This is a genomic window from Kitasatospora sp. GP30 (assembly GCF_029892145.1).
Lineage (GTDB): Bacteria > Actinomycetota > Actinomycetes > Streptomycetales > Streptomycetaceae > Kitasatospora > Kitasatospora acidiphila.
Window position 1 is genome coordinate 225656 of record NZ_JARZAH010000001.1, and the last position, 115343, is coordinate 340998.

99 protein-coding genes, 3 tRNA genes, 1 other RNA gene and 5 pseudogenes (1 of these 108 cut by a window edge) are annotated in these 115343 nt (G+C 71.4%); 74 read left to right on the forward strand and 34 right to left on the reverse strand.

Annotated features, from left to right (window positions below; all coding sequences use genetic code 11):
- Positions 1-59: 59 nt before the first annotated feature.
- Together P3T35_RS01075 and P3T35_RS01080 are read right to left on the reverse strand one after the other, a co-directional pair.
- Positions 60-629, reverse strand: a complete 570-nt coding sequence (locus P3T35_RS01075) for a peptide deformylase (RefSeq protein WP_218976693.1) — start codon at positions 627-629, stop codon at positions 60-62.
- On the reverse strand, positions 626-1597 hold the full coding sequence (locus P3T35_RS01080; protein WP_101380942.1) for a helix-turn-helix transcriptional regulator: 972 nt from the start codon (positions 1595-1597) through the stop codon (positions 626-628). The genes P3T35_RS01075 and P3T35_RS01080 overlap by 4 nt, the downstream gene beginning before the upstream one ends.
- Before the next feature lie 143 nt (positions 1598-1740).
- Here P3T35_RS01080 and P3T35_RS01085 point away from each other — a divergent pair, with 143 nt between their 5' ends.
- The 4 genes from P3T35_RS01085 to P3T35_RS01100 are packed head-to-tail and all read left to right on the forward strand — an operon-like array spanning position 1741 to position 5715.
- A complete protein-coding gene (locus P3T35_RS01085) occupies positions 1741-2895 on the forward strand; it encodes a glycosyltransferase (protein ID WP_180356488.1) in 1155 nt (384 codons plus the stop codon).
- Entirely contained in the window at positions 2892-3596 is a 705-nt protein-coding gene (locus P3T35_RS01090) for a hypothetical protein (RefSeq protein WP_101380944.1), read from the forward strand. Before P3T35_RS01085 ends, P3T35_RS01090 begins: the two co-directional genes overlap by 4 nt.
- Positions 3593-4828, forward strand: a complete 1236-nt coding sequence (locus tag P3T35_RS01095; protein ID WP_101380945.1) for a glycosyltransferase — start codon at positions 3593-3595, stop codon at positions 4826-4828. The genes P3T35_RS01090 and P3T35_RS01095 overlap by 4 nt, the downstream gene beginning before the upstream one ends.
- Positions 4825-5715 (forward strand): glycosyltransferase family 2 protein, encoded by an 891-nt coding sequence (locus P3T35_RS01100; protein WP_101380946.1) that lies wholly within the window; start codon positions 4825-4827, stop codon positions 5713-5715. The genes P3T35_RS01095 and P3T35_RS01100 overlap by 4 nt, the downstream gene beginning before the upstream one ends.
- Here the strand turns inward: P3T35_RS01100 and P3T35_RS01105 are convergent.
- The gene (locus tag P3T35_RS01105; protein WP_180356489.1) at positions 5673-6173 is read right to left on the reverse strand and encodes an ATP-binding protein; all 501 of its coding nucleotides are present in this window, start codon (positions 6171-6173) and stop codon (positions 5673-5675) included. The two genes, P3T35_RS01100 and P3T35_RS01105, sit on opposite strands and share 43 nt — an antisense overlap.
- Positions 6174-6410: 237 nt before the next feature.
- On the opposite strand from P3T35_RS01105, the gene P3T35_RS01110 reads away from it, so the two are divergent.
- Together P3T35_RS01110 and P3T35_RS01115 are read left to right on the forward strand one after the other, a co-directional pair.
- Entirely contained in the window at positions 6411-7193 is a 783-nt protein-coding gene (locus tag P3T35_RS01110; RefSeq protein WP_280703959.1) for an FkbM family methyltransferase, read from the forward strand.
- An 89-nt stretch (positions 7194-7282) separates the two neighbouring features.
- Positions 7283-7759, forward strand: coding sequence for an NUDIX domain-containing protein (locus tag P3T35_RS01115; protein ID WP_101380947.1), 477 nt, complete (start codon positions 7283-7285; stop codon positions 7757-7759).
- Between the two features lie 838 nt (positions 7760-8597).
- Here P3T35_RS01115 and P3T35_RS01120 read toward each other — a convergent pair.
- Positions 8598-10067: pseudogene (locus tag P3T35_RS01120) on the reverse strand (DnaB-like helicase N-terminal domain-containing protein); the annotation flags it as partial.
- Positions 10068-10416: 349 nt separating this feature from the next.
- Here P3T35_RS01120 and P3T35_RS01125 point away from each other — a divergent pair.
- The 5 genes from P3T35_RS01125 (at position 10417) to P3T35_RS01145 (ending at position 14002) form a co-directional block, all read left to right on the forward strand.
- Positions 10417-10938: a helix-turn-helix transcriptional regulator gene (locus P3T35_RS01125; protein ID WP_101380949.1), complete on the forward strand. Its 522-nt coding sequence runs from the start codon at positions 10417-10419 to the stop codon at positions 10936-10938.
- A 395-nt stretch (positions 10939-11333) separates the two neighbouring features.
- Complete coding sequence (locus P3T35_RS01130; protein ID WP_348533389.1) at positions 11334-11573, forward strand: helix-turn-helix domain-containing protein; 240 nt, start codon at positions 11334-11336, stop codon at positions 11571-11573.
- An 11-nt stretch (positions 11574-11584) separates the two neighbouring features.
- On the forward strand, positions 11585-12811 hold the full coding sequence (locus P3T35_RS01135) for a site-specific integrase (RefSeq protein ID WP_101380951.1): 1227 nt from the start codon (positions 11585-11587) through the stop codon (positions 12809-12811).
- 176 nt (positions 12812-12987) lie between these two features.
- Positions 12988-13728, forward strand: a complete 741-nt coding sequence (locus P3T35_RS01140; protein WP_143676835.1) for an HNH endonuclease signature motif containing protein — start codon at positions 12988-12990, stop codon at positions 13726-13728.
- A gap of 88 nt (positions 13729-13816) precedes the next feature.
- Positions 13817-14002 (forward strand): hypothetical protein, encoded by a 186-nt coding sequence (locus tag P3T35_RS01145; RefSeq protein WP_101380953.1) that lies wholly within the window; start codon positions 13817-13819, stop codon positions 14000-14002.
- A gap of 179 nt (positions 14003-14181) precedes the next feature.
- Here P3T35_RS01145 and P3T35_RS01150 read toward each other — a convergent pair.
- A tRNA-Ser gene (locus tag P3T35_RS01150) sits at positions 14182-14269 on the reverse strand.
- A gap of 130 nt (positions 14270-14399) precedes the next feature.
- Here P3T35_RS01150 and ffs point away from each other — a divergent pair.
- The 9 genes from ffs to P3T35_RS01195 all read left to right on the forward strand — a co-directional run bounded on the left by ffs (position 14400) and on the right by P3T35_RS01195 (position 23630).
- An RNA gene (gene ffs, locus P3T35_RS01155) (signal recognition particle sRNA small type) lies at positions 14400-14496 on the forward strand.
- Between the two features lie 48 nt (positions 14497-14544).
- Complete coding sequence (locus P3T35_RS01160; protein WP_101380954.1) at positions 14545-16866, forward strand: DNA polymerase III subunit gamma and tau; 2322 nt, start codon at positions 14545-14547, stop codon at positions 16864-16866.
- A gap of 159 nt (positions 16867-17025) precedes the next feature.
- The gene (locus P3T35_RS01165) at positions 17026-17367 is read left to right on the forward strand and encodes a YbaB/EbfC family nucleoid-associated protein (RefSeq protein WP_101380955.1); all 342 of its coding nucleotides are present in this window, start codon (positions 17026-17028) and stop codon (positions 17365-17367) included.
- A gap of 420 nt (positions 17368-17787) precedes the next feature.
- A complete protein-coding gene (gene recR, locus P3T35_RS01170) occupies positions 17788-18387 on the forward strand; it encodes a recombination mediator RecR (protein WP_101380956.1) in 600 nt (199 codons plus the stop codon).
- Positions 18388-18475: 88 nt separating this feature from the next.
- Positions 18476-19120 carry a DUF5063 domain-containing protein gene (locus P3T35_RS01175; protein ID WP_101385082.1) on the forward strand — a complete coding sequence of 215 codons (645 nt, stop codon included), beginning with the start codon at positions 18476-18478 and terminating at the stop codon, positions 19118-19120.
- A gap of 358 nt (positions 19121-19478) precedes the next feature.
- Positions 19479-20759: an aspartate kinase gene (locus tag P3T35_RS01180; protein WP_101380957.1), complete on the forward strand. Its 1281-nt coding sequence runs from the start codon at positions 19479-19481 to the stop codon at positions 20757-20759.
- A 340-nt stretch (positions 20760-21099) separates the two neighbouring features.
- On the forward strand, positions 21100-21645 hold the full coding sequence (locus P3T35_RS01185) for a SigE family RNA polymerase sigma factor (RefSeq protein WP_228718305.1): 546 nt from the start codon (positions 21100-21102) through the stop codon (positions 21643-21645).
- Positions 21638-22804, forward strand: a complete 1167-nt coding sequence (locus tag P3T35_RS01190; RefSeq protein ID WP_101380958.1) for a hypothetical protein — start codon at positions 21638-21640, stop codon at positions 22802-22804. Before P3T35_RS01185 ends, P3T35_RS01190 begins: the two co-directional genes overlap by 8 nt.
- Positions 22805-22850: 46 nt before the next feature.
- Positions 22851-23630, forward strand: coding sequence for an SURF1 family protein (locus P3T35_RS01195; protein WP_101380959.1), 780 nt, complete (start codon positions 22851-22853; stop codon positions 23628-23630).
- Between the two features lie 6 nt (positions 23631-23636).
- Here the strand turns inward: P3T35_RS01195 and P3T35_RS01200 are convergent, their stop codons facing one another.
- The 3 genes from P3T35_RS01200 to P3T35_RS01210 form a co-directional block, all read right to left on the reverse strand.
- Positions 23637-25448, reverse strand: coding sequence for a prolyl oligopeptidase family serine peptidase (locus tag P3T35_RS01200; protein WP_101380960.1), 1812 nt, complete (start codon positions 25446-25448; stop codon positions 23637-23639).
- Positions 25449-25495: 47 nt separating this feature from the next.
- A complete protein-coding gene (locus tag P3T35_RS01205; RefSeq protein WP_280703960.1) occupies positions 25496-26920 on the reverse strand; it encodes an MFS transporter in 1425 nt (474 codons plus the stop codon).
- Between the two features lie 78 nt (positions 26921-26998).
- On the reverse strand, positions 26999-27367 hold the full coding sequence (locus P3T35_RS01210; protein WP_101380961.1) for a nuclear transport factor 2 family protein: 369 nt from the start codon (positions 27365-27367) through the stop codon (positions 26999-27001).
- Between the two features lie 101 nt (positions 27368-27468).
- Between P3T35_RS01210 and P3T35_RS01215 the strand changes: the two genes are divergently transcribed.
- Positions 27469-30237: a helix-turn-helix transcriptional regulator gene (locus P3T35_RS01215; RefSeq protein ID WP_101380962.1), complete on the forward strand. Its 2769-nt coding sequence runs from the start codon at positions 27469-27471 to the stop codon at positions 30235-30237.
- 8 nt (positions 30238-30245) lie between these two features.
- Here P3T35_RS01215 and P3T35_RS01220 read toward each other — a convergent pair whose 3' ends face one another.
- From P3T35_RS01220 to P3T35_RS01230, 3 genes are all read right to left on the reverse strand, one after another.
- On the reverse strand, positions 30246-31907 hold the full coding sequence (locus tag P3T35_RS01220) for an alkaline phosphatase family protein (RefSeq protein WP_101380963.1): 1662 nt from the start codon (positions 31905-31907) through the stop codon (positions 30246-30248).
- A gap of 243 nt (positions 31908-32150) precedes the next feature.
- Positions 32151-32819 carry a response regulator transcription factor gene (locus P3T35_RS01225; protein ID WP_101380964.1) on the reverse strand — a complete coding sequence of 223 codons (669 nt, stop codon included), beginning with the start codon at positions 32817-32819 and terminating at the stop codon, positions 32151-32153.
- Complete coding sequence (locus P3T35_RS01230; protein WP_218976695.1) at positions 32816-33955, reverse strand: histidine kinase; 1140 nt, start codon at positions 33953-33955, stop codon at positions 32816-32818. The genes P3T35_RS01225 and P3T35_RS01230 overlap by 4 nt, the downstream gene beginning before the upstream one ends.
- 119 nt (positions 33956-34074) lie before the next feature.
- Between P3T35_RS01230 and P3T35_RS01235 the strand changes: the two genes are divergently transcribed.
- The 4 genes from P3T35_RS01235 (at position 34075) to P3T35_RS01250 (ending at position 36439) form a co-directional block, all read left to right on the forward strand.
- Entirely contained in the window at positions 34075-34317 is a 243-nt protein-coding gene (locus P3T35_RS01235; protein WP_101380965.1) for a hypothetical protein, read from the forward strand.
- 17 nt (positions 34318-34334) lie between these two features.
- Positions 34335-35195, forward strand: coding sequence for an ABC transporter ATP-binding protein (locus P3T35_RS01240; RefSeq protein ID WP_101380966.1), 861 nt, complete (start codon positions 34335-34337; stop codon positions 35193-35195).
- Positions 35192-36184, forward strand: coding sequence for an ABC transporter permease subunit (locus P3T35_RS01245; protein WP_101380967.1), 993 nt, complete (start codon positions 35192-35194; stop codon positions 36182-36184). The genes P3T35_RS01240 and P3T35_RS01245 overlap by 4 nt, the downstream gene beginning before the upstream one ends.
- Positions 36185-36307: 123 nt before the next feature.
- The gene (locus P3T35_RS01250) at positions 36308-36439 is read left to right on the forward strand and encodes a hypothetical protein (RefSeq protein ID WP_280703961.1); all 132 of its coding nucleotides are present in this window, start codon (positions 36308-36310) and stop codon (positions 36437-36439) included.
- A 129-nt stretch (positions 36440-36568) separates the two neighbouring features.
- On the opposite strand, the gene P3T35_RS01255 is transcribed toward P3T35_RS01250, so the two are convergent.
- Together P3T35_RS01255 and P3T35_RS01260 are read right to left on the reverse strand one after the other, a co-directional pair.
- Entirely contained in the window at positions 36569-36766 is a 198-nt protein-coding gene (locus P3T35_RS01255) for a hypothetical protein (protein WP_218976696.1), read from the reverse strand.
- A complete protein-coding gene (locus P3T35_RS01260; protein ID WP_101380968.1) occupies positions 36741-37808 on the reverse strand; it encodes a serine hydrolase domain-containing protein in 1068 nt (355 codons plus the stop codon). Before P3T35_RS01260 ends, P3T35_RS01255 begins: the two co-directional genes overlap by 26 nt.
- Before the next feature lie 204 nt (positions 37809-38012).
- On the opposite strand from P3T35_RS01260, the gene P3T35_RS01265 reads away from it, so the two are divergent.
- Positions 38013-38768, forward strand: coding sequence for a helix-turn-helix domain-containing protein (locus P3T35_RS01265; protein WP_101380969.1), 756 nt, complete (start codon positions 38013-38015; stop codon positions 38766-38768).
- 202 nt (positions 38769-38970) lie between these two features.
- Here the strand turns inward: P3T35_RS01265 and P3T35_RS01270 are convergent.
- Both P3T35_RS01270 and P3T35_RS01275 read right to left on the reverse strand, forming a co-directional pair.
- Positions 38971-39044: transfer RNA gene (locus tag P3T35_RS01270), tRNA-Pro, on the reverse strand.
- A 76-nt stretch (positions 39045-39120) separates the two neighbouring features.
- The gene (locus P3T35_RS01275) at positions 39121-40065 is read right to left on the reverse strand and encodes a metallophosphoesterase (protein WP_101380970.1); all 945 of its coding nucleotides are present in this window, start codon (positions 40063-40065) and stop codon (positions 39121-39123) included.
- A 600-nt stretch (positions 40066-40665) separates the two neighbouring features.
- Between P3T35_RS01275 and P3T35_RS01280 the strand changes: the two genes are divergently transcribed.
- Both P3T35_RS01280 and P3T35_RS01285 read left to right on the forward strand, forming a co-directional pair.
- Positions 40666-41898, forward strand: a complete 1233-nt coding sequence (locus tag P3T35_RS01280; protein WP_180356490.1) for a M14 family zinc carboxypeptidase — start codon at positions 40666-40668, stop codon at positions 41896-41898.
- Positions 41899-42016: 118 nt separating this feature from the next.
- On the forward strand, positions 42017-42475 hold the full coding sequence (locus P3T35_RS01285; RefSeq protein ID WP_101380972.1) for a GatB/YqeY domain-containing protein: 459 nt from the start codon (positions 42017-42019) through the stop codon (positions 42473-42475).
- A 107-nt stretch (positions 42476-42582) separates the two neighbouring features.
- Here the strand turns inward: P3T35_RS01285 and P3T35_RS01290 are convergent, their stop codons facing one another.
- Positions 42583-44886 carry a transglycosylase domain-containing protein gene (locus P3T35_RS01290; RefSeq protein ID WP_101380973.1) on the reverse strand — a complete coding sequence of 768 codons (2304 nt, stop codon included), beginning with the start codon at positions 44884-44886 and terminating at the stop codon, positions 42583-42585.
- A gap of 426 nt (positions 44887-45312) precedes the next feature.
- Between P3T35_RS01290 and P3T35_RS01295 the strand changes: the two genes are divergently transcribed.
- Positions 45313-45636, forward strand: a complete 324-nt coding sequence (locus tag P3T35_RS01295) for a WhiB family transcriptional regulator (protein WP_101380974.1) — start codon at positions 45313-45315, stop codon at positions 45634-45636.
- Between the two features lie 91 nt (positions 45637-45727).
- On the opposite strand, the gene P3T35_RS01300 is transcribed toward P3T35_RS01295, so the two are convergent.
- Both P3T35_RS01300 and P3T35_RS01305 read right to left on the reverse strand, forming a co-directional pair.
- Positions 45728-46900, reverse strand: a complete 1173-nt coding sequence (locus tag P3T35_RS01300) for an ArsA family ATPase (RefSeq protein ID WP_101380975.1) — start codon at positions 46898-46900, stop codon at positions 45728-45730.
- Positions 46897-47931: an ArsA-related P-loop ATPase gene (locus tag P3T35_RS01305; RefSeq protein WP_180356491.1), complete on the reverse strand. Its 1035-nt coding sequence runs from the start codon at positions 47929-47931 to the stop codon at positions 46897-46899. The genes P3T35_RS01300 and P3T35_RS01305 overlap by 4 nt, the downstream gene beginning before the upstream one ends.
- A 172-nt stretch (positions 47932-48103) precedes the next feature.
- On the opposite strand from P3T35_RS01305, the gene P3T35_RS01310 reads away from it, so the two are divergent.
- Genes P3T35_RS01310 through P3T35_RS01330 form a run of 5 tightly spaced genes read left to right on the forward strand, consistent with a single transcriptional unit; the run spans position 48104 to position 50670 of the window.
- A complete protein-coding gene (locus P3T35_RS01310) occupies positions 48104-48262 on the forward strand; it encodes a DUF4177 domain-containing protein (RefSeq protein WP_095874066.1) in 159 nt (52 codons plus the stop codon).
- Positions 48262-48726 (forward strand): RidA family protein, encoded by a 465-nt coding sequence (locus P3T35_RS01315; protein ID WP_101380976.1) that lies wholly within the window; start codon positions 48262-48264, stop codon positions 48724-48726. The genes P3T35_RS01310 and P3T35_RS01315 overlap by 1 nt, the downstream gene beginning before the upstream one ends.
- A gap of 47 nt (positions 48727-48773) precedes the next feature.
- A complete protein-coding gene (locus P3T35_RS01320; RefSeq protein WP_280703962.1) occupies positions 48774-49676 on the forward strand; it encodes an NUDIX hydrolase in 903 nt (300 codons plus the stop codon).
- Positions 49673-49852: a hypothetical protein gene (locus P3T35_RS01325; RefSeq protein WP_180356492.1), complete on the forward strand. Its 180-nt coding sequence runs from the start codon at positions 49673-49675 to the stop codon at positions 49850-49852. Before P3T35_RS01320 ends, P3T35_RS01325 begins: the two co-directional genes overlap by 4 nt.
- Positions 49849-50670, forward strand: coding sequence for an MBL fold metallo-hydrolase (locus tag P3T35_RS01330; RefSeq protein WP_101380978.1), 822 nt, complete (start codon positions 49849-49851; stop codon positions 50668-50670). The genes P3T35_RS01325 and P3T35_RS01330 overlap by 4 nt, the downstream gene beginning before the upstream one ends.
- 25 nt (positions 50671-50695) lie before the next feature.
- On the opposite strand, the gene P3T35_RS01335 is transcribed toward P3T35_RS01330, so the two are convergent.
- Positions 50696-51370 (reverse strand): Crp/Fnr family transcriptional regulator, encoded by a 675-nt coding sequence (locus tag P3T35_RS01335; protein WP_030288117.1) that lies wholly within the window; start codon positions 51368-51370, stop codon positions 50696-50698.
- A 220-nt stretch (positions 51371-51590) separates the two neighbouring features.
- On the opposite strand from P3T35_RS01335, the gene P3T35_RS01340 reads away from it, so the two are divergent.
- The 5 genes from P3T35_RS01340 to P3T35_RS01360 all read left to right on the forward strand — a co-directional run bounded on the left by P3T35_RS01340 (position 51591) and on the right by P3T35_RS01360 (position 55859).
- Entirely contained in the window at positions 51591-52073 is a 483-nt protein-coding gene (locus P3T35_RS01340) for a hypothetical protein (RefSeq protein ID WP_101380979.1), read from the forward strand.
- A 71-nt stretch (positions 52074-52144) separates the two neighbouring features.
- Complete coding sequence (nth, locus tag P3T35_RS01345) at positions 52145-53002, forward strand: endonuclease III (RefSeq protein ID WP_101380980.1); 858 nt, start codon at positions 52145-52147, stop codon at positions 53000-53002.
- Complete coding sequence (locus P3T35_RS01350; RefSeq protein ID WP_101380981.1) at positions 52999-53679, forward strand: CoA pyrophosphatase; 681 nt, start codon at positions 52999-53001, stop codon at positions 53677-53679. The genes nth and P3T35_RS01350 overlap by 4 nt, the downstream gene beginning before the upstream one ends.
- An 83-nt stretch (positions 53680-53762) precedes the next feature.
- Complete coding sequence (locus tag P3T35_RS01355; RefSeq protein ID WP_101380982.1) at positions 53763-54947, forward strand: MarP family serine protease; 1185 nt, start codon at positions 53763-53765, stop codon at positions 54945-54947.
- 210 nt (positions 54948-55157) lie between these two features.
- Positions 55158-55859: a metal-dependent hydrolase gene (locus P3T35_RS01360; protein ID WP_180356493.1), complete on the forward strand. Its 702-nt coding sequence runs from the start codon at positions 55158-55160 to the stop codon at positions 55857-55859.
- Positions 55860-56148: 289 nt separating this feature from the next.
- On the opposite strand, the gene P3T35_RS01365 is transcribed toward P3T35_RS01360, so the two are convergent.
- The 7 genes and pseudogenes from P3T35_RS01365 to acs all read right to left on the reverse strand — a co-directional run bounded on the left by P3T35_RS01365 (position 56149) and on the right by acs (position 62551).
- Positions 56149-56358 carry a hypothetical protein gene (locus tag P3T35_RS01365; RefSeq protein WP_280703963.1) on the reverse strand — a complete coding sequence of 70 codons (210 nt, stop codon included), beginning with the start codon at positions 56356-56358 and terminating at the stop codon, positions 56149-56151.
- Positions 56359-56486: 128 nt separating this feature from the next.
- Positions 56487-57488, reverse strand: a complete 1002-nt coding sequence (locus tag P3T35_RS01370; RefSeq protein ID WP_101380983.1) for an alpha/beta hydrolase — start codon at positions 57486-57488, stop codon at positions 56487-56489.
- A gap of 160 nt (positions 57489-57648) precedes the next feature.
- Positions 57649-58149 carry a phage holin family protein gene (locus tag P3T35_RS01375; RefSeq protein ID WP_101380984.1) on the reverse strand — a complete coding sequence of 167 codons (501 nt, stop codon included), beginning with the start codon at positions 58147-58149 and terminating at the stop codon, positions 57649-57651.
- 157 nt (positions 58150-58306) lie between these two features.
- A complete protein-coding gene (gene nhaA, locus P3T35_RS01380; protein ID WP_101380985.1) occupies positions 58307-59590 on the reverse strand; it encodes a Na+/H+ antiporter NhaA in 1284 nt (427 codons plus the stop codon).
- Between the two features lie 219 nt (positions 59591-59809).
- Positions 59810-59917 (reverse strand): annotated as a pseudogene (locus P3T35_RS01385) (DNA-binding response regulator); the annotation flags it as partial.
- 174 nt (positions 59918-60091) lie between these two features.
- On the reverse strand, positions 60092-60298 hold the full coding sequence (locus P3T35_RS01390; RefSeq protein ID WP_143676837.1) for a hypothetical protein: 207 nt from the start codon (positions 60296-60298) through the stop codon (positions 60092-60094).
- A 270-nt stretch (positions 60299-60568) separates the two neighbouring features.
- Positions 60569-62551, reverse strand: coding sequence for an acetate--CoA ligase (gene acs, locus P3T35_RS01395; RefSeq protein ID WP_101385089.1), 1983 nt, complete (start codon positions 62549-62551; stop codon positions 60569-60571).
- A 1011-nt stretch (positions 62552-63562) separates the two neighbouring features.
- Between acs and P3T35_RS01400 the strand changes: the two genes are divergently transcribed.
- Positions 63563-64033, forward strand: coding sequence for a hypothetical protein (locus tag P3T35_RS01400; protein WP_280703964.1), 471 nt, complete (start codon positions 63563-63565; stop codon positions 64031-64033).
- Positions 64034-64197: 164 nt separating this feature from the next.
- Here P3T35_RS01400 and P3T35_RS01405 read toward each other — a convergent pair.
- Both P3T35_RS01405 and P3T35_RS01410 read right to left on the reverse strand, forming a co-directional pair.
- A pseudogene (locus P3T35_RS01405) lies at positions 64198-64926 on the reverse strand (carbonic anhydrase); the annotation flags it as partial.
- Between the two features lie 446 nt (positions 64927-65372).
- Positions 65373-66392 (reverse strand): ATP-binding protein, encoded by a 1020-nt coding sequence (locus P3T35_RS01410; RefSeq protein WP_101380988.1) that lies wholly within the window; start codon positions 66390-66392, stop codon positions 65373-65375.
- A gap of 194 nt (positions 66393-66586) precedes the next feature.
- On the opposite strand from P3T35_RS01410, the gene P3T35_RS01415 reads away from it, so the two are divergent.
- Positions 66587-67489, forward strand: coding sequence for a Fic family protein (locus P3T35_RS01415; RefSeq protein WP_101380989.1), 903 nt, complete (start codon positions 66587-66589; stop codon positions 67487-67489).
- Positions 67490-67880: 391 nt separating this feature from the next.
- On the opposite strand, the gene P3T35_RS01420 is transcribed toward P3T35_RS01415, so the two are convergent.
- Positions 67881-68837: an HAD-IB family hydrolase gene (locus P3T35_RS01420; RefSeq protein ID WP_280703965.1), complete on the reverse strand. Its 957-nt coding sequence runs from the start codon at positions 68835-68837 to the stop codon at positions 67881-67883.
- A gap of 563 nt (positions 68838-69400) precedes the next feature.
- Between P3T35_RS01420 and ssd the strand changes: the two genes are divergently transcribed.
- From ssd to P3T35_RS01455, 7 genes and pseudogenes are all read left to right on the forward strand, one after another.
- Positions 69401-70513 carry a septum site-determining protein Ssd gene (gene ssd, locus P3T35_RS01425; protein WP_101380990.1) on the forward strand — a complete coding sequence of 371 codons (1113 nt, stop codon included), beginning with the start codon at positions 69401-69403 and terminating at the stop codon, positions 70511-70513.
- Positions 70510-71841, forward strand: coding sequence for a TadA family conjugal transfer-associated ATPase (locus tag P3T35_RS01430; RefSeq protein ID WP_101380991.1), 1332 nt, complete (start codon positions 70510-70512; stop codon positions 71839-71841). Before ssd ends, P3T35_RS01430 begins: the two co-directional genes overlap by 4 nt.
- A complete protein-coding gene (locus P3T35_RS01435) occupies positions 71838-72998 on the forward strand; it encodes a type II secretion system F family protein (RefSeq protein WP_101380992.1) in 1161 nt (386 codons plus the stop codon). Before P3T35_RS01430 ends, P3T35_RS01435 begins: the two co-directional genes overlap by 4 nt.
- Complete coding sequence (locus P3T35_RS01440) at positions 72998-73846, forward strand: type II secretion system F family protein (protein ID WP_101380993.1); 849 nt, start codon at positions 72998-73000, stop codon at positions 73844-73846. The genes P3T35_RS01435 and P3T35_RS01440 overlap by 1 nt, the downstream gene beginning before the upstream one ends.
- A 54-nt stretch (positions 73847-73900) precedes the next feature.
- On the forward strand, positions 73901-74290 hold the full coding sequence (locus tag P3T35_RS40350; RefSeq protein ID WP_348533390.1) for a DUF4244 domain-containing protein: 390 nt from the start codon (positions 73901-73903) through the stop codon (positions 74288-74290).
- Entirely contained in the window at positions 74280-74732 is a 453-nt protein-coding gene (locus tag P3T35_RS01450) for a TadE family type IV pilus minor pilin (protein WP_101380994.1), read from the forward strand. The genes P3T35_RS40350 and P3T35_RS01450 overlap by 11 nt, the downstream gene beginning before the upstream one ends.
- Positions 74719-75093, forward strand: a pseudogene (locus P3T35_RS01455) (Rv3654c family TadE-like protein); the annotation flags it as partial. The gene P3T35_RS01450 and the pseudogene P3T35_RS01455, both read left to right, overlap by 14 nt.
- Positions 75094-75447: 354 nt before the next feature.
- Here the strand turns inward: P3T35_RS01455 and P3T35_RS01460 are convergent.
- Entirely contained in the window at positions 75448-77784 is a 2337-nt protein-coding gene (locus P3T35_RS01460; RefSeq protein WP_280703966.1) for a DEAD/DEAH box helicase, read from the reverse strand.
- Positions 77785-78053: 269 nt separating this feature from the next.
- On the opposite strand from P3T35_RS01460, the gene P3T35_RS01465 reads away from it, so the two are divergent.
- The 11 genes from P3T35_RS01465 (at position 78054) to P3T35_RS01515 (ending at position 96268) form a co-directional block, all read left to right on the forward strand.
- A complete protein-coding gene (locus tag P3T35_RS01465) occupies positions 78054-78395 on the forward strand; it encodes an STAS domain-containing protein (RefSeq protein ID WP_101380996.1) in 342 nt (113 codons plus the stop codon).
- A 176-nt stretch (positions 78396-78571) separates the two neighbouring features.
- Positions 78572-78991 carry an ATP-binding protein gene (locus tag P3T35_RS01470; protein ID WP_101380997.1) on the forward strand — a complete coding sequence of 140 codons (420 nt, stop codon included), beginning with the start codon at positions 78572-78574 and terminating at the stop codon, positions 78989-78991.
- A gap of 610 nt (positions 78992-79601) precedes the next feature.
- Positions 79602-81953 (forward strand): sodium-translocating pyrophosphatase, encoded by a 2352-nt coding sequence (locus P3T35_RS01475; protein ID WP_180356494.1) that lies wholly within the window; start codon positions 79602-79604, stop codon positions 81951-81953.
- A 230-nt stretch (positions 81954-82183) separates the two neighbouring features.
- Positions 82184-83038: a hypothetical protein gene (locus tag P3T35_RS01480; RefSeq protein ID WP_101380999.1), complete on the forward strand. Its 855-nt coding sequence runs from the start codon at positions 82184-82186 to the stop codon at positions 83036-83038.
- Positions 83039-83158: 120 nt separating this feature from the next.
- Positions 83159-84691, forward strand: a complete 1533-nt coding sequence (locus tag P3T35_RS01485) for a class I SAM-dependent methyltransferase (RefSeq protein WP_101381000.1) — start codon at positions 83159-83161, stop codon at positions 84689-84691.
- Between the two features lie 196 nt (positions 84692-84887).
- Complete coding sequence (locus P3T35_RS01490; RefSeq protein WP_101381001.1) at positions 84888-85349, forward strand: hypothetical protein; 462 nt, start codon at positions 84888-84890, stop codon at positions 85347-85349.
- Positions 85350-85767: 418 nt separating this feature from the next.
- A complete protein-coding gene (gene topA / locus P3T35_RS01495; RefSeq protein ID WP_101381002.1) occupies positions 85768-88650 on the forward strand; it encodes a type I DNA topoisomerase in 2883 nt (960 codons plus the stop codon).
- A 115-nt stretch (positions 88651-88765) separates the two neighbouring features.
- Entirely contained in the window at positions 88766-91939 is a 3174-nt protein-coding gene (tmk, locus tag P3T35_RS01500; protein WP_101381003.1) for a dTMP kinase, read from the forward strand.
- Between the two features lie 130 nt (positions 91940-92069).
- Positions 92070-93287 carry a DNA polymerase III subunit delta' gene (locus P3T35_RS01505; RefSeq protein ID WP_101381004.1) on the forward strand — a complete coding sequence of 406 codons (1218 nt, stop codon included), beginning with the start codon at positions 92070-92072 and terminating at the stop codon, positions 93285-93287.
- 287 nt (positions 93288-93574) lie between these two features.
- The gene (locus P3T35_RS01510; RefSeq protein WP_143676838.1) at positions 93575-94624 is read left to right on the forward strand and encodes a hypothetical protein; all 1050 of its coding nucleotides are present in this window, start codon (positions 93575-93577) and stop codon (positions 94622-94624) included.
- A gap of 75 nt (positions 94625-94699) precedes the next feature.
- Positions 94700-96268 (forward strand): alpha/beta hydrolase, encoded by a 1569-nt coding sequence (locus P3T35_RS01515; protein ID WP_101381006.1) that lies wholly within the window; start codon positions 94700-94702, stop codon positions 96266-96268.
- On the opposite strand, the gene P3T35_RS01520 is transcribed toward P3T35_RS01515, so the two are convergent.
- Positions 96213-96866: a TetR/AcrR family transcriptional regulator gene (locus P3T35_RS01520; RefSeq protein ID WP_101381007.1), complete on the reverse strand. Its 654-nt coding sequence runs from the start codon at positions 96864-96866 to the stop codon at positions 96213-96215. The genes P3T35_RS01515 and P3T35_RS01520 overlap by 56 nt on opposite strands.
- A gap of 67 nt (positions 96867-96933) precedes the next feature.
- On the opposite strand from P3T35_RS01520, the gene P3T35_RS01525 reads away from it, so the two are divergent.
- The 3 genes from P3T35_RS01525 (at position 96934) to P3T35_RS01535 (ending at position 98378) form a co-directional block, all read left to right on the forward strand.
- Positions 96934-97524 (forward strand): GNAT family protein, encoded by a 591-nt coding sequence (locus P3T35_RS01525; RefSeq protein WP_280703967.1) that lies wholly within the window; start codon positions 96934-96936, stop codon positions 97522-97524.
- Positions 97525-97696: 172 nt separating this feature from the next.
- Complete coding sequence (locus tag P3T35_RS01530) at positions 97697-98182, forward strand: AfsA-related hotdog domain-containing protein (protein WP_101381009.1); 486 nt, start codon at positions 97697-97699, stop codon at positions 98180-98182.
- Between the two features lie 122 nt (positions 98183-98304).
- A tRNA-Thr gene (locus P3T35_RS01535) sits at positions 98305-98378 on the forward strand.
- A gap of 144 nt (positions 98379-98522) precedes the next feature.
- On the opposite strand, the gene P3T35_RS01540 is transcribed toward P3T35_RS01535, so the two are convergent.
- The 3 genes and pseudogenes from P3T35_RS01540 to P3T35_RS01550 all read right to left on the reverse strand — a co-directional run.
- Entirely contained in the window at positions 98523-98933 is a 411-nt protein-coding gene (locus tag P3T35_RS01540; protein ID WP_101381010.1) for an NUDIX hydrolase, read from the reverse strand.
- 3 nt (positions 98934-98936) lie between these two features.
- A complete protein-coding gene (locus P3T35_RS01545; RefSeq protein ID WP_101381011.1) occupies positions 98937-99488 on the reverse strand; it encodes a flavoprotein in 552 nt (183 codons plus the stop codon).
- Positions 99485-99742, reverse strand: a pseudogene (locus tag P3T35_RS01550) (transcriptional regulator); the annotation flags it as partial. The pseudogene P3T35_RS01550 and the gene P3T35_RS01545, both read right to left, overlap by 4 nt.
- A 99-nt stretch (positions 99743-99841) precedes the next feature.
- Here P3T35_RS01550 and P3T35_RS01555 point away from each other — a divergent pair.
- The 12 genes from P3T35_RS01555 to P3T35_RS01610 all read left to right on the forward strand — a co-directional run.
- Positions 99842-101161 carry a helix-turn-helix domain-containing protein gene (locus tag P3T35_RS01555; protein ID WP_101381012.1) on the forward strand — a complete coding sequence of 440 codons (1320 nt, stop codon included), beginning with the start codon at positions 99842-99844 and terminating at the stop codon, positions 101159-101161.
- 381 nt (positions 101162-101542) lie between these two features.
- The gene (locus tag P3T35_RS01560) at positions 101543-102283 is read left to right on the forward strand and encodes a hypothetical protein (RefSeq protein ID WP_101381013.1); all 741 of its coding nucleotides are present in this window, start codon (positions 101543-101545) and stop codon (positions 102281-102283) included.
- A 2-nt stretch (positions 102284-102285) separates the two neighbouring features.
- Positions 102286-103596: a UDP-N-acetylglucosamine 1-carboxyvinyltransferase gene (locus P3T35_RS01565; protein WP_101381014.1), complete on the forward strand. Its 1311-nt coding sequence runs from the start codon at positions 102286-102288 to the stop codon at positions 103594-103596.
- Positions 103593-104636: a serine hydrolase domain-containing protein gene (locus tag P3T35_RS01570; protein WP_280703968.1), complete on the forward strand. Its 1044-nt coding sequence runs from the start codon at positions 103593-103595 to the stop codon at positions 104634-104636. Before P3T35_RS01565 ends, P3T35_RS01570 begins: the two co-directional genes overlap by 4 nt.
- Positions 104637-104647: 11 nt before the next feature.
- Positions 104648-105682, forward strand: coding sequence for a UDP-N-acetylmuramate dehydrogenase (locus P3T35_RS01575; RefSeq protein ID WP_180356495.1), 1035 nt, complete (start codon positions 104648-104650; stop codon positions 105680-105682).
- Positions 105683-105833: 151 nt separating this feature from the next.
- The gene (locus P3T35_RS01580; protein ID WP_101381016.1) at positions 105834-106580 is read left to right on the forward strand and encodes a hypothetical protein; all 747 of its coding nucleotides are present in this window, start codon (positions 105834-105836) and stop codon (positions 106578-106580) included.
- Entirely contained in the window at positions 106570-107748 is a 1179-nt protein-coding gene (locus P3T35_RS01585) for an XRE family transcriptional regulator (protein WP_101381017.1), read from the forward strand. The genes P3T35_RS01580 and P3T35_RS01585 overlap by 11 nt, the downstream gene beginning before the upstream one ends.
- A gap of 107 nt (positions 107749-107855) precedes the next feature.
- The gene (locus tag P3T35_RS01590) at positions 107856-109877 is read left to right on the forward strand and encodes an AAA family ATPase (RefSeq protein WP_143676839.1); all 2022 of its coding nucleotides are present in this window, start codon (positions 107856-107858) and stop codon (positions 109875-109877) included.
- On the forward strand, positions 109870-111342 hold the full coding sequence (locus P3T35_RS01595) for a UvrD-helicase domain-containing protein (RefSeq protein WP_180356496.1): 1473 nt from the start codon (positions 109870-109872) through the stop codon (positions 111340-111342). The genes P3T35_RS01590 and P3T35_RS01595 overlap by 8 nt, the downstream gene beginning before the upstream one ends.
- A 248-nt stretch (positions 111343-111590) precedes the next feature.
- Positions 111591-113168 carry a type I restriction-modification system subunit M gene (locus P3T35_RS01600; protein ID WP_101381020.1) on the forward strand — a complete coding sequence of 526 codons (1578 nt, stop codon included), beginning with the start codon at positions 111591-111593 and terminating at the stop codon, positions 113166-113168.
- A complete protein-coding gene (locus tag P3T35_RS01605) occupies positions 113165-113812 on the forward strand; it encodes a restriction endonuclease subunit S (protein ID WP_101381021.1) in 648 nt (215 codons plus the stop codon). Before P3T35_RS01600 ends, P3T35_RS01605 begins: the two co-directional genes overlap by 4 nt.
- Positions 113809-115343, forward strand: partial view of a type I restriction endonuclease subunit R gene (locus tag P3T35_RS01610; protein ID WP_101381022.1) — the 5' portion only. 1516 nt of this gene lie beyond the right edge of the window; the window shows 1535 of its 3051 coding nt (coding positions 1-1535); its start codon is at positions 113809-113811; the stop codon falls past the right edge of the window. Before P3T35_RS01605 ends, P3T35_RS01610 begins: the two co-directional genes overlap by 4 nt.

The window sequence follows — 115343 nt, forward strand, 5'->3', positions numbered from 1 at the left end:
CACGATCATGCTGTCGTTGCAGAGGTCCCCTCAGCCATCAGGGTTGGCTGGGCGGGCGCTCACTGCTCGTAAGCCCATGCCTGGCCGGTCTGCCGGTACTGCTCGACGGGGATGGGCTCGACGTCGGTCCGCATCCGCGTGGTGTAGAGCAGGCCGTCGATGTGGTCGATCTCATGGTGGATCAAGCGGGCGAGCCCGCGTTCGTACGTGGTGATGGCCAGCTGGCCGTCCAGGGCGGTGGTCTCCACGGTGATCTGCAGTGGCCTGGGGACCTTGCCGCGGACGTCGAAGAAGGAGAGGCAGCCTTCGAATTGCTCGTCTGTTTCGTCGGAGCGATCGGTGATGCGGGGGTTGAGCAGGACGATCGGCGGTGCTCCGGGCTCGGCTGGCTGGACGATGGCTGCGGCGCGGCCGATGGCGATCTGGGGTGCGGCGATGCCCATGCCCTTGGCGAAGGGGTGGACCTGGCCGATGCGCTCCATGGCGGTGAAGAGCTTCTCGATGACCTGCTCGGCGGCCTCGCGCTCGGTGGGCAGCTCAAAAGGGCGGGCTGGCTCGGAAAGGACGGGGGCGCCCTCCTGGACGACTCCGAGGTCACGCATCTGCTCGCTGGGCCGCACCTGGATCACCTGAACTCCCCTTGGGTCGTGTCGCGTTCGGGTCGGGCCCGGAACCGCCATTCGAGACGGTACCGGGCGTGGAGGGCTGGTGTGGAGGTGCTCCAGGAGAAGACGCGCATACCGCCCTCCTCGCGCCGGATCGGGGCGGTCCGAAGCGGTGCCGCTTCGGCGGTCATGGACGTCTCCATTCCCCACACGGCGGGGTCGAGGTCTGCGGGGAAGGCGAGTTCGACTTCGAGATGTTCGGTGGGCAGACGGACCGCGCGCTGGAACCAGCGGCCCCACTTCTCCTCGCCGACCGAGTAGGCGTACTCGATCCAGACCTCCTCGCCCGGGTAGAGCGGGAAGCGGCCCTGCTCGTTCTCGAACAGCAGCCACACTTCCTTGAACGCGTCGCGGTCGTGCTTGGTCTGCCAGTTCATCGCCTCCCCGCGGCATGTCGCGGTCAGTGCGAGTTCGTCCCAGGTCAGCGGGTGTTCGCGGTAGTGGGCGTTGGAGCGCTCGGGCTCGCCGGGGTAGCGGTCGACGCTGATGCGGATCAGGTAGCGGGTGATCGGCTCGCTGCCGGTGTTCCGCAACAGCCGGCGCATCGTCAGCCGGTAGTGGGAGCCATCGAAGTCCAGGCGGGCGCCGTCGTGGGCCACGATGATCGCTGAGCCCGTCGCGTACGGCTGTTCGGGGCGGCGCGGGGCTGGTGGAGCCGCAGCCGGGGCCGCTCGGTTCTTGGCAGCCTCGTAGTCCAGCCAGCGCTTCCAGACGGCCTTGCCCGCGTTGAGGGTCTCCTCCGAGCGACGCGCGAAGTCCTCGGTTGGCTTGTGCCGGCCGGATTCCACGTGGCTCACGTACGACGGGTCGAAGCCCATCTTGAGGGCGAGCCCCCGCTTGGACAGGCCGCGCACCTCGCGCCAGTACGAGACCTCCGCTGCGAACGCCTCGGCGGCTTGCTCAACGGTCGGGCTGTCGTCGCGCTCGTCCATCAAGGCCCCCGCCCTGGCTGCTGGATGAGATGAATGAACCGTGAGTGATCTCGATTCATCATTCTGTCACGCTCCTGGTCGCCGGTTTCCTTCTTTTGCCAGCTCGGGTCGACACCCGGGCCGAGAGAGGGAGGGCTCAAGCGATGCGCCTGCTGTACCTGCTCAACGTCTCCAACTCCAGCCAGCTGACTGCCGACTCCGGCTACACCTTCGCCGACATGCTCACCCCGGCCCTGGCCGACGCCGGAGTCGAGGTCACCGTGGCCGCTCCCGTCCCGGCCGGCGACGACCGCGTGCAGTTCGTGCGGACCGTCTCGCCGTCGACCAAGTACCGGGCCCGCTTCAACCCGGGCGTGGGCGCCCTGGTGCGGCTGTTCCGCCGCCAGCAGCCCGAAGTGGTCGTGGCCAACCAGATCGAGGCCGCCCCCGCGATCCGCGCCGCGCTCCTGGAAGCCGGAGTGGACGCGCGGATCGTCGGCTACTGCCACTACCTGCCGTTCTCCTTCACTGACACCGGCCAGCTGGAGCTGGACCCCGCGATGGACGACGGCGGGCTGGGCCGCAGCGTCGTGCTGGCCTTCGTCGCCGGCCTCGCGGCCTGCGACCGCGTCCTCGTCCACTCCGGCACCGCCGCTTCGTGGACGGCCGCTGCCGCCGCCCGCACCGGCGTCGAGCTCACCGAGAAGTTGCACGTGGTCCCCGCCCCCAGGGACGTGCGCCTGGTCCGCGACCCTGCCGAGCTCACCCCGCCGGAGGGCCGGGCGGTCGGCGTCTACAACCACCGCCTGTACGCCCACTACGGCACCGCCCGCTTCACCCAGCTCGCCCGCCACCTCGTCGCCGAGGCCCCGGTGCGGCTGACCGTGATGGACCTGTTCGGCACCCGCAGCGCCGAGCGGATCCGCCTGGATCCCAGCCCCGAGCGGAACTTGGAGGAGCTGGCGGCCGTGGACGGCGTCGCCATCGCCTCCGACCGCGGCGACCGCGTCCGCTACCGCAACCTGCTGGCCGGTGCCCACTTCGGCATCGCGCCGTTCCGGCCCGGCTGCCCCTGGTCCATGTCGGTCATCGACTGCCAGGCGATGGGCCTGCCGGTGATCGGCCCGCGCATCGGCTGGCTGGCCGAGCACCTCGACCCGGAGCTGGTGTTCGACACCGACGATCAGGCCGTCCGGATCGCCGAACGCCTCGCCACCGACCCCGAGTTCTACCTGGTGCACGCCAAGCGCGCGTACGCCTCCACCACGGACCTGACGCCCGCTGCGGTGGCCGCACGCTACCTGGAGGCGGTTCTGTGACCGGCTTCGACGCGGTCCTGCTCTCCTACGACGAGCCGCTGGCCGACTCCCTGCACACCCGCCTGGCCCGCGTGCTGGGCGGTAACGTCAAGCGCCTGCACGGGGTGCGCGGGATGCGCCGCGCCTACCGGCTCACGGCCGAACTCGTCGACACCGACCAGTTCTTCCTTGCCGATGGCGACTTCGCCATCGACCCCGCCTTCCCGGCCAGCGCGGTGGAGCCGCTGGCAGCGGGCGTGTCGATGCGGGTCTGGCGGGCCGTCAACCCGGTTAACGGGCTCACCTACGGCTACGGCGGCCTCAAGCTGATCCGCACCAGCGCGCTGCGGGAGATGGGCCAGGCCGTCGACGTGCTGGCCGCGCTGCCCGGCCGGGTCGAGTTCAGCGAGCACACTGCCGGGACCACCCTGTTCAACCAGACCCCGTTCCATGCCTGGAAGGCGGGCTTCCGGGAGTGCGCGATGCTCGCGCGCGGCAGCGAGTACGGCATGACCGATGCCTCCGCCCAGGAACGCATTGACGCCTGGACGGCCAGCAAGGACGGCGACTTCGCTGAGTACGCGGCAGCCGGGGCCCGCGACGGCCTCGAGTTCGCCCGCACTGCGGCCCGCGACCCCAAGCGTTTCGAGGCGCTCAACGACCCGCCCTGGCTGCACCGGCACTTCATCACGCTGCACGGTGAGCAGGCGGTCGCCGGATGAGCACCCGCTGTGGGCCGCTGGTCCTGATCGAGCCGCAGGCGCACCTCGGCGGCGGGCACCACCAGCGCACGCTGACGGCGCTCGCCGCTGCCCGCCCGGGTGCCGTGGTCATCACCCCGCAGGGGATCGCAGACGGGCCCGGCCCGCTGCTGCGGGCCGGCTCCTGCATCGCCGCCGGACCGGTGGGTCCGGCGGCGAAGGCCCTGCTGGCCGCGGCACGCGCGGCGGAACGCGTTTCAACCGCTGGCAAGCGGGCCTTCCGCTCACGGCGCTGGCCGCTACCGCTCCGCCGGCTGCCGCACCAGGTCACCCTGGTCGCCCGCTGTCTGATCGAAGCCGGATGCCTGCGTACCGCCCGCCGCCTCGCCCCTCAGCCGGCGGCCGTGGTGATCCTCAGCGCGAGCGAAGCCCTGCACGGCATGGCCGCCCTGCTCGGCGGTACCCCGCACCTGCGGTTCATCCACGAGCTGGTCACCACCGAAGACTCGCCGGTCCGGCTGCTGGGTCGGCTCGCCCGGCGGAGCGAGAAGCACGTGGTCGCCCTCTATCCGACCACCGCCGTCCGCGACCGGTTCTCCCCGGCCTTCCCCCACCTCCCAGGGCGGGTGCGGGCGTTCGCTGTTGACGACGGTCGGCCCCTCACCGCCGCCGAGCGCGACGGTGCCCGCGCCGCCTTCACCATCCCCGCCTCGGCGACGGCGGTCTGCCTGGTCGGCGGCTGGTGGCCCTACAAGGACATCGCCACCGTCGACGCGGCCCTGGTCCGCCTCACCAAGCCGCTACACGTCCTGGTCTGCGGCACTCCGCTGGACGACGCGGTACTCGAACGTTGGCACCGCCTGCCCCTCGTCCGGGTCCACACCGTGCCCGGCCCGGTCGGCGAAGACGTCCTCCGGCTCGTCTACGCTGCCGCCGATGCCGCCCTGGTGGCACGGCGTCCCGGGACCGGCAAGGAGTCCGGGCTGGTCATGGACGCCGCCCGGCTCGATGTCCCGCTGATCGTCTCCGACCACGACCCGGACCTGACCGAGCGGCTGGTTGGGCAGCGCTGGGCCCAGGTGTTCCCGGCCGGCGACCCGGGTGCCCTGGCCGCCGCGCTCGACGCTCTGGCGGAAGGGCCGCCGGAGCGGCCGGGGCCGAAGGCACCCACCGCGCTGGACATGCTGTCGGCAGCTGAGCAGGCCGCCTACCTCATCGACACCTACACCGACCTGATCAAGGAGTACCGATGACGCCCGCCGCACCCGCCCTGATCGCCGTGATCGGCCCGGTCGAACCGGCCCTGCTGACCGCCTGGACCAGCCACTACCGTCGGCTCGGCATCGAGCGCTTCCACCTCGCCTTCCACTTCGCTGAGCACGTCCCCGACGCCTGGCGCCGCCAGCTACTGGACACCGCCCAGAGCCTCGGCCTCCCCACCGGCCAGGTCAGCACCGGAGCGTGGCACGAGCACACCAACACCGAACTGCGCGACGCGCTGCGGGAGCAGGCCGGCCCCGGCTGGCACCTGCTCGCCGACTCCGACGAATTCCAGACCTATCCGGCCCCACTCAGCGAGGTCACCGAGGCAGCCGAAGAGAACGGCTGGGCGGTGGTGGGCGGCTTGATGCTCGACCGCGTGGCCGCTGACGGCCGACTCGCCCTCTGGCGCCCCGAGGCCGGACTCGACCGCGCCTTCCCGCTCGGCGGCCACCTCACCCACCGCCTCCTCCAGGGTGACCCCCGCAAGATCGTCCTCGCGCTCTCGGACGTCGTCGTGGCCTCCGGCAACCACCGCGCCCCCGGCCGCAGGCCCGATCCGCACACGCTCGCGTGCGTCCACCACTTCAAGTGGCGCGCCGGCGTCCTGGACGACCTACGGCGTAGGGTTGACCGCTTCAGCTCCGGCGCCTGGACCGAGCACACCCCCGCCGTCCGGACCGAGGCCACCCGCCTGCTGCAGCACATCGACCGCCACCACGGCCGCATCGACGTCTCCGACCCCCGCCTGGCCTTCCGCCACGTCACCCTCGACCGCCTGCCCGACGACTGGGCCGCCGAAGCCGCCCAGATCCACGCCGCCTGGGGCCCGCCCCGTCAGAGCCAGCCCGGCTCCACGATCTCCTCGCCCTCGTCCTGAGGCGCCTCGAACCGCGCGAAGAAGTCGTCCAGAGCCTCAGGGGTCACGATCAGCGCGTTCGCGTCCTCTCGCTGGTTGCGCTCGGCCAGCCTGCGCAGCAGCTCGTCCCGATCGACGGGGAAGTACAGCAGCCGCCACCGGCCGCCGGCCGACTCCACCAGCCCCTTCATCGCTTCGCGGTCCTTGCGCGGCCACAACCCGTGGTCCCACACCACGTCCCGGCCCTCGGAGACCAGTTCGACCAGCCGGGAGTGCAGTTCGGCGACGACCGGGGCCTCTTTCTCGAAGTAGGTGTTCTCCGGATAGTCGACGCCGTACCGGCCATGCCGCTCGTGGACGACCTCGTCCACCGACAGCCGCACCGCACCCTGAGGCTCCAGCTCCCGCTGGGCGTAGGTCGTCTTCCCCGAACCGGTGAGCCCCACCAGCAGGAACACCACCGGACCACTCTCGGCCACCGACAACTCCCCTCACCACCACCAGCGTTCACCGGCAAGTCTGCCACCACGGCCGGCTCCGGGAACCGCGTTCCGACCCTCCGCCGCCTGAAGGAGTACACGCGTGCCCGCCTCCGCCCTCGCCCGCCTGCTGCGGGCTTACGTCCGCCACGCGCCCGGACTGTCGGCAAGGCCCACCTCGTCGACCGATTCCTCGACGACCACCTGCGAACCCGTCCCCTCCACACCACTGCCCGGTTGCGCTCGGGTGACCTGGTCACCGTCACCACCAGCGACGTCATCCAGCGCTACCAGTACCTCTTCGGCGTGTGGGAGCCGAACCTGAGCGCCTTCCTGCGGGACCGCCTGCGGCCCGGGGACACCTTCGTCGACGTCGGCGCCCACCGTGGCGCGTTCAGTCTCCTGGCCTCCCACGCAGTCGGACCGACCGGCCGAGTCGTCGCCATCGAGCCCACCCCGCAGTTCCATGACGACCTCACCAGCGCGGCCACCGCCAACCACCGCGCCAACATCCGCACCGTCCGCGCCGCCGCCTCCGACCTCACCGGCACCCCGACTCTGTACGTGGAGGACCCGGCCAACCTCGGTCACACCACCGCCATCCGGCCCCGCCACGTCCACGCCACCTTCCACGTGCCGGCCGCACCGCTCACCGAACTCCTGGGCCCGGCCGAACTCGACACCGCCCGAGGCATCAAGATCGACATGGAGGGCGCCGAGGCGGCGGCGGTCAGGGGACTGCTGCCCGCGCTGTCGCACCTGCGCGAGAATGTGGAGCTGGTCGTGGAAGTCACTCCCAAGCTCCTGGCCAAGCAGGGCGAGAGCGCCGCCGGCATCATCGACGCCCTGCGCGAGCACGGCTTCCACCCGTACACACTCACCAACGACTACGACCCGGCCACCTACCCCCAGGCCATGCGCCGACCGCAGCCGCCCGTCCGCTGCACGAAGACCCCGGAGCAGATGACCGACCTGGTCTTCTCCCGCACCGACGCCGACCGCCTCACGCTCGGGCGCTGAGCATCCAGGCCGCCCGAGCTGTGGAGCCAGTCCCAGCCACCCGGCCGGACCACCGAGATCCTCCGGCACTTCAACAAGGAGTGGGCACCGTGACCACCACCAGCGTGATGAACAGCCGAAATGCGGTCAGCGTGATCGTTCACGACAAGGACACCGACGCGGTCGCCGCCGTGCTCTACACCGCCCGCAACTGGTCGCCGCAGCCGGCCTGGACCATCCCCGGTGGCAAGGTCGAGCCCGGTGAAGCCCTGGACGAGGCCGCCGCCCGCGAGCTCAAGGAGGAGACCGGCCTGCTCGTCGACCCGGCCGATCTCGTACTCGTCCACGTCATCCACGTCGAGCAGGGCTTCGATCAGGCTGGGCAGTTCGTCCTCTTCGTCTTCGCCACCGACACGTGGACCGGCGAGGTGACCAACAACGAGCCGGACAAGCATCTGGCCGCCCAGTGGGTCGCTGCGGACCGCCTTCCGGAGCCCGCGTTCCCGACCGCTACGCAGGCCCTGGCCGCCTACCGGGAGGGAGGTCCCTCCTTCTCCCGCTATGGATGGTCGGTCACCACCGTGTGAGGGGTGGCGTTGGTTGGACCTCTACCCGGAACCGCCAACTGGTGGGGTGCTCAGCCGGATCGCCACTGGGTGCTCGTTGCCAGTCGGAGCGCCGCTGACTCTGGGGCGCCTGCTTCGTTGCCCTCGCACCCCTGGGCGAGGGCAAGTGCGTGCGGCGGGCCATAGGACCGTCGTACGCGACAACTTGCTCCGCCAAGAGCGGCGCCGGGTAAGGAGTCCTTACCCCACAACTTGCTCCGTCCTGGACGGCGCCGGGATAAGCAGTGCTTACCCCACAACTTGCTCCGGCTTCCGGCGGTCTGATCAGGATTCGGATCACGGTGATCCCTTGTAGCTGGGTCTACCTGGTTACAGCGGGCGGTTGCTTGGACTCGAAGGCAGGGCGTTCACGGTGGGGCGTACACGCGAGCCCCCTTCTAAAGGGGGGCTCGCGCGTGAACGCTGGGTCGCGTGGACGGCGTGTACGTCTCCGTGATCGCTCTACCTGCGGTTTCTTTGCTCCGCGTGGACGGTGTGAACGGCTTTCGCCGGGCCCTTCGCGGGAGGGGTGCGTGTACGGTCCCGTGAACGATCCGCGCCTGATTGTCGGTGCCCGGTTGGGCTGTTGATCCGCTCACCGGCCGCCCGGTGGTCCTGATGGGTGCCGTCCGCTGGTTGTCCGACAGGTCGGTCAGCAGGTCGGCGGGCTGTTGGCCTGCGCGGCACTCCGGTCAGTTCGGTCGGTCGGAGTGACCGGCTTACCGGAGCCTCGGTCACTGGGGTTGGTCAGTACGACGGACTGACCGGGGGCGCGGTCACTCCGTTGCCCCCCCGGTCAGTCCGGTCACTGTGGCGGCGGTTACGAGACGGCTGTGATGTGCCGGGCGGAGGGGCGGTAGCGGGCCTGCTGGCCGCCTCCGGTGCCTCCGGCGCTGCCGTCGGTCTTGACCGCGAGTCCGGTCTTGACGAGGCGGTCGAGGTGGCGTCGGGCCTTTTCGATGTCGGCGCGGTCGGGGTTGGCCTCGCCGGTCAGGGCGGTCGCCAGGTCACGGGTGGTCAGGCCGTCCGGTGCGGCGCGCAGGAGGGTGACCGGGTCGAGGGTGGGCTCGACGTAGGTGGTGCCGCGCTGGTGGTCGTGGACGACCGGCAGCGGGCCGATCTCGCCGGTCACGGTCTTGAGGTGGTGGATGGTGACCGCCGGGTCGCCGGCCTCTCCGGCGATGAACAGGACGCTGCCCGCTCCGGCGGTCAGCCACGTCGAGCCGTACACCCGGTCCAGGGTGGGTCGCATCCCGCGTGGGGCGTCGGCGGCGGCCTTGCGCTGGTGGTGGAGCTCCATGATCTGGACGCCTGCGCGCAGGGCGCGCATGCGGGCGTTGTTGAAGGCGACGGCCAGGGAGTCGTCCACGAGGGTGCTGACTGCGTCCTTGAGGCTGTCGATGACGATGGTGTCGGCGCGGTGGGCGGCGGCGAGTTCGGCGAGGAGGTCGGGTTCCTTGTCGAGGGTGGCGGGGAGCGGTCCCTGCCACACGGCGAGCCGGTCGCGCAGGTGGGCCTCATCGGCGGGGGTGATGCGGCGGGCCATGGCGCGGGCGATCTGCTGGGGGCGGTCCATGGCGAGGTAGAGGACGCGCTCTCCCTCGGCGACGGGCAGGTCGAGGACGGAGGCTTGCAGGCCGAGGCGGGCGAGGACGACCTGGTGGGCGAGGGTGGTCTTGCCGACACCCGGTGCGCCGACGATCATCAGGCTCTCGCCGGAGGCCCAGGCGGTCTGTTCGCGGGTGCCCCACAGGGGTTCCTTGTCCGCGCCGGTCTTGGTGACGAAGTCCCAGCCGTTGACGATGTAGCGGGACAGGCGGCTGCTGCCGGAGGCCAGAGCGCGCTCGCGCTCGGCACGGATCTCCGTCTCGACGGCCGTGCGGATCTCGTCCGGGTCGGCACCCGGAGTCAGAGCGTGGTGGACGGTGCGGATGCCGGTGGCATACAGAGTCCGCAGTTGGGCGTCGCGGCGCACGATCTGCGCGTAGTAGTCGGCGTTGTCCGTCGAGGGCGGAGCGACGGCGACCAGCGTGTGGAGGTAGGACGAGCCACCGACGCGGGAGAGATCTCCCTTGCCCTGGAGGTGGTCGGCGAGGGCGATGGGGTCGGTAGGGGCGTCCTCGGCGCGCAGGGCGAGGATTGCGCGCCAGATGGTCTCGTGGGCGGGCCGGTAGAAGTCGCCCGCGTCCAGCGTGCCCCGGACCTGATCCACCGCTTGGTGCTTCAGCATGCACGCGCCGAGGACTGCCTGTTCTGCGTCGATGTTGTGCGGCGGTTCCCCGGAGGTGGTGTCGACGAGCGCGGGGTGGGGCTCCGACGCGCGGTGTTCCCGTCGCCGGTCGTGGGATGACGGGCCCGGCGGCGGGGCCGTAGGCTTGTCCACAGCGGTGTCCTCACTCGGAGGATTCGGGCGGCTACCCGGTTCCTCCGTTGTCGACTGTTCCAGGGATGGGCGGTTTCGAGGTTCTGCGCTTGGCCCTCGGCGTTCGTAGCGTCGGGGGCCTTTTGCGTCGTGGTGCCGGGTGGCTGGCCCGGTTGGCCGATGCGGTTCGGCTCAGTTGCGTTTCATCTTGCATCACGTTAACGTCGTGCTCGACGCATTGCAAATGGGCTTACTGACGATGCATGGAGGGTTGGCCATGGCTGACGAGGACCGGCGACAACGACTGGAGGGGGAGGAGAACGTTGCCCGGCGCATCAAGATGGAGCGCGAGGCGCGCGGGTGGAGTACCGCCACGCTCGCCGAGCGCCTGACCGAGGCCGGCTACCCGCTCAACCAGTCGGCGGTGTGGCGCATCGAGAGTGGCGAGCCGCGCCGCAGGGTCAACCTGGACGAGGCCATCGGCTTCGCCAAGGTCTTCGACATCTCCCTGGACAACCTGGTCGGACCACCCGAGATCGCCGCGAGCACCCACGTGAAGCGGCTGCTGGCGGAGTTCGCCGAGAGCTGGCAGAAGTCGGTCGCCGCCCGCAAGGAGATGGACCGGGCCCGCGAGGCGCTCGACTCCTATGGCCGTGCCCACCCGAACCTCGAAGAGCTCATCAGAGCGATGATCACTCGGGTCGTGGCGGACGCGGCCGGTGACGACTACCGCTCGCCGAACTTCCCGTCCGGTTCGCCCGAGGCGGAGGGTCTTGCCGACCCGGGAACCGAGGCATAGCCAGAGCATCCGAGGGCAGGCCCTGGCTGCCAGAGGGCACCTGTTGCACTCCGTTGGTTCCGCACGTCAGTCCCGCCGCCGATCCGATGATGACCGGCATCATGCCGGGCCCCGGGCGGTTTGGTGCGGCCGGAATATCCGGCTAACGTCCCGTCCCGCCGGTCCGACCACAGGCTTCGCCAGCCCGTGAACCCTCGACCAGCCATGCCCTCCGCAGCCCCTCGGCGCTACGAACGCCGCGGGGCGCCACGCGGACCCGCACAACCCAATAGCCCATCCCTGGAACATCGACAACGGCGGCGCATAGCCGAAAGCGCCGTCGGGATAGGACACCCATGTCCGAAATGCCGTTGGAGCTCTCCCGAGTGGCTCATGCCCTCGGTACCACCGAGCACGTGCTCCTCCGCCTGATCGCTGATCAGGACGGCCTCGAAGCTGACCCGACGCTGGTCGCACTCACCGTCGAAGAGGCTGCCCGCAGGCTCGGTATCGGTCGCACGAAGATGTACGAGTTCGTCGTCTCCGGCGAGATCCCCTCCGTGAAGATTGGCAGCCTCCGCCGGATACCCGCTGATGCGGTGGGCGCGTTCCTCGCCAAGCGCCTCAGCGCTGCCGACCTCGCCACTGCGGCCTGAGGGACGCGAAGATGGCAACCTCACGTCAGCCCAACGGTGCATCGTCCATCTACCAGGCCAAGGACGGTCGTTGGCACGGCTACGTCACTGTCGGCGTCAAAGACGACGGTCGTCCTGACCGCCGCCACGTCACCCGCAAGACCCGGGCCGACGTCACCAAGGCGGTTCGCGAGCTGGAACGGCAGCGCGACTCCGGCGCGGTGCGGAAGGCTGGCCAGACATGGACGGTCAAGACCTGGCTCACCCACTGGGTCGAGAACATCGCCGCTCCGTACGTCTCCGAGAACACGATCGACGGCTACCGCGTCGCCGTGTACCACCACCTCATCCCCGGCCTCGGCGCTCACCGCTTGGAGAAGTTGGAGCCGGAGCACCTGGAGCGCTTCTACAAGAAGATGCGGGACAACGGCAGCGCCGCCGGCACCGCGCACCAGGTCCACCGCACGGTGCGAGCGGCGCTCAACGAGGCGAAGCGCCGTCGGCATATCACCGAGAACCCGGCGACGGTCGCCAAGGCCCCGCGGCTGGAGGAAGAGGAAGTCGAGCCGTACTCGGTCGAAGAGGTGCAGCGGCTCCTCCTCGAAGCGGAGCGGCAGCGGAACGCGGCCCGCTGGGTGATCGCCCTGGCCCTCGGCCTGCGGCAGGGCGAGGTGCTGGGCCTGCAATGGACCGACGTCGACTTCGAAGCCAGCGTCATTCGCGTGCGGCGTGGACGGTTGCGACCCCGCTACCAGCACGGCTGCGGTGATCGCTGCGGGCGCAAGCCGGGCTACTGCCCGCAGAAGATCAGCATCCGTCGCGAGACCAAGGACACCAAGTCCCGTGCGGGCAGGCGCCCGATCGGTGTCCCCGACGAGCTGATGAAGCTGCTTGCGCGTCACAAGGTGGAGCAGGACCGCGAACGGCGCCTTGCCCGCGACCTGTGGGAGGAGAAGGGGTACGTCTTCACCTCTCCGACCGGCCAGCCGCTGAACCCCAACACTGACTACCACCGGTGGAAGGACTTGCTGAAGGCGGCGAATGTTCGCGATGGTCGGCTCCACGATGCCCGCCACACCGCTGCCACTGTCCTGCTGATCCTCGGCGTTCCCGATGCGGTCGTCGACGCGATCATGGGGTGGGAGCCTGGCAAGTCCGCTCGGATGCGCCGGCGGTACCAGCACCTGACGAGCCCTGTCCTCAAGGACACCGCCGACAAGATCGGCGGCTTGCTCTGGGCGGCTGACCGGTCTGCGTAACTGTTCAACGCCAAGGGCCTCGATCACTCAGTGGTCGAGGCCCTTGGCGTTCCGGTATGACCGCCGATCTCTGCCGAAGTCTGCCGATCCTTGCCGAAGTCTGCCGACTCTGGTTTGATATCCCTCGGCAAGCGCGGCATGCGCCGGATCGTTGAGAAAGGGGGCGGAATCCTGTGGTGAAGAGCGACGAGGGTGAGCGCCCTGACTGGCGCGACGAGCGTATGGGCACCAAGGTGCGCGTGGCCCTCTGGCTTCTCGCTGAGGTCGGTGAGGGTTGCGTCTTCACCCGGGATCAGCTGAGAGCGGCGTTTCCGAACGCGGCTCAGGTCGATCGTCGAATGCGTGACCTTCGCGATGATGGCTGGGTCATCGAAACGCAGCTCACGCAGGTCTCGCTGAAGGCACACGAAATGCTCTTCGTGCGGGCCGGGGCGGCGGTGTGGGACCCGTCGATTCGTGCCGCCCGCCAGCGACGTTCGCGCTCGGCGCGCCTCGAAGCCCTTGCAAGGGATGGGTACAGCTGCGTGCGTTGTGGTCAGGCGCCGGGCGAGCGGTTCCTGGACGTCGCCTACACCGTGCCGCTTTCGGAAGGCGGTCAGGCTGACCTCGGCAACCTGATCACCCTTTGTGCGAACTGCAATGCCCTCGCTACCCGTGGCCTGGACGAGACGCCCGGAGGAGACGACGTCTGGATGCAGCTGGAGCGTCTGTCCCTGCGTGAGCAGTCTCGCCTGCTGGCGTGGATGGCCATGGGGCGACGTCCGCTTTCGCCTGCTGAACGGGCCTGGCAGGCCTACCGTCGTCTGCCGGCGGACCGCGCCCAGTCGCTCAGGGAGAGACTCGGCGAGGTTGTGAACGGCCAACTTGGCGACGATGAGGCGGCTCAATCGCCGAAGGCTGGCGAATCCGCGCTGTAGCCACAAAATACTTCCGCCGGACTCCGTGTCACCTTCCACAGATCCACGGGCCCGGCGGTCGGCTCCACCCCGTCTAATGAGGAGAACCATGTTCAGTATGCAGGTTGCGCGGTTCGAGGGCGAGCGTCCGCCCAGGCTCGAGCTCCTGGCGGCTGCTGTTGCGGTCGGCTACACCGCTGGTTACGGCGTCGCGGCTGGGAATGCGATCGCGCAGGCGATCGGCGCGGCTGTCGCGTCTGGGATTGCCTGGCTGTGGGCGCGGTGGCGCCAGTGACGACGGCTCGCTGAGTCGGAAGTAGCCACGTAGCTCTCCGTGACGCCCTGGTCCTGCTCGTCTGTCAGGACCAGGGCGCGTCCGTCTGCAGATCCCAACCGCAACCAAAACTGCAACCACAGCACGACGAAGGCCCCGACCGCTGGGCGGTCGGGGCCTTCGTTATGGCTGGTCAGCCATGGCGGAGGATACGAGATTCGAACTCGTGAGGGGTTGCCCCCAACACGCTTTCCAAGCGTGCGCCCTAGGCCTCTAGGCGAATCCTCCGTGGGAGAGCTTAGCCCATGTTGAGGGGTGCTCGCGAACAGCTATCTCGCAGGTGAGGGGGCGGGGGTTGCCTGCGGATCGGAGATGGGGGTGGTGGTCGGGGGAGCGGCGGGGATCCGCTACTCTTGTGGGCAGCCCCTCGTGTGGCGTTATCTCTCTGAACCCCCCCAGGGCCGGAAGGCAGCAAGGGTAGGAGGGCTCTGGCGGGTGCACGAGGGGTCCTGTCTTTTCGAGGGCCGACGCGTTTGTCGGTCTGTCCCGATATCGTCGGTGGCGTGTCCCTAGCTCTGTACCGCCGCTATCGCCCCGAGACCTTCGCCGAGGTCATCGGGCAGGAGCATGTGACCGCTCCGCTTCAGCAGGCCCTGCGCAACAACCGGGTCAACCACGCGTACCTGTTCAGCGGCCCGCGCGGCTGTGGGAAGACGACCAGTGCGCGGATCCTGGCGCGCTGCCTGAACTGCGAGCAGGGGCCGACGCCCACGCCGTGTGGTGAGTGCCAGTCGTGCCGGGACCTGGCGACCGGCGGGCCAGGCTCGATCGACGTGATCGAGATCGACGCCGCCTCGCACGGTGGCGTGGACGACGCACGTGAGCTGCGCGAGCGGGCGTTCTTCGCGCCGGTGCACAGCCGGTACAAGATCTTCATCCTGGACGAGGCGCACATGGTGACCTCGGCCGGCTTCAACGCGCTGCTGAAGGTGGTGGAGGAGCCGCCGGAGCACCTCAAGTTCATCTTCGCCACCACCGAGCCGGAGAAGGTGATCGGGACGATCCGGTCCCGCACGCACCACTATCCGTTCCGGCTGGTCCCGCCGGGCACGCTGCGGGACTACCTGGCGGACGTCTGCCGGCGGGAGGACATCCAGGTCGAGGACACGGTCTTCCCGTTGGTGGTGCGGGCCGGTGCCGGGTCGGTGCGTGACTCGATGTCGGTGATGGACCAGCTGCTGGCCGGCGCCGGGGAGCAGGGGGTCACGTACCAGATGGCCACCGCGTTGCTCGGGTACACCGACTCGGCGCTGCTGGACGAGGTGGTCGACGCCTTCGCCGGGCAGGACGGGGCGACGGTGTTCCAGGTGATCGACCGGGTGGTCGAGGGCGGGCACGATCCGCGCCGGTTCGTGACGGACCTGCTGGAGCGGCTGCGCGACCTGGTGATCCTGGCCACAGTGCCGGACGCGGGGGAGAAGGGGCTGATCGACGCCCCGGCCGACCGGGTCGCGGTGATGCAGGCGCAGGCCGAGCGGTTCGGGGCGGCCGACCTGAGCCGGGCCGCCGACATCGTCAACACCGGGCTGACCGAGATGCGCGGCAACGCTGCGCCCCGGCTGCAACTGGAGCTGATCTGCGCCCGGGTGATGCTGCCGGGGGCGTACCAGGACGAGCTGTCGCTGATGGCCCGGGTGGACAAGCTGGAGCGCCGCGCCACGCTGGGGGGCGGGCAGGGGCTTGCGGGGGTGGCGGCGGCCGTCCCGGCGGCTGCGCCTGCTGCGCCCGCCATGCCTGTCGCGCCCGCCGTGCCTGCTGCGCCGGCCGAGCCGCTGCAGGTGCAGGCTCAGGTTCCGCAGGTTCAGCCTCCGCAGGTTCAGGCGCCGCCGGTGCAGAGTCAGCCGATGCCGGCTCAGGCGGCCGCACCTCAGCAGTCCGCCCCCGGCGCCTGGCCGATCCCGCGCAGCTTCCCCGCCGCCGGGGCGCCCGCCGCCCCCGCCGCCCCCGCCCCGGCGGCCGCACCCGCACCCGCGCCTGCCCCGGCACCCCAGCAGCCGCCGCAGCAACCGCAGCAGCAGCCCCAGCAGTCGCCGCAGCAGGCGGCGCCGAGCCCGCAGGGCCAGCAGGGTGCCGCTCAGGTGCGCCAGTTGTGGCCGCAGGTGCTGGAGGCGGTGAAGAACCGCCGCCGCTTCACCTGGATCCTGCTCAGCCAGAACGGCCAGGTGGCCGGTTTTGACGGCAGCACGCTCCAGGTCTCGTTCATCAATGCGGGGGCCCGCGACAGCTTCGTCTCCAGCAACAGCGACGAGGTGCTGCGCCAGGCGCTGGCGGACGCCCTCGGGGTGGACTGGCGGGTCGAGTGCATCGTCGACCCCTCGGGCGGGGCGGGCAACGCTCCCGCGCCGCAGGCTCCGCCGAGCGGCGGGGGCGCCGGGGGTGGCTGGGGCACGTCGCGGCCGCAGCCGGCCGCGACGGCCACGGCGGTCGGCGGCCACCAGGCGGGCCAGGGCGGTTTCGGCGCACCGCCGGCGGCTCCGGGAGCGCCTTCAGCGGGCCAGCCGCAGGCCGCCCCGGTACAGCCGGCGCCGCAGATCCAGGCACCTGTCCAGGCGCCGGTCCAGGCCCTGGCGCCCGCCCAGGCGTACCCCCCTGCCCGGACCTCACCGCCCCCCGCCGGGGCGCAGCCCGCAGCCGGGGGAGCCGCGGCGCCCCAGCCGCCGGCCCCCGACGACGAGTACCCGGACGACTTCCCGCCCGAGGACTACCCGATGGAGGCGCACCCGGACGTGCCGTCCGGCCCGCCCACCCAGGGGCCGTCGGGCGAGGAGCTGATCATGCGGGAGCTGGGCGCCACCGTGCTGGAGGAGATCCAGCATGGCAGCTGAGAAGTTGAGCACCCGAGCAGCTGACCAGTCCGGGCAGCTGGGCCATTGGGCAACCGGGCAACCGGGTAGCCGAGCAGTCGCCGGACGACGGCCCGGGGCGGTCAGGACATAGGCTCGGCATGAAGGTGTCCGAAGCAGATCAGTCAGGAGAGTGACCCCGTGTTCCCTGGTGGCGGGCAGCCCAACATGCAGGCGCTGCTGAAGCAGGCCCAGAAGATGCAGCAGGACCTCGCCAAGGCTCAGCAGGAGCTGGCCGAGGCGCGGCTGACCGGTTCGGCGGGCGGCGGTCTGGTGGAGGCGACGGTGACCGGTAGCGGTGAGCTGACCGCGCTGAAGATCTCCCCGCAGGCCGTGGACCCGGAGGACACCGAGACCCTGGCGGACCTGGTGCTCGCCGCCGTCCGCGACGCCAGCGCGGCCGCGCAGAAGCTGCAGGCCGAGCGGATGGGCCCGCTGACCCAGGGCCTGGGCGGCGGCGGCATCCCGGGTCTCCCGTTCTGACCGTTCTGACCGTTCTGACCGTTCTGACGCTCAGCCGGTAGCCGAGCGGGCGCCGAGTGCCCGCCCCCGGACCCCGGCAGGGCGCACCCGATGGCCCGCCCCCGAGCGCCGACGGGCCCACCCCAGCGCCCGCAAGGCGCACCCGGGCGGGCCCCGCGGCCACGGAGGCGACGGCCCCAGGAGCGGCCGCAACAGCGCTCCCCGCGTGCTCAAAGAGCGTTCAAAGAGCGCTCGGGGAGCACTCGGGGAGCGCTCGACGAAAGCGCTCAAAGAAGCAGCACAAGATCTGAACAACTAAAGATCAGGTCTGAACGTTTGACGACTTCAGGGCGCCGGGCGCTGTGCCCGGCGCCCCGATCGTTGGATGATGAGGACGAACACGACGACCGGCGCGACCAGCGCGGCAAGGAAGGCGGAGCGGTGTACGAGGGCGTGGTGCAGGATCTGATCGACGAGCTGGGCCGGCTGCCCGGTGTCGGTCCCAAGAGCGCCCAGCGGATCGCCTTCCACATCCTGCAGGCCGACCCCGTCGACGTCCGCCGGTTGGCGCACGCACTGCTGGAGGTCAAGGAGCGCGTGCGCTTCTGCGTGACCTGCGGGAACGTGGCCGAAGCCGAGCAGTGCCGGGTCTGCCAGGACCCGCGGCGCGATCTGACGGTGATCTGCGTGGTCGAGGAGCCGAAGGACGTGGTGGCGATCGAGCGGACCCGGGAGTTCCGCGGCCGCTACCACGTGCTGGGGGGCGCGATCAGTCCGATCGAGGGTGTCGGCCCTGACGACCTGCGGATTCGCGAGCTGCTGGTCCGGCTCTCCGATGGGACGGTCGGCGAGCTGATCCTGGCCACAGACCCCAACCTGGAGGGGGAGGCGACCGCCACCTATCTGGCCCGGCTGTGCAAGCCGATGGGCTTGAAGGTGACTCGGCTGGCGAGCGGTCTGCCCGTCGGCGGGGACTTGGAGTATGCCGACGAGGTCACCCTCGGCCGGGCCTTCGAAGGGAGACGACTGCTCGATGTCTGAGATTTCTGAGATGTCTGGAATGTCCAGGGTATCCGGAGGATCCGGGAAGTCCGGAGCATCCGGGATGTCCGAGAACCCTGGCCTGCAGATGCCCGAGAACCTGCAGATGCCCGAGAACCTGCCGGAGCCCGACGACTTCGCGGTGCAGATCGCGGACTCGGTCAAGAGCTTCGTGGTCGCGGTCACCGAGATCGCCAAGGGCGACGAGCCGGGCAGCGCGATCTCCCTGCTGCTCCTGGAGGTTTCCCAGCTGCTGCTGGCCGGCGGGCGGCTCGGCGCGGTCGAGGACGTGGTGCCGGACGACCGGTTCGAGCCGGATGCCGGCCCCGAGCCGGACGGTGTGGAGCTGCGCGAGAACCTGGCGGAGCTGCTGGCCCCGATCGACGTCTACCACGAGGTGTTCGACCCGTACGGCCCGCCGGAGCGCCCGAACGCCTTCCGGATCTCGGACGACCTGGCCGGCGTGGTGAGCGACCTGCGCCACGGGCTGACGCACTACGAGGAGGGCCGGGTCAGCGAGGCGCTCTGGTGGTGGCAGTACTCCTACCTGTCCACCTGGGGCTCGACCTGCACGGCGGTGCTGCGGGCGCTGCAGTCGCTGATCGCGCACGTGCGGATGGACAGCCCGATCGGCGCGGTGCCGGACGGCGCGGACACCGATGACGACGGCCTGACCGATGAGCAGCTGGAGCAGCAGGCCGGCGACCTGATGGCAGCCGAGCTGGGGATCTGATCCGGGTTGAAACCCTGAAGGCATCCCCCGGTGCCCCCGGTGCCCCGCCGAACCCGTCATCCGCGGAATTGTCGGAAGAAATCTTCGCGCGGATATTTCCAGCGGTGCCCGGCTCTCGGCGCGAAATTCTTCTCCGGGGGTGCCCGACCCTCCGCAGACCTGCCCGTTCACCCGTCTGCTGGGCGTTCAACTCGTGAAATGGCAGTCTCATCATATGGAAAGCGTCGGATGGGCCGCCCCTGCTCGCTAGACTGGCGAACGACCGCAGTACCCCCTGCCCAAGGGGGTCTGGGGGGATCGGGCGGCGCCACCCGCGTCGGGCACCACCCCCCGAAGACGACTTAGTCGAGGAGCGCACGTGGGCCTTGTCGTGCAGAAGTACGGCGGCTCATCCGTTGCGGATGCCGAGGGCATCAAGCGCGTAGCCCGTCGAATTGTCGACACCAAGAAGGCCGGCCATGAGGTCGTCGTCGTGGTGTCCGCGATGGGCGACACGACGGACGAGCTCATCGAACTCGCCGAGCAGGTTTCCCCGATTCCTGCCGGCCGTGAGTTCGACATGCTGCTGACCGCTGGAGAGCGGATCTCCATGGCCCTGCTGGCGATGGCGATCAAATCCCTGGGACACGAGGCCCAGTCCTTCACGGGCAGCCAGGCCGGTGTGATCACCGACCAGGTCCACAACAAGGCGCGCATCATCGACGTCACGCCCGGCCGGATCCGCTCCGCGCTGGATGACGACAACATCGCCATCGTGGCCGGGTTCCAGGGCGTCTCGCAGGTCAGCAAGGACATCACCACGCTGGGCCGCGGCGGCTCGGACACCACCGCGGTGGCGCTGGCAGCGGCCCTCAAGGCCGAGGTCTGCGAGATCTACACCGACGTGGACGGCGTCTTCACCGCCGATCCCCGGGTGGTCAAGAAGGCGCGCAAGATCGACTGGATCGGCTACGAGGACATGCTCGAGCTGGCGTCCTCCGGGTCGAAGGTGCTGTTGGACCGCTGTGTGGAGTACGCGCGGCGCTACAGCATCCCGATCCACGTACGATCGTCCTTCTCCGGTCTACCGGGGACCATCGTCAGCAACACCAACCCGAACGAGCCCGAAGGGGGCGAGATGGAGCAGGCCATCATCTCCGGAGTCGCCCACGACACGTCCGAGGCGAAGGTCACGGTCGTCGGCGTCCCCGACAAGCCGGGCGAGGCCGCCCGGATCTTCCGCGCCATCGCAGACGCCGAGGTCAACATCGACATGGTGGTGCAGAACGTCTCCGCCGCCTCGACCGGGTTGACCGACATCTCCTTCACGCTGCCCAAGACCGAGGGCCAGAAGGCGATCGACGCACTCGGCCGGGTCAAGGAGGGCATCGGCTACGAGTCGCTGCGCTACGACGACGCGATCGGCAAGATCTCGCTGGTCGGCGCCGGCATGCGGTCCAACCCCGGGGTCACCGCGACCTTCTTCGAGGCGCTCTCCGAGGCCGGTGTGAACATCGAGCTGATCTCCACCTCGGAGATCCGGATCTCGGTGGTCACCCGGGCCGAGGACGTGCCCGAGGCGGTCCGCGCCGTGCACAGCGCCTTCGGGCTGGACAGCGACTCCGACGAGGCCGTCGTCTACGGCGGGACCGGACGGTAGCCGTCGCGGCGCAGACGATGACCGCCGCGGCGGCCGAACCGGCCGCTGGGACGCTGACCGTCTCGGCGGGTTAGCCGTCACTGCGGCGGAACCCGGCCTCCTGAGGTCACCCCGGGCCGTCCCCTGGTCGCTTTTGACCCGGTTTCGACATGCTTTCGGAACGCGGCCCCCTTCCTGGTGGAGGGGGCCGCGTTGGGTACGGAAGAATGTCGGTCGAACGGGGCAACCCTGAGGGGGGATCAAGTGTCCAACGGGCGTGACAGACCTGGCAGTGGTGGGTGCGGTAGCGAGGCCGTCCCGAGTGCGCCCAGCCCCGCAGAGCGGCGTGCGCTCGGATCCCGTGCGGCGACCCGTTGAGGCGGAGGTGACGACGGCGGCAACCGAGGCGGTCGGCGCGAGCGTCGACCTGCTGACCACCACTTACCAGGCCCATTACCGCTCGCTGCTGCGGCTGGCCGCGCTGCTCCTCGACGACCAGTCCTCCTGCGAGGACGTGGTGCAGGAGGCGTTCATCCGGGTGCACTCGGCCCGGCGGCGGGTACGGGAGCCGGAGAAGATCCTCGCTTATCTCCGGCAGACCGTGGTCAACCTCTCGCGCAGCACGCTGCGGCGGCGGATCCTCGGGCTGCGCCTGCTGCCCAAGCCGATGCCTGACATGGCCAGTGCAGAAGAGGGTGCCTACGATGCACTGGAACGCGACCAGTTGAAGGCCGCGCTGCAGCGCCTGCAGCGCCGCCAGCGGGAGGTCCTGGTGCTGCGCTACTACGCGGACCTGACGGAGGCCCAGGTCGCCGAGGTACTGGGGGTCTCGGTGGGTGCGGTCAAGGCCTATGGCTCACGCGGCCTGGCGGCCCTTCGGGTGCTGATGGAGAGCGGTCATGACTGAGGAGCAGGTCGACGGGGCAGGCGCGGTGCCCGCGTCGCGCGGCCCGGAGCCGGAGCCCAGCTCGGGCGAGGAGCAGGCGGTGCGGGCACTGCTGCACCGCGCGGTGGCCGAGGTCCAGCCGGCGCCCGACGCGCTGGCCCGGATCCGCCGTGCCGTGCCGGCCCGCCGGGCCCGCTACCGGCAGGCCTGGACGGGGGCGGCGGTGATCGTGGCCCTGACGGCGGTCGCGGTGCCCACCCTGAACGGGCTCGGCGCACTGCAGCTCTCCGACGGCTCGGCGCCCGGTGCGGCCGCCCAGGCCGGCACCGAGGCGGCCCGGTCCGGTGGCGGCGCGGTGCAGCGCAGCACCGGGCCGGCCGTGCCGGTGCCGGTGCCCGGCGACGGCTCGGCCAGCCCGGTCGGCGCCAGCGCGGCGCCGACCGCCGCCGGCCAGTCGGCCTCGCCCAGCAGCAGCGCCTCGGGCCCGTCGGCACCGGCCGGTGCCACCGCGCCGCCCAGCACGGCGCCCGCCTGCGCCCGGACCGACCTGGGCGGCGCCACCGTGACGACCGGACAGGCCGACGCCACCGGGCGGGTCTACGGCGCGTTCACCGTGACCAATGTCTCCGGCCACCCCTGCCTGCTCGGCGACCCCGGGACGCTCGGCGCGATGGTCAGCGGCGGCGGTGCGGTCCAGGTGGTGCCGCACACCGCCGGCGACCCGGCGCCAAACCTGCCGCCGCCCGCGCCGGACAGCCCGCGGCTGCTGGCCGCCGGGGCGAACTACCGCATGGTGTTCGCCTGGGTGCCGGACGCGGTCTGCCCGAGCACCGGGCCGGCCCCGCAGGCGACGGGCAGCGGCCAGCCCACCTCGGCCGGCTCGAGCCCGAGCAGCGCGGCCTCCGCGGGCGCCGTCAGCGGGGCCGGAGCGCAGCCGGGTGGCGCCCGGGCAGCCGCGCCCTCCCCGGCGTCCGGGGCCGACGGCGGCGGCACCGCCGGGCCCACCGGGCAGCCGGCCCCGCCCGCCTCGGCATCCGCGACCCCGCCGCCCTCGCCCGCGGTCACGCCGGGCACCCTGGCCCTGAGCTACCGCCCGCTGGGGGCGGCACCGGACGCGGCGAGCGCCACCATCGGCGCGGTCTGCGGCGGCGGCACGGTGTACCGGGCCGCCGTCCAGTAGTGCCCCCTGCGCGAAGGCCAAACGTCATGGTGGTTACCGTGGTGGTGTGTACCGGTTCCTCCTGACTCCGCGATGGCTCGGCAGTACCGTCCTCGCGGTCGCCGCCATCGTGGCCTGCCTCTGGCTGGGCAGCTGGCAGCTGAGCCGGTTCGAGGCCCGGGTGACCCCGCAGCACGCCGCCAACGCCGGCACCGGGCCGACGGCCGCCGCGAGCCCGCTGGACACCGTGCTGCCCGGCCCGGCGGCCAAGGTCAGCACGGTCACCGTCGGCCACCCGGTGACCGTGACCGGCAGCTACGACCCGGCGCACCAGCTGGCCGTGCCCAACCGCACGGTGGACAACCGCCAGGGCTACTACCTGTTCACTCCGCTGCGCACCGCCGACGGCCGGGCCGTGGCGGTGGTGCGCGGCTGGCTGCCCGGCGCACCGGGGGCGCAGCTGCCCGCGCCGCCGAGCGGGCAGCAGACCGTCAGCGGCCGGCTGCAGGCACCGGAGAGCAGCGACACCTCGGGTGCGGTGGCCGGCGGGCTGCCGGCCGGGCAGCTGGGCATGATCAGCCCGGCGTCGCTGGTCAACCTGCTGCCGTACCCGGTGTATGACGGCTGGGTGGCCGCCGATGACGTGCCGGCCGGGATGACCGCCGTGCCCACCGCGCAGCCGTCGGGTGGCGACGGGCTGACCGCCCGGGCGTTCCAGAACCTCGGCTACACCCTGGAGTGGTTCGTCTTCGCCGGGTTCGTCGGCTTCATGTGGTTCCGGCTGGCCCGCCGGGAGGCGGAGGCGGCCCAGGACCGGGCGCTGGGCCTCGACCCGGTCCTGGAGTAGCGACCGCTACCCGCCGAGGTGGCGGCGGACGAAGTCCAGCTCCAGCCGCAGTTGCTTGATCCGCTCCTCGACCACCAGCGAGCCGTGGCCGGCGTCGTAGCGGTACACCTCGTGCGGGACGCCGAGCTCGTCGAGCCGGGTCACGTAGTTGTCGATCTGCCGGATCGGGCAGCGCGGGTCGTTGACGCCGGCGCTGATGTAGACCGGCACCCGGACCTTCTCGACGTAGCTCAGCGGCGAGGAGGCGTGCCAGCGCTCCGGCACCTCCTCGGGGGTGCCGCCGAACAGCGTGCGGTCCAGCGACCGCAGCGCCTCCATCTCGTCCGCGTAGGCGGTCAGGTAGTCGGCGACCGGGACCGCGGCCAGGCCCAGCGACCAGGCGTCCGGCTGCACGCCGAGCCCGAGCAGGGTCAGGTAGCCGCCCCAGGAACCTCCGGAGAGCACCAGCCGCTCCGGGTCGGCCAGACCGGCGCCCACCGCCCAGTCGCGCACCGCGCCGATGTCCTCCAGTTCGATCAGACCGACCCGCTCCTTCAGCGCGTCGGTCCACGCCTGGCCGTAGCCGGTGGAGCCGCGGTAGTTGACCCGGACCACCGCGAAGCCGTGGTCCAGCCAGGCGGCCGGACCGGCGGCGAAGGCGTCGCAGTCGTGGTGGGTCGGCCCGCCGTGCACCTCGAAGACGGTGGGGAACGGGCCGTCGCCGACCGGGCGCTGCACCAGGGCGTGCACCCGGCCGCCCGGGCCGTCCACCCAGACGTCCTCGACCGGCACCGAGCCGGGCGGCACCGGACCGGCCGCCCGCAGCACCACCCGTCCGGCGGTGGAGCGGACCACCGACGGCTCGGCGGCCGACGACCACAGGTACTCGACGGTGCCGTCCGGGCGCGGCGAGGCGCCGGCCACGGTGCCGCGCGGGGTGTCCAGGCGGGTCAGCACGCCGGTGGCCAGGTCGTAGCTGAACAGCTCGCTGCGGGCCTCGTACTCGTGCTCCACCAGCAGGGCGGTGGCATCGGGCCGCCACTGGGCGGAGACGTCGCCGGGCAGCGGGCGGCCGTCCTCGGTGCGCAGCTCCAGCTCGGTCTCGGTGCCGGTCAGCGGGTCCCAGAGGATCGGCTCCCAGCGGCCCCGGCGCTGGTGGGCGAGGAGCAGCCGGCCGTCACCGGGGACCGGGGCGAAGCCCAGGCAGGCCAGCCCTCGCGGCTCCTGACGGCCCGTCACCTCGTCGAGCTCGGCGACGGTCCGGCCGTCCGCGGTGGCGACCACCCGGATCGCGTTGTGCATCGCGTCGCCGTGCTCGGTGTGGTCGATGGCGAGCAGCGTGCCGTCGTGCGAGAGGTCGCCGACCCCGCCGTACTCGGCGTGCCGGTAGATCTCCACGGCCTCGGTGGCACCGGGGCGCAGCAGGTGCAGGGTGGTGCCGTCCTCGTCGGTGGAGCGGCCGACCACCACGGTGCCGTCCCGGCCGAGCGCCAGACCGGCCTCGTAGGAGGGGGTCAGGCCCGGCACGGCCGGCTCGTCGGCGCCGCCCTCGAACGGCTGGCGGCGCCAGATGCCGAACTCGTCGCCGTCGGTGTCGTCGAACCACCAGATCCAGGCGCCGTCGGGGGAGAGCGCGGCGTCGGTGGTGCCGTGCGGCCGGTCGGTGACCTGGCGATGGCTGCCGGTGGCCCGGTCCCAGGCGTAGACCTGGTAGGTGCCGGTCGTGTTCGACACGTACAGCGAACGGTCGGGGGCGTCGTCCGCCCAGTCGGGGAGGGACACGCGTGCCGCCCGGAAGCGCTGCTCCCAGGCGGGCACGTCGTTCTTCTCGCTACTCATCCGAGTCACTCTGGCACGGGAGCCCTCGGGCTGGTCAACAGGGGCTCTCAGTTGTTCGGCTTCCGGTCGACCCCCGGCAGGGCCTGGACCAGCAGGGCCAGCAGCAGCTCCAGGGCCACCAGGGCCAGCAGGCTGAGGCTGAAGGCGTGGCTGAAGCCGTGCCGCAGGCTGCTGTAGAAGAGGTTGCCGAGCAGCGCGATCCCGAGCGCGCCGCCGACCTGCTGGACGGTGGCGAGCACCCCGGCCGCCGAGCCGACCAGCTGCGGGCGCACCCCGCCGAGCACGGTGCTGGTCAGCGGGCCGATCACCAGGCCCATGCCGAGGCCGTCGACGAACAGGCCGGGCGCCAGCCACCAGGCGCTGCCCGAGGTGCCGACCTCGGCCGCGGTGACCGCCATCAGGCCCAGGCCCGCGGCGAGCACCACCGCGCCGAGCGCGATCGCCTGCCGGCCCAGCCGGGCGGCCACCCGGGGCGCGGCGACGGAGGTGATCAGGTAGCCGCCGCCGATCGCCGTGAAGAGCAGGCCGGAGTTGAGGGCGTTCAGCCCGTGGCCCTGCTGCAGGAAGACGGCCAGCACCAGGAAGAACGAGCCCTGACCGAGGTTGAAGACCAGCTGGGCCAGCGAGCCCAGGCCCGCCGCGCGGTCCCGCAGCACCCGGAAGTCGACCACCGGGTCGACGGCGAACCGGCGCTGGTGCACCGCGAAGCCGGCGAAGAGCAGCGCCGAGCCGGCCAGGCAGAGCCAGGTCCACAGCGGCCAGCCCTGCGCCTGGCCCTGGATCAGCGGCAGCACCAGGGTGGTGACGGCGGCGGTGACCAGCGCGGCGCCCGGCAGGTCGAGCCGCTGCTTCTGCGGGGCCCGGGACTCGGGGACGCAGCGGCGCACCATCGCCAACGTGGCCAGGCCCACCGGCAGGTTGATCAGGAAGCAGCTGCGCCAGCCGAGGCCGAACAGGTCGGCCTGGATCAGCAGGCCGCCGATCAGCTGGCCGAGCACCGCGCCGATGCCCATCGTCATGGCGTAGGAGCCGAACGCCTTGGCCTGCGCCGGGCCGGTGTAGGCGGTGCGCAGGATGGCCAGCACCTGGGGGCCGGTCAGCGCGGCGGCCAGGCCCTGCGCCACCCGGGCGGCGACCAGCACCCCGGCGGTGGGGGCCAGGCCGCAGGCGGCCGAGGTGACGGTGAAGAGCACCAGGCCGAGGGCGAACATCCGGCGCCGCCCGAACCGGTCGCCGAGCCGGCCGGCGGTGACCAGGCCGGCCGCCAGGGCCAGGCCGAAGCCGGCGACCACCCATTGGACGGCGGTGGGGCCGGCCCGCAGGCCGGTCTGTAGCGACGGTATGGCCACGTTGACGATGAAGAAGTCCAGGGTGGTCATGAAGGTGGCGGTGAGCACCACCGGGAGCAGGCCGCGCGGGGCCGGTGCGGGGGTGTCGACGACGGGGAGGGGGCGGGACAGGGTGGTGGCCACGGGGGGCTCCTATCTGGGTGCTTCCGGCGGGGGCGGGCGCCGGCGCTGGCCGGCCGGCGCCCGCAGGGGGGTGGGGGGTCAGGCGGACGGGACCTTGTCGAGGAAGCCGAGCACGGAGGCGATCCGGCCCTCCTCGTCGGCCACCAGCACGTCGAAGCCGACCACCAGGGGCTCGGCGCCGGCCGGGCCGAGGTTCCAGGTGAACCGGGCCTGCTGGTGGTGGGCGTCCACGCCACCCTCGCCGAGGCTGAACTCCAGGCCGGGGAACTGGGCCTGGACGGCGCCGATGGTGGCGTCGATCGCGTCCCGTCCGGCGGCCTCGACCAGCGGGTCGGTGTAGCCGGCGTCGGCGGCCCAGTAGGTGTCGATCAGCTTGCGGCGCTCGGTGGGGTCGGCGGTGTTCCAGGTGGCGATGTACTGCTCGGCCAGCTGCTGAAGGGTGCTCATCTCGGTTCTCCTGTCGGTTTGTTGCGGCTCGTTCTTGCTGGTCATGACGTTAGGCAAGATGCGCGGCGGCCGAATCGGTCAGTCATAGGTAGGCTGCGGGCATGCTGTACGGACGGGCGGGGGAGCAGGCATCCGTCGATGCGCTGCTGGCGGCGGCGCGGCAGGGGCGCAGCGGGGTGCTGGTGCTGCGCGGCGAGCCGGGGATCGGCAAGAGTGCGCTGCTGGAGTACGCGGCCGAGCGGGCCGACGGGTTCCGGGTGATCCGGGCGACCGGGGTGGAGTACGAGGCCGATCTGCCGTTCGCCGGGCTGCAGTTGCTGCTGAGCCCGGCGCTGGCGCGGCTCCCGGTGCTGCCCGCGCCGCAGCGGCGGGCGCTGGAGGCGGCGTTCGGGTTGGCCGAGGGCGGCGGGTTGACCGAGCGCCTGCTCAGCGCGCTCGGCACGCTCGGCCTGCTCGCCGAACTGGCCGCCGAGACCCCGCTGCTCTGCCTGGTGGACGATGCGCAGTGGCTGGACCGCTCGTCGGCCGACGCCCTGCTACTGACGGCCCGTCGGCTGGATCGCGAGGGTGTGGTGCTGCTCTTCGCGGCCCGGGACGGCGAAGGGGAGTTCAGTGCGCCCGGGCTGCCCGAACTGCGGCTGGAGCCGCTCGACCCTTCCGCGGCCGCCGAGTTGCTGGCGGCCCGGGCCCAGACGGCGGACGGCTCGGCGGCCGACGCCGGCCTGCGCTACCGGGTGCTGGCCGAGGCCCGGGGCAACCCGCTGGCGCTGACCGAACTGCCCGCCGCCGCGGCGGCCGGACCGGTGGGCAGCGAGGGCCCGGTGCCGCTCACCGGCCGGCTGCGGGAGGCCTTCCTCGGCCAGGTGGCCCGGCTGCCCGCGCCGACCAGGACGCTGCTGCTGGTGGCCGCTGCCGAGGAGCAGGGCGAACTGGCCATCGTGCTGCGGGCGGCCGAGGGCCTGGGGGCCGGGGCCGCCGACCTGCCGCCCGCCGAGCAGGCCGGGCTGCTGCGCCGCACCCCGGGGGACGGCCGACTGGCACTGCGGCATCCGCTGCTACGCGCCGCGATCCTCGAAGTCGCCGGGCTGGAAGAGAAGTTGGCTGTCCATCGGGTGCTGGGGGCGGTGCTGCTGGCGAACGGCCAGGAGGATCGCGGTAGTTGGCACCTGGCGCTGGCCACCACCGGTCAGGACGCCGAGCTGTCCGCCGCGTTGGAGCGGGCCGGCCATCGGGCCGCCGACCGGGCCGGCCACTCCGGGGCGGCGGCGGCCTTCGAGCGGGCCGCCCGGCTGGCCTCGGACCGGGAGAGCGCGACCCGCTGCCTGACCCTGGCAGCCGAGGCCGCGCTGGACGCCGCGCAGGCCCAGCGGGCCAGGGAGCTCGCCGAGCGGGCCGCCAAGCTCACCGAAGAGCCCTTCGTGCTGGCCGTGCTGGAGTGGGTGCGGGGCACCGCCGCCTTCTGGCGCGGCGATTACCCGGAGGCCCACCGGCTGCTGCTCACCGCGGTCGGGCGCGAGATCGACCAGGCGATCGCGGCCCGGGGGCTGCTGCAGGCCTTCCACACCGCCTGGTACCTCGGTGGCGAGCACGTCCGGGAGGTGCTGCGCCGGCTGGCCGCGCTGCGGCTGCCGGCCGAGGACGCGCTCGGCCCGCTGGTCGGACAGCTCCTCGCGATGGTCGGTCCGGCGTTCGCGGAGGCGGTGCCCGACGCGGGGAAGGTCTCGGCCGACGGCGGTGTGCCCCCGCTGCTGGCCGCCGCCCGAGCGGCCCGGGCCGCCGGCGCGGACAGCCCGCGCGACCTGGTGCAGTTCGCCGGCGCCGCCCTGATCGCCGGGCGGGACGCCGAAACCTTCCTGCTCGCCGATGAGTTGATCACCGAGGCGCGCGCCGCCGGCGCGGTCGGCCTGCTGCCCACGCTGCTCTTCTTCCGCGGCGAGGCCGAGCTCTTCCACGGTCGCCACCGGGACGCCGAGCTGGCCGCCAGTGAGGGGCTGACCCTGGCCAGAGACCTCGGCCAGCCGCAGTGGACCAGCCAACTCGCAGCGCTCGATGCCTACTTGGCCGCTCTTCGGGGCGATGGCGAGCTGGTCGCGACCCGCACCGCCGAGGCACTGGGCGAGGCCGTGACCGCCTGGGGAGCCCCGGCGGCCGGCACCTCCTGGAGCCAATGGGCCCTGGCGGTCCACGACTTGGGGCAGGGCCGGGCCGCCGAGGCGGTCGAGCGGCTGGCCGGGCACACCGCCGGGCCCTACCGCCACCATGTCTCGGCGATCCGCACCGTGCCGGATCTGGTCGAGGCGGCGGTCCGGCTCGGCGCCCCGGAGCGGGCCGAGGCCGCGTTCGAGGAGTTCGCGGCCTGGTCGGCCCGGATCGGCGCTCCGGCCTGGACCAGGGCGCTGGTGCTGCGCTGCCAAGCGCTGCTGGGACCGGCCGAGTTGGCCGAATCCGGCTATCTGGCCGCCCTGGAGCTGCACGAGGGCGCCGACCGGCCGTTCGAACTCGCCCGTACCAGCCTGCTGTTCGGCGAATGGCTGCGCCGCGGCAAGCGCAAGACCGAGGCCCGCGCCAGACTGCGCACCGCCCTGGAGGTCTTCGAGCGGCTCGGCGCCACCCCCTGGGCCGAGCGGGCCCGCACCGAACTGGGCGCCGCGGGTTCCGCCGCGCCGCTGACCGCGCCGGTCGGGCCGCTGGCCGGGCTCACCCCGCAGGAGGAGCAGATCGCCAGGCTCGCGGCGCGGGGGCTCTCCAACCGGGAGATCGCCGCCCAGCTCTTCCTGAGCCCCCGCACCGTCGGCCACCACCTCTACAAGGCGTATCCCAAGCTGGGCATCGCCTCACGCGGTGAACTGGCCGCCCTGCTCTCGGCCTGACGGCTCGTTCACCGGGTCGGCAGCACCCTGGTGTGCTCGTCGCGAACCGCCTGCAGCGACTGCGGGTTGAGGCCGAGCAGCTTCAGAATGGTCGGCGCGATCTGCTTGGTCTGCACCGGGGCCGACTCGCTGCGGTGGCCGGGGGTGCCGGCGCCGGAGACCACCAGCGGCACGTTCAGGTCGTCGGCGTGTGCGCCGCCGTGCTCGGCGACCTTGCCGTGGCCGCCGGTGTACACCACGCCGTACTGTGAGATGCCGAAGATGTCGGGCACCCGGGCGTCGCCCGGCTTGACGCCGAAGTAGTCGGCGGCGTCCTCGCCGGCGTAGACCTTGGTCAGGCCGGAGGCGGTGAAGGCCTTGGGCCTGCCGTTGATGTCGTTGCCGGTGCCGTGCTGGGCGAGCAGGTAGTTCTTGGCGAACGCGGTGGCGGCCGCGGACCGGTCGTTCAGCCAGAGCAGCACGCCGTCGTCGTCCACCGAGTGGGCCACCAGGTCGCCGGCGCCCGGGTGGGCCTGCTTCCAGGCGGCGTTGAGGCCGTCCAGCAGCGGGCCGTCGTCGATCCGGGTGAGCGCCTGCGGGTCGGTGGGCGACTGGCCGTGCTTGGCGGAGAGGATCACCGTGGTGCTCTTGTCCAGGTGCTCCTTGCGCAACTCGTCGGTGAGCGCGCCGACCTGGGCGTTGACGTAGTCCAGCGCCTTGGCCAGCAGCGGGCCGGGCACGTCCTTGGCGGCGTAGCCACCGGTCAGGCCGGCGGTCGAGGGCAGCTTCTGGGCGGTGGAGACGGTCTGGAAGTTCAGGCCGAAGACGGCGGGGACGCCGGCCTTGACGGAGCGGCTGTGGTCGTAGCCGTCGATCTCGTTGAGGACCGCCCGCACCTTGTAACCGTCGTACTGCTGGGTGGCGTTGTTGTCCATGGTCCAGTCGTCGCCGGCCGGGTAGCCGATCGCGGCCGAGTTGATCTCCGGCGCGAACAGGTCGTCGATGCCGTTGCCGGACGGGCCGTTGAGGATGTCGTAGGCGATGTGCTTGTCCGACCAGGCGGTGTGCAGGCCGGCCTGCTTGGCCACGTCGAAGACGGTGTTCACCTGGAGGTAGCTGTGCGGGTAGACCGGCTTGCAGGTGTGCGGGTCGACCGGCAGCTTGCTGGGGTCGATCAACTCCTGGGCGTTGCCGGTCATCCGCAGGATCGAGCCCGGCAGACCGGACAGGCCCTGGCCGGCGTCGATCGAGTTCTTGTTCTTGTCCAGGTCCTCGGTGAGGTCCACCTCGACGCCGGGCTTGGCGCCCTTGCAGTCGGTGGTGCCGGCCGGCAGCAGGGCGGCGTTGTAGGTGTCGTCGTAGTAGACGCCGGTGGTGCCGGGGCCGCCGCCGGTGACCTGGGCGACCATGCCCGGGAACGAGTCCGAGGGGGTGGTGGTGCTGGCATCGGAGTACTGCACACCGCCGTTGACCAGCCGGGCCAGCGCGGACTGCGGGTGCTGGGCGAGGTACCAGCTCAGGTCCGACTGGTGCAGACCGTCGACCGAGATCAGCAGCACGTGCTGGGCGGCTCCGTGCTGGTGGCGGCCGGCCGGGTCGGTGCCGGCGGCGTAGGCCTGGCTGAGCGAGCCGGCGGCCAGCGCACCGGTGGCGCTGAGAACGGCGGCGAGGCGGACGGAGCGTCGGGTCACGGGGGTGTCTCCTGAACTCACGGCGGGGGAGCAGTAGTTGCTGCGTCATGAGTAGTGTCCGGCGGTGTACCGGGGGAAGCGCGGGCATGAACGGTCGGCGAAGCGTCTGCGTGCGGCGCGGGCCGCCATGGCGGACTTCCTTGAATTCGGTACCGCACAGACCGCGTATGACACCCTGGTCACGGCCGCAGCGAACGCGAACCGGCGTGAGCCGATGGGCACATGGGCACCACCGCAGGTGACTCACCCGCCCGGCTCGGCCCCGTCCATCAGGCGGCTCTCCCAGGCCCAGGCGGCGATCTCCACCCGGTTGCGGACGCCGAGTTTCTGCTGGACGGCCGTCAGGTGGCTCTTGACGGTGGAGAGCGAGATGAACAGCTCGGCGGCGATCTCCTGGTTGGTGCGGCCGCGCGCGATGAAGCGGATCACCTCGACCTCGCGGGCGGACAGCGGCCGGGCCGTCGGGGCGGTGGACGCGGTGCGGACGGGGGCCAGTCGGCGGAGCAGCCGCAGGGTGACGGACGGGGAGATCAGCGCGTCGCCGGCGTGCGCGGCGCGCACCGCCTCGATCAGCAGGGCCGGGGCGGCGCCCTTGAGTACGAAGCCGACGGCACCGGCGTGCAACGCGCCGTGCACGTACTCGTCGAGGTCGAAGGTGGTGACGACCACCACCCGGAGCGGATCGGCGACCCCGGGACCCGCCAGGGCGCGGGTCACCTCGATGCCGTCCAGCCGAGGCATCCGGATGTCGACCAGGCAGACGTCCGGCCGTAGCCGGCGGGCCAGTTCGACTGCCTCGGCCCCGTCGGCGGCCTCGCCCACCACCGTGATGTCGTCCTGGTCCTCCAGGATCAGCCGCAGGCCGGAGCGGATCATCGCCTGGTCGTCGGCGAGCAGAACCCGGATGCTCATCGGGGCTCCCGGACCGGCACCGGCAGACTGGCCAGCACCGACCAGCCGCCACCGGGGCGCGGTCCGGCGGTCAGCCGGCCGCCGAGCGCCTCGACCCGTTCCGCCATGCCGATCAGGCCGAACCCGCCCGGCTGCCGGTGCCGGTGCCGGGGGTGGCCGGGCGGGGCGTCGTCGGTGACGGTGACGGTGACGCCCTCCGGGCCCTGGGCGACGTCGACGGTGGCCGAGCGGGCGTGCGCGGCGTGCCGGGCGATGTTGGTCAGCGCCTCCTGGACGATCCGGTGCACCGTGCCGGCCACCTCGGGCGGCCAGGTCGGGGCCGGGTCGGCGGGCAGGCGCAGCCGCACCTCGGGCCCGTGGCCGTCGAACCGCCGCACCAGCTCCGACAGGTGCTCGGGGCCGGGCACCGGGGCCGCCGTGCCGACCGCGTCCTCGGTGTCGCGCAGCAGGCCGACGACCCGGCGCATCGCGGCCAGCGCGTCGCCGCCGGCCTCCTCGATGCCCGCCAGGGTGCCGTCCAGGGTCTCGGGCTGCCGGCGGGCCGTGATCCGGGCGGCCTGCGCCTGGACGACCATGCCGGTGACATGGTGGGCGACCACGTCGTGCAGCTCCCGGGCCAGCGCCAGCCGCTCCTCCCGCCGCACGGCGTCGGCGGCGGCGCAGCGCCGGTAGTCCAGGAAGCGCAGCCCGAGCCCGGCACCGAGGGCCAGCACCCAGGCCTGGCTGCCGACCCGGAACGGGGTGCTCGGCGCCGCGGAGGTCAGCAGGCCGGTGATCATCAGCGCCAGCCCGGCCAGGGCGGTGCCGACGGCCGACCGCCAGGGCAGCGTCCGCAGCGCGGAGCCGCCGAGCACCAGCAGGCCGAGCACCGCGGCGGGGCCGGGCTCGCCGGGCAGGTGGGCGAGCCGCGCGGTGATCGCGGCGGCACCGGCGACGACCAGGCCCAGGGCGGCGGCCCGGCCCCGGTCGCGGTCCCGGCCGAGCGCGATCAGGCAGACGACCGTGCCGACCGCTGCGTCGAAGCCCCAGACCCGGCCCTGAGCGGCGTACTGAGCGGCCATCAGCGCCAGCACCAGCGCGAACAGCACCCCCAGCGCCGCGTTGACCGCCTGCCCCGTGCGCACCGTTGTCTTCACCTCGCCCACGCTAGGGGATGCCGCCGGCCATCGAACCAGCCGAAAGTACGACTCGGCAGGGCCAGGACCGTACCTTCGGCCGCTGCGGCGCCCGCGGCCCGGCCAGCAGGCTCTTGGCCATGGCACTTTCCACATCCCTGGCGCTGGCTTCCGCTCTGGCCGAGAACACCGCTCTGGCCGAGAACACCGCTCTGGCCGGGAGCACCGCTCTGGCCGGGAGCACCGCTCTCGCCGAGAAGACCGAGCGCAGTCCGCTGCTGTACGCCTGGCTGACCGTCCAGGTGGCGTTCCTCCTCGCCCTCGGTTACGGCGCCTACCGGCTCGTCAGGGCCTGGCGCGCCAACCGGCGTTCGCGCGGCTGACCCCGGGGGAGCAGACGATGACACCAGTACTGGAAGCGTCCGGGCTGACCAAGCGGTACGGCCACCGGACCGCCCTCGCCGACTGCGACCTGTCCGTTCCGGCGGGTCGGGTGATCGGACTGGTCGGCGCCAACGGCGCCGGCAAGTCGACGCTGCTGCACCTGGCTTGCGGCCTGACCGCGCCCACCTCGGGCACCATCCGGGTGCTGGGCGACGCGCCCGCGGCCGGCCCGGCCCACCTGGCCAGGGTCGGCTTCGTCGCCCAGGGCGCCCCGCTCTACGCCGAGTTGTCCGTCGCCGACCACCTCAAGCTGGGGGCCAAGCTCAACCCGCGCTGGGATCCGGACCTCGCCCGGCGGCGGCTGGCCCGGCTCGACCTGGACCCGCGGCAGCGCGCCGGCCGGCTCTCGGGCGGCCAGCGCGCCCAGCTCGCCCTGGCCGTCGCCGCGGCCAAGCGGCCCGACCTGCTGATCTTCGACGAGCCCGCCGCCGCCCTCGACCCGCTGGCCCGGCACGCCTTCCTGGACCATCTGATGGAGTCGGTGCGCGAGTTGGGCGCCGCCGCGATCCTCTCCTCGCACACCCTCCCCGACGTGGCCCGGGTCTGCGACTACCTGATCGTGCTCGCCGCGTCCCGGATCCAGCTCGCCGGCGAGGTGACCGAGCTGCTCGCCACCCACGCCCGGATCACCGGCGACCCGACCGCGCTGCCGGCCGCTGCGGAGACCATCAGCCGCACCGACCAGGGCGCCGTCGTCCGGGTGCCCCGGCCGCTGCCGGTCGGCGGTCCCTGGCGGGTCGACCCGCTCGACCTCGAAGAACTGGCCCTCGCCTACCTCGACCGCGCCGAACGACTCCCCACGGAGGCCCACCGATGATCTGGCTGACCTGGCGGCAGTTCCGCGTCCAGGCCCTGGTGGCCCTCGGGGCGCTGCTGCTGCTCGCCGGCTACCTCGCCGTGCTCGGCCGGCAGGTCCACACCGCCCACGCCGACGCCCTCGCCCACTGCGCCGGCCACGACACCTGCGCCGCCCTGCTCGGCGCCTTCGCCGACCACTACCGCATGCCGACCGAGCTGCTCGGCTACCTGCTGCTCGCCGTGCCCGGGATCCTCGGGGCGTTCTGGGGCGCACCGCTGATCGCCCGCGAACTGGAGAACGGCACCCACCGGCTGGTCTGGAACCAGAGCGTGACGCGCGGCCGCTGGCTGGCAGCCAAGCTCGGCGTCGTCGGCCTGCTGAGCCTGGCCGTCACCGGCCTCTTCAGCCTGCTGCTCGGCTGGGCGACCGGCCCGGTCACGGCCGTCATCGGCAACCGCTTCGAGGCGGAGGTCTTCGCGGCCAGTGGCCTCGCCCCGCTCGGGTACACCGCATTCGCCTTCGTGCTCGGCACCACCGCGGGCCTGTTCTGCCGCCGCACCGTGCCCGCCATGGCCGCCACCCTGCTGGCCTTCACGGTGCTCCAGGTCGCCACCCCCGCCCTGATCCGCCCGCACTACGAGACCCCCGTCCACGTCTCGGTGCCGCTCACCGCCGATCTGATCGGCCACCTGACGAAGATCGGCACCTACGGCGACATCGACGGTCTGCGGGTCCCCGGCGGCCCCTGGCTGGTGACCACCACACCGATGCTCGACCCCACCGGCAACCCGGCCGGCCACGCCGCCTGGTTCCAGGACTGCATGAACAACAGCTCCTTCGCCGACCTCCCGGCCTGCCTGGCCAAGGGCAACCTGCACGTCGACATCACCGAGCAGCCGGCCGCCCGCTACTGGACCTTCCAGTACGCCGAGACCGCACTCTTCACCGCCCTGGCCGCCCTGCTCGCAGCCCTCGCCACCTGGCGCATCCGCCGGCGGCTCACCTAGGCGCTCGTCGCGGTCGTCGCGGTCCCATGGCCGGCTGCCACGCCGCTGCCACGGGAGCGGCGGATCGTTGCCGCGTCGGGCCGAACCGGCCGGGCGATCCAACAGAGCGAAACAGCAGGGGACATGGACACCGAGAAGACCGAGAAGACCGAGAAGGCCGTCGCGGCGAAGATTGCCGAGGTCAAGATCGAGGTCCGCGAGCTGGAGAAGGTCGAGGCGACGGGCTACCCGAGCATCCCGTACCTCCACCGGTAAGTTCTGATGGGCCCTCTGGACCGCGTCGAGGTGGCGGGATCTGAACGCCTGTGAGCAGACCGGCTGTCAGGCCTCCGAGGGCGCTGCCGCCGAAGAGCAGCGTGCGGAAGCACGCGGTCATCCGGCCCGTCATGGACTGCGGCATGCTGGTCTGCCGCAGGTGCTGACGATGATCACATTGGCGATGCCGGGGCCCAGGTAGGTGGTGAAGAAGGACGCGATCACCAGGCCGCCTACGACCACCTTCGGCCCACTGGCCAGGACGATCACCAGTGGGCCGGGGTTGTGGTGTGACGGATCATCAGGCGGCGGGGCGGAACGCGGCATCGAGAACCTCGGGGAACAGATCAAGCGGCGGGCAGTTCCAGTCGCCGTTGACGTTCGTGACCGCGACCCTGCTGCCGTCGCGGGTGCCGTAGAGGTAGGACCAGTTGCCGGTGATCATTCCGCCGTGGCCGAAGACCGTCGTGCCGCACGGCAGTTCGAAGGAGGAGAGGCCCAGGCCGTAGCTGTAGCCGTCCAGCCAGGTGCCGTCCGGGACGGGGGTCATGGTGAGCATCTCGTCCAACTGCGCGGGCGGCAGCAGCCGGCCGCCGAGCAGCTCACCGAGGAAGACGGCGAGGTCGCCGGTGGTGGAGATGAGCTCGCCGGTCGCGAAGCCGTAGGTGGCGTCCAGCTCGGTCACGTCGTGGGCCAGGGCGTCGGCCTCCTGCAGGGTCAGCCGGGAGTAGCTGTGGGTGTGCGGGCCCCGGAGCTCGGTCTCCCGGTTCGCCAGGTAGGTGCTCGTGAGCTTGAGCGGGCGGAGGATCCGCAGCTCGATCACATCGTTGTAGGTCATGCCGGTGGCCCGCTCGATGATCAGCCCGGACAGGACGAAGTTGGTGTTGGAGTAGGCGAAACCCTGACCGGGCTCGAAGTCCGGCTTGTGGGCCAGGGAGATCTTCACCAGCTCCTCCGGGGTCCACCGGTCGAAGCGGTGGGCCAGCAGCTCGGGACTGGAGTAGCGGCGGAGCATGTCCTCGTCGAGGGTGAACGCGAACAAGCCGCTGCGGTGGCTGAGCAGGTGTCGGATAGTGATCCTGTTGCCATCGTGGCCGTTGCCTCGGATCAGGCCGGGCAGCCACTTCTCCACGGTGTCATCCAGGCTGAGCACGTACTCGGCCGCGAGCTGGAGGATGACGGTGGCGGTGAAGGTTTTGGTGATGCTGCCGACCCGGAACTGCTCCTGGGCCAGCCGCTCCCGGTCGGTGCCGACCTCGGCCACACCCGCGGACCCGAACCACCGCTGCCCGCCGTCGCGGACCTCGGCCACCATGCCCGGGAAGCCCTGCTCGGTCACCGCGCGGTCCAGGATCTGGGTGATGGTCATCTCGAACTCCCTCTGTTTCGGCCGCGTCCTTCGCGACATGAGAAAGGCTATGTTGCGTTCATCAGATCCTCAATTGACGAAATGCCATTCCTGGCTATTTCTGCAGGTGACAGGCGTGAAATTGTTGCAATGAGCATGCCGATGAATGCAAGAGTGCTCTCGCATGTGTTGCAATGAGTGCAGTTGCAACAGGAGGAGGAGCCCATGCCCGGAGGCAGACTGACCCAGCAGGACCGCAGGCAGATCGCCACTGGCCTGGCCGACGGACTCTCCTATACCGAGATCGCCAAGCGCCTGGATCGGCCCACCTCCACCGTCACCCGCGAGGTGATGCGCAACGGTGGCCCGACCACCTACCGGTCCGACCGGGCACACCAGGCGACCGAACGGCGGGCCCGCCGTGGCCGCCAGGCTGCCTCGCAGGCCGGCCCCGCCCCGTCCGCTGCGAGGATCGATGCGGGGCGCGACGTGGAGACGGTGCAGGAGTTCGCGGACCGGTTCACCGAGCTGCTGGTGGGCACCGGGATCCCCCGGATGATGGCCGGAGTGCTGGCCTGCCTCTACACCTGCGACAGTGGCAGCCTCACCGCCGTCGAGCTGGCCCAGCGGCTGCGGGTCAGCCCGGCGTCGATTTCCAAGGCTGTCGGGTACCTCGAAGGCCAGGAGCTGATCAGGCGTGAGCGTGACCCCCGCGGGCGCCGCGACCGGTACGTGATCGACGAGGATGTCTGGTTCCGGGCCATGGTGGCGAGTGCCCGGTTGAACGCGGTGCTTGCCGACGCCGCTCAGGAGGGTGCGGGGCTCCTCGGAGCCGACACCCCGGCGGGCACCCGGCTGGCGGAAATGGGCTGGTTCCTCGGGCTCGTCGGCGAGGACCTGGTCCGATCCGCCGGGCACTGGCGCGAGGCCTTCGCGACCCAGCGGGCGACCCGCCGGAAGCCCGGAGAGCGTCCTGGCTGAGCCGGCCGGGCTCGAAGCCCGTCGTCGGGTGCTGCCGCAGTCGCCCTACGCCGTCTTCGGCACGTTGCTGAGGGATGGTCGGCAGAGCCGGCGGCCGGGAGGAAATCGACGGACTCTCCCAGACTTCTCACGAACCGGCCCTGAAAACCAGTCAGGGCCGGTCCTCCTTGCGGAGGACCGGCCCTGAGCCGGTCTTACTGGGTCGGGGTGGCGGGATTTGAACCCACGGCCTCTTCGTCCCGAACGAAGCGCGCTACCAAGCTGCGCCACACCCCGGTCTTGCGGTTTGTCGCTCCGTCTCCTTCGCGACGAGTAGAACTCTACCCGACGCAGGTCAGGAGACGAAATCCGGTTAGCGGGGGCGAGGGGTCAGGGTCATCAGGGTGGCCTCCGGGGGGCAGGCGAAGCGGACGGGGGTGTAGCGGTTGGTGCCGCAGCCGGCGGAGACGTGCAGGTAGGACTGGCGGCCGCCGGCGCGGTGGGTGGAGAGGCCCTTGACCCGCTTGGCGTCCAGGTCGCAGTTGGTGACCAGGGCGCCGTAGAAGGGGATGCAGAGCTGGCCGCCGTGGGTGTGGCCGGCCAGGATCAGCGGGTAGCCGTCGGCGGTGAAGGCGTCCAGGGTGCGCAGGTAGGGGGCGTGCACCACGCCGATCGACAGGTCGGCGTCGGCGGACGGGCCGCCGGCCACCGCCGCGTAGCGGTCGCGGCGGATGTGCGGGTCGTCCAGGCCGGTGAACTCGAGGTTCAGGCCGGCCAGGGTGAGGCGGCCGCGGGTGTTGGTGAGGTCGACCCAGCCGGCGGCGTCGAAGCCGTCGCGCAGCTTCTCCCACGGGTTGTGGATGGCGCCGGTGATGCCGGGCCGGCCGGTGCCGTCGGCGTTGTTGAGGCCGTGGTTGCCGTTGGCCAGCGCCTTCAGGTAGCGGGTGGGGCTCTTGCGGGCCGGGCCGTAGTAGTCGTTGGAGCCGAAGACGTAGACGCCGGGGAACTCCATCAGCGGGCCGAGCGCGTCCAGCGCGGACGGCACGCCCTGGGGGTCGGAGAGGTTGTCACCGGTGTTGACCACCAGATCCGGCCGCAGCCCGGCCAGGCTGCGCAGCCAGCGCTGCTTCTTGCGCTGCCCGGTCACCATGTGGATGTCCGAGACCTGCAGTACCCGTAGCGGCTTGGCCCCGTGGGGGAGGACCGGGACGTCCACCCGGCGCAGCCGGAATGCGCGGACTTCGTACCCGGCGGAGTAGGCGAGTGTGGCGGCGCCGGTCGCGGCGACCGCGAGCGGGACGGAGTACAGCTTTCGCATCGGTCCATGGTCGCAGACGGGTTCGGTTCCGGTGAACCTGGCCTTGGCTCGGGTCGGCCATGACCGGAGACGGAGCGGGACTGCGTGGGGTCGGCGCCCGCTCACGCACCGTCAGCTGGTGGCGAGCTTGGGAGCTGTTCGACGGTGAGTGAGCGGGCGTGTGCGTGAGGGCGCAGGTTTCGCACGCTCGCGCCCCGTGGGTCTGGGTGTGGTGGCTTTCGGCTTGCGATCTGGGAGGCCGGGAACGGCCCCGGCGTGTGAGCCCCCTCTTCATCATGGCGATGGCTGGGGGCCGGCCGGCGCAGCGGCGGGACGCCGCGGCTCCAGGGGCTCTTGCCCGGCGGCCGAGATTCGCGGCACCATCCACACCACTGATCAACTCCTGTGTTTCGTAGGGGCACTTGACGCGGGCGTTCGGTTCGTGGACTACTGATGAGGCGTCAACAGTCCGATTCGCTCGACAAGAAGCAGATATCACCGGCGACGGCCGCCTGCACGGTGCTGGAGCGAGGGGAGAAGCCCGTTCTGACCTCCATCGATACCTCGACCGAAGCGGGTCGGGCGGTGGTCCAGTGCGACCGGTATCCGACTCTCAAGCAAGTGGCGACAGCAGCACGTGAGTTGGCGGCACGATGGCCGGACCGCTGCCGACTGCGCACCATCGGCACCTCCCGTGGCGGGCGGCCACTCCAGCTGCTCTCCATCGGTACGGCGCCCGAGCAGGCCCTGGTGGTGGCCGGCGCGCACGCCAACGAGTCGCGGCTGGGCGGCGCCAGCATCGTGGAACTGGCCCAGCGGGTGCTGGCCGATCCGGCCCAACACGCCGCGGTCACCTGGAACTACCTGCTCTGCCTGGACCCGGACGGCGCCCAGCTGGCCGAGAGCGGGCCGCGCGAGCCGAGCCAACCGCTCGACCACTTCCGGCACTTCTATCGGCAGGCGCCGGACGAGCAGCCGGAGTGGGCCCCGTCGGTGGGGCGGATGCTGCCCGAGAGCCGGGCGCTGCTCGACCTGATCGACGAGCTGCGCCCGTTCGTGCAGTGCTCCCTGCACAACAGCGAGATGGGCGGCACCTTCGTCCAGGAGACCGGCGACATCCCGGGCCTCGCCGAGGAAATCGCCAAGTCGGCGGGCGAGTTGGGGATTCCGCTGGATCTCGGCAGCTATGACGCGCTCTACTGGCCGAGCCCGGGCCCGGGCGTCCATCTGATGCCGGGGGTGGCCGAGGTCGAACACTCCCAGGCCTCCTCCTGGGCGGTCGGGACCACCACCTGGCATGCGCCGAACCGCTATGGCGGGGTCACCGCGATCGTCGAGGTCCCGCTCTGGCCCACCGAACGGGTGGCCGCCGCGGAACCGGTCGCCGATCCGGCGCCGAGCCTGCTCGCCGCGGCCGAGCAGCTCCGGCAACGCGGTCGGCTGATCGAGGAGTTCCACGCCACCGCCGCCGCGCTGCTGGGGGACGGGGACTGGCCGCTGCTGCGCGCCGTCGCGGGGATGCTGCCGGTCTTCCGGCCGCTCGCCGACGAGTGGGATCCGCGGGTCGCGCAGCCGGGGGCGCCGCCGCTGCCGCCGATGACCGGTGCCCGGCTGGCCGGCATCGAGGTGTGGGCGCACTGCGTGCCGCTGCGGGCCGTCGCGATGCTGCACCGGGCCCTGGCACCGGTCCGCGACGAGGCTGCGGAGCCGCGCGGGCGGTTGGCCGGCCTGGTCGAGGCCTGGTGCGCTGAGTACCAGGACTGCCTGCGCGGCAGCTGGCTGCCCGTCACGCGGCAGGTGGAGCAGCAGGTCCGCATCGTGCAGGCGGCGGTCCGGCTGGCACGACGGCGCTGACCGAGCGCCCGCCCAGCCGGCCGCCGGTGCGGGCTCAGTGCCCGCCCAGCCGGGCGATCCGCGCTCGCCGAGTGCTTATTCATGGGCAGATCGGCAGCCGAGATGTGAGGATTGCCCCATGACAACGCTCAAGGAGCGGCTTCGGGACGACCTGACGGCCGCCATCAAGGCCCGGGACGAGCTGCGCTCGTCCACGCTTCGGCTGACCCTGGCCGCCGTCTCGGCAGCCGAGGTGGCGGGCGAGGAGAAGCGCGAGCTCAGCGATGACGAGGTGCGCCTGGTGGTGCAGGGTGAGGCGAAGAAGCGGCGGGACGCCGCGGATGCCTTCGCCAAGGCCGGCCGGGCCGAGCAGGCGGATCGGGAGCGGGCCGAGGGCGTCGTGCTCGCCGAGTTCCTGCCGCAGCAGCTCAGCGACGAGGAGCTTGCCGCGATCGTGGCCGCCGCGGTGGCCGAGAGCGGTGCGACCGGTCCGCAGGGCATGGGCGCGGTGATGAAGCTGGTCCGCCCGAAGGTCGACGGCGTCGCCGAGGGCGGCCGGGTGGCTGCCGCGGTGAAGGCCGCCCTGGCCGCGAAGTAGCCCTGCCCGAAAGCCCCTGACCGAACCGCGCCCGCTGAGACAGCGCGTCCATCGAAAAGCGCCCGGCGCCCCTCCGGAGAGGGGCGCCGGGCGTTTGTGCGTACTGATCAGTGGTGGTGCTTGCTGGGCCCGGGCTGCGGCTGCCCGCCGGTGCCGCCGCCGATCAGGCCGGGCGGGAGGCTGAAGCCCGGGAACGGGTTCTGCGGCGGAGGCGGCGTGGTCGCCGCGGCGTCGGTGGCTCCGCCGCCCGGGGCGGCCGGCGGCGGGGTGTTCTGGTCGGGGCTGGGCGTGGAGCTGCTCGGCGCCGACGGCGGCTGCTGCACCAGGGTGAAGGGGGTGGCCGGCGTGCCTGCCAGCGCCTGGTTCATTGCCATCTGCCAGATCGGGCCGGGGCCGGTGGCACCGTAGACGCCGCCGTCGGCACCGAAGTCGTGGCCTCCGATGGTGATGTTGGTCATCGGCACGGTGTACTCCGGGCCGCCCAGCCAGACCACGCCGACCAGGTCGGGGGTGTAGCCGTCGAACCAGGCCGCGTTGCGGTGGTCGGCGGTACCGGTCTTGCCGGCGATCATGCGGCCGTCGTCCAGGCCCAGCTGGGCGCCGGTGCCGCCCTTCTCGGTGACGCCCTTCAGCATGGTGTTCATCTTGTCGGCGGTGTCCTGCGTGATCACCTGGCTGCAGTTGGCCTTCGGCACGGCCAGGTTCTTGCCGTCGATGCCCACCACCGAGGAGATCGCGATCGGGTCGCAGTGCATGCCGCGCGCGGCGAAGGTGGCGTAGACGCCCGCCATGTCGAGCGGGCTCATCTCCTCCGTGCCCAGCGCCATCGACGGACGCTCCGCCAGGGGGTCGCCGTTAGCCGTGTTCTTGATGCCCAGCTTGTTGGCCATCTGCTTGACGGCGCACATGCCGATGTCCTGCTCCAGCATGATGAAGTAGGTGTTGATCGACGCCGCCATGGCGTCGGTCATCGTGTACTGGCCGTGCTCGGTGTCCGGATTGTCGTTGGAGACCTGCTCGTTGCTGGTGTTCACGTAACGCCCGGAGCACATGGGCTGGTTCGGGTAGGGCATCTTGGGCGGGGAGTCATAGGTCTGACTCAGGTCCTTGCCGCCGTCCAGGGCGGCAGCCGCCACGATCGCCTTGAAGGTGGAGCCGGGCTGGAAGCCGTTGCCGCCGCCCATCGCCGCGTCCACGTTGAGGTTGACCACGGTCTGGTGCTTGGTGGCGTCCAGACCGTACGGCCGGGTCTGGGCCATCGCCTGGATCTCGCCGGTACCGGGTTTGATCATGGTCATGGCGGCGGCGACCGAGTCGGTCGGGTAGACCTTGGTGGTGACCGCCTTGTTGGCCGCGGCCTGCTTGTCCGGGTCGAGGGTGGTGGTGATCTTCAGCCCGCCCTGCGTCCAGAGCTTGTTGCGCGCGTCGGTGGACGCGCCGAAGGCCGGGTCGCTGAGCACCACCCTGCGCACGTAGTCGCAGAAGAAGCCCATGCCGGCCTGGGCGGTGATGCAGCCGTTCTGCGGGTCCTGGTAGTCCAGTCCGAGCCCGGTGGCCTTGGCCTCCTTGGCCTGCTCGGGCGTGATGTGGTGGTACTCCGCCATCTTGTCGATCACGGTGTCCCGGCGGGCCTGCGCGGCCTTGGGGTGCGCCAGCGGGTCGTAGGCGGTGGGGTTCTGCACCAGACCGGCCAGCAGCGCGGCCTGGGCGATGGTCAGGTCCTTGTTGGGCTTGTTGAAGTAGCGCTTCGAGGCGGCCTCGACGCCGTAGGCCTGGTGTCCGAAAAAGGTGATGTTGAGGTAGTTGGTGAGGATCTGGTCCTTCGACAACTCCTCTTCCAGCTTGATCGCGTACTTCAGCTCCTGGACCTTGCGGCCGACCGTCTTCCGGGTCGCGTCCAGGAACGCCGCCTGGTCGTCGCCCGCCTCCTCGACGAAGACGTTCTTGACGTACTGCTGGGTCAGCGTGGAGGCACCCTGGGCATCCGCGCCGGAGGAGGCGTTCTTGGCGATCGCGCGCAGCACGCCCTTGGGGTCGATGGCGCCGTGCTGGTAGAAGCGGGCGTCCTCGATGTCGACCTGCGCCTCGCGGGTCAGCGGCGACATCTGATCCTGCGTCACTATCTCGCGGTCGCGGGCGTAGATCATGGCGATCTGGTTGCCCTTGGCGTCATAGATGTACGACGCCTGGGAGAGCGTGGGGGTCGTGAAGTCGGCGGGCAGGCTGTCGAATCCCTGGACGCCGTCCTTCGCGCCCAGTCCGATCGCGCCCACCGCGGGCAGCGCCAGGCCGGCCACCAGGAGGCCGGACAGAAGGCTGACGCCGAGGAAGGTCAGTCCATGCCCGGCCAACTCCAGCGGAGAGGTGCGCTGTCGGCGGGGGCGGGATGCTGAGGAACGCTTCGGTGCCATGGGAGGACTCTACGTTGTCGTTTCCGACCCATGAGGGCAGGTGTTCGCTTACGCTTGTCACAAGCCTGCGACAGCTCCGCTCCGTGTATCTCAAACACTCCTGTGAGTGTTGAGAGTTGTCCGATTTGACGGGGTATGAGGCAACTGCCCTGCGGACTATTCCAAGTCGGCGGCCTTGGCGGGCGGGAGCGTTGTGGCGCTGCGTGACGAAAGGGACGTTCGGGACCTTCGCAAGGCCCGCGACCTGCGATCACTCCAACGAGTGATCTGACCGGCACCCATAGTCCGATCGGGTCATTCGAGATTGGACCCCAAGGGGCTGTTGCGCTCCGCCAATCTTCCGTAACGTCCTCAACTGGCAACGGTGAATATGCCGTTGCCGCCGTGGTGGGGGAGCCTCGATGTATCGGGAGAGGACGGCGGGGCATGGGCTGGGTTGATGACTGGAGTGCGCAGGCCGCCTGTCGCACGAGTGATCCGGACGAGCTGTTCGTCCAGGGGGCGGCACAGAACCGGGCAAAAGCCGTGTGCAGCGGCTGTCCGGTGCGTACCGAGTGCCTGGCGGATGCGCTGGACAACCGGGTGGAGTTCGGCGTCTGGGGAGGGATGACCGAGCGGGAGCGCCGCGCACTGCTGCGCCGCCGCCCGACGGTGCTCTCCTGGCGCAGGCTGCTGGAGACTGCGCGGACGGAGTACGAGGAGTCCCTCGCCACCGGCGTGATCCTCTCGGACTACGCGCAGGCGGGCTGACCAGGCTCGGCTTCCGCAGCTGACAAGGGATCAAAATCCCTTCTCCATAGCTGACAAGGGTTCAAGGCCCCGCATCCCGGGGTGGTTGTGATCAATCGGTCGATCCGGCCAGCTGACGGCCGATCAGCCGCAGCCCGTCCAGGTCGTGCACGTCGCCGGCCAACGCCGGCACCTCGACCACCGGTACATCCGGGTAGACCGCCACGAACCGGTCCCTGGTGCGCCGTTCCCGCCCGATCACCTCGACCCGTTCGGCGTGCAGCCGCAGCAGTCCGGCGGCCAGCGCCTCCGCCTCGGCCTGCCGGGGCTCGTGGTCGGCGCCGTTCTCCTCCAGTGCCTGCGCCGCGGCCTGCGCGCGTTCCGCGGTCAACTGCGGTGCCCCGGTGCCGTGCACCCGGTTGAGCACCAGCCCGGCCAGCGGCATCTCGTCGGCGGCCAGCCGGTCCACGAAGTAGGCGGCCTCGCGCAGGGCGTCCCGCTCCGGCGCGGCGACCACCAGGAACGCCGTGCCCTCCGCCTTGAGCAGCTGGTAGGTGCTCTCGGCGCGCTCCCGGAAGCCGCCGAACATCGAGTCCATCGCGGCCACGAAGGTCTGCAGGTCGGTCAGCAGTTGGGCCCCGAAGATCTTGCCCAGGGTGCCGGTGAGCAGCCCCATCCCGACGTTGAGGAACTTCATCGCGCTGCGCCCGCCGACCTTGGCCGGGGTGGTCAGGATCCGGATGAGCTTGCCGTCCAGGAACGAGCCGAGCCGCCCGGGTGCGTCCAGGAAGTCGAGGGCCGAGCGGGATGGCGGGGTGTCGACCACGATCAGGTCCCACTCGCCGGTGGCGCGCAGCTGGCCCAGCTTCTCCATCGCCATGTACTCCTGGGTGCCGGCGAATCCGGCGGAGAGCGACTGGTAGAAGGGGTTGTCCAGGATCGCCCGGGCCCGCTCCGGGTCGGCGTGGGCGAGCACGACCTCGTCGAAGGTCCGCTTCATGTCGAGCATCATGGCGTGCAGTTCGCCGGGCCCGTCGGCGGTGTCCGCGCCCTTGACCGGGCGCGGGGTGTTGTCCAGCTCGGTCAGGCCCATCGACTGGGCCAGCCGCCGGGCCGGGTCGATGGTCAGCACCACGGTGCGCCGGCCGCGCTCCGCGGCCCGCAGGCCGATCGCCGCCGCCGTGGTGGTCTTGCCGACCCCGCCGGAGCCGCAGCAGACCACGATCCTGGTCTGCGGGTCGTCGATCAGCCGGTCCAGGTCGAGGACCTCCGGCGTGCCGGTCATGCCGCCCCCTGTCGCTTGAGTTCACCGGCGAGCCGGTACAGGCCGCCGAGGTCGACGCCACCGCTGAGCAGCGGGAGTTCGTAGCCGGGCAGGTCGAGGGCGGCCAGTTCGGCCCGCTGCTCGCGTTCGAGTGCGACCCGCTCGGAGTGCTCCATGGCCTGGGCGAGCAGCGGATCGAGGAGCGGCTCCACGGCGGTCCGCCGGGTGGCCGCCGAGCGGGACCGGCCGCCGAGGCCGGCCTCCACCAGGGCCTGGGCCACCTCCTCGCGGTGGTCGCCGTGGGCCGCGGCCACCGCGGCGGCGTCCAGCACCGGCGGCCGCACCATGTTGACCAGCACCCCGCCGGCCGGCAGCCCGGCCTCGCGCAGCTCGGTGAAGCCGTCCACGGTCTCCTGCACCGGCATCTCCTCCAGCAGCGTGACCAGGTGCACCGCGGTCTCCGGCGACTTGAGCACGCCCATCACCGCCTGGGCCTGGCTGTGTATCGGCCCGAACCGGGCCAGCCCGGCCACCTCGGAGTTGACGTTGAGGAACCTGGTGAGCCGCCCGGTGGGCGGGGCGTCCATCACCACCGCGTCATAGACCCGGCGCCCGTCCGGCCCCTTGCGGCGGGCCGCCTCGCAGGCCTTGCCGGTGAGCAGCACATCGCGCACGCCCGGGGCGATGGTGGTGGCGAAGTCGACGAAGCCGACCTTCTGCAGCGCCTTCCCGGCCCGCCCGAGCTTGTAGAACATGTCGAGGTACTCGAGCAGCGCCTGCTCGGTGTCGATGGCCAGCGCGAACACGTCGCCGGAGGTCTTGGGCCCGGACAGGCCCAGCTGGGCGGAGGAGACGGAGGCCACCCGGCGCTCCTCGTAGGGCAGCGCGGCGATCCCGAAGAGCTCGGCGATCCCCTGCCGGCCCTCGACCTCGATCAGCAGGGTGCGGCGGCCTTCGGCGGCCAGCGCCAGGGCGAGCGCCGCCGCCAGCGTGGTCTTGCCGGTGCCGCCCTTGCCGCTCACCACATGCAGCCGTACGCCCTCCCAGTCCACGCTGCCTCTCCGTCCGCTCGAAGTCCTCGTCCTGCTCGAAGTCCTCCTCGCGAGCGTAACCAGCCGCCGCGCCGGATGCCGGGAGCATCCGGGTGCAGGCCCGGTCGGCAGCCCGCTTTGTGTCCCACCTCACATCGGCTGTGCCAGGTCGCCGACCGTCTAGAGTCACCCCATGACCAAGTGGGAATACGTGACGGTGCCGCTGCTGGTGCACGCGACCAAGCAGATCCTGGACACCTGGGGCGAGGACGGCTGGGAGCTGGTCCAGGTGGTGCCCGGGCCGAACAACCCGGAGCAGCTGGTGGCCTACCTGAAGCGGGAGAAGAGCTGATGAGCAAGGTCGAGAGCCGGCTCGCCGAGCTGGGCCTGACGCTGCCCGAGGTGGCCAAGCCGGTGGCGGCCTACGTTCCGGCAGTGCGCAACGGCGACCAGGTGCTGACCAGCGGCCAGCTGCCGGTGGTCGGCGGCGTGCTGAAGCAGACCGGCAAGGTGGGCGCCGAGGTGACCGCCGAGGAGGCCAAGGCGCTGGCGCAGGTCTGTGCGCTGAACGCGCTGGCCGCCGTGAAGTCGGTGATCGGCGACCTGGACCGGATCGACCAGGTGGTCAAGGTGGTCGGCTTCGTCGCCTCGGCGCCCGACTTCACCGGCCAGCCGGCCGTGATCAACGGTGCCAGCGAGCTGCTCGGCAAGGCGCTCGGCGAGGCGGGGGTGCACGCCCGCAGCGCGGTCGGCGTCGCGGTGCTGCCGATGGACGCGCCGGTCGAGGTGGAGATCCAGGTCCGGGTCAAGGCCTGACCTGCCGCCCCTTCTCAGCAGCCGGTCCGGGTGCATAGCATCCGGACATGGCTGCTGACTCTGCTGATGGAAACGGGGCCGGTCGCAAGGCGGCCGGAATCGCGATGCCGCCGAGTTGGCCGGCCCGGATCCGGGCGCTGGCCGACGGGCGGCTGACCCCGCTGGTGCCCAAGCCCTCGGCCACCGTGGTGCTGCTGCGCGACGGCGCCGACGGGCCGCAGGCGTACCTGCTGCGCCGGCGCGGGTCGATGGCGTTCGCCGCCGGGCTGTACGCCTACCCGGGCGGCGGGGTCGATCCGCGGGACGCCGAACAGCCGCCGGCCTGGGCCGGGCCGAGCCCCGAGGAGTGGGCCGAGCGGCTCGGTGTGGACCGGGCGACCGCGCAGGCGGTGGTCTGCGCCGCGGTGCGGGAGACCTTCGAGGAGGCCGGCGTGCTGCTGGCCGGGCCGGACGCCGACACCGTGGTGGCGGAGCGCGACTGGACGGCGGAGCGGGCCGCCCTGGAGGCGCACGAGCTGTCGTTCGCCGAGTTCCTGCGCAAGCACGACCTGGTGCTGCGCAGCGACCTGCTGGCCGGCTGGGCCCGCTGGATCACCCCGGCCTTCGAGGAGCGCCGGTACGACACCTGGTTCTTCGTCGCGGCGCTGCCGCCCGGCCAGCAGGCCGCCAGCGAGGTGGGCGAGGCCGACCGGGTGACCTGGCTGACCCCCGCCGAGGCGGTGCGCGGGCACGCCGAGGGCCGCTACGGGATGCTGCCGCCGACCGTCACCGTGCTGCGCGAGCTGCTGCCGGTGCGCACCCCGGCCGAGGCGCTGGCGGCGGCCGGGCGGCGCACGCTGACCCCGGTGCTCGGCCAGGCCGAGGTGATGGGGGATCGTATGACCATCCGGTGGCCAGGGTATGAAGAGCTGACCATCGACGGGCAGTACCCCGAGGAAGGACAACCATGATCCACAATGACGTGGCTCGCGTGCGCGACATCCCCGCCCGCCGCCTGGCTGCCCGTGCCCTCAACCGCCGGCTGAGCTGTGATGACCAGGCCCTGGCCGCAGTCCCCACCCCGCGCACCCTGGTCCGCCCCCTGGACGGCCGCCCGCTGACCCGCGAGCTGGAGGCCGGCCGGTGAGCAGCGGCCTGCCCGGAGACCCGGCGCCCACCGTCGGCGGTGCCGCCACGGCGCGCGCGCTCTGCGTACTCGCCCCCAACCCGTCCCCGATGACGCTGGACGGGACCAACACCTGGCTGCTCTGCGAACCGGGCTCGGACCAGGTCGTGGTGATCGACCCCGGGCCGCTGGACGAGGGCCACCTGAGCGCCGTGATCGACGCCGCCGAGCGGCAGGGCCGCCGGATCGCGCTCACCCTGCTGACCCACGGCCACCATGACCACGCGGCCGGCGCGGCCCGGTTCGCCGAGCTGACCGGCACCGAGGTGCGGGCCCTCGACCCGGCCCACCGGCTCGGCGACGAGGGCCTGACGGGCGGCCAGGTGATCGAGGTGGGCGGCCTGGAACTGCGCGTCGTCGCCACCCCCGGGCACACCGCCGACTCGCTCAGCTTCCACCTGCCGGCCGACGGCGCGATCCTCACCGGGGACACCGTGCTGGGCCGCGGCACCACCATGGTCGCCCACCCGGACGGCGTGCTCGGCGACTACCTGGACTCGCTGCGGCGGCTGCGCACCCTGGCCACCGAGCACGGTGTGCGCACCGTGCTGCCCGGCCACGGCCCGGTGCTGGCCGACGCGCTGGGCAGCGTCGAGTACTACCTGGCGCACCGGGCGGCCCGGCTGGCCCAGGTGGAGACCGCGGTGGAGGCGGGCTGCCGCACCGCCGAGGCGGTGGTGGCCCGGGTCTACGCGGACGTGGACAGGGCGCTCTGGCCGGCCGCCGAGCTCTCGGTGCGGGCTCAGCTGCAATACCTGGAGGACCACGGGCTCATCTGAGCACCGTGGTCCCCGGCTGCCGGACTCAGCGGGAGCGGCGGGAGAGCCGCTCGACGTCCAGCAGTACCACCGCGCGGGCCTCCAGCTTCAGCCAGCCACGGCCGGCGAAGTCGGCCAGCGCCTTGTTCACGGTCTCCCGGGAGGCGCCGACCAGCTGGGCGAGCTCCTCCTGGGTGAGGTCGTGGGCGACGTGGATGCCCTCCTCGGACTGCACGCCGAACCGGCGCGACAGGTCCAGCAGCGCCTTGGCCACCCGGCCCGGCACGTCGGAGAAGACCAGGTCGCTCATCACGTCGTTGGTCCGGCGCAGTCGGCGGGCGATGGCCCGCAGCAGCGCTATCGAGACCTCGGGGCGGGCGTGCAGCCAGGGCTGCAGGTCGCCGTGGCCCAAGCCGAGCAGCTTGACCTCGGTCAGCGCGCTGGCGGTGGCGGTGCGCGGCCCGGGGTCGAAGAGCGAGAGCTCACCGATCATCTCGCTGGGACCGAGCACCGCGAGCATGTTCTCGCGGCCGTCCGGCGAGGCGCGGTGCAGCTTCACCTTGCCCTCGGCGACCACGTAGAGCCGGTCGCCCGGGTCGCCCTCGTGGAACAGCGACTCGCCGCGCGCGAGGGTCACCTCGGTCATGGAAGCGCGCAGCTCGCCGGCCTGTTCGTCGTCGAGCGCCGCGAAGAGCGCGGCGCGCCGCAGAACATCGTCCACGTGCTTCCTCCTTCTCGGCCGTCCGCCGTGGAGCGGCGGGCGGTCATGTGCTCAAAACAGTGCTCTTCATCACCAAGCATGGCGCATGTCGCTCCGATCATATGAGGAGGGGGTGCGCGGTGGTGGGCGGTACGCGGCCATCCGTACGCATCAGTAGTCGGTCTCCGGGGGCCGCGGAGGCACTCTTGAGCACCGCCCCGGCGGGAACTACCGTCCGGTCATGGCATTCACCGAGAAACTCCTCCAGGCGCCCGCGCCGATCCAGGTGGGCGGCTACCGGCTGAAGCGCTACCACGTCACCGCGGACCCGGGCGGCATCGATCCGGCGGTGGAGAAGGCGGCCTATGCGGCCCTGCCCGACCTGCTGCCGGCCCCCGACGGCACCCCGCAGGCCGGCTTCGTGGTGGTCCACCGCGGCGACGACACCGGCGCCTACCTCAATGTGTACTGCTGGGCTTGGAACAATGTGCTGAGCTTCGCCGGCGCGGTCGCCGGGCAGCCGGCGCTCGGCTGCCCCGACCAGGACCCGACCCACTTCATCCGGCTGACCCGGCCGCTGATCGGCTGCGTCTGGGAGCTCGCGCCGATGCGCCACGAGCGCGACGCCTGGGTGCGCCACGTGCTCGCCCCCGAGCGCCCCGACCTCGACGGCTACCTCGCCGATCACTACCGGGAGGGCAGCACCGGCCCGGAACCGGCCTGACGGGCCGTCACTCCCGCTCCGGCAACCGGAACGGCCCCCACCGGGGCGGCGGTTCGGCGTAGCCTTCGGGCATGGCAGAGAGCAAGGTCCGCAAGACGGCAGCCACGGCGGTGGCCAGGAAGACGCCCAGCCCGGAGTCGCACCTGGCGCTGGTCCGGCGGGCCCGGAAGATCAACCGGGTCCTGGCGGAGACCTATCCGTACGCGCACCCGGAGCTGGACTTCGACAACCCGTTCCAGCTGCTGGTCGCCACCGTGCTGTCGGCGCAGACCACCGACCTGCGGGTCAACCAGACCACCCCCGCGCTGTTCGCCAAGTACCCCGGCCCCGAGGCGATGGCGGCGGCCGTCCCCGAGGAGCTGGAGGAGCTGATCCGGCCGACCGGCTTCTTCCGCAACAAGGCCAAGTCGCTGATCGGGCTCTCGATCGCGCTGCGGGACGAGTTCGGCGGCGAGGTCCCGCGCACCCTGGAGCAGATGGTCACCCTCCCCGGGGTGGGGCGGAAGACGGCCAATGTGGTGCTGGGCAACGCCTACGGGGTGCCCGGCATCACCGTCGACACCCACTTCGGCCGGCTGGCCCGCCGGTTCGGCTGGACCACCGAGGAGGACCCGGTGGCGGTCGAGGCCGCGGTCGCCGAGCTGTTCCCGAAGTCGGAGTGGACCATGCTCTCGCACCGGGTGGTCTTCCACGGCCGCCGGATCTGCCACGCCCGCAAGCCCGCCTGCGGGGTCTGCCCGGTCGCCCCGCTCTGCCCCTCCTACGGCGAGGGCGAGACCGACCCGGAGAAGGCCGCCAAGCTCCTCAAGTACGAGCTGGGCGGCCAGCCGGGCCAGCGACTGCGCCCGCCGGCCGACTATCCGGGCACCGCGGCGGCTCCCGGTGCGTTGAGCCAGGCGACGGAGTCGGCGGCCGGGAGGGTCGAGTGAAGAGCAGCGGTGCGCCGGTGGCGATCGTCCGGGACGGGCTGCCCGACTGGCTGCTGCCGGTGCGCCGGGCGGCCGAGACGGTGCGGCCCGAGCAGCTCAGCCGGTTCCTGCCGCCGGCCGAGGGCGGGCGCCACTCCGCGGTGCTGCTGCTCTTCGGTGACGGGCCCGGTGGCCCCGACCTGCTGCTGACCCAGCGGTCCACCGCGCTGCGGTCGCACCCGGGCCAGGTCTCCTTCCCCGGCGGCTCGCTGGATCCGGTGGACGGCGATCCGGCCGGGCCGGGGCCGGTGGCCGCGGCGCTGCGCGAGGCGGCCGAGGAGACCGGGCTCGACCCGGCGGGCGTGCAGGTCTTCGCCACCCTGCCGGCGCTCTACATCCCGGTCAGCGACTTCGTGGTGACCCCGGTGCTCGGCTGGTGGCGCGAGGAGTCGCCGGTCACCGCGGTGGACCCGGCGGAGACCGGCGAGGTCTTCCGGGTGCCGCTCGCGGCGCTGGCCGATCCCGCCCACCGCGGCCGCTACCGGCATCCGTCCGGCTTCACCAGCCCGGCCTTCCAGACGAACGGGCACCTGGTCTGGGGTTTCACGGCCGGTGTGATCGACCGGCTGCTGCACCACAGCGGACTGGAACAACCTTGGGACAGTTCGCGCCTCATCGAGCCGCCGGTGGGCGGGTAGGCAGCCGCAGAGCGGTACCGCGGGACGTAACGGACAACCGGGGCAGCTGCCGGACGGCGGTCGGTCCATGGGAGGGTGGCAGGGTGAACGTGCTGGATCTGCTGCTGCTCGCCGCCGCGATCGGCTTCGCCGTGTCCGGGTACCGGCAGGGCTTCGTGGTGGGCATCCTCTCCGTACTGGGGTTCCTCGGTGGCGGCCTGATCGCGGTGCAACTGCTGCCGCTGGTGCTCAGTCACCTCAGCCCCGGCACCACCGCCTCGGTGATCGCCGTGGTGGTGGTGATCGTCTTCGCGGCGATCGGCCAGGCCGCCACCACCCAACTCGGCTGGAAGCTACGCGGCCGGATCGACCGCAGTCCGGCCAAGGCGCTGGACGCGCTGGGCGGCTCGGTGGTGAACGTGCTGTCGATGCTGCTGGTGGCCTGGCTGATCGGGTCGGCGCTGGCCGGCACCTCGATGCCGACCGTCTCCAAGCAGGTCCGCACCTCCCTGGTGCTCGGCGGCGTGCAGGACGCGCTGCCCTCGGACGCGCCGAACTGGTTCTCCGACTTCAGCAAGGTGCTGTCGCAGAACGGCTTCCCACAGGTCTTCAACCCGTTCGAGCATGAGCCGATCACCGAGGTGCAGCCGCCCGACCCGTCACTGGTCGGCAGCCCGGCGCTGCAGAAGGCCCGGCAGAGCCTGGTCAAGGTGGTCGGCACGGCCAACTCCTGCGGCAAGACCCTGGAGGGCAGCGGCTTCGTCTTCGCCCCGCACCGGGTGATGACCAACGCGCACGTGGTCGGCGGGGTGGACGAGCCGACCGTGCAGATCGGCGGCGCCGGACAGCTCTACGACGCCACCGTGGTCAGCTACGACTGGCAGCGCGACATCGCCATCCTGGAGGTGCCGAAGCTGAACGCGCCGCCGCTGGCCTTCGCCGGCGAGGCGCACAGCAACGACAGCGCGATCGTGGCCGGGTTCCCGGAGAACGGCGCGTTCAACGTCCAGCCCGCCCGGATCCGCGGCCGGATCCAGGCCAACGGGCCGGACATCTACCACCGCGGCCAGGTGGTCCGGGACGTGTACTCGATCCGTTCGCTGGTCCGCCAGGGAAACAGCGGCGGGCCGCTGCTCACCCCGGACGGCGAGGTCTACGGGGTGGTCTTCGCCAAGTCGCTGGACAGCTCGGACACCGGCTACGTGCTGACCGCGGCCGAGGTGAAGGCGGACGCGGCCGCGGGCACCACCGCCGACACCCAGGTCGACACCCAGGGCTGCGCGCTCTGAGTCGGCGAGCTGTCCCCGGCCTGCCGTTGGCCTTCTCTCCGGTCCGTCTCCAGCGTTGCCCCTGATCTGCTGACACACCGTCGGAGCTCCTGCCATGAGCGGGATCCGGCGGTCCGTCAGTTCCTCCTGGTAGCGTCGGCCGCGCTCACCCGTTCGGCTCAGTCCGGGCGGGTGGCGTGCCAGCCACACACCATGAAGGAGTCACCGGCCATGATGGGTCACTCGCACGCGGTCAGCGGTGCGATGCTGTATGCGGCCGCCGCGCCGATACTGCCGCCACTACTGCTGCACACCCACCTCAAGCCGGCCGACATCCTGTTGGGCACCGTGCTGGCGGCGGGCGCGGCGCTGCTGCCCGACCTGGACCACCACGACGGCACCATCGCCAACTTCCTCGGCCCGGTCTCCAAGGCACTCTGCCGGTTCGTCGCCTGGATCTCCGGCGGGCACCGGCACGCCACCCACTCGCTGCTGTTCGTCGCGCTGATGGGTGGCGGCAGTTGGGCCGGCGTGCACTACCTGGGGCGCTGGTTCACCCTCGGTCTGACGTTCTTCCTGCTCGCCATGGCCATCAAGGCGCTGCGGATCCATCTGCCGGGCGAGGGGCACACCACCTGGCTGAGCGTCGTCGGCCTGTCGGCGGTCGGGACCTTCGTGATGGACCAGTGGATGCCGTCGGCCCCGGGCTGGCTGCCGTACGCGGTCGGACTCGGCACCCTCGCCCATCTGCTGGGCGACAGCCTCACCAAGATGGGCGCGCCGTGGCTGTGGCCGCACAAGCAGCGCTACGAGATCGTGCTGATCAAGCGCAGTGGCAATGACATGGAGACCAAGGTGCTGGTCCCGATCATGTCGGTGGCCACCATCGCGCTGCTCCTCTTCAGCACGGTGGGGCCGACCGTCCTGGGCTGATCTCCATCCCGCCGCCGAGTCGGCACGTGCCGTGCGGGTCCATCGGATCCGCACGGCATTTGCGGTTGCTGGGCTTGCGCGGTGGCGCGGCCTCTGCGGTTGGTCAGGCCCGTGGGGTTGCTCGGCCCGTGGGGTTGGTCGGGCCCTCGGGTGCTCGGCCTCTTCGGTGGCGCGGCCTTTGCGGTTGGTCAGGCCCTGCGGTTGCCCGGCCCGTGGGGTTGCTCGGCCCGTGGGGTTGGTCGGGCCCTCGGGTGCTCGGCCTCTTCGGTGGCGCGGCCTTTGCGGTTGTTCAGCCTTCGCGGCGCAGCCGGGCGCCGACCCAGCGGGCTCGGCGCCCGAGGATCCGGGGGATTCCGAGCGGGTGTGGTGCGGCGGGGCGGTCCCGCGGCTCGTTCGGCCAGTCGAGGCCGCGGTCGCTGGTCGGGGCGGTGGCGTTACGGGAATCGACGTGCTTGGCGCGTCGTCCGCGCGCGGCGGCGCGTTCGGGCATCCAGGTCATACCGGATGGATGCCCCTCGGCATGCATAGGTAACCACCCTCGTCTGGGCGAACTGGCTTATGCCATGGGCATACCAACACATCGTTCACTTCTGACGGATCGTCAGATATGCCTCCCGCGGAGGCTGCCTACTTGTGCTCGGAGATCCAGGCGAGCAGCTCGGCGGTGACCTCGTCGGGCGCTTCCTCGTGCGGGAAGTGGCCCACCCCGGGCAGCAGCCGCCAGCGGTACGGAGCCGACACGTACTCCCCGGCGCCCAGTGCGGTGCGGGCCAGCAGCACCGGGTCGGCCGCACCCTGGATGTGCAGGGTGGGCGCGGTCACCGGCTTCTTCATCCGGCGGGCGAACTGGATGCCGTCCGGCCGGGCCATCGAGCGGACCAGCCAGCGGTACGGCTCGATCGAGCAGTGCGCGGTGCTGGGGATCTGGATCGCCTGGCGGTAGTTGAACACGGCCTCGGCATCCAGCAGATGGGGGCCGGTCCAGTCCGCCAGGTATTCGGCGATCAGTGCGGCGTCGTCGGCGACCAGGCGCCGCTCCGGTATCCAGGGACGCTGGAAGCCCAGCACGTGCTCGTAGGCGGCCATCTGCCGGCGGTCCCGCAGCAGGGCGCGGCGCAGATGGCGCGGGTGGGCGGCGGACAGCACGGTCAGGCTGCGGATCACCGAGGGCCGCATCACGGCCGCGACGAACGCCAGCGACCCGCCGCTGTCATGACCGACCAGATGGGCGCTGTGCTCGCCGAGTGACCGGATCACACCGGTGATGTCCAGGGCCAGGTTGGTCGGATCGTAGCCACGCGGAGTGCGGTCGCTGCCGCCCATGCCGCGCAGGTCCAGGGCGACCGCCCGGAAGCCGGCCTCGGCCAGCGCGGCCATCTGGTGGCGCCAGGCCCACCAGTACTGCGGCCAGCCGTGCACCAGTAGGACCAGCGGGCCGGTGCCCTGCTCGGTGATGTGGAACCGGGCGCCGTTGGCCGCCAGATCGCGGTGCGTCCACGGTCCGGCCGCGCGCACGTTCCAGGCACCGCGGCCGGCCGCGGGCGCCGACGGCTCGGCGGCGCCGGGCAGGCCGGCGTCGGGGCGCGGGCCTGCGGTGGCGGGCACGGCGGGCTTCTGGTCCAGTGGCATACCGAGAGCGTTTCACATCCCGGCCGGGAACGTGGTCCCGGCGGTCATCTGGGGTGGCGCGGGCGACCGCTGAACGGCCGTCCGCTGAGCGAGCGCGAGCCTGTCGGGGGCGCGGTGAGCGAGCGCTCGCTTGTCGTGGGTGCGGTGACTGGGCGTCGGCTCAGCCGGCATCCGCCGCCTGAGCGCTTGCCGAGCGCTCCATCGCGGCCAGCTCCTCGGCGGTGGCCGGTCGCGGCTTGGCGTTCTTCAGCACCTCGGCGGTCGCCTGGGCACCCTCGATGGTGCGGTTCGGCTTCTCGATCTTCTTGAAGAACCGGACCGCCAGCAGCGCGAGCAGCACGCCCAGCAGGACGTAGGCGCCGGCCACGACGAGGAAGGAGAACCCCAGGCCGATGTGCGAGGCCGCGTTCAGCCCGTAAGCCGCGGCAAAGCTGAACATCGGGATGGAGGCCAGGAACGCCACGCCGGCGATGATGCCGGAGGTGCTGCCGGTGAGGGCGCGGATGACGTCCCGTCGGATCTCGGCCTTGGCGAGGGCGATCTCATCGTGGACCAGGGACGAGAGGTCGGCGGTGGCCGCGGCGAACAGCTGCCCGACCGAGCGCTCGCCCTCGTAGGGCGTGCGCGAGCTACCGGACGGGCCTGCGGTGCCTGCGGACATCTGGTCTTCTCCTCTGCTGAGATTCCGGATAGTTCAGAATCATGCCCCTACCGACCAGTCAAGCACCACTTCGGGCCACTCCAGTCGGACGATGTGTCACCCGCTCCGCTCTTCCCGCTCCGCCCGCCCTGTCCCCGGATGGCCGGTCAGCAGCCCGTCAGCCGACCGCGTCGTCCTGTTCCTCCTCCTCGCAGAGCTGCCGGTAGTGGCGATTGCGCAGCTTGAGCAGCACGGTGGCGACCAGGGCGCAGAGCAGCGAGCCGGTCAGCACCGCCGCCTTGGCCCGGTTGGCCAGCACCGGGTCGTCGGGGAACGCCAGGTCGCTGATCAGCAGTGAGACGGTGAAGCCGATGCCGGCCAGCACCGAGACGGCGAACAGGTCGGCCCAGCGCAGCCGGGGATTCAATTCGGCCCTGGTCCATCTGGCGGTCAGCCAGCTTCCGCCGAAGACCCCGACGGTCTTGCCGACCAGCAGGCCGAGCACGATGCCCAGCGGCATCGCCTGGGTGAACACCTCGCGGAGCGCACTCGGCGAGACCGTCACCCCGGCGGCGAACAACGCGAAGACCGGTACCGCCACGCCGGCCGACAACGGCCGCACCAGGTGCTCGATGTGCTCGCCGGGCGAGTACGGCTCGTCCCCCTCGCGGTGGCAGCGCAGCGCCAGGCCCATCGCCACGCCGGAGACCGTCGGATGCACCCCGCTCTCGTGCATCAGCGCCCAGATCACCACGGCGAGCGGGACGAACAGGTACCAGCCGTGCACCCCGTGCCGATGCAGGTACCAGAACAGCACCAGGCCGGCCAGCGAGGCCACCAGTGCCCAGGGAGTGATCCCCGAGCTGTAGAAGATCGCGATGATCAGGATGGCGATCAGGTCGTCGACCACGGCGAGGGTGAGCAGGAAGGCGCGCAGAGCGGAGGGCAGGTGGCTGCTCACCACGGCGAGCACGCCGAGCGCGAAGGCGATGTCGGTGGCGGTCGGAATCGCCCAGCCGCCCGGATGGCCGCCCGCGCCGCTGTTGGCGGCGGCGAACAGCAGCGCGGGCAGCGCCACCCCGCACATCGCGGCGACCACCGGGAGCAGCGCCGCGCTCGGGGTGCGCAACTCGCCGGCGACGAACTCGCGCTTGAGCTCGATCCCGGCGACGAAGAAGAACAGCGTCAGCAGTCCGTCCTTGGCCCACGCCTCCAGTGTCAGGTTCAGGTGGAGCGGAGTGGACGGGCCGACGGTGTAGTGCAGCACGCTCTGGTAGCCGGCCGGCCAGACATTGGCCCAGATGAGGGCCGCCACGGCGGCGATCAGCAGCAGCACGCCGCCGACCGTCTCGGTGCGCAGCGCGTCGGCGATGTAGCGGCGCTCGGGGAGGGAGAGCCAGCCGAGGAACTGGCGGCGCCCGGTGCTCCCGGCCGACGCCTCGGGGGTTGGCGGGCTGACCACGGGGATGCCTCCTGCCGCTTCTGATACGAATGTCTGTTTTGCATCCTTTCATAGATTTATGGGCCATTGCCGCGAGCGCGGGGGCTGCATGCCGAGGCAAACAGGATGACGGATCGTCAGGCTCCCGAGTGGCGCAGCACTGCCAGTGTGCGGCGGTGCCCGCTGGTGATCGGCGGCGGACTCCGGCGGGTCGAGCTTGAGGAAGATGGTCGCCACCTACTGCTCGACGGCCCGGTGGGTCGCCGTGAGGGCTTGGGTGATCGCCGAGTTGGTCCGGCTCTCGGCCACTGGTGTGAGCACCTCGCGTTCCCGGGGGCTCAGGCCCGCCGGGGTGCGGCGGGTCGGACCGGTGCCCATCAGGCGGCCGGCCGTCGCCGGGGCCAACTCCGCGTCCAGCGCTGGTGGATGGATACCGCTGACCAGCTCCCGCAGCCCGCGGTGATCTCCTTGGCCTGCTGGCGGCACTCGCCGACCAGGGCCCGGCCGGTGTCGAGTTCACCCTCAGCCAACTGGCTTTCCGCGCGCCAGTTTCAGCCCCAGTGCGACCAGGTCGGACTGGGCGCCGTCGTGCAGATCGCGCTCGATCCGGCGCAGCGTGGTGGCTGGCTCGTTGAACGCGTGCGCCTGGGCCTCGGTGAGCTTGGCCAGGCGCAACGACTCGCCGGTGGGCCCGAGCAGACGGAGCATCAGATAGCGAGCAGTCGGCAACGGCAGTCCGCCCCGGCCAGCCGGGTGAGACCAGCAGCACCGGCACGCCGGCGCGCTGACCAGCAGGGCGCGCGGCCAGCGGCAGGCTCAGCAGGGAGTACCACCGATCGCGCCGAGAATGGTCCGAAAGGTGCTCGCCCAGCAGGGACTTGAGAGTTTCACCGGGTCAGTTCGCCCGATCCTGCTCGAACCCACGGGGCCCTGCCGCATCGCTGTGCGGCAGGGCCCGGGGACGGTCCGGACGCGAGGCCCGACCGTGATGGCGAACCGTCAGTTCTCGGCGGACCCACCCGGCAGCTGGGACTGGATCACGTTCATCACGGAGGAGTCGGCGAGCGTGGTGGTGTCCCCGACCTCGCGGCCCTCGGCGATGTCGCGCAGCAGTCGGCGCATGATCTTGCCGGAGCGGGTCTTCGGCAGCTCGCTGACCACCTTGATCTGCTTCGGCTTGGCGATCGGGCCGAGCGTCTTGCCGACGTGGTTGCGCAGCTCGGCGACCAGCTCCTCGCTGTCGGTGGCGTTGCCGCGCAGGATGACGAAAGCGACGATCGCCTGACCGGTGGTGGCGTCGGTGGCGCCGACCACGGCCGATTCGGCGACGGCCGGGTGCCCGACCAGCGCCGACTCGACCTCGGTGGTGGAGATGTTGTGGCCGGAGACCAGCATGACGTCGTCGACCCGGCCGAGCAGCCAGATGTCGCCGTCCTCGTCCTTCTTGGCACCGTCGCCGGCGAAGTAGCGCCAGGCGGGGTCGGATGCGTCGTACCCGTGGCCGAAGCGGGACCAGTAGGTGTCGAGGTAGCGCTGGTCGTCGCCCCAGATGGTGCGCAGCATCGACGGCCACGGCTCGGTCAGCACGAGGTAGCCACCGGAGCCGTTGGGCACCTCAACGCCGTTGTCGTCCACCACGGTGGCCGCGATGCCCGGAAGCGGGCGCTGGGCGGAGCCCGGCTTGGTCTCGGTGACGCCCGGCAGCGGGCTGATCATCATCGCGCCGGTCTCGGTCTGCCACCAGGTGTCGACGATCGGGGCGCGGCCGGCACCGATGTGCTCGCGGTACCAGACCCAGGCCTCCGGGTTGATCGGCTCGCCGACGCTGCCCAGCACCCGCAGCGAGGAGAGGTCGAACTTCGCCGGGATGTCGTCGCCCCACTTCATGAACGTGCGGATCGCGGTGGGCGCGGTGTAGAGGATGGTGACCCCGTACTTCTGGACGACCTCCCAGAACCGCCCCTGGTGCGGCGTGTCCGGGGTGCCCTCGTAGATCACCTGGGTGGCGCCGTTGGAGAGCGGGCCGTAGACGATGTACGAGTGGCCGGTCACCCAGCCGATGTCGGCGGTGCACCAGTAGACGTCGGTCTCCGGCTTGAGGTCGAAGACCGCGTGGTGGGTGTAGCTGGCCTGGGTGAGGTAACCGCCGGAGGTGTGCAGGATGCCCTTCGGCTTACCGGTGGTACCGGAGGTGTACAGGATGAAGAGCGGGTGCTCGGCGTCGAGTGCCTCGGGGGTGTGCTCGGACGACTGGCGCTCGGTGATCTCGTGCCACCAGACGTCGCGGCCCTCGGTGAACGAGGTCTCCTGGCCGGTGCGGCGGACCACCAGGACGTGCTCCACCTGCGGGCACTTGGCCAGGGCCTCGTCGATCGCGGGCTTGAGGGCGGACGGCTTGCCGCGGCGGTAGCCGCCGTCGGCGGTGATGACCAGCTTGGCGTCGGCGTCCTGGATCCGGGAGGCGACGGCGTCGGCGGAGAACCCGCCGAAGACCACCGAGTGCGTGGCACCGATGCGGGCGCAGGCGAGCATCGCGACGACGGCCTCGGGGATCATCGGCAGGTAGACCGCCACCCGGTCGCCCTTGCGGACACCGAGCTCCAGCAGCGCATTGGCGGCCTTGGAGACCTCGTCCTTGAGCTCTGCGTAGGTGATCGAGCGACCGTCACCCGGCTCGCCCTCGAAGTGGATGGCGACCCGCTCGCCATGGCCCGCCTCGACATGCCGGTCGACGCAGTTGTAGGCCACGTTGAGCTTGCCGTCGGCGAACCACTTGGCAAAGGGCGGGTTGGACCAGTCCAGTGTCTCGGTCGGCTCGACAGCCCAGCTGAGGCGGCGCGCCTGCTCGGCCCAGAAGCCGAGGCGGTCCTCGGACGCCTGGGCATACGCGGCCTCGGTGACGTTGGCGCCCGCGGCGAGCTCGGCGGGCGGGGCGAAGCGCCGCTCCTCCTTGAGCAGATTGGCAAGGCTCTCGTTGCTCAACGCGAACTCCTCATCGAGTCTGTTCATGGCGCTTTCCCCGTGGAGAGAAGCCCAGTGCTGTGGGATTCGTCCCCGCCTAGGGATTGTCCCGTGTGTCCCAGTACACAGCTCATCAGGCGAATGGGGCGGTTGACAAGGGTCTTCGAGAAATTGGTGTAGACCTTTGAATGACTTGTGATCGGGCGTGGGCTGCCTTTTTTGAGCTCGCGCCAGGTCATCGAACACGGTTCGCAAGCGACCGAGCGCCGTAGCAGCGCGAGGGGCGCGCCGAGGGAGCCGGGGGACGCCGATCGGGACGGCGACGATGCGCGCGGGCGGGGGTTCGGGGGACTTGGGGCGGGGGTTGGTCCAGCCGTGTCCTGAGATGTGGCGGAGGTGCGGCGACGGTGGGGGTCGGGGCGGCGATGCGCGGTCGGTGAGAGTGGCATGGGTCACACTGCTCTCTGCTGGCTGGAGTGGCCGGGTGGTGCCGACGGTGCTCTGCGGGTCCGGGCGATCGGCTCCGGGTATTCGATCCGTTTGTCTGTTCGGGCGTGTTCGCCATGTCGCGCGCGGGCCGGATGCACGTGATGGGGCTAGATGGGGGAGATGGTGTCCTGACGTCTTGACGAGGGTTAGTCGTCGTACTCCACTGCGGGTACACCGGCTCGATCGGGACATCGGCTCAGCCAGCTCCCCGTTCGGCCGGTCGCCTCTGCCGGCGCGGCACCCTAGGGGAGTTGAGCAATGTCGGATCCTTCGGAAGCCCCCTCATCAGACACCTCCCAGTCCACAGAAGCCCTGGGTGCAGCCGCAGAGGCCGCTCCCTCGTCCAGCACGACGTTGGCCGCTGACGCCAGGTCGACTGCGGGCGCCACCTCGACCACTGACACTGCGGCGGCTACGGGAACGGGTGTCGCTGCTGGTTCAGCGGTGCCGTCGCCGTCGCCTGCCCTGGACGACGCGGTCACTCCGAGTGCGGTTCCCGCGACGGCGGAGACCACCCGTTCGCCTCGCCCCGGTGACTTCGCCGTGGTGCGGATCACCGGCGAAGTCGGCCGGCTGATCAGGATCGGTCAGTGGCTCAACAGGGACGGGTACGCCGACTACGAGCACGCCTTCATCCTGGTCGGCGACGACATGGTGATCGAGGCTCAGCCGGGTGGCGCCCGGCAGACTCCGCTCGCCACCTATCAGGGCAGGCCGATCCGCTGGTCCAGTGAGCGCTTTCCGCTGACGAACGATCAGCGTGCGGCGATCGTCTCGGCGGCACACCGCTACCTCGGTGTGCCGTACAGCTTCCTTGATTACCTGGCGCTGGCAACCCATCGGTTCCGGCTGCCGGGCAACGGCCTGCTCAAGGGCTTCGTTGCCGACAGTCGGCACCAGATCTGCTCGCAACTGGTCGACCAGTGCTATCGCGATGCCGGGGTCAGCCTCTTCCCCAACCATCGCTGGCCGGGATACGTGACCCCCGCGGAGCTCGCTCGCCTGCTGCAGTAGGCGGGCCTGCTGGGCTCTTCGACAGTGGATCGGCTACGGGTGAGAGCCGGGCGGATCCGCTGCCGGGAGGGTGCGACCGGCCTGTGGCGCTGTCAGCGGCGGGCCTGCGGCTGCCGCCGGGCGGTCGGTCATCAGGCCGATCACCCCCGATGGTGAATCAGACCTCAGGCTGCGCTGATGATCCCCTGGCGGCTGGCCACGGCGCCGAATCGCCCGGTTGCCTGGTCGAGTACATAGGCCTGTGCGGCCGCGAAGTCGAAGTACATCCCGATCAGCTGCAGTTCGCCGCCGAGCACCCGCCGCTCGACTGCCGGGTTGGCCATCAACTGGTCCAGCTGCTGCACCACATTGGTGATACACAGCTGCTCCACCCGATCGGCGACCGGCCGATCCGCGAACTCGGCCGGCACGCGGGCCAGCCGGGCGAGCGAGCCACGCCCGTTCCGCAGCCAGCGGGCCAGCGGCGTCGGTCTGCCCGGCTGCTCATGAACCCCGTCGAGCAGTGCGTTCATCGCTCCGCAGCCCGAATGCCCGCAGATCGTGATGCTGCGGACCTGCAACACGTCGACCGCGTACTGCACAGCCGCTGCCACCGAGTCGTCGGCGGCGCCCGGTTCATGCGGGACGGGCACCAGATTGCCGATGTTTCGCACGGTGAACAGGTCTCCCGGACCGCTGCTCGTGATCATGCTGGTCACCAGCCGGGAATCGGCACAGGCCAGAAAGAGCTGCGAGGGCCGCTGGCCTTCACGAGCCAGTCGGGCCAGCTCAGGGCGGACCAGCTCCGCCGTATGGGCCTGGAAACCGCGCACGCCCGCCAGTAGCCGGCCATGCGGATCACCGCCGGGCTGCTCGATGCAGTGGTGGCCGACCCATGGCGTCCAGGGGCGGCAGCGGTGCCCAGCCGGGTGCGGTGCGTGGCTGTCGACGGTGCCGGCGTCGCACTGGGAGTCGTGTGAGGTGTGGAGGGTCATGGTCCTCTCCTCTCCTGAGGAGTCGGGTGTGGCGGGTGGAGTAACCGTCGAATTCACCGAAGCGCTGACCAGATGTCACGGATGGGCCGGCCGTCATCCCGCAGCACCAAGAGTTGGTAAATGATCAGTAATGGAAGCTTCGCACAGCACGTGGGAGGGCGGGAGTCCTGACGATCACATTCACTCGGGTGGGTGGCGCATGAGGCCTATTAGGCGCCCCCGGCGCACCGCCGGTGGTCTCGGAGGGCGTGATCGAGCTGGAGAAATGCGGTGCTCTGGAACGCCAAGGGGGCGGTGTCCGCGCCAGTTCGGTGCGGACACCGCCCCCTTGGCGGTGTTGACTGCACAGCGGCTGTGATCAGGCGTCAGACGCCTGCGGCGGCCTGGCTCGTGCCGTCCAGGGCTGCGGGCACATGGGCGGCAGCCGGGGGAAGGGTGAAGTCCGGGTCGATCTGCGCGGCCAGATCGGCGCCGGCCTTGGCATTGCCCCAGCTCTCCGCATTGCGCAAGTGGAAGTGGACGGCCTGCTCGGTGTACCGGCGCGGATCACGTGCCTCGAAGGCGGCATCCGTGGCCTGCCGCAGCACGCCCAGGACGGCCCGGTTGTCCGGCTCCAGGGAGCTCAGCCCCGGTTCGGCGCCCTGCTCCAGGCGGCGGACCCAGTCCGAGTGGCCGAATGCGGCCAGCAGGTCGTCCCCCACCTCGCGCCTCAGATAGGCCAGGTCGTCGGCGCTCTGCACCTTGTTGCCGACCACGCGCAGGGCGACGCCGAAGTCCCGCGCGTACTCCTTGTACTGCCGGTAGACCGAGATGCCCTTGCGGGTCGGCTCGGCGATCAGGAAGGTCAGGTCGAACCGGGTGAACAGCCCGGAGGCGAACGAGTCGGAGCCGGCGGTCATGTCGGTCACCAGGTACTCGCCCGGCCCGTCGACCAGGTGATTGAGCAGCAGCTCGACCGCGCCGACCTTCGAGTGGTAGCAGGCGACACCGAGGTCCTCTTCGGTGAAGACGCCGGTGACCATCAGGCGGACCGAGCCCTCGTCCAGTGCCACCGGCCGGGCGCAGGCCGCGTAGATCGGGTTCTCCTCGACGATCCGCAGCAGGCGGGAGCCCCCGCCGGGCGGCGTGGTCTTGATCATCAGGTCGGCGGAGGCGATTCGGGGGTTGCCGCCCCGCAGATACTCCTTGATCTGCGGCAGGTGCGCGCCCAGGGCAGGCAGTCGCGCGGCCTGGTCGTCCGTCAGCCCGAGGGCCGGGCCCAGGTGCTGGTTGATGTCGGCGTCAACGGCGATCACTGGTCGGCCCGCCGCGGCCAGGTGGCGGATGAACAGTGCGGACAGCGTGGTCTTGCCGCTCCCGCCCTTGCCGACGAAGGCGATCTTCATCTGGACTCTCCCGGCTCTCGCTCCGTCGATCACCGCGCACTGGCGCGTTGTTGGTAATCGTTATCGTCTTCGATAGGGCTCATGGTAGTCCGGGCTCGGCGGCCGCCGCCCAAGGGAAGGCGCGGATTGCCTCTAACGGGTGATGCCGGGGTTGCGGTGGAAGACTCTTGCGGTGGGTCGTTACTCTCGGGTAGGTGAGCACTGGAACTGATCCGCTGGCCCCGCTTGCCGAGCTGCCCGGGGTGCCCGAGTCCGTCGCCGAGGTCCGCAAGGCCGTTGACCGGCTCTACGGGCACCGGGTGATGCGTCGCCGTGCGCCTGAAGTCACCTCCGAGGCCGCGCTGCGCGGCGCTCGCGCCTCCGCGGCCCTCGCCGGCGCCGACTGGCCCCTGGAGGAGGTGCGGCGGCGCAGCGACTTCAGTGTCGGAGCCGAGGATCGGATCATCGGTGCGGCGCTGCGCATCTCGGCCGAGGTCGGCCAGCTGCTGAGCATCTGGCGGACCTCTCCGCTGCAGGTGCTGGCCCGCCTGCATCTGCTGGCGGTCGGCGATGCCGATCCTGCGGCCGGGCGGCCGCGTCAGGCCGGCGAGGCGGCGGATGAGCTGTTCCCCCTGGACCTGCCGGCCCGAGAGGGGGAGGGCGCCACGGCCGAGTCGGCGGCGGGCGGTGGGGCGCGGCTGTCCGAAGCGCCGTCCCCGGCCGAGGTGGCGGCCCGGCTCGACCAGTTGGCCCGGCTGCTGGTTGCCCGCGCCGGTGCGGGCGGGGCCGAGCAGGGCGCGCCGGCGCTGGTGGCCGCCTCGGTGGCGCACGGTGAGCTGCTCGCGCTACGGCCGTTCCGCAGCCACAACGGCCTGGTGGCCAGGGCGGCGCAGCGGCTGGTGCTGATCGCCGACGGCCTGGACCCGAAGGCGATCTGCCCGGTCGAGGTCGGCCTGGCCGAGCTCGGTACGGCCGCGTACCGCGATGCGCTGGCGGGCTACCTGTCCGGGACGCCCCAGGGGATGGCCGCCTGGATCGCACACAACGGGCGGGCCGTCGGACTGGGCGTTCGAGAGAGCACGGCCGTCTGCGAGGCGATGCAGCGGGGGATGGTCTGACCGGGGCCGCGCACGGCTGAAGAGTCCGAATCAGAAGGCCGGACCGAGGGCCGAACACAGGGATGCGGCGACATCCTGACTGCTGATGTCGCCGCTGGTACGTCCTTCCGGGTGACCATGCGTGCACCGGAAGTGCCCATCAGGCGGGGATCCTGCCCGTTCGCCTGGTGCGGCGGCCCGATCGCGGGTCGGCTGCACGTGGGTGCTCGGAAGTTGTACGCGGTCCGTGGGGCCTGAACTGCGGTGTCGGTATGACCTCTTCGGGTCCTTCCGGGTCTCGCGGGCCGTGAGTCCTTTGTATCTCGGATCCCGGGCAAACGGAACTCGAATGGCGAAGTCTTTACTTTTTGTCTGCTTTGGTCCGAATGTGTGACTTCATCGCATTGGTGATTCAGGCCTCGGGGCGCCGGCGCTTCGACAGCTGCCAGAGCAGACCGGCGGTCAGACAGGCGGTACCGATCGCCACGGCGGTCAGCGTCGCCCCGCTCGGCGATTTGAACTCCGGGAGTCGGCGGTGGAGTTCGATCGGCCGGTCGAAGTACAGGATCGGCCAGTCGCGGGCCGCGGCTTCCTTGCGCAGTCCGCGGTCCGGGTTGACGGCAGACGGGCGGCCGACCGCCTCCAGCAGCGGCAGATCGGTGATCGAGTCGCTGTAGGCGTAGCAGTCGGCGAGCTGGTAGCCCTCGCGGGCGGCTAGTTCGCGGATCGCCGCCGCCTTGTTGTCGGCATAGGCGTAGTACTCGATCTCGCCGGTGTAGCAGCCGTCTTCGATCTGCATCCGGGTGGCGATCACATGGTCCGCGCCGAGCAGCGCGCCGATCGGCTCCACCACCTCCGAGCCCGAGCTGCTGACGATCACCACGTCGCGCCCGGCCGCGTGGTGCTGGGCGATCAGCGCGGCGGCCTCCTCGTAGATCAGGGGGTTGATCAGCCCGTGCAGCGTCTCGGCGACGATCTCGCGCACCTGCTGGACGTTCCACCCCCTGGTCATGGCCGAGAGGTACGCGCGCATCTTCTCCATCTGGTCGTGGTCGGCGCCGCCGACCAGGAAGACGAACTGCGCGTAGGCGCTCTTGAGCACGGTCCGACGGTTGATCAGGCCGCCCTGGTAGAACGGTCGGCTGAAGGCCAGGGCGCTCGACTTCGCGATGATTGTCTTGTCGAGGTCGAAAAATGCCGCGGTGCGGGCCGGTCGGGTGCCCTCGGCATGGTCGGCCGGGGTGGCCGCGGCGGTCGGCGCCGGCGAGGGCGGTGCCGTGGTGCGGGCGCTTGTGGCGGCATTCGGTGCGGCGTCCGGTCCGGAGTTCTCGGCACCGTGGGCGATGTCGGCGTTCTCGGTGGTGTCCACAGGAACCGAGGATAGATGGCGGTTCCGATCAGACCGCCATTCGGTGGACTCGGGGGCCTGCTGGTTTGTGTTTCTGGCCGCTCGGGTACACCATGGAAGTCACGGATCGTTCGCGACCGTGCTAACCCGGTCCGGCTCCTCCCCCCCGAGTCGGGCCGTGGATAGACGACCCCCGCTCTCCCCCCCGGCGGGGGTCGTCGCATGTCCGGGGCCATTTTCCAGGCTCGACCCTGTGGCCTCGGGGGCGTTCGGGGGTGCTGGGGGAGGCGTTCACAGCGAGGTCGCCGGGGGAGCCAGGCCCTTGATTCGCTACTCAGAGTAATCAAGTTGATGGCACTCCGACAAGCCTTGAGAGTGCCGTCAATTGTGCCGATGGCATGTGCCCGGAAGGGTGAAGCGACGCCATCCGAGTGAGTCCGGATATCCACATCCCCCGGGTTATCCACAGGGATTCGGCATCCCGCTGACGGAATCCGATCCACGCGGCACGGTGACAGCAGTCCGCCGCAGCGACGCGCTGCTGACCGGATGTCAAATCACCAATCCGCGTCGGGGAGACAGCCGTGTCGACGTCGATCGTTCACTCCAGTGAATCCGTTTCCGGCCGGCCGGTCCGCGCGGCCCCGCTGGTGCTCACCGGGGACGAGGAGCTGACCGAGCACCTGATGCGGCTCTGTGCCGCCGTTGGCACCGAACCTCGCGTCTGCGCCGGAGTGCCGCCGCCGCAGCTCTGGGAGTCCGCGCCGCTGGTGCTGGTCGGCGACGACCAGGCCGAGCAGTGCGCGGGCCTGACCCGGAGACCAGGCGTGCTGCTGTGCGGCCTCGACCTCGACGACTGCGACATCTGGGTGCGCGGCGTGTACCTCGGTGCCGAGCAGGTGCTCTTCCTGCCCGACTCGCAAGCCTGGCTGCTGGACCGGATCGCGGACGCGCTGGAGGGCGTGGTCACCCCGGCGCTGACGGTCGCCGTCCTCGGCGGATGCGGCGGTGCCGGTGCTTCGACCCTCGCCTGCGCCTTGGCCGTCACCGCAGCCAGAGCCGGCCATCGCACCGCGCTCATCGACGGCGACCCGCTCGGTGGTGGATTGGACGTGCTGCTCGGCGCCGAGACCGCCGACGGGCTGCGCTGGCCCGATCTCGCCGCCGTGCGCGGCCGGCTCAACGGGGCGGAGCTGACTCGCTCGCTGCCCCGGACACACGGGCTTCACCTGCTCTCCTGGGACCGCGGCGAGACCACGGCGGTCCCGCCCGAGGCGATGCGCGGCGTTCTGGCTGCCGCCCGGCGGCGCGGTGGCCTGGTGGTCGTCGACCTGCCACGCCGACCGGATCCGGCCGCCGCCCAGGCACTGGAGCAGGCCGACACCGGCCTGCTGGTGGTGCCCGCCGAACTGCGCGCGATGGCCGCGGCCCGTCGGACCGCGGCGGCCGCCGGGATGCGCCTGTCCGATCTACGGGCGGTCGTCCGGCGATCCGGACGGGTCCGGCTGGGCGGCACCGAGCTCGCTCAGGGGCTGGGCCTGCGGCTGGCCGGCGAGATCCCCGACGAGACCGGCCTCGCGGCCGACATGGAACACGGCCGCCCGCCCGGAGCGCGCGGTCACGGCCCGCTCGCCCGCTTCTGTGCCGCCTACCTGGGCCAAGTCCTGCCACCAACCGAAGGAGGAACCCCGTCATGAACGCCGCTGCACCGCCCCCGGGCCGCCCGCCCCAGCACCACGGCCGGGTGACCAGGCCCGACCACGCGCCCGGCCGAGCCGCGCTGACGGCACTGCGCCGCCGCGCGGGCACCGGCCCGTCCGCCGGCCCTGGTGCCGTACCGGAACGAGCCGCCGCCCTGCTCGACGCGGTCCGGCTGCGCCTGGCCGAGGCCGGGGCACCGCCGACCGCCTCGGAGGTCGCGGCCGCGGTCCGGGCGGCCCGCCCGTCGCTGGATGGCGACTCGGTGCTGGACGCGGTCCGCGCGGTCCGTTCGGAACTGGTCGGCGCCGGTCCGCTGGACGAACTGCTCAGCGCCCCGGGCGTGACGGACGTCCTGGTCAACGGGCCCGATGAGATCTGGGTCGACCACGGCGACGGGCTGCGTCGGGAGAGTTCGGTCCGCTTCCCGAACGCCGAAGCGGTGCGGCACCTCGCGCACCGACTGGCCACCGTGGCAGGTCGTCGGTTGGACGACGCCCGGCCGTGGGTCGACGGCCGACTGCCCGACGGCACCCGGCTGCACGCGGTGCTGCCGCCCATCGCGACCGGCTGCACCCACATCTCACTGCGGATCTGTCGCCCGCGGCCGTTCACCCTGGGCGAGTTGGTGGCGGCCCAGGCCATCCCGCAGACCGGCGCCGACCTGCTGCGCGGCATCGTGCGGGCCCGGCTCTCCTACCTGGTGTCCGGCGGGACCGGCTCGGGGAAGACCACCCTGCTCGCGGCGATGCTGGGGATGGCCGGGCACGGCGAGCGGATCGTCATCGCCGAGGACTCCGCGGAGCTCCTGCCGGACCACCCGCATGTGGTTCGGCTGCAGGGCCGGCCGCCCAACCAGGAGGGCCTCGGCGAGCTGACCACGCGGGACTTGGTCCGGCAGGCACTGCGCATGCGGCCCGACCGGCTGGTGGTGGGCGAGGTGCGGGGCCCCGAGGTGCTCGATCTGCTGAGCGCGCTCAACACCGGGCACGAGGGCGGCTGTGGCACGGTGCACGCCAACGCGGCGGCCGACGTCCCGGCCCGGCTCGAAGCCCTCGGGTCGATGGCCGGGCTGCGGCGACTCGCCCTGCACAGCCAGCTACTGGCCGGGCTCGACCTGGTGATCCATCTGACTCGCGACCACCGCAGCGGTCGGCGCCGGGTGGCCGAGCTGCACACCCTGGACCGCAACGCGTCCGGCCTGGCGGTCACCGCACCCGCCGTGATCTTCAGGTCGGACGGCCTGGTCAGCTGCGGGCCCGGCTGGGACCGCCTGGTGCGGCTCTGTGCCGCCCGCGGCGTGATGACCCGTTGGGGGAACCGATGAACGGGCGTCTGCTGCCGCTGGTGTCGATCGGCCTGCTCGTGGCGGCCGCCGGCCTCGGGCGGGCCCGGCTCGACCGGCGCGCCCGGCGGTTGCGGCGAACCGCGGCAGTGCTGGCGCAGCCCGTGGCCGAGCTGCCGGCGGCGCGATGGGCCGGGCGCCTGCCGGGCCGTCTGGCCGGTCTGTTCGGACGGTGGCCCCAGGGCGAGCCCTGGCCGTTGCCGCGAGGGTTGGCGCCGGAGCTCGTCCTGCTGCCGTGCGGAGCGCTTGCCGGTTGGCAGTTGGACTCGGTGGTGCCGCTGGTCGGAGCGGCGCTGTTGGTCCTCCCTTGCCGCCGGTGGCGGCTGCGGCACCGGGCTGACCGGTTGGCGCGGGAGCGAACCGCGGCGGTGATCGAGCTGTGTGCGGCCTTGGCCGCCGAACTCCGCAGCGGGGCGACGCCCGAGCAGGCGCTCGATGCCGTGGCCGCACAGTCCGGCGACGTGTTGCACCGGCTCGGCCCGGAGGCGGCGGCCCGGCTGGCGGCGGCTCGCTACGGGGCCGATGTGCCTGCTGCGCTGCGCTGGCTCGCCACCCTGCCCGGCGGTGGCGGCGCCAACGCGATCGCGGCGTGCTGGCAGGTGACCGCGGACAGCGGGAGCGGTCTGGCGGTCGCCCTGGATCAGGTGGCCGAGGCGCTCCGGGCGGACCGGGCGCTCCGCGAGGAGATCGGCAGCGAGTTGGCGGGGCCGCGCACCACGGCCATCGTGCTGGCGGCGCTGCCCGCCTTCGGATTGGCCCTGGGGACGGCGCTGGGGGCCGGACCGTTGCGGATCCTGCTGCGCACTCCGCTCGGTGTGGGATGCCTGGTGGTCGGAGTGCTGCTGGAGACCGCAGGCCTGATGTGGACCGGGCGGATCGTGCGCCAGGCGATGGCCGATCTCGGGGTTCAGGCCGGCGGCACCACAGGCTCCGCCGACCGTCCCGAGTCGGACCACCGGCCTGAGCCTCTCCAACCCGCCCAGCCGGGCCGCCGCTTGCTGCTGCGGGGCGGCCGGCGGCGATCGCGCCGACCCGGCAGTCCCGGCCGCGCCGGGGAGCGCCGTGGCGCCGGTATCGGGACAGGACCGGGAGGGCAGCCGGTTGCCAGGGGCATCGGCGGCAGGGCGGAGGCGGTGTGATGAGTGCCTACCTCGGCCCACACTCGGGCGCCGCCACCGCGCCTCCCATGTGGCTGGTGGGGTTGACGGTCGGGGTGACGCTCGCCGAGCTGATCGTGGCTACGGCGGTGGTGATCCGGCGTTGGCTCGGGCGCCGGGCCGCTCGTCGCCGGGCAGTTCGGGTGGGAGTGCCGGTGGCCTCGGCCCGCCACGGTCGGGTGAGCAAGTGCTTGATCGCTTGGCGAACCGGCAAGCGGCTCGACCCGGTGGTCGCGGTCTCCGTGCTCGCCGGCGCGGTGGTGGCCTGGATCGTTCCGGGGCTGCTCGGCCTGCCCGCCGGGGTGGTGACTGCGGTGCTGCTGCGCCGCCGGCTGCCGTCACCGAGCCCCACCCTCGCCCAGCGGCAGGCCCGCGAGGACGGTCTGCTGCTGGCACAACTGCCACTGACCGCCGATCTGTTGGCGGCCTGCTTGGGTTCGACCGCATCACCGGCGCAGGCGGCGGAGGCGGTGGCGCGAACCGTCCGCGAGCCGATGCGGAGCCGGCTGTCCGCCGTGGCCGCGGAGCTTGCGCTTGGAGCTCCACCAACGGCCTGCTGGGAGCGGTTCGGCCAGGACAGTGCGCCACTGGGGTCATTGGCCCGCTGCCTGATCAGGACCACGCTCAGCGGATCGCCACCAGCCCTGCCGCTCCAGGGACTTGCCACCTCGCAACGCGCCGCTGCCCAGCGGGCTGCGCACGCCCGGGTCAAACGGGCGGGAGTGCTGGCCACCGTGCCGTTGGGCCTCTGCTTCCTTCCGGCTTTCGTCCTGATCGGCATCGTCCCGGTGATGGTGGGCCTGGTGTCCTCCATCGCCTCGCAGATCTGACGAAGCATCACAGCTGTCAATCAGACATCCAGTTCACGGATCGGAGTGCCTTCCATGAGCCGTACAACCGATGAGTCGGCGCCGGTGGCGACCTTCTCCCCGCTGCCGTCCCATGACCGCTCGGCCGCGCTGCCGAGGTGCCGGGTCGCACTGCCGGCCCAGCGGGCCTCCTCGTCGCCCGGGCGATCCGCAGCCCCGCCCGGTCCGCGGTCGCACCCGTTCGCTCGCGTCAGAGACTCGGTGGGTCAGGGGCTGCGCCGGATCTGTGAGCGCTCCCGCGACCGCTGGGCCGCGTTGCCGGACGCCGGCATGTCGACGGCCGAGTACGCCATCGGCACCGTCACCGCGTGTGCGTTCGCCGGGGTGCTCTACAAGGTGATCACCGGTGGTGCGGTGAGTGACGCGCTGACCGAGTTGGTGAATCGAGCCCTTCATGCGCTCTGACGGCGGTGGCCCCGGCCTGCTCCGCCGCCGGCTCGGGGCCGCGGGCCGCGTCCGCGACGGCGGCTACGTCACGGCGGAGACGGCCGTGCTGCTGCCGGCGCTGATCGCGCTGATGCTGCTGCTGGTCTGGGGAGTTCTGGTGGCCGCCGCCCAACTGAGGTGCATCGATGCGGCGAGGGTGGCGGCCCGGGCCGCGGCTCGGGGCGACGCGGACCCTGCGGACCAGGCCCGCAAGGTGGCCCCACCAGGAGCGGCGGTGGAGGTGGTCGAGTCCTCGGACACGGTCCGCGTGCTGGTGGAGGCCCAGTGCCCCGGGATCGGCCGGCTGGCCTCACCGCTGAAGGTCTCAGCGGTGGCCGTAGCAGCCAGTGAGACGGTCAGCGAGGCGACGGTCGGCGAGACGACAACGGGAAGGGAGTGGCTGCGCCATGACCGGGTCTGACCTGGCGAGGGAGAACACGGCGCTTCCGGGGTCGGAACGCGACCGGGGGTCGGCCAGCATTTGGCTCGTCGGGCTCGTGGTGGCGGGGCTGGCGGTCTGCGGGCTCGCCCTCTCCCTCGGTGCGGTGCTTGCCGCCCGCCACCGTGCCGAGTCGGCCGCCGACCTGGCCGCACTAGCCGCCGCCGGCCATCTGCTGGTGGATGCCGACGGTGGCTGCGCCCGGGCGGCGAGTCTGGCGACGGCGCAGCGGACCGCACTGGTCTCCTGCACGGTGAACCGCGCGGACGACAGCGTCGAGGTCGAGGTCAGCGCACCCGTGGGCGGCATCCGCTTGCCCGTTGGGCCGGCTAGCGCACGGGCCCGGGCGGGTCCGGTCTGGTCGCTCGGCTGGACGGATGGGGCGGGCCTGCCCGATCTGCCGACTCTCGAAGCGGCGGATCTGCGGCCTGCTGACCGGAATGGGCCACGGAGTCCTATCGGTCGGCTGCCGTCCGAGCCGGCCGTCAGCCCCTGCCCGGTCACCGACCCCGTCCGGCTCGGCGACCCGCGCTCGGCGGACCGTCCGTGTGCCCGGGCGGGCCGGCTAACCGGCGGAACCGTCGCCGGCCTCCGTACCCCCTGGCTCGGCAGTCCCTCCCACCCCCGGGCTCTCCCCTGCCTCCACACTCCCGCCCGCCTCCACGCCCGCTCCTGCCTCCGCGCCGCCCCCGGCCCGCTACGTGCTCTCGGCATCGTCCGCCGGCGCACCGGCGAGCAGTGCACTGAGCAGGCGGACCGCGCCGGCCTTGTCCAGCGGATCGTTCCCGTTGCCGCACTTGGGCGACTGCACGCAGGACGGGCAGCCTCGGGCGCACTCGCAGGCTCGGATGGCGTCCCGGGTCGCGGTCAGCCAGCGCGCCGCGTGGCGGAAGCCGTGCTCGGCGAAGCCGGCGCCGCCCGGATGGCCGTCGTAGACGAAGACCGTGGGCAGCAGAGTGTCCGGGTGCAGCGGAACCGAGACGCCGCCGATGTCCCACCGGTCGCAGGTGGCGAACAGCGGCAGCAGGCCGATCGAGGCGTGCTCGGCGGCGTGCGCGGCACCGGGCAACTGGTCGAACGGGATCACCGCGTCCAGCAGCTGGTCCTCAGTGACGGTCCACCAGACCGCCCTGGTGCGCAGGGTCCTGGGCGGCAGGTCGAGTTTGGTCTCGCCGAGTACCTCACCGGTGGCGATGCGCTTGCGCAGGTAGCCCACCACCTGGTTGACCACCTCGACCGAGCCGAAGTTCAGGGTGCCCTCGCCCCACGCCACGGTCTGCTCGGTGGACATGACGGAGATGGAGGTGATGTCCCGGGCGGCGGTGGTGTAGGAGGGGTTGGCAGCGGAGACCAGGGCGACCGAGTGCTCCAGGTCCAGCTCGCGCACCAGGTAGCTGCGGCCCTGGTGGAGGTGGACGGCGCCGGTGTGCACGGTGGTGTGCGCGGCATCGGCGTCCACGGTGCCCAGCAGCCGCCCGGTGGACTCCTCGACGATCTGCACCGGTGCCCCGCCGGTGCCCCGCAGATCGACGGCATCGGCCGCGCGTTCCCGTCTGGTCCAGTACCAGGCGCCGTCCGCCCGGCGACGCAGCAGCCCTCGCCGTTCCAGTACCGGCAGCAGTGCGGCGGCGTTTGGGCCGAACAGTTCGACGTCCGCGTCGGTGAGGGGCAGTTCGGCGGCGGCGGCGCACAGGTGGGGGGCCAGGACGTGCGGGTTGTCCGGGTCCAGAACGGTGGCCTCGACCGGCCGGGCGAACAGGGCTTCGGGGTGGTGGACCAGGTAGGTGTCCAGCGGGTCGTCACGGGCGATCAGGACGGCCAGCGCGCCCTGGGCCTCGCGGCCGGCCCGCCCGGCCTGCTGCCAGAGCGAGGCCCGGGTGCCTGGGTAGCCGGCCAGCAGGACGGCGTCCAGGCCGGACACGTCGATGCCGAGTTCCAGAGCGGAGGTGGAGGCCAGGCCGAGCAGCCGCCCCGAGTACAGATCGCGCTCCAGCGCCCGGCGTTCCTCGGGCAGGTAGCCGCCGCGGTAGGCGGCCACCCGGTTGGCCAGCTGCGGCTCCAGGTTGTCCTGGGCCTGCAGCGCGACCAACTCCGCGGCGCGGCGGGAGCGGACGAACGCCACCGTGCGGGTGCCGGCCGTCACCAGGTCGGTGAGCAGGTAGGCGGCCTCGGCGGTGGCGGTCCGCCGCACCGGCGCGCCCTGCTCGCCGACGTGCTCGGTCAGCGGGGGCTCCCAGAGGGCGAAGACCATCTGGCCGCGCGGTGAGGCGTCCTCGGTCACCGCGTGGGCGGGTAGGCCGGTGAGGCGTTCGGCGGTCGCCGCCGGGTCGGCCGTGGTCGCGGAGGCCAGCAGGAACGCCGGGTCGGCGCCGTAGCGCCGGCAGACCCGGCGCAGTCGGCGCAGTACCTGGGCGACATGGGAGCCGAAGACGCCGCGGTAGCTGTGGCACTCGTCCACCACCACATAGCGCAGCGTCTTGAGGAAGGAGGACCAGCGCGGGTGCGCGGGCAGGATGCTCCGGTGCAGCATGTCCGGGTTGGTCAGCACATAGGAGGCGTACTGGCGGACCCACTCGCGCTCCTGCGGCGGGGTGTCGCCGTCGTACAGCGCGGCGCGCACCCGCTCGGGAGCCAGCTCGGTGGCCCGGCGGCGCTGGTCGGCGGCGAGCGCCTTGGTCGGGGCCAGGTAGAGGGCGGTCGAGCCGCGGCCGTTGGGCGCCTCGGTGCCGGTCAGCAGCTCGCTGAGCACGGGCGCCAGATATCCGAGCGACTTGCCTGAGGCGGTTCCTGTGGCGATCACCACAGTTTGGCCTGCTTTGGCCAAATTCATCGCCTCGACCTGGTGGGTCCAGGGCCGGCGGATGCCGAGGTCCAGCGCGGCGGCACGAATCTCGGGACGGATCGATTCGGGCCAAGGGGCGTGGCGTCCCTGGCGCGCGGGGAGATGCTCCGTATGGGTGAGTCGGTCCGAGCGGCCCCGGCTGGCGACCAGGAGGTCGAGCTGGGCCTCGGGCGGGCGGTGGCTGGGCGGCATGGAGACCCAGTGTGTCACCGGAGTGACGGAGAATCGCCGCAAGCCATCGTGCGGGCATGGTGCCAAGTGGTTGAATGAGGCGGTGGCGGCCAGTTGGCCGGACCGGCAGCCTCTGGGCCGGTTGCTCGACCATGCGGTGGAGACCGTTCATACGGTGGAGACCGGCGGTGGAGACCGTCTGGGCGGGATCGGTGGTTTCGGCTGCCGGTGCGTCCGGCTCGCCGTAGAGAACGCAATGTGACCTAGCAAGGCAAGGTGCTGGAGGTTCCGTGGACCTGACCCTGTCGACCGAAACCGTAGGCGACCGCACGGTCGTCCGGGTTGGTGGCGAGATTGATGTGTACACCGCCCCGAAGCTTCGCGAGCAGCTGGTCGAGCTCGTCAATGACGGCAGCTACCACTTGGTCGTCGACATGGAGGGTGTGGACTTCCTGGACTCGACCGGTCTGGGTGTCCTGGTGGGCGGCTTGAAGCGGGTCCGGGCGCACGAGGGCTCGTTGCGCCTGGTCTGCACCCAGGAGCGCATCCTCAAGATCTTCCGGATCACCGGTCTGACCAAGGTGTTCCCGATCCACACCTCGGTCGAGGACGCCGTCCAGGCGACTGACTGATCCGGCGTGGCCCGGACCGCCCGCCGTCGTGCGGGCGGCCCGGGTCCGTTCGCTGCCCTGGACCAGCCCCGGACGGTCGGGCGTGCCAGCGGCTCCGAGTAGGCGGCTGTCGCCGCCGTCCCGGGTCGGTCCGACGCTCGGTACGCCTGAGTGCGGGGAAACCCCGAGAGGGAGAGATGGCAACCGTCGAACTGCGCTTCAGCGCCCTTCCCGAACACGTGCGGACCGCACGACTGGTGGCGGCCGCAGTGGCCAGACGCGCCGGTGTGGACGAGTCGGCTCTCGACGAGGTGCGCCTGGCGGTCGGTGAGGCCTGCTCGCGCGCCGTCGGGCTGCACCAGCAGGGCGGCGTGGGCGGTGCCGTGCGGGTGGCGCTGATCGATCAGGAGAAGCGTTTCATCATCGAGGTCGGCGATGGTGCCGGCGAGCACAGTGAGCTTGCCGCGTCTGCCGACGGCGGTGCCGCCGAGGGCGGCGACGCGAGCGATGACGCCCTGGGCCTGGCGGTGATCACCGGCCTGGTGGAGGAAGTCGAGGTGGGCCGCGACGACGACGGCGGCCTGATCCGCATGAGCTGGCCGATCAACCCGGCCTGAGCCCGGATCAACCCGAAGCCTGAGCCCCGATCGCCTGATCTGATCATTGGTCAGTGCTGCCCGGTCCCATTGGGCCTGATGGCGCGCCAGCGATCTGTGGTGCCACCGACCGGTGCTGATGCACCCGGCGAACTCTGATGCATCCGGCGAATTCTGGCGTGCTCGGTGAGCTCTGGCGAGCCCAGGAATTCGCGCGCTCCTGGTGAATTCTGAGGCGATCGGACAATCCCGTGGTGGCCGGACGGTCCCGGGATAGCCGGGTAATCCCGGGATGGCCGGACAATCCCGTGGTGGCCGGATAACCCCGGGGTCCCGGCGAGGCAGCTGCAAACCCAGGGCTACCGGCCGCCACCCATGATTCTTTTTTCTGCGCCGTCCACGGTCTATTTGAATCCCCTGCGGATTCCTACACTCACTCGTGGATACCCGGTCGGGGCGGGGCGGTCCGGCCCGTCCCGGTCGTCCTCGTCCCGGTCGCCTGTGCCACCAGAGCCAGCAGCGCACCGTCCGGACCGGCCGGTGCGCCGGCCGTCGGGGAGGACGCATGGCGGGATTCACACTCGACTCGGCACCGGAATTCGGATCAGGGGCACCGGTGCGCCCACAAATCATGAACATTCTGGCCGACGGTTCCGGTGGTGGCGCGGTGCTCACCGGTGGAAACCGGATTGTGCTCCTGGTGATCGCACTGATCGCCGTCGCCGCGCTCGGCGTGGCCTTTCTGTTGGTGCGTCAGGTGCTCGCGGCCGATGCCGGAACCCCGGCGATGCGGCGGATCGCCGCGGCGGTCCAGGAAGGCGCCAATGCCTACCTCGCCCGCCAGTTCCGCACCCTGACGGTCTTCGCGACCGGCGCCTTCTTCCTGCTGATGCTGCTGCCCGCCGACAACTGGTCGCAGCGCCTGGGACGTTCGCTGTTCTTCCTGGTCGGCGCGGCGTTCTCGGCCGCCACCGGCTACCTGGGCATGTGGCTGGCCGTCCGGGCCAACGTACGGGTGGCGTCGGTGGCACGCGGAGTGATGGATGGTCAGGAGCGGTCGGCCCAGCGTGGCGCGATGCGGATCGCCTTCCGCACCGGCGGTGTGGTCGGCATGTGCACCGTGGGCCTGGGCCTGCTCGGTGCGGCCGTCGTGGTGCTGGTCTACCGCGCGGACGCGCCGCGGGTGTTGGAGGGCTTCGGGTTCGGTGCCGCGCTGCTCGCGATGTTCATGCGGGTCGGCGGCGGCATCTTCACCAAGGCGGCCGACGTCGGCGCCGACCTGGTCGGCAAGGTCGAGCAGGGCATACCGGAGGACGACCCGCGCAATGCGGCCACCATCGCCGACAACGTCGGTGACAACGTGGGCGACTGCGCGGGCATGGCGGCCGACCTGTTCGAGTCCTATGCGGTGACCCTGGTGGCGGCGCTGGTGCTGGGCCGGGCGGTGTTCGGCGACGCCGGTCTGGTGCTGCCGCTGATCGTCCCCGGGATCGGGGTGCTCACGGCGGTGCTGGGCATCGTCGCGGTCGCCCCGCGCGAGCGGGACCGCGGCGGCATGACCGCGATCAACCGGGGTTTCTTCCTCTCCGCAGCGGTCTCACTGGTGCTGGTGGCAGTGGCGGCGTTCACGGTGTTGCCGTCCGGCTTCGGCGGCCTGCGCCACGTGCCGTCCGCGATCGCCGCCCATCGCGGCGACCCCCGGCTGTTCGCGCTGTTCGCCGTGCTGATCGGGATCGTGCTGGCGGTGCTGATCCAGCAGCTGACCGGCTACTTCACCGAGACCTCCCGGCGCCCGGTGCGCGATGTCGGACGCAGCTCGCTGACCGGCCCGGCCACCGTGGTGCTGTCCGGGGTCTCGCTGGGCCTGGAGTCGGCGGTGTATTCGGCGGCGCTGATAGGTGCCGCGGTCTACGGCTGCTACCTGCTGGCCGGCGGCTCGATCGTGCTGGCGCTGTTCGCCGTCGCGCTGGCCGGCACCGGGCTGCTGACCACGGTCGGTGTGATCGTGGCGATGGACACCTTCGGCCCGGTGTCGGACAACGCCCAGGGCATCGCTGAGATGTCCGGGGAGGTGACGGGTGCCGGCGCCCGGGTGCTGACCGAGCTGGACGCGGTGGGCAACACCACCAAGGCGATCACCAAGGGCATCGCGATCGCCACCGCCGTGCTCGCGGCCACCGCGCTGTTCGGCTCGTTCACCGACGCGATCGGCGAGGCGGTGGCCAGCGCGGGCGGTACCGCCGTGATCGGCAGCCCGGCCGGGCTGAGCCTGGACATCTCGCAGCCCAACAACCTGGTCGGCCTGCTGCTGGGCGCGGCGGTGGTCTTCCTCTTCTCCGGACTGGCCGTCAATGCGGTGTCCCGCTCGGCGGGTTCGGTGGTCTTCGAGGTCCGCCGGCAGTTCCGCGACCACCCCGGGATCATGGACGGCAGTGAGACCCCCGAGTACGGCAAGGTCGTCGACATCTGCACCCGGGACGCGCTGCGCGAGCTGGCCACCCCGGGCCTGCTCGCGGTGCTGGCACCGATCGCGGTGGGCTTCGGCCTCGGCGTCGGCGCGCTCGGGAGCTACCTCGCGGGGGCGATCAGCGCGGGCACGCTGATGGCGGTCTTCCTCGCCAACTCCGGCGGCGCCTGGGACAACGCCAAGAAGCTGGTGGAGGACGGCGCGCACGGCGGCAAGGGCAGCGAGGCGCACGCGGCCACGGTGATCGGCGACACGGTCGGCGACCCGTTCAAGGACACCGCCGGCCCAGCGATCAACCCGCTGCTCAAGGTGATGAACCTGGTCTCGCTGCTGATCGCACCGGCGATCGTGAGGTTCAGCTACGGCGCCCACGCCAGTGCGGGGCTGCGCGGTGCGATCGCCGCGGTGGCGGTGCTGCTGGTGGTGGGCGCGGTGTACGCGTCCAAGCGGCGCACCGTGGATGTGGCGGGGCAGGCCCCGGCCGGCAGCGCGGTCGCCGCCGAGGCGGGCGGCTGAGCCCACCGGTCACCCCCCGAAGGCTGAGCACACCGGTCCACCGAAGACGGTCGGCCCCTGGCGCGGTCCTCGCGCTGGGGGCCGACCCGTATCCGAACCCTGCTCAAGCCCCTGCTCAGCCCGTGCCCCAGACCCGTTCGGCGGGAACCGATCCAGCGGGCGGACTCGTCGGGGAGGGGTGTCGGGTAGGTTCACTCGGGACCGATGGCGACTGACGGAGGGCTCTCCAGGTGGACGGGCGACTACTGGTGGACGGCGAGCGGAACGGAGCGCGGCGCTTCCGGCCGGGCAGCGCGGGCCGAGTGCTCGCCCTGCCGCTGCTCGGGGCGTTGCTCGCCACCGGTGCGGCGGCCTGCACCGACAGCAGCAGCGACAACAGCAAGGCGCTCGACGGTTGGGCCCAGCAGGTCTGCGACGGGCTGCGCGACCCGGTCGCCCAGTCCCGCGCGGCCCTGGACGATACCGCCCAGGTCAAGCAGAACGAGTCCGCGGCCGACCTGCAGAAGCGGCTGTCCGGCGACCTCGGCCAGCTCAGCACCAGCAACCAGCAGATTGCCGATGCGATGAGCAAGGCGGGAGCCCCGAAGGTCGCCAACGGCGCCGGGGTGCAGCAGGATGCGGTCAACGAGCTGCACCAGGCCTCCCAGGGCTTCAAGGACGTGCAGCAGAAGCTCACCGCGCTGCCGACCAACGACCAGGGGAAGTTCGCGGACGGCCTGAAGAGCATCGGCGACCAGGCGCAGCAGCTGGCCAAGCTGTCGAACACTGCGATGACCACGGTGCAGACCGGCGACCTGGGCAAGGCGTTCGCCCGCCAGCCCGGCTGCCGGGCCGCGGCGGACGCTTCGGGCAGCCCGGCGCCGAACGCGGCTCCGTCCGGCAGCGGCTCGCCGGCCGCCTCGACCGGTGCCTCCCCGGGCGCCCCGTCCAGCGGCAGCCCGGCAGCGGGCGGCTCCCCGTCCGGTTCCCCGAGTGGCAGCCCGAGCGCGGGTGGCTCCCCGAGCGGGAGCGGCAGCCCGAACGCCGGCGGCAGCCCGAGCGGGGGTGGCAGCGGCTCCCCGGGCGGGTCCGCCTCGCCGAGCTGACGCGAACCGCCGAGCTGACGCGAACCGCCGGGCTGACGGAACCGCCGAACTGAGGCGCACCGCCGACCGTGTCGCGCCCCGGCAGGCGGCAGCGGCCCCGGCAGGCGGGAGAATGGGCGGGTGACCACGCTTCCCACCCCGGATCCCGCCCGTCTCGCCCGCCTGCGGGAGGCGCTGCTGACCGCCTCCTACACCGCTGACGGCTGCCTCGACCTGCTCGGCCCGACCGGCTACGCGGCGCTGGCCCGCAACGAGGCGGTGCCGGCGCTTCGCGCGACCAGGGGCGGTACGCCGCTCGAGACGCTGATCCGGCTGTTCCTGCTGCAGCAGCCGGCCTCGTTCGCGGCAGCCGCGGCGGCCCTGCCGGTCGAGGACTGCCTGATCGACGGCTGGCTGACGGCCGACGGCGGTCTGGTCCGGGCCACGGTGGACGTGCGCCCGTACGCCAACGAGGTGGCCGGCCTGGACAGCGCCGACGCCTGGGTGGTCTCCGACCTCGGCTGCGCGGTCGGCGGCGCGGGCGGGATCGGTGGCGGCGGCAGCGCGGCGGGCGTGCCGCGCCGCGAACTGGTGCTCGGGGTCGGCGGGGCCTCCACCACGCTGGCCAACCTGGCGGTCCGCCGCCCGGTCCGGTCGGTGCTCGACCTGGGCACCGGTTCCGGCGTCCAGGCGCTGCACGCGGCCCGGCACGCCCAGCGGGTGACCGCGACCGACCTCAACCCGCGGGCCCTGGCCTTCGCCCGGCTCACCCTGGCGCTCTCCGGCTTCGACCACGTCGAGACCGTCGAGGGCAGCCTGTTCGAGCCGGTCGGCCAGCAGAAGTTCGACCTGATCGTCTCCAACCCGCCGTTCGTGATCTCCCCCGGCAGCCGGTTCGTCTACCGGGACGGCGGCATGGCCGGCGACGACCTCTGCCGCAGCCTGGTGCGGTCCGCCGCTGCGCACCTGGAGGCCGGCGGCTACTGCCAGCTGCTGGCCAACTGGCAGCACGTCAAGGGCGAGGACTGGCACGACCGGCTGGCCGGCTGGGTGGCCGGCACCGGTCTGGACGCCTGGGTGGTCCAGCGCGAGGTGCAGGACGTGGCACAGTACGCGGAACTCTGGCTCCGCGACGGCGGCGACCACCTGGCCGGCCGGGAGGCCTATGAGGCCCGCTACAACGAGTGGCTGGACGCCTTCGAGGCGGCGGGCGTGGAGGGCATCGGCTTCGGCTGGATCACGCTGCGCAACTCCGGCGCCGAGCAGCCGGCCGTGCGCATCGAGGAGTGGCCGCACCCGGTCGAGCAGCCGCTCGGCCCGCACATCGAGCGGTGGTTCGCCCGCCAGGACTTCCTGCGCGAGCACGACGACGCGGCGCTGCTCGCCGCCCGCTACCTGCTGGCCGACGAGGTGGTCCAGGAGCAGGTGGGCGCGCCGGGCGCGGAGGATCCGGAGCACGTGGTGCTGCGGCAGGGCCGGGGAATGCGCCGGGCCACCAAGGTCGACACGGTGGGCGCCGGGTTCGCCGGGGTCTGCGACGGCTCGCTGGCGGCCGGGGACATCGTGGACGCGATCGCCCGACTGCTGGACGAGGACGGGTCCGGGCTGCGCGACCGGGTGCCCGAGTCGCTGCGGCTGCTGGTCGAGCAGGGCTTCATCGAGCCCGCCGTGTGAGGCAGCCCGCCGTCTGGGGCAGCGCGCAGTCTGACGCTGCTCCCGGCCCGGGGAGCAGCGTTCACCCAGTCGTGACCCCCCGTTTCCCTGGCGGACCCGGGGCCTCCGCCTCCGGTTGTCCCCGGCTTGCCAGGCTGCCCGGAGATTCCAGGCTGCCCGGTGATCCTCCCGGGGAGCAGGTGAGGGGGAGAGACAGGTGGCTGCGGAGCCGGCGACGGTCGCAGGGGGCGTACTGGTGCTCTTCGGAGGCGCACTGTTGTTCTGGTGCGCGGCGGAGTTGCGCCTGCGCCACCGGCTGCGCCGGAACGGCGTCCCCGTGACCGCCCTGGTGGTGCCGGACACCACCCAGGGGCAGGTGGCGGACCCGGCGCCGCTGCTCTCCTACGCCACGCTGCCCGCCCTGGTGGCTCCCGGTGAGCCGGCCGAGGCCGCCGTGGTGCTGTCCCGCCCGCGCGGCACCACCACGCTGAGCCGGCCGGTCGGACTGCTGCCGGGCAGCTCGGTGCGGGTCTGCTACGACCCGCGCCGCCCGGCCCGCGTGGTGCTGACCGGCCTGGGTACCGCGGCCTCGCTGCCGATTGACGTCTTCTGGACGGTGCTCGGCACCAGCTCCCTGGCGGGCGGGCTGAGCCTGCTGGCCACCGCGCTGCGGCGCTGATCCGCCCGCGCCGATCTCCCGACGCGCCTCCTCCGCCGACGCGGACAGCCGGCTCGGACAGTTGCCGACTCGGACGGACGGTCATCCTCCGCCGGCTCGGACAGTACGGCCGAACTCGGCCGGCGCGGTCGGCCGCCGTGTCCTGAATCGACCGGTTCCCGCCGCCACGACCGGGTTTCTGACCCGGTCAAAGGGATAACCGCGCGGCGGAAACGTCCATCATCGGGTTACCGTTCGAGTGGCGTCGGTCGGCCTTGCCGGTGAAAAAGCGGGATCCGTCCGTTTGACAAGGGTGACCAGGGTACGGTCACACTCCGCTGGTGGGGTCGTCGCATGGCGGTGGCCCAGGCGGTGGTGTGCCGGGCGTCGGCCATCCGTCGGCCAGCACACAGGAAGCGACCGGAAGAGAAGAGCGAAGGTGTCCCCGAGCAGCGAGACCGCGCAGGGCGGGAAGCGACTCGTCATTGTCGAGTCGCCCGCCAAGGCGAAGACGATCAAGGGCTACCTCGGCCCCGGCTACATCGTCGAGGCGAGCGTCGGGCACATCCGCGACCTGCCGAAGACGGCAGCCGAAGTGCCGGACAAGTACACCGGCGAGCTGCGCCGGCTCGGGGTGGACGTCGAGCACGACTTCACCCCCATCTACGTGGTCAGCGCCGAGAAGAAGGCCCAGGTCACCAAGCTCAAGCAGCTGCTCGCGGAGTCCGACGAGCTCTTCCTCGCCACCGATGAGGACCGCGAGGGCGAGGCGATCGCCTGGCACCTGCAGGAGGTGCTCAAGCCCAAGGTGCCGGTCAAGCGGATGGTCTTCCACGAGATCACCAAGTCCGCCATCCAGGAGGCGGTGGCCAACCCGCGCGAGCTGAACCAGCGTCTGGTCGATGCCCAGGAGACCCGCCGGATCCTCGACCGGCTGTACGGCTACGAGGTCTCCCCGGTGCTCTGGAAGAAGGTCATGCCGAGCCTGTCGGCGGGCCGGGTGCAGTCCGTGGCGACCCGCCTGGTGGTCGAGCGGGAGCGCGAGCGGATCGCCTTCACCTCGGCCTCCTACTGGGACCTGGTCGCCGTCTTCGGTACCGGCCGAACCCCGGCCGACTCCGCCAACCCGGAGACCTTCGGCGCCCGGCTGTCCAGTGTCGACGGCAGGCGGATCGCCAGCGGCCGCGACTTCGGCCAGGACGGTCAGCTGAAGGCCGCCAACACCCTGCACCTGGACGAGACGGCCGCCCGCGCGCTGGCCGCCGCCCTGGAGCGCACCGCGTTCGGCGTGCGCAGCGTCGAGTCCAAGCCGTACCGCCGCTCGCCCTACGCGCCGTTCCGCACCACCACGCTGCAGCAGGAGGCCAGCCGCAAGCTGGGCTTCGGCGCCAAGCGGACCATGCAGGTGGCCCAGAAGCTGTACGAGAACGGCTTCATCACCTATATGCGTACCGACTCCACCACGCTCTCCGAGACCGCGGTGACCGCGGCCCGCGCCCAGGTGACCCAGCTGTACGGCGCCGACTACCTGCCGGACGCCCCCCGGGTCTACGCCAGCAAGGTCAAGAACGCCCAGGAGGCGCACGAGGCGATCCGCCCGTCCGGCGACCGCTTCCGCACCCCGGCCGAGACCGGCCTGAGCGGCGACGACTTCAAGCTGTACGAGCTGATCTGGATGCGCACCGTCGCCTCCCAGATGAAGGACGCGGTCGGTCAGTCCGTCACCGTGCGGGTCGGTGGCACGGCCGCTGACGGGCGGGACGTCGAGTTCTCGGCCTCCGGCAAGATCATCACCTTCCACGGCTTCCTCAAGGCCTACGTCGAGGGCGCCGACGACCCCAACGCCGAGCTGGACGACCGCGAGCGCCGGCTGCCGCAGGTGTCCCAGGGCGACCCGCTGGCCGCCGAGCAGCTCACCCCGGAGGGCCACGCGACCAAGCCGCCGGCCCGCTACACCGAGGCCTCGCTGGTCAAGGAGCTGGAGGACCGGGAGATCGGCCGGCCCTCGACCTACGCGTCGATCATCGACACCATCATCAACCGCCGCTACGTCTTCAAGAAGGGCACGGCCCTGGTGCCGTCCTTCCTCTCGTTCGCGGTGGTGAACCTGCTGGAGAAGCACTTCGGCCGGCTGGTCGACTACGACTTCACCGCGAAGATGGAGGACGACCTCGACCGGATCGCCGCCGGCCAGGCCGAGTCGGTGCCGTGGCTGAAGCGCTTCTACTTCGGCGAGGGCGAGGGCGCCGGCGGTGCCGCCGAGGCCGGCAACGGCGACGGCGACCACCTGGGCGGCCTCAAGGAGCTGGTCACCGACCTGGGCGCGATCGACGCCCGGGAGATCAGCTCGTTCAAGCTGAGCGACGAGATCACCCTGCGGGTCGGCCGCTACGGCCCGTACGTCGAGAAGGCCTCGGCCGAGGCCGACCAGCCCGGCCAGCGCGCCGACATCCCGGACGAGCTGCCGCCGGACGAGCTGACCGTGGAGCTGGCCGAGGAGCTGCTGGCCAAGCCGAGCGGCGACTACGAGCTCGGCCACGACCCGGAGACCGGCCACATGCTGGTCGCCAAGGACGGCCGTTACGGTCCGTACGTCACCGAGGTGCTGCCCGAGGGCACCCCGAAGACCGGCAAGAACGCGGTCAAGCCGCGCACCGCCTCGCTCTTCAAGACGATGTCGCTGGACACCGTCACCCTGGAGGACGCGCTGCGGCTGCTGGCGCTGCCCCGGGTGGTCGGCACCGACCCCGAGGGCGTGGAGATCACCGCGCAGAACGGCCGCTACGGGCCGTACCTGAAGAAGGGGACCGACTCGCGCTCGCTGACCAGCGAGGAGCAGCTCTTCACGGTCACCCTGGAGGAGGCGCTGGCGATCTACGCCCAGCCCAAGCAGCGCGGCCGGGCCGCCGCCGCCCCGCCGCTGCGCGAGCTGGGCACCGACCCGGTCAGCGAGCGGCCGGTGGTGGTCAAGGACGGCCGGTTCGGCCCGTACGTGACCGATGGCGAGACCAATGCGACGCTCCGCAAGGACGACGACGTGGCCACCATCACCCCCGAGCGCGGCTATGAGCTGCTGGCGGAGAAGCGGGCCCGCGGGCCGGTGAAGAAGGTGGCCAAGAAGACGGTGAAGAAGACGGCCGCCAAGAAGACCACCGCGACCAAGGCCACCGCGACCAAGACGGCCGCCGCCAAGAAGACGGCGGCCAAGAAGACCACGACGGCGAAGAAGGCCACCGCCGCCAAGACCACCGCGGCGAAGAAGACGGCGACCAAGAAGGCGGCGGCCGAGAAGACCGCCGCCGAGCCTGGTCAGGAGGCCTGAACCCCGCCGGGGGCGGTGAGCTCGCTCACCGCCCCCGCGTCACAACCCGGTCATAGCCTGGCTTCACCGGGCCGTGCGCCCGTTGGCGCTCCGCCCTGCCCGCTACGCTGACCGTATGACGAGCGAGGAGCAGCCCACCCCCACTGTGCCCGTTCTCCCCGAAGTGGCGCCGGCCGGTACGCCCGGCGAGCGGGCGCGCGCCTTGCTGCGGCTGCGCCCGTACCGGCGACTGTGGGTGACCCAGCTGATCGGCGGTACCGCGGACCGGCTCGGGTTCCTGGTGCTGCTCGCACTGACCGTCACCGCCGCCGTCGCGGCCGGGCTGTTCGGTGGCGGCTACCGGGGTGCGGCCTTCGCGCTGGCCCTGGTCTTCGCCGTGCGGCTGCTGGCCGCCGGGCTGGTCGGGGTGGCGCTGCTCGGCCCGCTGCACCGGCTGCTCACCGGCCCGCTGGACCGCCGCTGGACGCTGATCGCCGCCGACGGGCTGCGCGCGGCGCTGATCGGGGTCGCGCCCTGGTGGCCGGTCTGGACCCACCAGGCGGTGCCGGTCTACGCGCTGCTGGCCACGATCTTCGTGACCGGCGCGGCCGAGCGGGTCTGGTCGGCCGCCAAGGGCGCCACCACGCCCACCCTGTTGCCGGCCGGCGATCCCTACGCGCCGCAGGCCGAGCAGCGCCCGTCGGCGGCCAACCTGGACACCGTCCGCACCATCGACATGCGGACCGGCTGGGCCACCTTGCCCCTGGCGGCGGTCGGCCTGGTCGCCTTCACCCTGCTGAACAACCTGCTGGCCGCGCTCGGCGTGGACTGGCTCCGGGCCCACCAGGTCACCTCGGCCGCGCTCGGCGCGACGCTGCTGTTCGCCGGCTCGGCCGTCCTGCTCTACCTGCAGGACCTGCCCGGCGCCCCGGCCGGGCACCGGCCCGCCTCGCCGCTGCAGGGCCTGCGGGCGCCGACCGACGCCACCCCGGGCCCGGCGCTCGGCAAGGGCCGCACCGGCTCCGCCCCGTACTTCACCTTCGCCATCGCCGCGGCCTATGCGGCGATGGCCGGCACCGCGGCGCTGGCCCTGTTCACCGCCGCCGAGCACGGCGCCGGGCCGATCGGCTACGGCCTGCTGGTGCTGGCCACCACCGGGCTGCCCTGGCTGGGCCTGCGGCTGACCAGGGTCACGCTGCCCGCGCTCTCCCGCCGCCGACTGCTCGCGGTCGGCCTGCTGACCATCGGGGCCGCACTGATCCTGGCCGGGCTGGTCTTCGACTACGTGCTGATCCTGCTGCTCACCTCGGCGGCCGCGGTGGCGGCCGGCCTGGTGATCGGGGTCGGCCGCGGGCTGCTCGCCCAGGAGGTCGAGGAGGTCCGGCTGCCGCGGGTGACCGCGCACCTCTACGCGGTGCTGCGGATGGTCGTGGGCGCCGCGCTGGTCGGCATGCCGCTGCTGGCCGCCGCCTACGGCGAGATCGACTACGGCACCCGGGCCCCCGGCAGCTTCACCTTCGTGCACGGCGGCGCCGGCATCGCGGTGGCCACGGCCGGAGTCCTCACCCTGGCGCTGGCCGGCCTGGTGCTGTTGAAGACCGACGACCAGCGCGGCACCGTGCCGTTCGGCAAGGAACTGCTGGAGGCGCTCGGCGGTGACCGCGACGTGCCGGAGCACCGGGCCACCGGCACCGGCTTCTTCATCGCGCTGGAGGGTGGCGACGGCGCCGGCAAGTCCACCCAGGCGCAGGCGCTGGCCGAGTGGATCCGCAGCAAGGGCCACGAGGTGGTGCTGACCCGGGAGCCCGGCGGCAGCCCGGTCGGGCAGCGGCTGCGCGGCCTGGTGCTGGATGTCGGCAACACCGGCTTGTCGCACCGGGCCGAGGCGCTGATCTACGCGGCCGACCGCGCCGAGCACGTGGAGAACGTGATCCGGCCGGCGCTGGCCCGCGGCGCGGTGGTGATCACCGACCGCTACATGGACTCCTCGATCGCCTACCAGGGCGCCGGCCGCGACCTGGCCGCCACCGAGGTGGCCCGGATCTCCCGCTGGGCCACCGGCGGCCTGGTGCCGGACCTGACCGTGGTGCTGGACGTCGACCCGACGCAGGCCCGCGAGCGCTTCACCGAGGCGCTGGACCGGCTGGAGAACGAGCCGATCGAGTTCCACGCCCGGGTCCGGGCCGGATTCCTGGCGCTGGCCGCCGCTGACCCGGTGCGCTACCTGGTGGTCGACGCCAGCAAGGCGCCGGCGCTGGTCACCACCGCGATCCGGCACCGGCTCGACCGCGAGCTGCCGCTCTCCGAGCAGGAGAAGGAGGCGCGGCGCGAGCAGGACCGGCAGGCCCGCGAGGAGGCCGAGCGGCGCGCCGCCGAGGAGGCCCGCAAGAAGGCCGAGGCCGAGGAGGCCGAGCGCAAGCGCCAGGAACTGCTGGAGAAGCTGCGCGCCGAGCAGACCGAGAAGGAGCGGCTGGCCCGCGAGGAGGCGGCCCGCAAGCAGGCCGAGGAGGAGCGCAAGCGCGCTGAGGAGGCCCGGGTGGCCGCCGAGGCGGCTGCTGCCGAGAAGGCGGCCCAGGAGGCCGAGCAGCGGGCCGCCGAGGAGGCGCGCCTGGCGGCCGAGGCCGCCGAGCAGGCCCGCAAGGACGCCGAGGCGCAGGCGCAGGCCGAGCTGCGGCGCCAGCGCGACGTGCAGCGCGAGGAGCAGCGGCGGCGCGCCGAGGAGGCTCTGCAGCGGGCCGAGGCGGCTCGGCAGGCGGAGGAGGCCGCCGCGGCGGCGCGGGCCGCGAACGACGCCGAGGCGGTGACCGAGGAGATGCCGATCCCGGGTGCCGATGACCTGACCGAGGAGATCTCGGAGGAGCAGCGGCAGGCGGCCGTGGCCGCCGCCGAGAAGCTGGCGGAGCAGTGCGGCGGGAAGACCGGGCAGCGCGGCGGTAAGGGCGGCGGGAAGGACGGCGGCGGGAAGGACGCGGAGGCGGCCGTGGAGCGCACGGCGGTGCTGCCCGCGGTGCCGGGCGAGGCCGCCGAGGAGCGCACGGCGGTGCTGCCGGCCGTCGGCCCGGGCAAGCTGCCGCCGGTGCGGCCGGTGGAGGAGCGGGTGCCGCCGGGCCTGTGGCGGCCCGAGCCCCCGGCCGAGGCGGTCGAGCCGCAGCGCCCGCGCCGCCCGTCCTGGGCCGAGGAGACCCCGATGGACGACCTGCCGACGCTGACCGACTCGCTGCTCGGCTCCCGCGAGGAGTGGGCCCGCTGGGAGCAGGCCGACCCGGACGAGGACGACCGCGGCGACGACGACCGCAAGCGGCGCAAGTAGCGAGGGTTCCGCGGCCCGCTCCGGCCTGTCCGGGGCGGGCCGTATGCTCGCTGGCGGAAGGCTCGAGCGGGTTGGCTCGGGCGCGAAGACCCGGCCGGTCGCGGTGCGGGCGCGGAGTGTGGGAGCAGCGGTGACCGTCTGGGACGACCTGGTGGGCCAGGAACGGGTGGTCGAGCAGCTGACCGCGGCCGCCTCGGCGGCCCGGGCCACGGTGCTCGCCGGCCGCTCCGGCGCCCCGGCCCCGGGCGCCAACGCCTCGCTGATGACGCATGCCTGGCTCTTCACCGGCCCGCCCGGTGCCGGCCAGACCACCGCGGCGCGGGCCTTCGCCGCCGCGCTCCAGTGCACCAGCCCCGACCTCGACCTGGGCGGCACGCCCGGCTGCGGGTTCTGCGAGGGCTGCCACACGGTCATGGCCGGGAGCCACGCCGATGTGAAGATCGTCCGCAGCGACGGTCTGTCGATCGGCGTCGGCGACATGCGCGAACTGGTGCTGCGGGCCTCCTCCTACCCGACCGGCGGCCGCTGGTCGGTGATCCTGATCGACGCGGCCCACCGGCTCACCGAGGCCGCGGCGAACGCGCTGCTCAAGGGCGTCGAGGAGCCCTCGCCGCGGACCGTCTGGCTGCTCTGCGCGCCGTCGGTGCAGGACACCCTGCCGACCATCCGCTCGCGCTGCCGCCACCTGGTGCTGCGCACCCCGGCGCCGGAGGCGGTGGCCGACCTGCTGGTGCGGCGGGACGGCGTGGCGCCGCAGCTGGCCGAGCAGGCGGCCCGGGCCGGCCAGGGCGACGTGGAGCGTTCGCGCCGCCTGGCGCTGGACGAGCAGGCCCGCAGCCGGCGCCTGGAGGTGCTGCGGATCCCGCTGGAGGTCGCCGACATCGGCGGCTGCCTGGCGGCCGCCCAGCGCCTGGTGGACACCGCGAAGGCGGATGCCGAGGCGCTGGCCGAGACCCGGGACGCCAAGGAGACCGAGGACCTCAAGGCGGCCTATGGCGCGGCCGAGGGCCTGGGCGGCAAGGCCCCGCGCGGCATGGCGGGCGCGGTCAAGGAGTTGGAGAAGCGGCAGAAGAGCCGGGCCACGCGGACCCGCCGGGAGACCCTGGGTACCGCCCTGCTCGACCTACTCGGCTTCTACCGGGACGTGCTGGCGCTGCAGTTCGGCTCGACCGGCGCGCTGGCCAACCAGGACCACCGGGCCGCGCTGGACCGGATCGCCGCGGCCGGCCCGCCGGAGGCCACGCTGCGTCGGATCGAGGCGGTGCTGGCCTGCCGGACGGCGCTGGACCGCAACGTCGATCCGCTGCTGGCGGTCGAGGCGATGACGATGGCGCTGCGCGCGGGCTGACGGGGCGCTGCGCGCGGACTGGCGTGCCGCCGCACGCGTGGCGGGGGCGCCGCACGCGTGGGGCGCTGCGCGCGGCGGGGTGCGGCCGCGTGGTGGGGCGCGCTTCGTCCGGTGCGCGCGGGCTGGTGGTCCGCCTCCGGTCGCTGCTCGGGTGACGGTCGCTCATTCGAGTGAACACCGTGGTCAGTGCTGCCCGGTGCGCCGCTTCCCGGGCGGCTTCTTGCACGCTGTGGAGCGAGCGCGCCGGGACCGGTCCGGCACCGAGTCCTCGCGAGGGAGTGCCCCCGATGTCCCGTCCAGTGCTGCTGGCGTCGGCCGCCGTGGTGTTGGCGGCGGGCTGCTGGCTGGCGCGGGAGGCACTCGGGCGGTGGCGCGAGGAGCGCGGGGCGCTCGCGTACGAGCTGGTGGCCGAGATGCGGCCAGTGGTGCTGCGCCTCGGCGGTGCGCTGCTCTGCGGCCTGGGGGCGACGTCGCTGGCGGTGGCCGCGCTGCTGACCGGTGATCAGCCTGCGGGCGGCACCCGCCGGCCCTCCGCCGAGTCGCCGGCCGTGCTGCCCACCCCCGAGAAGCCGCCGCCGTCCCCGAGCGCAGCTGCCGCGCCCCGCTTCACCGGCGTCGGCCACCCCGCCGAGGGGGAGCTGCTGGAGGCGGCGGTGCCCGGTGCGGACGGCAGCCCGCGCGCCGTACGGGTCTGGCTGCCCCCGCACTACGCCGACGAGCCGTCGGCCCGCTACCCCGTCCTGGTGCTGCCCGGCGCCACCCCCGGCCGGACCGCGGACGCCGAACTGCCGGACGTCTTCGACGGCCTGGCCTCGGCGATCAAGCTGGGCCGGGCCCGCCCGTTCGTGGCCGTCGCCCCCGCCGCGCCGATCGGCACCGCTCAGCCCTGCGACCCGATGGCTGACGAGGACCGGATCCGGACCGCCGTGGCCGGAGCGTTCCGTACCCTGCCGCCCGGACCGCAGGGCTGGGCCGCCCTGGGCGTGGCGGCCGGTGCGCCGTGCGCGGTGGCCGCCGAGCTGACCCACCCCGAGTTGTACGGCGCGGCGGCGGGCGTCTCCGGCCGCTACGACGCGGCGGCCCTCTCCCCGGCGGCCGGCGCCCCGTCGGGCCCGGCGCCCCGGGTGCTGCTGGCGGCGGCGAAGGACGACGCCGACGGCTTGGCGGCCGCGCACCGCCTGACCGACGCGCTGCGCACCGACCGGGGCCGGGCACCGCGCACCCAGGTGCGGATCTCCGACGCGGTGCTGGACTACACCCCCGAGCGGGAGCGGCTGCGGCTGGTCCGGCTGGCCGCCCAGTACCTGAGCGACACACTCGCCCACCCCGCGCCGTGACCCGCCCCCGTCCCGCCTGCCCCCGACCCCGACCCCGACCCTGACCCCGACCCCGACCCGCCGAGGAGACACCGCATGCCGCAGCCGTTGAGGACGCTGCCGTTGAGGACGGTCGCCGCGCTGTTCGCCACCGGACTGCTGCTGGCCGGCTGTGCCAGTAGCCACCCCACTGGTGCGCAGCCCGCCGCCGCCGGAACCGCCGCACCGGCCCCGCTGCAACCGCTGCCCGCCGCGGTGCCGGCCGAGCTGACGCCCTACTACACCCAGCGGCTCGGCTGGCAGCCGTGCGACAACGGGTTCCAGTGCGCCACCGTCAAGGTGCCGCTGGACTACGCGCACCCGGCGGCCGGCGACCTGACGCTGGGTGCGGTGCGCCGCCCGGCGGACGGCGCGGGCGGCGCGCCGTGGACCGGTTCGCTGCTGCTCAACCCGGGCGGCCCGGGCGGTTCCGCGGTGGAGTACGCGGAGGCGGTGGCGAGCAGCTACCCGCCGGAGGTCCGCGCCGGCTACGACCTGGTCGGCCTGGACCCGCGCGGCGTCGGCCGCAGCTCCCCGGTCAGCTGCCTGAGCGGCGACCGGATGGACGCCTTCACCGCCGTCACCCCCGCCCCGCACGACCAGCACGAGATCGATCAACTGATCGCCGCTGACCGGGAGTTCGCGGCCGGCTGCGCACAGCATTCGGGCGCCCTGCTGGGCCACGTCAGCACCGTGGAGTCGGCCCGCGACATGGACGTGCTGCGCGCTGTGCTCGGCGACGACAAGCTGAACTACGTCGGCAAGTCCTACGGCACCCTGCTGGGCGCCACCTACGCCGGGCTGTTCCCGTCCCGGGTCGGCCGGATGGTGCTGGACGGCGCGATGGACCCGGCGCTGGACGCGGTGACCGGCAACCGCGCCCAGGCGGGCGGCTTCGAGACCGCCTGGGCCTCGTTCGCCAAGGACTGCGGCAACCGGACCGACTGCCCGCTCGGTACCGACGAGCAGCAAGCCGGACGCCAACTGGACGCGCTGCTGGGCTCGTTGGACGCGCACCCGCTGCCCGGCGCCGGGGCCCGCAAGCTGACCGAGGCGCTGGGGGTCACCGGGGTGCTGGCGGCGATGTACGCGCCACCCGCGTGGCCGCAGCTGCGCAGCGCGCTGGCCGCGGCGCGCGCCGGCGACGGCAGTTCGCTGCTGCGCCTCTCCGACGCGTACTACGAGCGTGCGGCGGACGGCAGTTACCGGAACCTGATGTTCGCCAACGCGGCGGTCGACTGCCTGGACCTGCCGCCGGCCTTCAACTCCCCTGCGGAGGTGGCCAAGGCACTGCCGCAGTTCCAGCAGGCCTCGCCGCACTTCGGCACCGACCTGGCCTGGATGGGGCTGAGTTGCGCCTACTGGCCGGTCAAGGCGACCGGGGTGCCGCACACCATCCGCGCCGCCGGGGCCGCGCCGATCGTGGTGGTCGGCACCACCCGGGACCCGGCCACCCCCTACGCCTGGGCCCGGTCACTGGCCGGCCAGTTGGAGTCGGGCCGGCTGGTCACCTACGACGGCGACGGCCACACCGCCTACGGGCGGCACGACGACTGCGTGGACTCGGCGGTCAACCGCTACCTGGTCGAGGGGCAGCCGCCGGCGAACGGGCTGCGCTGCTCCTGAACTCCTCATCGGTCGCCACCGCCGCCAACCAGTCGTCCAGCAGTCGGATCTGACGCTCCGGTGGGAACTCGGCCGGCGCGAACAGCGCCTGCACCACCAGGCCGAGCACGAACGCCTGGGCGGCGGCGGCCAGATCGGCTGCCGGGAGGTCGGCCGGCAGTTCGCCGCGCCGCTGGGCGATCTCCACCTGCTCGGTGAGCCTGACCCGGGAGCGCCGGTACCGTTCGGCGTGCTCGGCGGCCAGCTCCGGATCGGCCAGCGCGACGTCCCAGGAGCCGACCCAGATCCGGTTCCCGGCGGTGGTGTCGGCGTCCAGCGGCAGGACATCGAGCAGCAGGGTGCGCAGCGCTGCCAGGCCGTCGGCGGGCGCGACCCGGCGCGGGCGCCGGGCCGACTGCTCGGCCAGCACCTCCAGGGCGGTGCGCAGCAGGGCCTGCTTGTTCGGGAAGTAGTGGGTGAGCAGCCCGGTGGAGGCGCCCATCTCGGCCGCGACCGCGCGCAGCGTCAGCGCCCCGAAACCGCGATCGGCGAGCACCCGCCAGACGGCGGCCGAAACGTCGCGGCGGCGGGCGTCATGATCTCCACGAGCGGGCGGCATGGCGCTAGGGTACCTGCCAAACGTTTGTTATGTACTGCTGCGCTGCCCCTCCAGAGGAGAAGCCGCCGTGTTCGCCATAACCCTGCCCGTTTCCCGTACGGCTTCCCGGACTGCCGTGCTGCGCCCGCTGGAACCGCACCACGCCGTCGAGTACCTGGCGCACATCGACCGGGCCCGGGACAGCGTCGACCGCTTCGTGCCCTGGGCCTCCCGCACCGTCGACCTCGACTCCACCCGGTCCCTGCTCCAGCAGTTCGCCGACCGCCGGGCCGCCGACACCGGCAGCCTGTTCGGCATCTGGCTGGACGGCACCTTGGTCGGCGGGGTGATGTTCGTCAGCTTCGACGCCAAGCTCGGCACCTGCGAGCTCGGCTGCTGGCTGGAACCGGCCGCCGAGGGGCACGGCCTGATCACCGCCGGGATCCGGGTGCTGCTGGAGTACGCCCTGGTGGAACGCGGCCTGGCTCGCGCCGAGTGGTACTGCAGCACCCGCAACCCGCGCAGCCGGGCGATCGCCCAGCGGGTCGGGATGACCCTGGAGGGCGTGCAGCGCTCCTCCTTCCCACACGGCGGGGTGCGCCACGACATGGAGGCCTGGGCCGTGCTCGCCGAGGAATGGCGGGCCGTCGTCCCTGGGCGTTTCCCGGGGGTTTCTTAAGGGGTACTCCGATGGCCACAAGGCGCATCGCCTGACCGGCCGCTCCGGGGTGACACTGAACGGGCCAAGCACTCGGGCGGGTACGCACGCGGCGGCACGGCAGCGGCGGCTCGGCACAACCGGCCGCCGCCCGGCCGCCCGGCATCCCCCGCCGACCGGGAGGAGCCCGACCGTGACCACCGCCATGACCACCGCGCCGCTCCGCACCGCCCCCGCCCCCGTCCCGATGGTCGAGGTCACCGGGACCGCACTGCTCCTCGACCAGCCGGCCGCACCACTGGCCTACGGCGCCGTCACGGTGAGCGGGCTGCGCGAGACCGGCGACGCGGAGTACACCGCCCAGGCCCGCCTCCTCGGCTTCTCCACCGACGTCGGCCATGAGCCGGCGCTGATGCTGGAGGCCGCACGGCAGGCGGTCGCGGCCGGCGCCCGGACCTTCTACTCGGCGCCCCTCGGCAGCGAGACCGCCCTGACCTTCCTCCAGGTCCACTCCATGGGCCCGGGCCCGGTCGCGATCGCGGACTCCCTGCTCCTGAAGATCACGGTGACCGACCGCCGGGCCCACCACGGCACCATCACCGCCCTGGATCACACCGTCGAGCTCTTCGCCCACGACGCCCTGGTCGGCCGAGTCGACGTAGCCCTGCGCATCCGCTGACCGCCCCCTGACGCCCGGGGTGACGCTGACCCGCCGTCACCCCATACCCCCAGCCCACCCCCGTTACGGACCACCCCTCGAACCTGTGTAAACTAGCCCGCGTTGCCCGTAATGGCAGCGGTGCCGCCTTAGCTCAGTTGGCCAGAGCAACGCACTCGTAATGCGTAGGTCGCGGGTTCGAATCCCGCAGGCGGCTCCGAGAAGGCCCAGGTCAGATAGCCCATGACCTGGGCCTTTTGCTGTTCCGCGACCTGCGGGCAGGTGTCGGCGACGCGAAACAAGATCGCGTGCGTGAGCGATGCATGAGTGTGGGCACTGACGGCCGCCCGCAGTGGTTCCGTCAGTCCTTGAGCACGACGTTCAGGTGTGCCTGCACCGGCTCGAAGATCCCGTACGGCACGTACGAGGGGATCTCTGGAAGCGCCACCCATGCAAGCGCGTCCAGTTCTCGTGTGTCGAGGACGGTGGCGGTGCCACTGACGATCTCGCAGGCCGTGTACGACATCCACCGGCCAGTCTCTGGGTGAACGCGCTCGCCGAGGACCCTGATGCCGGCCACGTTCAGCCCCATCTCCTCCGCGGTCTCGCGGACAGCCGCTTCCTCGGGAGACTCGCCGGGCTCGATCTTGCCTGCGGGGAACTGCCACAAGAGCTGGCCCTCGCTGACTCGGCGCCGGACCATCAGCACCCGACCCTCTCGGATCACGATCGCGGCAGCGACACCTGGCAGCCCGTCTGAAGGCGGGAGCATCGGCTACTCCCTCTCCGCCGCTGAGGCCGCCACAGGGCGGATCAGGTCGAGGACATGGGTCCAGTTGTACTTGTCGCGGCCCCCGCCGGCCTTGGGCTTGTGGGGAACGTAGTCACCGATCAGGACGCCCATCGACCGGAGCCGGGCCAGGCTCTCCCCGTACGCGGGGTGGGCAGCCTGGGCGGAGTTGACATAGGGCTGGACGGCCACGGGGATGCCGAGGCCGTACGCCTCGCAGAGGATGCCGAGCGCGAGGGTGTCGGAGATGCCGGCGGCCCACTTGTTGATGGTGTTGAAGGTGGCCGGGGCGACGGCGATCGCGTCGGCCGGGGGCAGCGGCTGGGGGATGCTCGGCGTGCGCCAGGCGGAGCGGATCGGGTATCCGGTCTGGGCTTCGATGGCTCCCTGGTCTATGAACCCGAGTCCGTTCGGGGTCGCGATCACGCCGACCTTCCAGCCCTCGGCATGGGCTGCGGTGATCAGTTCGCTCACTCCGTCGGCGATGCCCGAAGCGCAGACGACGACGTAGAGGAACGGCTCGCGGTGCTCGGTCAAACCTGGACTCCCAACTCCTGGCAGAAACGGCGAAGTTCCGGGACGGCGCCGCGCCGGTCGCGAGCGGCCATGTCACCGGCCAGCTCGAGCACGCTGGGCCGTCGGCGGATGTCCTCCGAGGCACAGCTCTCCGCGATCCTGAGCGCTTTGTATCCCTCGGCCAGTCTGCCCTGCTGGCTGTAGGCCCGTGCAGCCTCCACCCACAATGCCGCCCGGCGCTCGGGGACCGGGATGCGCCTGCGCATCAGGGGCTGGGTGGCCGCCGCTCCTTCGCCCCGAAAGCCCTACACCGTGGTCCCGACCATCGGTACGGTAGCGGTCCGTAGTGGTTTCAATACGGCATCCGGGGGCCAATGGTGGGGAGCAGTGGCATTACCTTCGGCAGGTTCATCGCGCTGCGCCGCGCCGCGATGGACTGGACTCAGCTCCGTCTCGCTACGGAGCTGGCCCGCAGTGAGGACTGGATGTCCCAGGTCGAGCGCGACGTGCAGCAGGTCAAGGATCTGACCCTGCTCCGTCGCCTCGCGGAGGTGCTGCAATGCGAGCTCGGCGAGTTGATGGCCCTGCCGCAGCCAGCTGCGAACCATCCGAGGTCCCGCCCCCGCAAGTCCGCCTCCGCTACGCTGACGAGCACTTCCGCTGCCGAGGAGGACGATGTGCGACGCCGCCCGTTCCTGACCCTGGCGGCTGCCGCCCTGTTTTCCCCGGTCGCCGGCCAGCGGGTCGCGCACGCCGAAGCGGCCTCACCCCTGGGCGGACTGGAAGACCTCCTGCTCTATGGGCCGGGCCGGATTCCGGCGCCTCGCCGCGAGCCGACACAGGAGTCCGTTGCTGCTTCGCTCCTGACGTCCCGCCAAGAGTTCAAGGCCGCAAAGTACGACGCTCTCGCCGGAGCTCTTCCCGGCCGGATCGCCGCTGCCCAGATCGTCGGCACCGCCGAGGAGCGCGCCCGCAACGTCGCCCAGCTCTACAACCTCGCGGTCCGGCTGTGCATCAAGGTTGGCAACGACAACCTGGTGGCCATCACCGCCGATCGCGCGCTGACCGCCGCACGCAACGGTGGCGACCCGCTGGTGGTGGCCGAGGCCCAGCGGATGGTGTCCAGTTCCTGGCGCCGCCAGGGCAGCCTGGCCAGGGCGACCGACATCGTGGTGGTCGCCGCCGAAGACCTCCTCGCCGACAACTCGGTGTCGGAAGCCGCCCGCCTGGCCACGCGCGGCGACCTGTACGCCACCGCCGCCTACACCGCCGCAAAGTCGGGCGACCGTTCCTACGCGCACTCGCTGATCCGCGAGGCCGCCGACAGCGCCGCCGCAGCGGGTCTTTCCTCCGGCCGGGTGGACGGCATCCAGGGCGTCGCTCTGCACGAGTTGTCGATGCACTACGAGCTCGGCGATGCCGGCCGGGCGATCGAACTGGCCGCCACCATCAACCCCGCCGCGCTGCCGACCGCCGAGCGGCAGGCCCGCTTCTTCATCGACGTAGCCCGCGCGTTCGACCAGTGGGGCAAGCCCGAGCAGTGCTACCGGGCCCTGCTCGCCGCGGAAGAGGCGGCGCCGCAGGAGCTCCGGCGGGGTGCCGTCCGCAACCTCGCCACCAACCTGCTGCGGCACGACCGCAAGCTGCCCGGCATCCGGGAGTTCGCCGCCCGAGCGGGCGTTCAGACCATCTGACCCGTAGCCGGACTACGACCCGTACTCCGGCTACGGATCCGGCCTTCCGTCCGGCAGTTCACTGGGGAACGTCCACCCCTCCCCCTGCTGCCGAAGGCCCTCCCATGCCAGCGCCCAGCACCCCCCCCGCCCTACGCCGGACCCCGGCACGCCGCCCCGGCGGACCGCGACCGGCTCGGCACCTTCCTCACCGCCTCCTGGGCCGCCCTGTACCTGCCCGTGCTCACCCTGCTCGGCCTGGTGGTCCACAACGACCAGGCCGAGGCTCGTCCTCAGGTGGCGGCGACCACACCTGATCTGCCTGCCTCATGAGGCTCCCGAGGGCCACCGCGACGACCCTCAACCCTTCTTCCACTCGCTCGCCCGAGAGGAGAACCAGCCATGAACCGGCTGACCGACGCGCCCACCGTGAACACCGAGTTGGAGCGCATCGACTACCGCACCACCCCCGCCTACTACTTCGACACCGAACACATCACCGACCCGATCGTGCTGCACCTTCTGAACTGCTGCCCGACCGTCTTCGGCCTCAAGAAGGCCATCACGGACCTGCTGGCCGGCTGCCTGGACATCCCGCTGCCGGAGGCCACCGGAGTCATCGAGCCCGGCGCCACCGTCCGGGGCCACGTGATCGTGGCGCCCGGGGCCGTCATCGCCGAAGGCGCGTTTGTCACCGGACCGGTGCTGGTCTGCCCCGGCGCGGTGATCGAGGCCGGCGCCCGGGTCCGCGACAACACCGTCATCGGCCCCGGCTGCCAGATCGGCTTCGGCGCCGAGGTAACCCGCTCGCTGCTGACCGGCGGGGTCTTCATGAAGCACACCAGCTTCGTCGGGGACTCCGTGCTCGGCCTGGGCGTCAACATCGGCGCGTTCGTCTCCACCACCGGCTTGCGGGTCACCTCCGGGCCGGTCACCGAACCGGCCACCGAAGAGGTCTGCGCCCACCTCGACGGCCACCGCATCGCCACCGGCCAGACCAAGTTCGGCGCGGTGATCGGCGACGGCGTGATCATCCCCGCCGGCACCGTGCTCCAGCCCGCCACCCTCATCGGCGCGCACACCCTGCTCTACCCGAAGACCCAGGTCGGGGGCTTCTTCCCGGCCGGAAGCCAGGGAAGGTGACCATGTCCACCATCGACATCACCACGACCAGCGACGAGCGGGCCGTCCGGATCACCGGCGGCCGCCGTCTGACCGGCACCACCACCGTCCAGGGCAGCAAGAACATCGCCCTGCACCTGTACGCCGCCGCGATCCTGTCCGACGAGCCGCTGACCCTGGTCGGCGCCCCCGAGATCCTGGACACCCTCGTGGTCGCCGACATCCTGCACCGCACCGGCACTCGCGCCACCGTGACCGGCGACGAGTTCGCCACCCGCCCGGCTGACTCCTACTTCCCCGTCATCCCGGACGACCTCGGACGGCGCATCCGCACCACCGCGGTGATGGGCGGCGCCCTGCTGGCGCGCTCTGGGAAAGTCACCTTCCCCACCCCCGGCGGGGACGCCTTCTGCGCGCGCTACATCGACCGGCACCTGGCCGCGATGGAGGCCGCCGGGGCCGAGGTGGAGGTGAACCGGGGCCGGGTGCGGGCCCGGTTCACCGGCAAGCGGCTGCCGTTCATCACCGACGTGGAGACCCGTGAGTGGGGGCCGAGCCTGGGAGCGACAGTCACGGCGATGCTGTTGGCCGCCCGCGTCCCGGGCACCTCGTCCATCCTCAACCCCAGCGTGGAGCCCGAGGTCACCCACACCGCCGCCTTGCTCTCGCAGGCCGGCGTCGGCATCGAGTGGCGGGGCAGGAAGGCCCTGAACGTGACCGGCACCGACTGCATCCGGGGCGGAGTGTTCACCGTCCCGCCGGACCGGCTGGAGGCCGCCACCCTCGCGCTGGCCGCCGCCATTACCGGCGGTGCCATCCACCTGGACGGCTTCCCGCCCGCCGCGTTCCCCGACGGCTTGGTGTCGGTCTTCGCCGACGCCGGCATCCAGCTCGACCCGCTGAACGGCGGAACGGCTGTGAGCACCCCGGCCGGGCCGCGCCCGGTGCAGATGGCCACCGGCCCGCACCCCGGGTTCCCGACCGACGTGCAGCCCCAGTTGACCGCCTTCCTCACGCGGGCCGAAGGGGCCTCCCGCATCGACGAGCGGATCTACTCCCAGCGCGACAGCCACCTGCCCGCCCTCGCCGCATTCGGTGCCGCCGTCAATGCGACCGGCTCGGTGATCACCGTCCAAGGCAGGTCCGCGCTCAGGGCCGCCGACGTGGTTGGGGAGGACATCCGGGCGGTGACCGCTCTCGTGATCGCCGCCCTGGCCGCCGAGGGCACCTCTACGATCCGAGGGATGTACCACCTACGGCGCGGATACGGCAGCCTGCTCCCGAAGTTGGCCACGTTCGGCGCCAAGTTGACGATTGATCAGGAGAAGCCGTGACCCTCACCATGCCGTGGAAGCCGAACGCGCTCGCCGACCTGCGCGACTGCCTGGACCTGATGACCGCCGACGGCACCGTGCCCGGCGGCGTCATCGCCCACGGCACCTTCGGCACCGAACCCGGCTACCTGGCCTCCGGCGTCGTCGCACCCGAGTGCGGCGACGCCCGCCCGGGGCCGGACACCGTGTACGACGTGGCGTCGCTGACGAAGGTCCTGGCCACATGGCCGCTGGTCGGCGCCTCCCTCATGGATGGCTTCACCCTGGACACCCCGGCCCGCGACCTGCTGACCGGCGTCTCGGCAGAGGCGCCCGGCGGCCAAGTGACGGTCCGCCAGATTCTGTCCCACACCTCAGGCCTGCGGGCCGACACCCGCCTCGACCAGTACCGGAACCGCGCAGAGCCGCTGGCCGAGCTGATCTGCGCCGAAGACTTGATCGCCGACCCTGGAGCCGGTCACCGCTACATCAACCGCGGCTTCATCCTCCTCGGCCTGGCCCTGACCAACTACCGCGGCCGGCGCCTGGACGAGCTGGCGGCCGTGCTCTGGCAGCACCTCGGCATGACGAGCACGACCTACGGACCGGTGCCCCGCTCCGGCCAGGTCGCTCCGACCGAGCAGCGACTGACTGGCGGGCCCCGGCTGTGGGGGATGCCGCACGACGACAACGCGGCCCTGCTCGGCGGAGTCGCCGGCCACGCCGGGGTATTCACCACACCGGCTGACCTCGCCGCCTTCGCCACCCACCTGCTGTCCTCGCACTCCAGCGGCGGGCCCCTGGGCCGCTGGCTCACCGCCAGCATGCAGCCGCAGGCCGAGATCGAGCCCGGCCTCAACCGTGGCCTGGCCTGGATCCTCGCCGACGACGACCGGGTGGCCTACCACCACGGCTTCACTGGCACGAGCCTCTACCTCGCTCCGACCACCGGCCGCTACCTGGCCATCTGCACCAACGCCGTCTACCACCACCAGGACAACCGCACCAGCCTGGCCCCGCTGCGGGCCCTCGCACTCAAGACGATCACCGACGAACCCTAGGAGGACCAACCGTGCCTGGCACCACGCTCGCGTCCCTGACCACCCTGCGGCTCGGCGGTCCCGCCGAGCACGTCCTGACGATCTCCACCCCCGCCGACTGGGCCGATGCCGTCAGGGCCATCGGGCAGCGCGGTGAACAGACGCCCGTGGTGTTGGGCCACGGCAGCAACGTCATCGCCTCCGACGCCGGACACCCCGGCAGCGTCGTGGTGATGAACACCCGGGGCATCACCGCCACCCGCGTCGACGACACCACGGTCGATGTCACCGTGCAGGCCGGACACCCACTCGCCGACCTCACCGCCTGGGCCGCCACCGAGCAGCTGGCCGGGATCGAGTGCCTGGCAGGCATACCCGGCACCACCGGCGCCGCCCCCGTCCAGAACGCCGGAGCCTATGGCCAGCAGATCTCCGACACCCTCGACCACCTGACGGTGTGGGACTGGGAGATGGACCGCATGTGGACCCTGCCCGCCGAGGCATGCCAACTGCGGCACCGCAACAGCCGCTTCAAGAGCAACCCCGGTCGCTGGACCATCCTCGCCGTGACCTTCCACCTCATCCGCTCAGCCGCCGCCCCGGCCGTCTACCAGCCCCTCGCCGACGAACTCGGCGTCCACGTTGGCGCCCGCCCGCCCGTCGCCGAGGTAACGGCCGCCGTCCTCGCCAACCGCCACCGCCGCGGACTCCTCCTTGACCCCCACGGCCCCGACGCCCGCCAGGCCGGATCGGTCTTCCTCAACCCGCCCGTCACCGCCACCCAGGCCGCCCACTGGTCCGCCACCGGCTGCCCCGTCCACGCCGACAGTGACGGACAACTACGGGCCAGCGCCGGCCGGCTGCTGGAACACGCCGGCTACGGCCCTGGCCGCCAGGTCGCCGACGGCATCCGCTGCTCGGACCAGCGGACCCTCACGCTCACCGCCCACGACGGAGCCACCGCCACCGGCTTCGCCCAAGCCCTCACCGAACTATCAGCACAGGTCAAGATCGCGACTGGGATCGCACTCCGACCCGAGCCAACGCTGGTCGGCATCTGGCCGTGAGCCGCAGCTTTGCGTCAACCTCCATAGTTCTCCCCGGGGTGCCAGGCCTCCCCGCCAGAGTGTCAGATTGACGCAGAAACTAAAGTGGTGCAGCATGATCCAAGCACTTCGATAAAGTCCTGCTGCTGTCCTCCGTCTGGGGAGTGCTCGTATGGCACTGCACAGTTCTCGTTTCAACCACCTAGTGGGTGAGCCCGCTGAGCGGGCTCGCCGCCACGTCGTCTGGGCTTTGAAAACCGGCAACCAGCACGCCGTCGACGCGTTCGAGTTCAGCAAGTACAGCGACGGCCACACCTTCGGCACCAACCGCTGGCGGTTCTGCGTCGGCGCGCTGAAGGACGCGGACCGGCTGGCAGAGCATTTGCCAGAGGCACAGCCGTTGCGCGTCCAAAGCACGTTCATGTTGGCCGTGGGCGGAGCCGTCATCTACCCGGTGTGTTACGCGGACGATGCGACCTCGGATGTACGAGACATGAAGGTGCGGACGTCACAGATCCGGCAGGAAATGTTCGCCGCCTATGGCCAGCTCGCGCCCCAGGTTCAAATCGCCCTGAGGATTCGCGAGGGCGTCGAAGGCATCGAGTGGGTTCTGGATGATCTCGACGAGTCGTCCGATGGGCTGCCCGATCAACCAAAAATGCTGCTTCTCGCGTACGCGAGCAACCGAGCCGGGGGCCTGCTCAACTGCTACATCGGAGAGGCTACGCTCGATGCCTCCGGTGCAGTCAGCTGGAACTGGCTTGAGTCACTGCCTGTCGCAGACGACGAGGGTGGCTCCGGCGGCCTCACCGCCGTCTCCCCGACCGCTCCGACCGGCCCTGTCTTCGGGGCTGGCAAGGAACCCGACCTGAACCTGGAAGACGCGGAAAGCGCCGCGCACGAAAGCGATGACCACTAAGCGACACCTGTCCCTCGCGCCGGCCCTGCCACTGGACCTCTCATCCTCAGTGGCAGGTGCATTCGACGGGGCACGGCTCACTCAAGCTCGACGGCTGGCTGGCCTGACCAAGAAGGATCTGGCTTCCAAGATCGACGTCACGCCAGCCGCTGTGGGCCAGTACGAGGCCGGCGGCATCCGTCCTCGACCTGAGCAGGTACGGCGTATCGCCGAGGTTCTCGGCATGCCAGCGACGTTCTTCACCGCTGGCCGCCCTCGAGCCGCACTCGACACGGGAGCGGTCCACTTCCGCTCCCTGCGTTCCGCCCCAGCCAGGGAGCGAGAACGTGGTGTCTCCTTCACGGAGCTCGCTTGGGAGCTTGCCCACGCGCTGGAAGCCTACGTTCGCATGCCGGACGTCGACTTGCCTGGCTGGGATGGCGGCGAAAGCACTCCCGACCTGCCGACGGACCCACAGCAGGCAGCCCGCGCCCTACGGAAGCGCTGGCAGCTAGGTGACGGACCCATTCCTCACCTGGTCCGACTCCTAGAGTCCCGTGGAATCCTGGTCACCGTCCTCCCATACCGGAACCCTGACAGTCGAAAGCTCGATGCGTTCTCCACCACTCGTCTCCCTCGACCCGTGGTGGTGCTCAACGATGAACGTGATGACGTCTATCGTCACCGGTTCAGCTGCGCCCACGAGCTCGGCCATCTGTTGCTGCACGGTGAGGCCCATCCAGGCGACATCCAGCACGAGCGCCAAGCCAACGCATTCGCTGCCGAATTCCTGACGCCCGCTTCCAATTTGACCGGCCAGCTACCCACCAGGATCGACTTCACGCGACTAGGCGCACTGCAGCAGAACTGGGGGGTTTCGCTAGACTCCCTGCTGGTGCGCTGCCGTGAGCTGGGCCTTCATACCGAGGCAGTGAGTGGCCGAGCCTGGCGACGCCTTAAGGCCCTCCGCGCCGACGGGGTCCTTCCATCCACGCCAGTGAGTAGCTACCCGGGCGAAGTCCCGGTGCTCCTCGAACGGGCCCTCGGAATGGCGCGCCGGAAGGGTGCCTCTGTTCAAACCCTCGCCAGGGACCTGCACTGGCCAGAGCACCTAGTTGAGCAACTCCTTGAGTGCATGGATTCACGGCCAACCCTCGATCTACAGCGCGGGGTGCCTGAGGAGTGCTGATGCGTCCTGCAAGGCGTCCAGGGGATCAATCTTGGTGATGTGCCGTGTCAGCGTGCGGGTCGATGATATGAGAGGCCTGTAGGACTGCGGAGTGGGGAGCAGCGCACGTGCATCTGAGCCGAGTGGAAGTCAAAGGGCTGCGCGCGAGCGCCGAGTCGGAGATCGCCTGTGATCTGCCCGGCCGCTTTGCGGTACTGATTGGCGCGAACGGGGTCGGGAAGACCACCGTCACCGATGCCCTCTACCTGGCTCATCCCAGCCATTTCCCCAGCCTGCCGCGCCCAAGCGCGACCGCGCTGGGCGGCGGCGAGCGCGGCATTTCCGTCCAGTACACCCTGGACACCGATCCGGACGCCGAGGGGCCCCTGGGGCACCAGCTCCACACCATCCATCACTGTCTGCCCGGCACTGTCGCGCAGCGGTGGAGCACGAACTTGACCCGAAGCCTCGGCAGCGTGCAGGCGCAGACAAGTCAGCGGCAGGGGCCCTTGGACACGCTCGACCCCTTCAAACTCCTATATCTGCCTGCGTGGCGGCATCCGCTGGACGAGCTCGCCCGGCGTGAGGTCCGCATCCTGATCGAGTTGCTGCGCGCCCAGCAAGAGCGTCTGGACGGACGTCGCAGTTTGGTATCGCTGAGAGCGCGGGCCTCTCAGCTCCTGGAGGGCCTGGCCAAGGACGGCATCATCGAGGCCGTTGAGGAGCGTATTGGAGCACACCTGTCGGCGATGTCGGCGGGCGTGAGCAGGCAGTGGCCCTATGTCCGTGGGCAGGTCATCGACGACACCTATCTGGCGCGCGTCCTGGAACTGATGCTCGCCGTGATCGAGGGCCGGGGCCAGGCGCGCCCGCTGGAGGTCTCTGGCCTGGGCTACGTCAACCTCCTCCATATCGCCGTCACGTTGGCTGCCATCCCCGATCCGGCCAAGCGCGCCACGGGCATGCCCGCACCCAGCACCGGGCCTGCGGCCAGCCCGGACGATGAGGAAGAGGCAGCACGCCAAGCCCGCGAGCAACTCGTGCAGGCGCAGGCCGAGGCCGAGTCCGCGGAGGACTCGTTCTTCCCGCCGGACCCATTCCACGCCACGGTGGTCATTGAGGAGCCCGAGGCCCACCTGCACCCGCAGCTTCAGCACGCTCTGGTCCGCTACCTGCGCGGCGTCACCGCTCGTCGACCAGAACTGCAGGTTGTCCTGTCTAGCCACGCCACCGACGTCATCACATCCTGCCGCCCAGAGGAGATCGTGGTGTTGCGCCGGACTACCGATGGACGCCGGGTCTGCCGTCCCATAGCCACCTTGCCGATGGCCGAGCGCGACAAGACGCTGCGCATGACGCGGCTTCATCTAGACACCAGCCGCTCGGCCGCGTTGTTTGCCGAACGTCTGATCTTGGTCGAGGGTGTCACCGAAGCAGCTGTACTGCGCGAGTTCGCCCGCGTCTGGGCTGCCCGGGACACGGACAAACAAGCCTTCGTCGAAGCCCTGAGCATCGTGCCCATGGGCACCAAGGTTGGCGCATGGGCGGTACGGCTGCTGGCGACCAGGGATGCGGAGCTATGCACCAAGATCGCCGTCCTGCGCGACAGCGACCAAGACTTCGCCGCTACTCCTACAGGCCCGGCCTGGATCACGGCACACAATCCCGACATCGCCCAGGCGTTTATCAGTCACCCCACCCTCGAGCCAGCCATCACCACAGGCAACGAGAAGCTAATCGCCAGTGCCCTGAACGACCTGCCCCTGCCAGTGCCACAGCCCCTAACCCCCGAGTCGGTCCATGGTCTGTTTCGCAGCGCCCGCAAAGCGGCGAACGGCAACGCCGCCATGCCTGCCGGCGCGGGCGCGAAGCGTAAAGCGGAATTCGCGCTCGCACTCGCCCAACAGCTCGCCGACGCTAATGAATCAATGAACTACCCAGTAGTCCCAGATCACCTGCAGGCGATGTTCGACTTCCTGTATCCCGAACCGCCGGCCGCCGGGGGGCAGGACGGTAAGCTCCAGCCGGATGAGGGCGACAGTGAGATGCTGGACACCTCCGGAGACTTGGACGACCCGCTCCTTCCCGCTTCCAGCCCCTGGCCTAGTCCGGCACCCGACGCCACTGGCTGGGGCGAGCCCCGTGGCTGAGGCTGCCTTGGATCGGCTGACCCCCGAACAGGTCATCGCTGCTGGAACACCCCTCCCGCGCCTCTATATCGAAGCCGCCCCCGGCTCCGGAAAGACCACCGTGTCCGCGTACCGCTTCGGCCTGCAGCGCTTTGCTCTGGCCAGCGACCCGCGCGCGGTCGTAGCGGTCAGCTTTACCCGCTCCGCCACTGCGGAACTACGCGCACGCGTCCGTGCGGCCTGGGGCCGCTCCGCTATCAACCCACCGCACCGCATCGTCACCCTCGACACCGTCGTCTACGACCTGCTCGCGCATCTTCTGCGCACCAACACTCTCCAATGGCCTGGTGGCCACACCGAGCTTGAAGTCCTGGATACCTGGAAGGCTCACTACCCGACCCGCTACACGGCCCGGGAGCCGGTCGTCGAACTTGAAGGCCGCCAGATCGTCACCGCCCACGCGTACCGCCATGCAAAGAGTAACTACCTTGCTCAGCCAGACTTTGACACCGCCGTGTACGAGGGGCGATGTACACACGACAACGTCCGCGCGATCCTCGAACAGGCGCTGGGAGAGCCGGAGATAGTCGACTGTCTGATCGACTACTTCGCGACCACCATGCGTGCGCTGATCGTCGACGAGATCTTTGACGCCAACAGCCTCGACCTGGCCGTTGTCGAACTCGCCGCCCAAGCCGGGCTGCATGTCACTGTCGTCGGCGACCCCTGGCAGGCGCTATACGGCTTCCGAGGTGCCCGCCCCGACCTCGTACCTACCCTCATCGACCGCGCTGATATGGCCACCCGCCAGCTGACCGAATCCTTCCGTTGGCGCACAGCCGAACAGGAGCAGCTGGCCACGGCCCTCCGCCGAAGCGAATCGACCACCGTGCCCAGCGCCTCTCTGGACGGCGTCGATGTTGTCCTGGCCCGCGAATGGAAACCCCTGTGGAATACCCACCCCCGCGTGTTGCCGCTCGCGTTCCGTTCCGCCAGCGGCAACACACAAGAAGCAGCCTCCACCTTGCTACTCAACCAGCTGACCCGTAGCGCCTTCGGCGAGCACGCCACCTATGCGGCCGACGCCGCCGCCACGCTGCGCCTGGACGATGATGCACGCGCCCGCCTGGAACCCCGTCTGGACGCAATCCTCGCGCAACTCGCCGACAGCGACGATCTGCCTGCCACCCTTGCGGACCTCACAGCCGCCATCGCCGCCGAGTCTCCAGTCAGGATCCCTCGGAGGCATCCTGACCATATAGATCGTCTCCACCAGCTGCGCATCCGTCTCCTCCGCCCCTTCGACGACCTCGTGCTTGGCCTGACTACCCATCAGGCCAAGGGTCGCGAATGGGACGCCGTCGCCGTACGACTTGAGGACAGCGATACGCGAGCGCTACTCCGCGGCCTGGACCGGGACAACGAGGACCACCGCAAGCTCTACGTAGCGCTCACCCGCGCTCGCCGCCGATCACTCGCAGCGTGACGCACGACAGAACCTGACCGAGAGCGTCCTTAGGCTGGTGCGCCGTTGGCGCGTGGAAGCCAACTGCCCGGCCCTGCCGGCGGCCGGCCTTCAGCTTCGTCCCTTTGCTTCCCTGCGGATCGGGGGAACCTTCGGAGTAGGAACTGGCGTGCGGCTGCAGCGGTTGTCGCAGCCATGCTCGCACTGGGGCCGTAGCGGACTGTGTGAGAGTCGGCCAAAGTGTTGCCGTCACCTGGAAGGATGTGCACGTGACGCGCAACAACAAGGAAGCCCAGCGGGCTGAACTGCACCGGACCATCTGGCGGATCGCCAACGATCTGCGCGGAAGTGTCGACGGCTGGGACTTCAAGGCATATGTCCTGGGGATGCTGTTCTACCGATACGTCTCCGAGAACCTGACGGCCTACATCAACGAGCAGGAGCGCCAGGCCACCGGAGATCCACACTTCGACTACGCCAACCTGCAGGACGCCGAAGCCGAGTTCGGGCGTGACGGGACGGTCGAGGAGAAGGGCTTCTACGTTCTGCCCTCGGAGCTGTTCGTCAACGTGCGCAAGGGCGCCGCCGAGGACGGGAACCTCAACAAGACCCTGAACGATGTCTTCAGGGGCATCGAGGCCTCGGCCCAGGGTACTGCCAGTGAGGACGACCTCAAGGGCTTGTTCGCCGACCTGGACGTAAACAGTCCCAAACTTGGCCCGACCGTGGCCAAGCGCAACGAGAAGCTCTGCAGGCTCCTGAACGCCGTCGGCGATCTGAACCTGGGCTCGTTCGCCGACAACACTATCGACGCGTTCGGCGACGCCTACGAGTACCTCATGATGATGTACGCCTCCAATGCGGGTAAGTCCGGTGGTGAATTTTTCACTCCGCAGGAAGTCTCCGAGTTGATGGCGCGCATCACCGTGGTCGGCAAGAGCGAGGTCAACAAGGTCTACGACCCTGCCTGCGGATCTGGGTCACTGCTGCTGAAGTTCGCCAAGGTGCTCGGAAAGGACAACGTCCGCCAGGGGTTCTACGGCCAGGAGATCAACCTGACCACTTATAACCTGTGCCGGATCAACATGTTCCTGCACGACATCAACTACGAGATGTTCGACATTGCCCACGGCGACACTCTCATTGACCCTGCACACATGGACGACGAGCCGTTTGAGGCAATCGTGTCCAACCCGCCCTACTCCACCAAGTGGGAGGGCGACTCCAACCCGCTGCTGATCAACGACGAACGGTACCGGCCGGCTGGCGTGCTGGCCCCCAAGTCCAAGGCCGACCTGGCCTTCACCATGCACATCCTGTCGTGGCTGGCCGAGAACGGGACCGCGGCAATCGTCGAGTTTCCCGGCGTGCTCTACCGTGGCGGTGCCGAAAAGAAGATCCGCAAGTATCTTATCGACAACAATTTTGTTGATGCGATCATTCAGCTCCCTCCGGATCTCTTCTTCGGTACCACGATCAGCACCTGCATCATCGTGCTCAAGAAGGCGAAGACCGACAACAAGGTGCTGTTTATCGACGCCTCCGCCGAGTTTGTGCGCCAGGGTAACAAAAACAAGCTTTCCGAGGTCAACCAAGCCAGGATCCTGGACGCCTACGTCACCCGTCGGAACGTCGAGCACTTTGCCCGACTGGTCGATAATTCGAAGATCGCCAACCAGCACGACTACAATATCTCGGTATCTTCGTACGTCGAGGAGAAAGACACCCGCGAGGCCGTCGACATCGCGGCGCTGAACGCCGGTATTGATCAGATCGTTGCCCGCCAGTCCGTCCTGCGCTCCCAGATCGACGCCATCGTCACCGAAATTGAAAGAATCGCCAAGTGAGCCACATTGACGAGCTGCTTAAGCGGCGCTGCCCAGGCGGAGTTGAGTACAGGCCGATGGGTGAGGTCGGTGAGTTCATTCGTGGACGCCGGTTCACCAAGAACGACTACGTCGATTCGGGTCTGGGTTGCATTCACTACGGGCAGATCTACACCGACTACGGAACTTCAACAGACTCGACCGTAACATTCCTCGACCCCAGCCTTCGCGGCTCTCTTCGGCTGGCCCGCAAGAATGACCTCATCATTGCGGCAACTGGCGAGAATGTCGAAGATGTATGCAAGGCTGTGGCATGGCTTGGCGAGGAAGAGATTGCGGTTCACGATGACTGCTACATCTTCCGCCACTCCTTTCATCCGAAATTCGCCTCTTATCTGTTCCAGTGCTCTGCATTCCGGGAGCAGAAGGTGAAATACGTTAATGAGTCCAAGGTGGTCCGAGTCTCTGGTGCCAACTTGGCCAAGATCAAGGTCCCCGTTCCGCCGCTGGACATTCAGGATGAAATCGTCAAGATTCTTACCACGATGGAGGCTTTGGAGGCCGAACTGAAGGCCGAATTGGAGGCCGAGATCGCCGCACGTCGCCAGCAGTACACCTACTACCGTGACCGCCTCCTAGCCTTCGAGGAGAAGACCGAAGCATGATCGCCAGCGCTGGTGCCGCGTTCCGTATCGCCCCGATTGCGGTCGGCGAGGAGTCGACCGTCATCGCCGAGTACGAGCCTGACCCTGCAGCCTCGGAGCGATACCAGAGCGAGGCTGAGCTCGAGAAGGAGTTAATCAAGCAGCTGTGCGCGCAGGCGTATGAGCCCTTGGCTATCACTAGCGAGGTTGACCTCGTGGCCAACTTGCGCGCTCAGCTGGAGGCTTTGAACGGCATCACGTTCACCGACACTGAATGGAAAGCGTTCTTCTCCGAGAAGATCGCGAATGCCAACGATGGCATCGTTGAGAAGACCGCGCTCATCCAGGAGAACCACGTCCAAATCCTCAACCGGGAGGACGGGTCCTTTGAGAACATCGCGCTGATCGACAAGACCAACGTTCACAACAACCGGCTGCAGGTCATCAACCAGTACAAGTCCGAAGGCGCCCGCGCTACTCGGTACGACGTGACGATCCTGGTAAATGGCCTGCCCATGGTCCACGTTGAGCTCAAGCGGCGCGGTGTGGACATCCGCGAGGCGTTTAACCAGATCAACCGGTACCAGCGCGACTCATTCTGGGTCGGCTCTGGCCTGTTCGAATACGTGCAGTTATTCGTCATCAGCAACGGCACCCTGACGAAGTACTACTCGAACACTACTCGTGACCGGCACGTGGGCGAGCTTGCGGGCAAGCGTAGCCGCAAGAAGACCTCGAGCTCGTTCGAGTTCACCAGCTGGTGGGCCGACGCCAACAACAATCGGATCGCCGACCTGCCAGGTTTTACCCGGACGTTCCTGTCTAAGCGCACACTGTTGAACGTCCTGACCCGTTACTGCGTGTTCGACGTCGACCGCAGCCTTTTGGTCATGCGGCCCTATCAGATCGTGGCCACCGAGCGAATCCTGCAGCGGATAGAAATCTCGACGAACTACCGGCGCACCGGCACCATCGACGCCGGCGGGTATGTGTGGCACACCACCGGGTCGGGCAAGACCCTGACCAGCTTTAAGACCGCACAGCTGGCGACCTGCATGGAAGGTATCGACAAGGTCCTGTTTGTCGTGGACCGCAAGGACCTCGACTATCAGACCATGCGGGAGTACGAGCGCTTCGAGAAGGGTGCGGCCAACTCCAACGGATCCACCGCCGTGCTCAAGGAGCAGCTGGAGGGCCCCGACTCCCGGATAATCATTACCACGATCCAGAAGCTGTCGACCTTCGTGAAGCGCAATAAGCAACACCCGGTCTATGGCAAGCACGTGGTAATCGTGTTCGACGAATGCCACCGCTCGCAGTTCGGCGACATGCACACGGCGATCGCTAAGACGTTCAAGCACTACCATCTGTTCGGGTTTACCGGAACGCCGATCTTCGCCGACAACGCCGGCACCAGCGGCATCCCGAAGCGGCGCACGACCGCGCAAGCCTTTGGGGACAAGCTGCACGCGTACACGATCGTGGACGCCATCGGCGACAAGAACGTCCTGCCGTTCCGCATCGACTACGTCAACACCATCAAGGTCGCCCC

What these genes read in the sequence shown, in the direction of transcription:
- P3T35_RS01225 (WP_101380964.1), bottom strand. Translation starts at nt 32,819, where the DNA reads ATGAGCATCCGGGTTCTGCTCGCCGACGACCAGGCGATGATCCGCTCC.
- P3T35_RS01260 (WP_101380968.1), bottom strand. Translation starts at nt 37,808, where the DNA reads ATGACCATCACCCAGATCCTGGACCGCGCGGTGACCGAGCAGGGCTTC.
- P3T35_RS01440 (WP_101380993.1), top strand. Translation starts at nt 72,998, where the DNA reads ATGAGTGCCTACCTCGGCCCACACTCGGGCGCCGCCACCGCGCCTCCC.
- P3T35_RS01245 (WP_101380967.1), top strand. Translation starts at nt 35,192, where the DNA reads ATGATCTGGCTGACCTGGCGGCAGTTCCGCGTCCAGGCCCTGGTGGCC.
- tmk (WP_101381003.1), top strand. Translation starts at nt 88,766, where the DNA reads ATGACGAGCGAGGAGCAGCCCACCCCCACTGTGCCCGTTCTCCCCGAA.
- P3T35_RS01095 (WP_101380945.1), top strand. Translation starts at nt 3,593, where the DNA reads ATGAGCACCCGCTGTGGGCCGCTGGTCCTGATCGAGCCGCAGGCGCAC.
- P3T35_RS01285 (WP_101380972.1), top strand. Translation starts at nt 42,017, where the DNA reads ATGACAACGCTCAAGGAGCGGCTTCGGGACGACCTGACGGCCGCCATC.
- P3T35_RS01235 (WP_101380965.1), top strand. Translation starts at nt 34,075, where the DNA reads ATGGCACTTTCCACATCCCTGGCGCTGGCTTCCGCTCTGGCCGAGAAC.
- P3T35_RS01190 (WP_101380958.1), top strand. Translation starts at nt 21,638, where the DNA reads ATGACTGAGGAGCAGGTCGACGGGGCAGGCGCGGTGCCCGCGTCGCGC.
- P3T35_RS01080 (WP_101380942.1), bottom strand. Translation starts at nt 1,597, where the DNA reads ATGGACGAGCGCGACGACAGCCCGACCGTTGAGCAAGCCGCCGAGGCG.
- P3T35_RS01565 (WP_101381014.1), top strand. Translation starts at nt 102,286, where the DNA reads ATGTCCACCATCGACATCACCACGACCAGCGACGAGCGGGCCGTCCGG.
- P3T35_RS01460 (WP_280703966.1), bottom strand. Translation starts at nt 77,784, where the DNA reads ATGCCGCCCAGCCACCGCCCGCCCGAGGCCCAGCTCGACCTCCTGGTC.
- P3T35_RS01470 (WP_101380997.1), top strand. Translation starts at nt 78,572, where the DNA reads ATGGCAACCGTCGAACTGCGCTTCAGCGCCCTTCCCGAACACGTGCGG.
- P3T35_RS01365 (WP_280703963.1), bottom strand. Translation starts at nt 56,358, where the DNA reads ATGACCTGGATGCCCGAACGCGCCGCCGCGCGCGGACGACGCGCCAAG.
- P3T35_RS01275 (WP_101380970.1), bottom strand. Translation starts at nt 40,065, where the DNA reads ATGCGAAAGCTGTACTCCGTCCCGCTCGCGGTCGCCGCGACCGGCGCC.
- P3T35_RS01540 (WP_101381010.1), bottom strand. Translation starts at nt 98,933, where the DNA reads ATGCTCCCGCCTTCAGACGGGCTGCCAGGTGTCGCTGCCGCGATCGTG.
- P3T35_RS01145 (WP_101380953.1), top strand. Translation starts at nt 13,817, where the DNA reads ATGTTCAGTATGCAGGTTGCGCGGTTCGAGGGCGAGCGTCCGCCCAGG.
- P3T35_RS01240 (WP_101380966.1), top strand. Translation starts at nt 34,335, where the DNA reads ATGACACCAGTACTGGAAGCGTCCGGGCTGACCAAGCGGTACGGCCAC.
- nth (WP_101380980.1), top strand. Translation starts at nt 52,145, where the DNA reads ATGGCAGAGAGCAAGGTCCGCAAGACGGCAGCCACGGCGGTGGCCAGG.
- P3T35_RS01255 (WP_218976696.1), bottom strand. Translation starts at nt 36,766, where the DNA reads ATGCCGCGTTCCGCCCCGCCGCCTGATGATCCGTCACACCACAACCCC.
- P3T35_RS01215 (WP_101380962.1), top strand. Translation starts at nt 27,469, where the DNA reads ATGCTGTACGGACGGGCGGGGGAGCAGGCATCCGTCGATGCGCTGCTG.
- P3T35_RS01370 (WP_101380983.1), bottom strand. Translation starts at nt 57,488, where the DNA reads ATGCCACTGGACCAGAAGCCCGCCGTGCCCGCCACCGCAGGCCCGCGC.
- P3T35_RS01300 (WP_101380975.1), bottom strand. Translation starts at nt 46,900, where the DNA reads ATGACCGGCACGCCGGAGGTCCTCGACCTGGACCGGCTGATCGACGAC.
- P3T35_RS01295 (WP_101380974.1), top strand. Translation starts at nt 45,313, where the DNA reads ATGGGCTGGGTTGATGACTGGAGTGCGCAGGCCGCCTGTCGCACGAGT.
- P3T35_RS01585 (WP_101381017.1), top strand. Translation starts at nt 106,570, where the DNA reads ATGACCACTAAGCGACACCTGTCCCTCGCGCCGGCCCTGCCACTGGAC.
- P3T35_RS01360 (WP_180356493.1), top strand. Translation starts at nt 55,158, where the DNA reads ATGATGGGTCACTCGCACGCGGTCAGCGGTGCGATGCTGTATGCGGCC.
- P3T35_RS01135 (WP_101380951.1), top strand. Translation starts at nt 11,585, where the DNA reads ATGGCAACCTCACGTCAGCCCAACGGTGCATCGTCCATCTACCAGGCC.
- P3T35_RS01315 (WP_101380976.1), top strand. Translation starts at nt 48,262, where the DNA reads ATGAGCAAGGTCGAGAGCCGGCTCGCCGAGCTGGGCCTGACGCTGCCC.
- P3T35_RS01340 (WP_101380979.1), top strand. Translation starts at nt 51,591, where the DNA reads ATGGCATTCACCGAGAAACTCCTCCAGGCGCCCGCGCCGATCCAGGTG.
- P3T35_RS01410 (WP_101380988.1), bottom strand. Translation starts at nt 66,392, where the DNA reads ATGAAGATCGCCTTCGTCGGCAAGGGCGGGAGCGGCAAGACCACGCTG.
- P3T35_RS01085 (WP_180356488.1), top strand. Translation starts at nt 1,741, where the DNA reads ATGCGCCTGCTGTACCTGCTCAACGTCTCCAACTCCAGCCAGCTGACT.
- P3T35_RS01310 (WP_095874066.1), top strand. Translation starts at nt 48,104, where the DNA reads ATGACCAAGTGGGAATACGTGACGGTGCCGCTGCTGGTGCACGCGACC.
- P3T35_RS01175 (WP_101385082.1), top strand. Translation starts at nt 18,476, where the DNA reads ATGCCCGAGAACCTGCAGATGCCCGAGAACCTGCCGGAGCCCGACGAC.
- P3T35_RS01320 (WP_280703962.1), top strand. Translation starts at nt 48,774, where the DNA reads ATGGCTGCTGACTCTGCTGATGGAAACGGGGCCGGTCGCAAGGCGGCC.
- P3T35_RS01210 (WP_101380961.1), bottom strand. Translation starts at nt 27,367, where the DNA reads ATGAGCACCCTTCAGCAGCTGGCCGAGCAGTACATCGCCACCTGGAAC.
- P3T35_RS01560 (WP_101381013.1), top strand. Translation starts at nt 101,543, where the DNA reads ATGAACCGGCTGACCGACGCGCCCACCGTGAACACCGAGTTGGAGCGC.
- P3T35_RS01430 (WP_101380991.1), top strand. Translation starts at nt 70,510, where the DNA reads ATGAACGCCGCTGCACCGCCCCCGGGCCGCCCGCCCCAGCACCACGGC.
- P3T35_RS01375 (WP_101380984.1), bottom strand. Translation starts at nt 58,149, where the DNA reads ATGTCCGCAGGCACCGCAGGCCCGTCCGGTAGCTCGCGCACGCCCTAC.
- P3T35_RS01200 (WP_101380960.1), bottom strand. Translation starts at nt 25,448, where the DNA reads ATGAGTAGCGAGAAGAACGACGTGCCCGCCTGGGAGCAGCGCTTCCGG.
- P3T35_RS01250 (WP_280703961.1), top strand. Translation starts at nt 36,308, where the DNA reads ATGGACACCGAGAAGACCGAGAAGACCGAGAAGGCCGTCGCGGCGAAG.
- P3T35_RS01125 (WP_101380949.1), top strand. Translation starts at nt 10,417, where the DNA reads ATGGCTGACGAGGACCGGCGACAACGACTGGAGGGGGAGGAGAACGTT.
- P3T35_RS01555 (WP_101381012.1), top strand. Translation starts at nt 99,842, where the DNA reads ATGGTGGGGAGCAGTGGCATTACCTTCGGCAGGTTCATCGCGCTGCGC.
- P3T35_RS01475 (WP_180356494.1), top strand. Translation starts at nt 79,602, where the DNA reads ATGAACATTCTGGCCGACGGTTCCGGTGGTGGCGCGGTGCTCACCGGT.
- P3T35_RS01580 (WP_101381016.1), top strand. Translation starts at nt 105,834, where the DNA reads ATGGCACTGCACAGTTCTCGTTTCAACCACCTAGTGGGTGAGCCCGCT.
- P3T35_RS01510 (WP_143676838.1), top strand. Translation starts at nt 93,575, where the DNA reads ATGTCCCGTCCAGTGCTGCTGGCGTCGGCCGCCGTGGTGTTGGCGGCG.
- P3T35_RS40350 (WP_348533390.1), top strand. Translation starts at nt 73,901, where the DNA reads ATGAGCCGTACAACCGATGAGTCGGCGCCGGTGGCGACCTTCTCCCCG.
- P3T35_RS01435 (WP_101380992.1), top strand. Translation starts at nt 71,838, where the DNA reads ATGAACGGGCGTCTGCTGCCGCTGGTGTCGATCGGCCTGCTCGTGGCG.
- P3T35_RS01515 (WP_101381006.1), top strand. Translation starts at nt 94,700, where the DNA reads ATGCCGCAGCCGTTGAGGACGCTGCCGTTGAGGACGGTCGCCGCGCTG.
- P3T35_RS01265 (WP_101380969.1), top strand. Translation starts at nt 38,013, where the DNA reads ATGCCCGGAGGCAGACTGACCCAGCAGGACCGCAGGCAGATCGCCACT.
- P3T35_RS01450 (WP_101380994.1), top strand. Translation starts at nt 74,280, where the DNA reads ATGCGCTCTGACGGCGGTGGCCCCGGCCTGCTCCGCCGCCGGCTCGGG.
- P3T35_RS01325 (WP_180356492.1), top strand. Translation starts at nt 49,673, where the DNA reads ATGATCCACAATGACGTGGCTCGCGTGCGCGACATCCCCGCCCGCCGC.
- P3T35_RS01290 (WP_101380973.1), bottom strand. Translation starts at nt 44,886, where the DNA reads ATGGCACCGAAGCGTTCCTCAGCATCCCGCCCCCGCCGACAGCGCACC.
- P3T35_RS01520 (WP_101381007.1), bottom strand. Translation starts at nt 96,866, where the DNA reads ATGCCGCCCGCTCGTGGAGATCATGACGCCCGCCGCCGCGACGTTTCG.
- P3T35_RS01100 (WP_101380946.1), top strand. Translation starts at nt 4,825, where the DNA reads ATGACGCCCGCCGCACCCGCCCTGATCGCCGTGATCGGCCCGGTCGAA.